Source organism: Stenotrophomonas sp. SMYL41 (assembly GCF_036319965.1).
GTDB lineage: Bacteria > Pseudomonadota > Gammaproteobacteria > Xanthomonadales > Xanthomonadaceae > Stenotrophomonas > Stenotrophomonas maltophilia_R.
In genome coordinates this window covers 56358-147638 of sequence record NZ_JAWIRX010000009.1, presented here as the reverse complement: position 1 = coordinate 147638, position 91281 = coordinate 56358, and the positions used below count along the sequence as shown (strand labels likewise).

Here is a 91281-nt window from a genome sequence, read left to right as displayed (position 1 = left end):
CCCCCGGTGGGTGGGGCGGGCCGGCGCGCCTCCGTTTTTGTGGGGGGGGGGCCGGCCGGGGGGCCCCCACGCCTCTTTGTAGCGTCGAGCCACGCTCGACTCATGAAAAGCAGTCGAGCATGGCTCGACTCTACAGAGACAGCGAGCGCTCCTACACGGCGCTGTGCAATCCACGATCAGCTGCATGGCGCTCCAGCGCCAGTTCGATCAGGCGCGTGATCAGCGTGGTGTAATTCACGCCGCTGGCACCCCACAACTTCGGGTACATGCTGATGCGGGTGAAGCCGGGCAGCGTGTTGACCTCGTTGATGATGATGTCGCCGCCCGCGGTGAGGAACACGTCCACGCGCGCCATGCCCGCGCACTCCAGCGCCTGGTAGGCCTGCAGCGCGACCTGCTGGATGCGCGCCTGGGTTGCAGCATCGATATCCGCGGGTACCACCACTTCGGCGCCCGCTTCGTTGATGTACTTGGTGTCGTAGGCGTAGAACTCGTCGTGTACCACCACCTCGCCGCACAGGCTGGCCTGTGGGTGTTCGTTGCCCAGCACCGCGCACTCGATCTCGCGGCCGACCACCGCCGATTCCACCAGCACCTTGTGGTCATAGCGCAATGCCAGTTCGAGTGCCTCGGCGAAAGCCGCCGCGTCCTTGACCTTGCTCACGCCCACCGATGACCCCTGGTTGGCAGGCTTCACGAACAGCGGCAGGCCGAGCTGCGCGATCACCGCATCGACATCGACCGCCGCCGCCTGGGGGCGACGGATGCACAGCCACGGCGCCACCCGCAACCCGGCGTCGCGCAGCAGGCGCTTGGTCACGTCCTTGTCCATCGCCACCGCAGAGCCCAGTACCGACGAACCCACGAAGGGCAGGTTGGCCATGCGCAGCAGGCCCTGCAGCGCACCGTCCTCGCCCAGTGGCCCGTGTACGATGGGCAGCACGACGTCGATCTGCCCTAGTGCACTGGCCGCGTCGGAGGGCTGCAGCTGCGCCTGTTCCGCACCCGGGCGCACCGCCAGCGATGTACCGGACCGATGCAGGGCGATGCGCGACGGATCATCGGCGTTGATCAGGAAGGTGTCCGGCTGGCTCAGATGCCACTGGCCCTGCTTGTCGATGCCGATCAGCACCGGCTCGAAGCGCTCGCGATCAAGCGCATCAAGGATGTTCTTCGCCGACTGCAGCGAAACTTCGTGCTCGGAGGACTTGCCCCCGAAGATGATGCCGACCCGGGTCCGTGCCATGGTGCTGAGGTGTCCTGTGCGTTGCGTGGTCTCATAGCATGAACCTTCATCGGCCCCCCGCGTGAGGCACAGATGAACCAGAAATCCATCCACGCATGGCGTGGATCTAGCGTGTCGACCAAGGTCGACACCCACCGGACCCACCCCGCCAACCCACGGAATGCCCGCTGTTGCTGTTGCTTCGGCTGTTGCCGTTGCCGTTGCCTCTGCGGGTGCCGGGCGGCCGCCCGGCCCAAGCCCCCCACCCACGCAGGTAGAATGCGCACATGGCTCTTTCCCTGCTCAAGTCCCTCAAGCCGGTCGCTGGCCGCGCCCTGCAGATCGCCCTGAACCGCGCGCTGGCGCTGGATCCGGATACCCGCCATGCACTGGCCAGCCTCGATGGCCGGCACATCGACCTGACCCTGGAAGCGCCGTCGCTGGCGATGCGCATCAGCGTCGACGGCGACCAGCTGCGGGTCGGCCCGGTGGATGCGCAGGAAGCCGACCTGGCCGTGCGCAGCAGCCTGGCCGGGGTGCTGGCGCAGCTGCCGCTGCTGGCCAATGCTCGGCGCGGTGACAACAACGGCAAGGGCCGCGTACGCGTGGCCGGCGACGCCGAACTCGCGCGCCGCCTGCAGCAGCTGGCCAAGGGCTTCGATCCAGACTGGCAGCAGCCGTTCGTCAGCGTATTCGGTGACGTGCTGGGCGTGCAGGTGGCCAACACCCTGCGCAGCGCCCTGCAGCATGCGCGCCAGGGTGCGGTCGATCTGGCCCACAGCGCCGCCGAATTCATCACCGAGGAATCACGCGACGTGGTGCCACGCGCCGAACTGGATGCCTTCCACGATGATGTGGACGTGCTGCGTGACGATGTCGAGCGTCTCGGCGCGCGCGTGCAGCGCCTGCGGGGTGCCGCATGAAGGCCGTGCTGCGGGCCAGCCGCATCGGCCGGGTGATCCTGCGCTACCGCCTCGACGACCTGCTGCAGGGCACGCCGGCCGAGCGCTGGCTGCGGCTGGCCAAGCCGTTCGTACCGCGTGCCTCGGCCAGCATCGCGTCGCAGTCGCGCGGCGCCCGCCTGCGCCTGGCGCTGCAGGATCTCGGCCCGATCTTCGTCAAGTTCGGCCAGATCCTGTCCACCCGCCGCGACCTGGTGCCGCCGGACGTGGCCAACGAACTGACCCTGCTGCAGGACCGGGTCAAGCCGTTCGACGGCGATACCGCGCGCCGCATCGTCGAGGAAGCACTGGGCCTGCCGGTCAGCGAGGCGTTCGCCAGCTTCGATACCGAACCGCTGGCCTCGGCCTCGATCGCGCAGGTGCATGCGGCCACGCTGGCCGATGGCCGCCAGGTGGTGGTCAAGGTGCTGCGCCCGGGCATCGAGAAGCAGATCGACGCCGACATCGCGTTGCTCAACTCGCTGGCCGCCCTGGTCGAGCGCACCCACCCGCGTGCCGACAAGATCCGCCCGCGCGAAGTGGTGGCCGAAGTCGAGAACACCCTGGCCGCCGAGCTGGACCTGCAGCGCGAAGGCGCCAATGCCAGCGTGCTGCGCCGCTTCTGGGAAAACAGCGACGACCTGTACGTGCCGGAAGTGATCTGGAGCCATACCGCCGAGCGCGCGCTGACCCTGGAGCGCGTGTGGGGCATTCCTTCCGATGACATCACCGCACTGGACAAGGCCGGCATCGACCGCAAGGCGCTGGCCGCCAAGGGCGTGCGGGTGTTCTACACCCAGGTGTTCCGCGACAACTTCTTCCATGCCGATGCGCACGCCGGCAACATCTGGGTCGACACCGATCCGTCGCGCCGTGCCAATCCGCGCTTCATCGCGCTGGACTTCGGCATCATGGGCCAGCTGTCGCAGGAAGATCAGTACTACCTGGCCGAGAACTTCATGGCCATCTTCAACCGCGACTACCGCCGCATCGCCGAACTGCACGTGCAGGCGCGCTGGATGCCGGACAACGTACGCATCGATGACCTGGAGGCGGCAGTGCGTTCGGTGTGCGAGCCGTACTTCACCCGTCCGCTGTCGCAGATCTCGCTGGCCGAAGTATTGATGAAGCTGTTCCGCGTGGCGCAGCGCTACCAGCTGACCCTGCAGCCGCAGCTGATCCTGCTGCAGAAGACCCTGCTGAACATCGAGGGTGTCGGCCGCCAGCTGGATCCGCAGATCGACATCTGGGCGGTGGCCAAGCCGGTGCTGGCCAGGATCCTGCGCGAACGCTACAGCCCGCGGCGGGTGGTGCGCGAGATCGGCAAGCGCCTGCCGGAGATCATGACCCATGCGCCGGACATGCCGCGCCTGGTGCACGCCTGGCTGACCCAGCAGGTGGAGGGCCGCCATGAGCTGGCGATGCGCTCGCGCGATCTGGTCGCGCTCGATGCCAGCGTGCAGCGCCTGCAGAAGCACGCGGTGGGTGCGATCACCGGCGTCGGCCTGCTGGCCATCGCCGCGTTGATGTACGTGCTGCAGCCGCCGGGTTGGTACTGGGGCGACCTGCCGATGTGGAGCTGGGTGTCCGGTGCCGTCGGCGTGCTGGCGCTGGCGCGCGCGTGGTGGCGCTGATCCCGGTTGGTCGAGGGTCGGCGGCGACGCACGCTGCCGACCGATCGCGGATCTACCAGTGGTAGCCCAGGCCCAGGTGCGACTGCACGCTCTGGAAGCGGTCCAGGCGTGTCTTGTGCCAGGTCTTGCCGATGCCCATGTCCAGCACCAGATGCTCACCCAGCGGCTGGCTGCGGCGCAGGAAAGCGCGACGTGCATCGTGCTCGCGCAGCAGCAGCGGGTCGGAGTCGGCGGTATAGCCGGAGGTGCCGCTGCCCAGCCACAGCTGGGTCGAACCACGGCCTTGCCCATCCTTCAGGCGCAGTGACAGCGTGGTGCCATGGCCATCGGGGCCATTGGACTGGCGATGCCGCTCGTGGCGCATAGAGGCGGTCACGCGCGGGAAGTAATGCGCTGCGCCCACCGACCAGCCGCTCACGTACGCGCCGGCATGGTACTGGGCGTACTTGCCGCCCACGCTCAGCACGGTCTGCGGTGCCACCTTCCACTGGACGTCCTGGTTGATCTGGCGGTTGACGAACACCGGGTCATCGTTGGACGCCGTGAAGGCAGTGCGGGTGGACAGGCGCGGGTTCCAGCGCTGGTGCAGCGAGCCCTGCACGCGGTTGCCGCCGAAGCGCTTGCTGCCGTAGTCGCGTTCGCCATGGGCCAGGCCCAGGTGCCAGCGGCTGTCGCCGCTGCGGCCGGCCAGGTCCACGGTCCGTACATCGCGCTTGCCGAAGCCAGCGGTGTAGTCGGCATGGTCCAGTTGCACCGAGATCCGGTCGATGCCGGCATGGGCGCTGGACACAGCCAGCAGCAGGGCGCACGGCAGCGCGCCACGGAGGATCAATCGCATGGGGTTACTCCAGGGGTTGGGAATGCAGCGACTGCAGCAGCCGGTAGCGACCGGGTGGCAGGTTTCGTTCCACGGTGATGCGCGGGCCGAACTGGCTGCCCGGCGCGACGATACGACCCGGCAGGACGATCACGCCGACACCCAGCGCGGCGCCTTCACCGATCCAGGCGCCGAGCTTGTCGCGCTGGCTGTCGATGACGGTGTCGCCGATGTGGACGGCGACCGTCGCGCCATCCAGGCGATGGTTGCTGGTGCGCACCAGCGCACCCAGGTAGGCGCGGGCGTCGATGCGGCTGTCGGCGATGAAGCACTGCGGACCAATGCAGACGCCGTCACCGATCAGTGCGTTCTTCAGTTCACTGGCAAAGCCGATGCGCACACCATCACCGATGTGCATTGGGCCGCGCAGCAGCACGTTGTTGCCGATCAGGCAGTCGCGACCGATCGATACCGGCCCCTGCAGCTGGGCGCCGTCGCAGATGCGGCTGCCGGCACCGATCCGCACGTGGCCCTGCACTGTCGCGCGTGGCGAAACCTGTGCGCTGGAATCGGCGTGGGGTGCCAGCGCCGAAAGCCCATCGGCCATGGTGGCGAGGTCATTCCACCACATGCGGATACCTGGTCGGTTTGTCGCGCGCCGGTTCGCGGCCGGTGAACAGCCCGGCCAAGCCGTGCATCAGCCAGATCGCGTAGGCGAGCAGCACATACAGCATCGAGAACGCGGCGGCCGGCACCAGCCATGCGCGACGATGGTGGATCGCACTGATCACCGCCAGCAACATGACGATGCCGATCCAGAACACCGGCATCAGCGACAGGGCAAGGCCGCCAGGCCCATGCAGCAGGACCGCGCCGAACCAGACCTGCAACGACATCACGATGCCGGCGAGGGCGAGCAGCATCATCGGCAGGATGCTGAAGAAACCGAAGCGAGTCAGCAGCAGGCCGCGATGCAGGCGCATGCACACCGCATAGCCGACGATCCAGCGTCGCCAGCGCCGCCATTCTTCCACCAGCGTGTTGCATTCCTGCGGGTAGACCACGCAGCGCACGCTCTGGCGGACACGGTAGCCCTGCGCGACCAGCGACCAGGACATGTCCAGGTCTTCCACACGCGTGCGGTCGGAGAAGCCGACCTTGCGCAGCACCGAGGTACGGAACAGGCCACACGAGCCTGAGACGATGAACGGTGCACCGCCCAGCCACTGCTGGAAGCTGCGCTTGATGACGATCATCGGCAGCTTCAGGCTGGCGCGCACATGCGGCAGGAAGCCCGCACCCTGCAGGCTGGACGAAGGCACGCCACCGACGGCATCGGCGCCGCGTTCGATCTCCTCCAGCAGGTGGCCCAGGCCATGGCCGTGCGGATCGATGTGGGTGTCGGCGTCGGTCAGGAACACCTGCTCGGCGCTGGCGTGCCGCAGGCCATGCATCAGCGCGCCCCCCTTGCCGGTGTTGGCCTGGTGGACCGCCACCAGGCGCTCGGGCCAGCGCGCCTGCAGTGCATCGAGCACCTGGGCCGTGTTGTCGGTGGAGCCATCGTTGACGCAGATCACCCGCGCCACGTAGGGATTCTGCAGCAGGCTGGTCAGCGAGCGCTCCAGGCAGGGGGCCTCGTTGTAGGCCGGCACGATCGCATCGATGCTGTACAGGCGCGTGCTGGGTCGACGCGAGGCCTGCATGCACACCCGCACCAGGATGAAGGCACACATGGCCAGGAACAGCAGCGTCTTCATCACAGCACCAACCGGTAGGGCTGGAAGCCCTCGCTGGGGCCGATGCCGATCTGCTGGCCGCGGAACTGCGCATGGCAGCGCAGGTGGCTTTCCTGCATGTAGTGGCGATCGCCCTGGCTGGCATGCTCACGCAGTGCACGGATCTTCAGCTCCAGCTGTGCGCTGATGTCCTCGAACACCTGCGGCGCGAACTGCGGCAGGGTGCTGGGGCTCTCGTAGCAGAGGATCTGCGGGATACTGCGGCAGGCGATGATCGACGCTTCGTGGACGGTGCGATGGTCCTGGTGATGATCCTCACCACACATCGTGTAGACGCGATGTGGCGTGATCAGGGCGCAGGCCTGCTCGATCGCTGCGACGATGTCGTTGCCGCAGGCGGGAAAACCGGTGTCCGGAAAATCCTGCTGGATCACCTGGGTGACGCCGAGGCGGCGCAGCGCGCGGTGCGATTCGTCACTGCGATCGACGCCGGCATGGCAGCCCCGGCCGCCGCGGCTGAGCACCAACGCGTGGACGCGCGCGCCGGCGCGGGCGAGCTTGGCCAGGCTGCCACCGCAACCGAGCTCGATGTCGTCGGGGTGGGCGCCGATTGCCAGAATGTCGAGAACCATGGCCGTGTCCTTGCGCAAACCAAGAGGGCCGCGGGCAGGTGGACCGACCCGCGCGAAGAAGGCGGGAACTATCGCAATGTGAACGCGGCGCAGGGCTAGGAGGAATACGAAATGTGGGCAGGCAGGTCACAATGCTCACCCATGCTGCGGCAGATGAAAGAAGCGATGACGATGCGGCTTTCGGAATTGAAGGACGAACTGGCGCGTTTCGGCGCCGAAAACGACGGGCGTGAAACCGAGCGGGGCCGCCGCATGCTCAACATCACGCCGGATACCGGTGAATTCCTGTCGGTGCTGGTGCGTTTCGGGCAGGCGCGGCGCGTGCTGGAGATCGGCACCTCCAATGGCTACTCCACGCTGTGGCTGGCCGAAGCGGCCGCCGCCATCGATGGCCACGTGACCACGCTGGAATCTGCTGACGACAAGGTGGCGATGGCGCGGGCAACGTTCGCGCGCAGCGGACTGGCCGCGCACATCACGCTGGTGCAGCGCGATGCCGGGCTCTGGTTGGCGCAGGCCGCTGATGCCAGCATCGATCTGCTGTTCCTCGATTCGGACCGCGAACAGTACGCCGGCTGGTGGCCGCAGCTGCGCCGCGTGCTGCGTCCGGGGGGCCTGCTGGTGGTGGACAACGCCCTCTCGCATGCCGAGCAGATGGCGCCGCTGCGCACGCTGCTGGATGCCGATCAGGACTTCGGCACCAGCCTGGTGCCGGTGGGCAACGGCGAGCTGCTGGCCGTGCGCAACGCCTGACTGCCGCGTGCCACAAACCCGGGGTCAGATCCCTTTTCCTGCGGAAAAGGGATCTGACCCCATACAGGCCGCCCGTATAATCCCGCGGTGAGTACCGAACCTGACACCCTCGCCGCGGTCGAGACCGAAACCGCGCCCCTGCAGCTGCTGCATCTGGATGCGCGCCTGGCCGTGGTCAACAAGCCGGCCGGGCTGATGGTCCACGACAGCAAGCTGGCCCGTGGCGAGGATGATTTCCTGGCCGACCGCCTGCGCGAGCAGCTGGGGCGGCCGATCTTCCTGGTGCACCGCCTGGACCGGGCCACCAGTGGCTGCCTGCTGCTGGCCTTCGACCGCGAGACCGCCAGTGCGCTGGGCAAGGCGTTGATGGGCGGTGAAGTGTTGAAGGACTACCTGACCGTCTGCCGGGGCTGGCCGGCCGAACTCGCCTGGCAGGTGGACCATGATCTGGACGGTGGGCCGGGCAAGCCGGTGAAGAAGCCGGCGATCACCGATTTCCAGCGCCTGGCCACCGGCGAACTGTCGGTGCCGGTGGGCGAATTCGCCAGCTCACGTTACGCGTTGCTGCGCTGCCAGCCGCAGACCGGGCGTTTCCGGCAGATCCGCCGGCACCTCAAGCATCTCTCGCACCATATGATTGGCGACACCAGCCACGGTGATGGGCGCCACAACCGCATCTTCCGCATGCAGGGCGTGCATCGCATGCTGCTGCACGCCGAGCGGCTGCGCTTTCCGCATCCGGAGGGCGGCAACGTGGACGTCAGTGCGCCGCTGGACCGCGAATTCCAGAAGGCGCTGGACCTGTTCGGCTGGCAGGTGGAACAGGCCTGACGGCCGTGCTGGCCGTTGGCCGGCAGCTGCACGATCCCAGGCGTACCGGGGAGCCGGCCAGCGGCTGGCACGACCTCACTTCTTTTCAGGCTCGTTGACGATTGCTTCCAGGTCTTTCTGCAGGTCTGCAAACAGCGGCTGCATGCGTGCCTGGATCGCCACCACCACGTTCTGCATCAGCGCCGGGGTCTTGTCCAGCAGGCTCTGGCCCGCCGGGCTCTCGTAGAACTCGGCCATCGCCAGCACGTCTTCCTTGCTGAACGTCTTCTTGTACAGGTCCACGTACATCGGCCGCAGCTGCTGCCACGACATTGCCTGGCGCAGGGTCTGGCTGGTCCGGGCCTGGATCCGCTTCAGCTGTTCCTGCTGCTGGGCATTGAGCTGGCGCTGCGCGGCCACCTGCTGGAACTGCTGCTGCTGCATGGCTTCGATCTGCGGCACCATGGTGTCGATCATGCTCTGCGCCCGCGAGGCCGACAGCAGGCGGTTGATGTCGCCGTCGGTCGGCGGGGCGGCCAGGGCCGGAACGCTGGCCACGGCCAGCACCAGCAGCAGGGCGGCGCGGCGCAGCAGGGACGGCAGGGCGGGTGCGAGGCGGGTCATGCGGGGCTTCCTGCGGTACATGGGACGGCCAGCATACCTGCAGCCAAGGCGAAGGCGGCGTGTTCGGTACCTGATCGGCGGCATACGGGGCGCGATGCCGCACTCCACCGCGTGCCTGCCGCTACAATGCGCGGATGGGCAGTGGACCGGTCACCATCAGCGCGCAGCTTGAAATCCCCGACGGCGAGATCGTCGAGCGGTTCGTGCGTGCCAGCGGCGCCGGTGGCCAGAACGTCAACAAGGTCTCCACTGCGGTGGAACTGCGTTTCGATGTGGCCAACTCGCCCTCGTTGCCCGAACCGTTGCGCGCGCGCCTGCTGGCGCGGCGTGACCGGCGCATGACCGGCGAAGGCGTGCTGGTCATCGACGCGCAACGTTTCCGCACCCAGGATCGCAATCGCGAGGATGCGCGCGAGCGGCTGGCGGCCTTCATCCAGGCCGGGCTGAGCGTGCCAAAGCCGCGCAAGGCCACCAAGCCGACCCTCGGGTCGAAACTGCGTCGTCTGGACGCCAAACGCGGGCGCGCGCAGATCAAGCGCGGGCGCTCATCACGTGACTGGGAGTGATTGCTTGAACAACCCGACTTCGTTGCTGCCGGCCGTGCCGCCGCAGATGCCGCAGGTCAAACCCAACGCCTTCCTGCGCTGGCTGGCGCGCTGCACCCTGCGCATGGGTGGCTGGAAGGTGACCGGTACCCTGCCTGACATCCCCCGGCTGGTCTTCATCATCGCGCCGCACTCGTCCAACTGGGATGGCCTGTGGGGCATGGCGGCCAAGATCGCGCTGGGCATGAAGGTGAAGGTGCTGGGCAAGGCCTCGCTGTTCTGGTGGCCGCTGGGCCCGCTGCTGCACAAGCTGGGCGTGATCCCATTGGATCGCAGCTCGCCGCAGGGCACCGTCGGCCAGGCCGTGGACCTGCTGCGCAACAACGAGAAGATGTGGTTCGCCATCACGCCCGAGGGCACCCGCAAGGCGGTGAAGGACTGGAAGGCCGGCTTCCTGAAGATCGCCCGGATGGCCGACGTGCCGATCCTGGCTGCGTATTTCCACTATCCGGAAAAGACCATCGGCATCGGCCCGCTGTTCACGCCGAGCGGCGACGACGCGGCCGACATGGCCGCCATCCGCGAGTTCTACCGACCGTGGATCGGCAAGACCCGCGGCACGGTCTGAGCGGGCCGCAGGCCGCCGCATAGACGCCACGTCCGGCACATGCCGGGCGAACGCGACAGGAGTAGGGTGGAGGGCTGGTATCCCGTACCGTCTGCCCAAGGAGTGTTTTACATGTCGCGTACCGTAGTCCTGGCCGCCGCCATCAGCCTGGCGCTGGCGGCCTGTTCCGGCAAGGAGTCCACCCCCGTGTCCGATGCCCAGAAAGCCCCGGCCCAGCAGCCGGCTGAAGCCTCCACCAATCCGCTGCTGAGTGCGAGCACGCTGCCGTTCCAGGCACCGCAGTTCGACAAGATCAAGGACAGCGACTACCTGCCGGCGTTCGAAGAAGGCATGCGCCAGCACCTGGCCGACGTGCGCAAGATCGCCGATAGCAGCGAGCCGGCCACCTTCGACAACACCATCGTGGCGATGGAGCGCAGCGGCGAGACGCTGAACCGCGTGTCGCGCATCTTCTTCGGCCTGGTCCAGGCCGATACCAACGATGCGCGCCAGAAGATCCAGGAAGAGGTGGCGCCGAAACTGGCCGCGCACCAGGACGAGATCAACCTCGACCCGAAGCTGTTCGCGCGCGTGAAGTCGCTGTACGACCAGCGTGACACGCTTGAGCTGGATCCGGTGCAGAAGCGCCTGGTCGAGCACTACTACGACGGCCTGGTGCGCGCCGGCGCGCAGCTGTCCGACGCCGACAAGGCGACCCTGCGCAAGCTCAACGTGGAAGAGACCACGCTCTCCACCCAGTTCCACACCCGCCTGGTGGCCGCCACCGCTGCTGCTGCCGTCGTCGTCGACGACAAGGCCAAGCTGGCTGGCCTGGATGAGGATGCGATCAACAACGCGGCGGCCGCCGCCAAGGACCGCAAGCTGGATGGCAAGTTCCTGCTGCCGCTGCAGAACACCACCCAGCAGCCGGTGCTCAGCTCACTGAGCGACCGCGACCAGCGTGCCGCCGTGCTGAAGGCCTCGGAAACCCGCGCCGAGCGTGGTGATGCCAATGACACCCGGCAGACCGTGCAGCGCCTGGCCCAGCTGCGTGCGCAGAAGGCCAAGCTGCTCGGCTTCGACACCTTCGCCGACTACCAGCTGGGCGACCAGATGGCCAAGACCCCGGCCGCCGCGCTCAAGCTGCTGACCGATACCGTGCCGGCCGCCACCGCCAAGGCCCGCGCCGAAGCCGGCGAGATCCAGAAGGTCATCGACGCGCAGAAGGGTGGGTTCCAGGTTGCTGCCTCCGACTGGGACTTCTACGCCGAGCAGGTGCGCAAGGCCAAGTACGATCTGGACGAGTCGCAGATCAAGCCGTACTTCGAACTGGACAACGTGCTGCAGAACGGCGTCTTCTACGCCGCCACCCAGCTGTACGGCATCACCTTCAAGCCGCGCACCGACATTCCGACCTACAACCCGGACATGAAGGTGTACGAAGTATTCGACAAGGACGGCACTTCGCTGGCCCTGTTCTACACCGACTACTTCAAGCGTGACAGCAAGTCCGGTGGCGCCTGGATGGACGTGTTCGTCGAACAGGATGGCCTGACCGGTGCCAAGCCGGTGGTCTACAACGTCTGCAACTTCACCAAGCCGGCCGCCGGCCAGCCTGCGCTGATCAGCTTCGACGACGTCACCACCCTGTTCCATGAGTTCGGCCATGCGCTGCACGGCATGTTCTCGAACGTGAAGTACCCGTCGATCGCCGGCACCGCCACCTCGCGCGACTTCGTCGAGTTCCCGTCGCAGTTCAACGAGCACTGGGCGCTGGATCCGAAGGTGTTCGCCAACTATGCCAAGCACTACAAGACCGGCGAGGCGATGCCGCAGGAGCTGGTCGACAAGATCCTCAAGGCACGCAGCTTCAACCAGGGCTATGCGACCACCGAGTACCTGTCGGCCGCACTGCTGGACCTGGCCTGGCACACGCAGAAGGCTGATGCGCCGCTGCAGGATGTCGGCGCCTTTGAAGCCAGCGCGCTGAAGAAGTTCAAGGTCGACCTGCCGCAGGTGCCGCCGCGTTACCGCACCACCTACTTCGACCACATCTGGGGGGGCGGTTACTCGGCGGGTTACTACGCCTACTTCTGGGCCGAAGTGCTCGACCATGACGCCTACCAGTGGTTCACCGAACATGGTGGCCTGACTGCGGCCAACGGCCAGGAGTTCCGCGACAAGATCCTCTCGCGCGGCAACAGCGTGGAGCTGTCGACCCTGTACCGCGATTTCCGCGGCAAGGACCCGTCGGTGGAACCGCTGCTGAAGTTCCGCGGGCTGAAGTAAGAAAGCGAAAACGGCGGGGGCAACCCCGCCGTTTTTCGTTGTGTAGCGTCGAACATGGCTCGACGCTGCAAAAGCGTTACGTGCCCACGTGCACGCGGTTCGCCTGCTCGGCCAGGCCCAGGTGATCCAGCGCGATATCCAGCGCCAGCACATAGCTCTGCGCGCCATACCCGGCGGCGATGCCCAGCCGCTGGCCGACACCGGCCGGCAGGCACGGCTCGGCCACCGCGCCGTCGTCATGCACTTCCACGTAAGCGTTGTGCAGGTACGGCAGCAGGCGCTGCAGGCGCAGGCTGTTGGCACACGCACCCGGGTCAAGCAGGGTCACCTCGCCACGGCTGTGGTCGGCCACGCGCAGGGCATCCAGCAGTTCCTGTTCCGAACCGCAGGCACGGATCGCCACGCTGGTGCCGGCGTCGATCGCCCGATGCACCAGTGACTTCAGTACCGGTGCCGGCAGCGGCATTGCCGTGCGGATCAGCGCACCGGCCGCTTCCGGGCCACGGATGATGAAGATCGACATGGCTCAGCCCTCCTGCGCCAGTCGGCGGCCGACGATGGCCAGCGACAGCGGGTACCCGGCCTGCTGGCTGCGCTGGTCGACCACCACCGCGGCGGGGCCATGCTGCAGGCGCAGGCGTGCTTCCAGGCCGGGCTCGGCGGGGGCCTGCAGCTCGATGTACTGCGCCGGCAGCCGTTCCAGCGCCGCCTGCAGCGCGCCACCTTCGGCCTGCCATTGCGCCTCGTCGGCGGCGCCGACATCCAGCAGTATCCAGTCGGCCGAGCGCGCCTGCGGCTGGCACAGGCACTGGTGTACCTCGGACAGGCTGGCGCAGTCGCTGCACAGCACGCGATGGCCGCTCAGCTGCGCCGGCAGCTGCGGGCGCGGCGCCGACGCCGACGCGTGGCGGATCACCAGGAGGGTCATACAACACCTTGCGGAATGCGCCGTGTGGCGCGGTGGGCACACGATGCGCGCGGGGGCCGTAAAGGTGCGATGCCCGGCCCCCACGGCGGGCGTAAAAGCTGCGTAATGCTTCGATATGCCTGCTCCTGTAGCGCGACCGAAAGCAGCCGAGCATGGGCTGCAGGTGCGTTGCGGGAACCTCCGCTGCCTGTGTATGGTCTGATGGCGCTACCACCTGTCCGGAGCCTTGTCATGGAAGCTGTTGCTCGTCCTCCGTTTTCCGAACGCGCGCTGGTCTGGCTGAAGAAGGAAGCATTGCCGCTGCTGGTGATGCTCGGCCTGCTTGCCGCCGCCCGCGATACCCTCGCCAACCACTACGTGGTGCCGAGTGGCTCCATGCAGCCGACCCTGCAGCCCGGCGACCGGGTGGTGGTGGACATGCGTGCCTACGGCCTGCGCCTGCCGTTCACCGGCAAGGAACTGATGTCCACCGGCACGCCGCAGCGTGGCGAAGTGGCGGTATTCGATTCGCCGGCCGACGGCACCCGCCTGATCAAGCGGGTGGCTGCGGTGGCGGGTGACCAAGTGCAGATGCGCGAGGGCCATCTGAGCATCAACGGCCAGCCGCTGCAGATCGCCGGCCTGCAGGACGTGGAAGCCTTCGGTGAGCGCCGTGCCCGCCTTGACCTGGACGTGGGCGGCGGTCCGGACATCGCCGATCTGGTGGTGCCGGCCGGCAAGGTGCTGGTGCTGGGTGACCACCGCGGCAACAGCTTCGATGGCCGCTTCTTCGGTTTCGTGGATGCCGACAAGATCTACGGCCGCGCGGTGGCGGTCTATTACCGCCGTGGCGACGGTTTCGAGTGGCAGCGCCTGTAAGCTGAATTGATACTTCTTGTGTATCAATCCTGACCTATCAGGTTATGGATCGACTGGATCGACGGGCCTAGTCTGAGGCCCGTTCCCTCCCACGCCCGGCCGCCCCACCGGCCCCTCGATCCCATGACTGGCGAAACTGCGGCGGCCGTCGAACGCCGCCCCCACACTGTCGATTCCAGCACCGAGACCCGCATCCAGCAGGGCACGCCGGCCTTCCGCCGCACCGCGCTGGCGTTGTTCCTGGCCGGCTTTTCCACCTTTGGCCTGCTGTACACCGTGCAGCCGCTGCTGCCCGAGTTCAGCCGTCACTTCGGCGTTTCTGCTGCCGGCAGCGCGATGTCGTTGTCGCTGACCACCGGCACACTGGCGGTGGCAATGCTGCTGGCCGGCCTGCTGTCCGATGCGGTCGGCCGCCGTCCGTTGATGATCGCTGCGCTGCTGGCCTCGGCCATGCTGTCGCTGAGCACGGCGCTGGTGGATGACTGGACCACACTGCTGGTGCTGCGCACCCTGCTCGGCCTGGCGTTGAGCGGCGTGCCGGCAGTGGCGATGACCTACCTGGTCGAGGAAATGGACAGCCGCGCGCTGGGCCTGGCGATGGGCCTGTACATTGGCGGCAACGCCATCGGGGGCATGAGCGGGCGCCTGCTGGCCGGCATCATCGCCGACCATTGGGGCTGGCGTTGGGGCATCGGCGTGGTCTCGATCATTGCCATCGCCAGTACCGTGCTGTTGTGGCTGCAACTGCCGCCGTCGCGTCATTTCCAGGCGCGTCGCGGGGGCCTGCGCCAGTTGCCATCGCGCTGGCGCACGCTGTTTGCCGACCCGGGCCTGCCGTGGCTGTTCGCCACCTCGTTCGTGCTGATGGGCGTGTTCGTCACCCTCTACAACTACCTGGGCTACCACCTGCTGGCCCCGCCCTACCACCTCAGCCAGACCGTGGTCGGCCTGATCTTCAGCGTGTACCTGGTCGGCACCTTCAGCTCGGCGTGGATGGGGCAGCAGGCGACGCGATACGGCCGCGGCCGCATCCTGTCGATCTCGTTTGCGTTGATCGGCGCCGGCATCGCGCTGTTGGCGCTGCCGTGGCTGAGCACGATGGCGCTGGGTATCGCGCTGGTCACGTTCGGCTTCTTCGGCGGCCATTCGGTGGCCAGCAGCTGGGTTGGCAGCCGCGCCGGCACGATGCGTGCCGAAGCCTCGGCGCTATACCTGTTCGCCTACTACCTGGGTTCAAGTGTGCTCGGTGGTGTCGGTGGCCTGGCCTATGCCGCGTGGGACTGGCTGGGCGTGTGCCTGTTCGCCGCCCTGTTGACGCTGATCGGCGGTGGCATCGTCTGGGCGCTGCAGCAGCGCGCCCCGCAGCCGGTAACGGCGTGATCCAACGCGTACGGTAGTGCCGGCCAGCGGACGGCACTACCGGGTGGATTGCAGGCTTACCCTTCGGCGAACGCTTCGCGCAGCAGCCCGGCGAAGTTGCGGATCAGCGGCGTGACGCCCTCGCGGTGCCACGCCAGCTGTACTTCCGAATGCGCGCCGGCATCGGCGAGGGCCACGAAGCGTGCGCCTTCCACGCGGATGTGGTCGCACGAGGACGGCAGGATCGCTGCACCGAGCCCGGCGGCGGCCAGGCTGATCAGGGTCGAGGCTTCACCGGCCTCCTGCACGATGCGGGGAGTGAAGCCCGCCGCCGCGCACAACGCGATCATGTGGTCATGGATGCCCGCACCGGCGCTGCGCCGGAATGCCACGAACGGTTCCTGCGCGAAGTCGCGCAGCGACAGTGTGTCCTGCGCCGTTAGTCTGCGCAGGGCAGGGTGGTCGGCATGCACGATCAGTGCCAGCGGGTCGACGAACAGGCTGTGCGCCACCAGCTCCGGCGGCAATGCGCGCTTGCGGATGATGCCCACGTCCAGACTGCCATCGAGCAGCGCATCGATCTGCTGCAGTGTGTTCATCTCGCTCAGCTGCAGGCGCACCTGCGGGTACTGCTGGCGGTAGCGCAGGATCGAACGCGGAATCTGCGGTGACAGCGGCGTGGCGCGTGTCAGGCCGATACGCAGCTCACCCTGCTCACCGCGCTGCGCGCGCTGCACCTCGTCCACCGCCGTTTCCACCTGCTGCACGATGGCCCGTGCACGTTCCTGCAGCAGCTCGCCGGCAGGCGTCAGCTGCACGCGACGATGGCTGCGCACGAACAGGCGCGCCCCGATCAGGTCTTCCAGCTGGCGGATCTGCTGGCTGAGTGGGGGCTGCGACATGCCCAGCCGCTCCGCCGCCTGGCCGAAGTGCAGCGTATCGGCAACGGCGAGGAAATAGCGCAGGTGGCGGAGTTCGATGGACATGGCGCCAGTTTATTCATCGTCAGCCGGAAATGGGGTCAGAGCCCGTTGCGTAGCAACGGGATCCGACCCCGTGCCGACCAACGGTCGGCACCCACCCATCAACAGCAGCTGGCACCGACAGCAGCGGGAAACTGTCGAAGGCGGGGTGGGGGGGGGGGGGGGGGGGGGGGGGGGGGGGGGGGGGGGGGGGGGGGGGGGCGGGGGGGGCGGGGGGGGGGGCCGCCCCCCCCCCCCCCCCCCCCCGCCCCCACCTCGCCAACCCACGGAAGCCCGGCTTTTGACGTTGCAGTTGCCGTTGACGTTGCTTCGGCAGGTGCAGGGCGCAGCCCTGCCGGCACAGCTCATCGCTCGGAATGCCCGCTCTGGTCGTAATCGCGCGGACTGAACAACTCCGGCTGGATCAGCTCGATGAACGCCCGCGCCTGCGCCGACAACGCCTTGCCACGCCGCACGATCACCCCGTAACTGCGTTCGGGGAACCAGCGCTTCATCGACCGCGCCGCCAACCGCTCGCGATCGGCCTCGTTCAGGCACAGCGCCGGCACGATGGAAATGCCCATGCCCATCGCCACGTACTGCTTGATCACCTCCCAGCCACCCACTTCCAGGGCCACGGTGTAGGCGATGCGGTGGCGCTGGAACACCTGGTCGACCAGGCGGTAGGTGATCTGCCGCTTCGGTGGCAGCACCAGCGGATAGCGCGCGATGTCGGCCAGCTCCAGCTCGCCGCCGCTGGCCAGCGGATGGTCGTGCGGCGCGATCAGCACCTGCTCGAAGCGGTAGGCCGGGGCGTAGCTGAGGTCGGCCGGCACATCGGTCATCGAACCGATTGCCAGGTCGGCGGCGTCCTCGCGCAGCAGGTCGGTGCCATCGGCGCTGATCGCGTTGTGCAGGGTCAGGCGCACGTCCGGGTGGTGCTGGCGGAAGCGTTCGACGATCTTCGGCAGCAGGTACAGGATGGTCGAACTGTTGGCGGCGATGTTCAGCTCGCCCGCGTCCAGGCCGCGCACCTTGTCGCGGAATCGTGCCTCCAGCCCGTCCAGGTTCTCCACCAGCGGCTGTGCCATTTCGTACAGCAGCTGGCCCTCGCGGCTGGGCACCAGGCGGCGCCCGCTGCGCTCGAACAACGGCACCCCCAGCTCCCGCTCCAGCGCCTGCAACTGCAGGCTGATCGCCGGCTGGCTGACGAAAAGTGCCTCAGCCGCCCGTGAGACCGAACCAAGGCGCACCGTCTGGCAGAACGCGCGCAGTGGCTTCAGCCGGTCGGATTTGTAGGAAAAACGGGGGCTTGGAGGGGGGCGTGTGGTCATCGCGTCACAAGTATTAGCACAATTTATGTAGAACATTGCAAAAACTGTTTTGCCAAATACTCGGCCCCGGCGGCACCGTGGAGACGTTCCCCCACCGCTGGAGTTGCCCCATGTCCGCCGTCGCTTCCGCTGTTCCCACCCCTGCCAGCAAGGCCACCCCCGGCATCGCCCTGGCGACCCGCGTGGCCGGCCAGGACACCCTGCTGCCGGCACCGCTGCTGGCCCTGCTGGTGTCGCTGCACCGTGCGGTGGAACCGGGCCGGCAGGCACGGCTGCAGGCGCGCCGCGAGCGCCAGGCGTTCTTCGACCAGGGCGGCCTGCCGGACTTCCGCACGGACACCGCCGCGATCCGTAGCGGCGACTGGCGTGTTGCCCCGCTGCCCGCCGCGCTGCAGGACCGCCGCGTCGAGATCACCGGCCCGACCGATCCGAAGATGGTCATCAACGCGCTGAACTCCGGTGCCAAGGTGTTCATGGCCGACTTCGAGGATTCGACCTCGCCGACCTGGCGCAACCTGCTGGCCGGGCAGCAGTCGCTGGCCGCCGCGGTGCGTGGCGATCTTCAATACACCGCACCCAATGGAAAGCACTACGCCCTGCGCCCGTACGACGAGCAGGCGGTGCTGATCGTGCGCCCGCGTGGCTGGCACCTGGACGAGAAGCACGTGCGCATCGATGGCCAGTTCATCGCCGGCGGCCTGTTCGACGCGGCGGTGTTCGCCTTCCACAACGCCCGCACCCTGCAGGCGAAGGATCGCGGCCCGTATTTCTACCTGCCCAAGCTGCAGAGCATGGAAGAGGCGGCGCTGTGGGAAACCGCGCTGTCGCACATCGAAGGCATGCTCGGCCTGCCGCATGGCCAGATCAAGGTGACCGTGCTGATCGAAACGCTGCCGGCGGTGTTCGAGATGGACGAGATCCTGCACGCGCTGCGTGACCGCATCGTCGGCCTGAACTGCGGGCGCTGGGACTACATCTTCTCGTACCTGAAGACCTTCCGCCGCCACGCAGATCGCGTGTTGCCCGAGCGCGGCCAGGTGACCATGACCCAGCCGTTCCTGAAGGCGTATTCGGAGTTGCTGATCCAGACCTGCCATCGCCGTGGTGCGCATGCGATGGGCGGCATGGCCGCGCAGATTCCCATCAACAACGATGCCGCTGCCAACGAACAGGCGATGGCCCGCGTGCGCGCCGACAAGCTGCGCGAAGTGAGCGCCGGCCACGACGGCACCTGGGTCGCGCACCCGGCGCTGATTCCGGTGGCGATGGCGATCTTCGACGAACACATGCCCGGTGCGAACCAGCACAGCGTGCTGCGCCAGGATGTGCGCGTCGGCCGCGACGAACTGATCGCGCGGCCGCCGGGCACCATCACCCGCGCTGGTTTCGAAGGCAACGTGGAAGTCTGCGTGCGTTACCTGGCGGCGTGGCTGGATGGCAACGGCTGCGTGCCGATCCACCACCTGATGGAGGACGCAGCCACCGCCGAGATCAGCCGCAGCCAGCTGTGGCAGTGGCTGCATACGCCGGGCCAGCAGCTGGACGATGGCACCGCCATCGACCTGGCGCTGCTGGATGCCACGCTGGCGCAGCTGCCGGCACGGCTGGGCGATACCGCCGCGTTGCCCGGTGGCGCGCGCATCGGCGAAGCCATCGCCCTGCTGGGCGACCTGAGCCGCAACGACGAACTGACCGATTTCCTGACCCTGCCGGCCTACGCGCGCATCGACTGATCGCCGCCCGCGTTTCCTGCCGTTTCCCTCCCCGCTGCACGCACGAACCGAACTGGAGAAAGACATGAGCAAGCTGCCCACTGCCGAACAGATCCAGCACGACTGGGATACCAACCCGCGTTGGGAAGGCATCCAGCGCAACTACAGCGCCGCCGACGTGGTGCGCCTGCGCGGCACCGTCCACATCGAGCATTCGCTGGCCCGCCTGGGTGCGGAGAAGCTGTGGGCGTCGCTGCATGAGCGCGAGTTCGTCAACGCGCTCGGTGCACTGACCGGCAACCAGGCCATGCAGCAGGTGAAGGCCGGCCTGAAGGCGATCTACCTGTCCGGTTGGCAGGTGGCCGCCGACGCCAACCTGGCCGGCCAGATGTACCCGGACCAGTCGCTGTACCCGGCCGATTCGGTGCCGGCGGTGGTCAAGCGCATCAACAACACATTGCTGCGCGCCGACCAGCTGCATCACGCCGAAGGCAAGGACGACATCGATTTCCTGCAGCCGATCGTGGCCGATGCCGAAGCCGGTTTCGGCGGCGTGCTCAACGCGTTCGAACTGATGAAGGCGATGATCGAGGCCGGTGCCGCTGGCGTGCACTTCGAAGACCAGCTGGCCTCGGTGAAGAAGTGCGGTCATATGGGCGGCAAGGTGCTGGTGCCGACCCGCGAGGCGATCGAGAAGCTCAATGCCGCGCGCCTGGCTGCCGACGTGCTGGGCGTGCCGACCCTGCTGGTGGCGCGTACCGATGCCGAAGCCGCGGATCTGCTGACCAGCGACATCGACGGCAACGACCGGCCGTTCACCACCGGCGAGCGCACTGTCGAGGGCTTCTACAAGACCCGCAACGGCCTGGACCAGGCGATCAGCCGTGGCCTGGCCTACGCGCCCTATGCCGACCTGGTGTGGTGCGAGACCGGCAAGCCGGACCTGGAATTCGCTCGGAAATTCGCCGAGGCGATCCATGCGAAGTTCCCGGGCAAGCTGCTGGCCTACAACTGCTCGCCCAGCTTCAACTGGAAGAAGAACCTGGATGACGCCATCATTGCCAAGTTCCAGCGCGAACTGGGCAGCTACGGCTACAAGTTCCAGTTCATCACTCTGGCCGGTTTCCACGCCTTGAACTACGGCATGTTCAATCTGGCCCATGGCTACGCACGCCGGCAGATGAGCGCGTTCGTGGAACTGCAGGAAGCCGAGTTCGAAGCGGCCGAGCGCGGCTTCACCGCGGTCAAGCACCAGCGCGAGGTCGGCACCGGCTACTTCGATGCGGTGACCCAGGCGATCCAGCAGGGCCAATCGTCGACTACCGCGCTGACCGGCTCGACCGAGGAAGAACAGTTCCACGGCGGCCGCAGCGAACGCGCTGCGTGATCCGGTAATGCCGGGGGCGGGGGGGGCGCCCCCCCCCCGGGGGCGGGGGGGGGGGGGGGGGCGGCGCGGCGCGGCGGGGGCCGCGGGCCCGCCCGGGCCCCGCCGCCCCCCCGCCCCCCGGCGCTCGGCGCCCCCCCGCCGCGGCCCCCCCCCCCCCCCCCCGGCTCTACCGAAGCTTCGGAATCCGATCAGGGTGGCCAGGGAAGGGCCAGACAACGCCGGCCGGTCGGGGGACCTGCCGGCGTTGTTGTATCGATGCAAGGGGGGCAACCGGTGGGCAGCGTCAATCAGGCGCACCCCGGTCCCGGCAACCTGGCCGAAACCCCGTGAAACCCGGCATCGGATTGATCCAGCAGGAGTTTTGGCTGGACACCGATAGCCAGAATGGGCCACCACCGATCTTCACATCAATCAAGATCGGCAGAAGGCTCAAAATGAGATAGGGCGCACACTTTAAAGCGGTGCTATGCTCCGCGGCTCACCAGGGGACGCTGGCGGCGGGTGCAGGGAATGACCGGCAGGGGTGCGGCCGAGAACAGTGATGTGACGACAGGTATCGCCCGGGTGGCGATGGCCGAGATCGTGCACGCTCTGTTGTCAGATGCCGAGGTGACATTGTTCGCCAGATTCGCCCGCGCATGCAAGCTCCGTGCCGGACAGTGGCTGTTCCAGCGGGGCCACCGCGGCGAGCGCATGTATGTGATCCTCGAAGGACAGATCGAACTGGACTTTGGCGAGGACCTGGTGATCAAGACGCTCGGGCAGCATGAGTTCTTCGGAGAACTGGGCCTGCTGGTCGGCGATCACCTGCGCAGCGCCAGTGCGCGCGCGCTGGTCGACTGCGACGTGCTGGAGCTGGGCCCGGCCGATTTCCATCGGCTGGTCGAATCCGATCCCGGCCTGGTGGCCTACTTCCTGCGCCGCACGATCATGCGCGTGCTGACCAACGAACAGGCACTGATCAGACAGCTGCGCCGGCGCAACCACGATCTGGAAACCGCGCTGGACAACCTGTACATCACCACCCACCAGTTGACCCACACCCGTGAGCTGGTGCGTACCGATGAACTGACCGGGCTGCACAACCGCCGTGGCCTCACCCTGTACCTGCAGGAGTGCCGCGAGCATGCCGAGGGACCACCGCAGGCGTTGCTGCTGATCGATTGCGACCGTTTCAAGCAGATCAACGACCGCCACGGCCACCAGGCCGGCGACCGCGTGCTGCAGAGCATGGGCAACATCCTGCGCTCGATGGCCGGCGAGCAGGACCTGGCCTGCCGGCTCGGCGGCGATGAGTTCTGCCTGATCCTGCGCCGTGGCAACCACGAGATCGTGCAGCACGCGGCCGAGTTCATCCTCAGCGCGGTGCATGGCCTGCTCGAGCGCAGTCATGGCACGCCGCATGTCAGCCTGGTGAGCATCGGTGCCAGCCTGCTGGCGCCGGAGGCAGGCTGGAGCGAGTGGTATGCCAGCGCCGATCGGGCGCTGTACCGGGCCAAGCGCGACGGCGGCAACTGCCTGCGCTGGGTGGATGATCCGGAAGGCCAATAGGGAGAGGCAGGCGATGAATGGCGACAACGGAACGTCAGCCCCGCATAGCCCACAGCTACGCGCCCTGCTGTTCACCGATCTGTGTGATTCGCTGCAGCTGGTCGAGCGTATCGGCGATGTGGCGGCGGCGAGCCTGTTCCAGGAGCACGACCGCCTGGTGCTGGGGCTGCAGCACCGCTGGAATGGCCAGCTGATCGACCGCTCCGACGGGCTGTTCATGCTGTTCGAGCGCACCATCGACGCACTGGGTTTCGCCTTGGACTACCAGCGTGAACTGCACGCGCTGGGCCAGCAGCGCGCCATTGAACTGCGCGCGCGTGCCGGCCTGCACGTGGGTGACGTGCTGACCTGGGAAAACAGTGCCGAGGCGGTCCGTGCCGGTGCCAAGTCGATGGAAGTGGAAGGCCTGGCCAAGCCGATGGCGGCGCGCCTGATGATGCTGGCCCGCCCTGGCCAGATCCTGCTGTCGGCGGTGGCCGAATCGCTGACCCGCCGTGCCACCGATGCGCTGGGCGAGCGCGGCACGCGCCTGCTGTGGAAATCGCACGGGCGCTGGCGCTTCAAGGGCGTGCCGGTAGTTCAGGAAGTGATCGAAGTGGGCGAGATCGGTTCGGCGCCGCTGCGCATGCCGCGCGCCAATGCCAAGGCGCGCCGCGACCTGCCGCTGTGGCGGCAGCCGCTGGTCCTGGCTGCCGAAGGCCTGGTGCTGGCGGTGGCCGTGCTGGGCGGCTGGCTGCTGCTGCGGCCGGAACCGGCGATTGCATTCGCTGAGCGCGACTGGGTGGTGCTCGGCGATGTCGACAACCTCACCGGCGATCCGATCTTCGATGACTCGATGCGGCACGCGATCCGGATCGCGCTGGAGCAGTCGCGCTACGTGAACGTGCTGTCGGAGGGCAAGATCCGCGAAAGCCTGGAAATGGCGCGGCTCTCGGGCGATACCCGGTTGAACCGCGATACCGCCGTCGACGTGGCGGTAAGGGAAGGCGCCCGCGCCGTGCTGTTGCCGACCGTGCGGCAGAAGATCGGCGGCTACGAGCTGGCCATCGATGTCGCTGCGCCGGGCAGCGGCCAGGTGATCCAGACGTTCACCGCCACCGCGGATCGATCCGACCAGATGGTGTTCGCGGTGGATGACGTGGTCGGGCGCCTGCGGCGTGGACTGGGTGAGTCGGTGGCAAGCCTGGAACAGTCGTTGCCGTTGCCGCGGGCATCGACCCAGGACCTGCGTGCACTGCGTGCATTCGCGTTGGCCGAGAGTGCACTGGGCCAGCGTCGCTTCGAGGAAGCACGCAACCTCTACCAGGCTGCGATCGATATCGATCCTGGTTTTGCCCTGGCCTACATGGGCGTGGCCAAACTGCATGCGCGGGTCGAGGAAGGGCGGCGTGCACGCGAAGCCATGCAGCATGCGCTGGACCTGCAGGATCGCCTGCCACCACGCGAGCGCCTGTACCTGAAGGCCTGGATGGCCGAGCTGGAACCAGGCGGCTGGGCGCTGGAGCAATGGCGCACGCTGGCCAAGGTCTATCCGGATTCGTTCGCGGGGCTGTCCAACACGTCCTGGTACCTGCTGCAGGCCAACCAGTTCAGCGAGGCCGAGCCCTATGCGCGAGCGGCCGCAGTGCCGCAGGACCCCTTGCGGCTGTATCCGCTGGTCCATCTGGTGCGGATACAGATCGCTGCCAACCAGCCGCAGCTTGCCGCGGAAACACTGGCGCAGGCACAGGTCCTGCGCGGCCGGGATGACGCCGATGAGACCGGCGTGGATGTGCTGGTGGCGCAGGGACAGTACGCCAAGGCAGCGGAGCTGTTGCCGCAGATCCATGCCAGCGATGCCCTGCAGCAGCGGATGAAGCTGCGTGCGCAGCTGCTGCTGGCGGCCGCGCAGCGCGACTGCCCGGCGATGCAGCAGGCGATACGCGAAGATGCACCGGCGCCGGCGCTGGTCGACCTCCAGGTGCAGCAACGCCTGCAGCACGCCAGCGTGGCGGCATTGTGCTCGAGCGCTGGCCGCGCCGAACTGCAGGCCATCGCAGCGCTGCTGCAGCCGATGCTGCAGCAGCGCGATGATCCCATGCTGAATGCCAGAGGCCTGCAGTGGCTGGCGCTGGTCCACCTGGCACAGCGCCAGGGCCAGTTCGAGCTGGCCAAGCGCTGGCTGGACGATCAGCGCCCCCTGCTGCGCAGCCTGCGCAGCCCGGTCGCAGACCGCTGGCTGCGCATCGTCAGCGCCATGGATGAGCTGCAGATGCAGCGACCCGACGCTGCACGCTCGCTGATCGAGCCGATGCTGGATGGGAGCGAGCCCGTGCAGGCACACGTGGTGCTGCTGCTCGCGCTGCGCGCACAGGGCGATGAAGCCGCCGCGCGCCGCCAGCAGGCGTGGCTGGCCCAGCATCGCGGCCAGGCCATTGCCGAGGTCACGGCCCTGCAGGTGTGGCAACCGCTGAACGTGTATGACGTCTCCACGTGGGCAACGCCAGCTACGGCCGGCGCACCCTGATGGCGGATCAGCCGTCGATCCGCTCGCCGACCTTGCCGGCTTCGAAGCAGAACACCACGGTCATGGCCGCCACCGACCCGGACAGGTGGTCCTGCAGCGCGTCACGCACCCGGCCAAGCTCCTCGACCGAGGCCAGGGTGTCGATCTTCATGCAGTCGTTCTCGCCGACGGCAGCGTCCAGGCCGATCGAGGCCAGCGCCTGGGCCGGCGACGCGGTGAAGTGGCTGCGGAACTCGTCGTTGCCGATCAGGTGGTCCAGCAGGGTGCTGGCGTCTGCGGCGGAAAGGCGGGGATGGGTGCTCATGGGGATCGTCCGTAGGTGGAGTTTCTCGTATCGGCCGCGACAGCCTGCCATTGAGGGCCGCGCGCTGCACGTCGCTAAAGTTGGCCGCGCTGCGGTCGTTGCTGCTATGCCGGTTGTGCGGCAGAAGGAAGGAAACCCATGCGCCTGCGCCGCTGCGCCAGCCTGATGTTCGAGCCCCGCGAGGCGGTCACCCTGGACCTGCGCGCGATGCTGGCCGGCCATGCCGAGATGGACAGCCAGATCAGCTGGGTGGCGCTGGCCGCCCATCTGGACCAGCCGCTGCCTGTGGACGCCGAGGAGCGCCAGCTGCTGGGCGAGCTCAGCGCGCACCGCTGGAGCGAACCACCCGCCGATGCCTCCCCGGCCATGCTGGCCCGCCTGGTCGAGCAGGGCCTGCTGCTGACCGACCCGCCGAGCGAGGTGGGGCACCAGATGCGCGACGAGGCGCTACGGCGCAGCCAGTGGTGGCCGCTGGCCGCGCTGGCCCATCGCCACGCGCGATGGCAGGCCGTGGACAGCGTGGAGGACATGCGTCGGCAGGGATTGGACACCGCTGCCGGGCTGCGCCAGCGCCTGGGGCCGCCACCACCGGTGGTGCAGCCCATGCAGGGTGACTACCAGCCGCTGCCGCGCAGCGAAGAGGCCGCGTTCGATGCACTGCTGGCGCGTCGCACCACCTGCCGCAATTTCGATCCGCAGCGCGCGCTGTCGCTGCCGTTGCTGGCCCAGGTGCTGCAGCGCACGCTGATGGCCCACGCCGTGCAGAAGGTCGAGCGCGATACCGAGTTCCTGAAGAAGAACGTGCCTTCCGGTGGCGGCCTGCATCCCACCGAGGGCTTCCTGCTGGTGCAGAACGTGGACGGGCTGGTACCGGGCCTGTACCACTACCACCCGGTGCAGCATGCCGTTCTGCCGTTGCCTTCGCCACCGCCGCAGGCACTGGCTGCGCTGGCGCGGCGGATGCTGTCCGGGCAGGAGTGGTTCGCCGATGCGCCGGCGTTGCTGGTGCTGGCGCCGCGCTATGACCGCTGTTTCTGGAAGTACCGCAACCATGCCAAGGCGCACCGTGCGGTGACACTGGATGTCGGCCACATCTCGCAGCTGCTGTACCTGTGCGCCACCGAGCGCGGCCTGGCGGCGTTCGTCACCGCAGCCATCAACGATGCCGATGTCGATCGTGCCTTCGGGTTCGATGGCATCGGCCAGAGCGCGATGGCCATCTGCGGCCTGGGCTGGCGCAGTGCCACGCTGGACACCGCCGAATTCGATCCCGCTGGTCGGGTGACGGCGGGCGACGACCGTTGAGCGGCCGTCGCCCCGGCGTTCACGCCGCTTCGAAGTCCACCAGCACCGCACCATCACCCACCTGGTCGCCGGCCTTGGCGCGGTAGCCCTTCACCGTGCCATCGGCTGGTGCCTGCAGGGTGTGCTCCATCTTCATCGCTTCCAGCACCACCAGTGGCGTTCCGCGCTTGACCTCGGTGCCGGCCGCGACCAGCGTCGCGACGATCCTGCCCGGCATCGGCGCCAGCAGGCTGCCGGCGTCGGCCACGGCCTGGTCCGATTCACTCACCGGATCGTGCAGGGTGAAGCGGTGCTGGCCATTGGCGCCGAACAGGTACAGCTGGTCACCGTCGCGCAGCAGCTGCAGCGACCAGCGGCGCTCGCCCCGCTGCACCGTCAGGCCGTGCACATCGGCCGTGCCGATCACCTGCAGCGGTGCTGCGTCATCGCACTGCACGCGCCAGCCATCGGCCTGCGCCCACACCTTCACCATGTGCTTGCGTTCGCCCTGCTGCAGCGGCAACACGCGCGGCGCGGACGCGCCGAGGCGCCAGCCATCCTGTGCTCGCCACGGCGAATGCGGGTCGCGCGCGTCGGTGCTGGCGCCCGCAGTGCTTGCAACTGCGGCCACGGCGGCCAGCTGCCACAGGGCATCATCCGTGTCGCCCACCGCACTCAACGCGGCGTGCTCGCGTTCGATCAGCGCGGTATCCAGCCTGGCGTGCGTGAACGAATCGGTGTTCACCAGCCGGCGCAGGAAGCTGGCATTGGTGGTCACGCCCACCACCTGGCAGTCGGCCAGGGCCTGGCTCATGCGGCGCAGCGCGGCATCGCGGTCCACGTCCCAGACGATCAGCTTGGCGATCATCGGATCGTAGTACGGGGTGATGCTGTCGCCTTCCTCCACGCCGGTATCCACGCGCACATGGGCTGACGGCGTCGGCAGGCGCAGCCGGCGCAGCGTGCCGGTGGAGGGCAGGAAGCCACGGTCGGCATCTTCGGCGTACAGGCGCGCCTCGATGGCGTGGCCGTGGATCGCCAGCTGCTCCTGGCGCAGCGGCAGCGGCTGGCCCGAGGCCACGCGCAGCTGCCACTCCACCAGATCGGTGCCGGTGATGTACTCGGTGACCGGGTGCTCGACCTGCAGGCGTGTGTTCATTTCCATGAAGTAGAAATCGCCGTCCGGGCCGGCGATGAACTCCACCGTGCCTGCACCGACGTAGCCCACCGCGCGCGCGGCATCCACCGCGGCCTTGCCCATCGCGGCGCGGCGCTCGGCGCTCATGCCCGGCGCCGGCGCTTCTTCCAGCACCTTCTGGTGGCGGCGCTGCACCGAGCAGTCGCGCTCGAACAGGTACACCGCCTCACCGTGGCTGTCGCCGAACACCTGGATCTCGATGTGGCGCGGGCGCTCGACATACTTCTCGACCAGCACGTGGTCGTTGCCGAACGCCGAGGCCGCTTCGCGCTGGCAGCTGGCCAGCGCATCGACGAAGTCCTCGCTGCGCTCGACCTTGCGCATGCCCTTGCCACCACCGCCGGCGCTGGCCTTGATCAGCACCGGATAGCCGATGGTATCGGCCTGGGCACGCAGGAACGCGGGTTCCTGCTGGTCGCCGTGGTAGCCCGGCGTCAGCGGTACACCGGCCGTGGCCATCAGCGCCTTGGCCGCGCTCTTGTCGCCCATCGCGCGGATGGCGCTGGCCGGTGGACCGATGAAGATGATGCCGGCGGCGGTGCAGGCATCGGCGAAGTCGGCGTTCTCGGACAGGAAGCCATACCCGGGGTGGATCGCCTGCGCGCCGGTCAGGCGTGCGGCGTCGAGCAGGGCATCGCCGCGCAGGTAGCTCTCACGTGCGGCGGCCGGACCAATGTGGATGGCTTCGTCGGCCAGGCGCACATGGCGTGCGTTGCGGTCCGCATCGGAATACACCGCCACGGTGGCGATGCCGAGGCGACGGCAGGTGGCGATGACGCGGCAGGCGATCTCGCCACGGTTGGCGATCAGGACTTTGGTGAACATGGCAACAGGCTCGGTCATGGCACGGGTTACATGCGGAACACGCCGAAGCGCGTCTGCTGCGGGGCGGCGTTGAGGCTGGCCGACAGCGCCAGGGCCAGCACCCGGCGGGTGTCGGCCGGATCGATCACGCCGTCGTCCCACAGGCGCGCGCTGGCGTAGTACGGGTGGCCCTGCTGTTCGAACTGGTCGCGGATCGGCGCCTTGAACGCGTCCTCTTCCGCTGCCGGCCACTGGCCACCCTTGGCTTCGATGCCATCGCGCTTGACCGTGGCCAGCACGCTGGCGGCCTGTTCGCCGCCCATCACGCCGATGCGTGCGTTCGGCCACATCCACAGGAAGTTCGGCGAGTAGGCGCGGCCGCACATGCCGTAGTTGCCGGCGCCGAACGAACCACCGATCACCACGGTGAACTTGGGTACCTTGGCGCAGGCCACCGCCATCACCAGCTTGGCCCCATCCTTGGCGATGCCACCCTGTTCGTACTTGCGGCCGACCATGAAGCCGGTGATGTTCTGCAGGAACACCAGCGGGATGTTGCGCTGGGTGCACAGCTCGATGAAGTGCGCACCCTTCAGTGCCGACTCGGAGAACAGGATGCCGTTGTTGGCGATGATGCCGATCGGGTAGCCGTTCAGATGGGCGAAGCCGGTGACCAGGGTTGCACCGTAGCGCGGCTTGAACTCGTCGAAGCGCGAGCCATCGACCAGGCGCGCGATGACCTCGCGCACGTCGTAGGGCTTGCGCGTGTCGGCCGGGATCACGCCATACAGGTCGTGTGCCGGCAGCAGTGGCTCCTCGCTGGCCTGCACCGCCATCGCCGGTTCCGGCTTGCGCCAGTTCAGCTGCGCGATGATCGCGCGCACCCGTGCCAGCGCCTGCAGATCGTTGTCGGCCATGTGGTCGGCCACGCCGGAGATGCGCGTGTGCACATCGGCGCCGCCCAGTTCCTCGGCCGTCACCACTTCACCGGTGGCCGCCTTCACCAGCGGCGGCCCGCCGAGGAAGATCGTGCCCTGCTCGCGCACGATCACGGTCTCGTCGCTCATCGCCGGCACGTAGGCGCCACCGGCGGTGCAGCTGCCCATCACGCAGGCGATCTGCGGAATGCCCTGTGCCGACAGGTTGGCCTGGTTGTAGAAGATGCGGCCGAAATGGTCGCGGTCGGGGAAGACTTCGTCCTGCAGTGGCAGGAACGCGCCACCGGAATCGACCAGGTAGATGCACGGCAGGTGGTTCTGTTCGGCGATCTCCTGTGCGCGCAGGTGCTTCTTCACCGTCATCGGGTAGTAGGTGCCACCCTTGACCGTGGCGTCGTTGGCCACGATCACGCATTCCACACCGCTCACCCGGCCGATGCCGGCCACCACGCCGGCGGCGGGCACGGCATCGTCATACATGCCATGCGCGGCCAGCGGCGCGATTTCCAGGAAGGCGCTGCCGGGGTCGAGCAGGGCGTCGATGCGGTCGCGCACCAGCAGCTTGCCGCGTGCGGTGTGCTTGGCACGCGCGGCGTCGCTGCCGCCCAGCGCAGTGCGGGCGAGGGTGGCATGCAGGTCATCGACCACGGCCTGCATCACCGCGCGGTTGCTTTCAAACGTTTCGCTGCCCGGTTGCAGCTGGCTGTTCAGGACGGTCATCGCGGTGGCCTTACAGGGTGCGCTGGAACAGTTCGCGGCCGATCAGCATGCGGCGGATCTCCGAGGTGCCGGCGCCGATTTCATACAGCTTGGCGTCGCGCCACAAACGGCCGGTCGGGTATTCGTTGATGTAGCCGTTGCCACCGAGGATCTGGATCGCCTGGCCGGTCAGCCAGGTGGCCTTCTCGGCGGCGTACAGGATCGCACCGGCGGCGTCCTGGCGGGTGGTGCGGCCCTGGTCGCAGGCGCGCGCCACGGCGTAGACATAGGCGCGGCAGGCACCCAGGCCCACGTACATGTCGGCGATCTTGGCCTGGATCAGCTGGAAGCTGCCGATCGGTTCGCCGAACTGGTGGCGCTCGTGCACGTACGGCATCACCACGTCCATCGCCGCCGCCATCAGGCCCAGCGGGCCACCGGACAGCACCACGCGCTCGTAGTCCAGGCCGGACATCAGCACGCGCACGCCACCGCCGACCTGGCCCAGCACGTTCTCTTCGGGAATCTCGCAGTCCTGGAACACCAGCTCGCAGGTGGGCGAAGAGCGCATGCCCAGCTTGTCCAGCTTCTGCGCGGTGGAGAAGCCCTTCATGCCCTTCTCGACCAGGAACGCGGTGATGCCCTTGGCACCTGCGTCCATGTCGGTCTTGGCGTAGACCACCAGCACGTCGGCGTCCGGCCCGTTGGTGATCCACATCTTGTTGCCGTTGAGCACGTAGCGGTCGCCACGCTTGTCGGCACGCAGCTTCATCGACACCACGTCCGAACCGGCGCCCGGTTCGCTCATCGCCAGCGCGCCGACCAGGCTGCCGTTGCACAGGCCGGGCAGGAAGCGCTGCTTCTGTTCTTCGTTGCCGTTCTTGCGCAGCTGGTTCACGCACAGGTTGGAGTGCGCGCCGTAGGACAGGCCGATGCCGCCGGAGGCACGCGAGATTTCTTCCATTGCCACCACGTGGGCCAGGTAGCCCATGCCGGTGCCGCCGTATTCTTCTTCCACGGTGAGGCCGAGCAGGCCCTGCTCGCCCAGCTTCGGCCACAGGGACAGTGGGAACTGGTTGCTGGCATCGGCCTCGGCGGCCAGCGGCGCGACCTCGGCGGCGGCAAAATGGGCCACGCTCTGGCGCAGCAGGTCGATGTCTTCGCCAAGATCGAAGTTCAGGGATGGCACGTGCATTGTGGTGGCTCCACGGCGGGATGGCAGGAAATGGACGCACCCGGCGGGGGAGCGGGCGGCGGTCTGCAGGACCGCCACCCACACGGGCGATGGCCCCAGCGTAGCGGGGTTCGGATAAGAAGTGAATACGAATTCAAAAATTGAAACTAGAATCAGAACATGGCCTATAAACGCTCTGCATTGATGGAAGAACGCCTGGCGGGCGCCCGTGAACGGATCCTGCTGGCCACCCGCGAGCTGGTCGCCACCGGCGGCTGGCGCAACGCCCCGGTGACTGCGGTGGCGACCCAGGCGGGGGTGTCCACCGGCCTGATCTATCGCCACTTCCCGTCCAAGGCCGAACTGTTCGTGGAGGTGCTCAACGCCGCCGTGGCCCACGAGGTCGCGATCATGGAGCGCATCGCCAGTGGGCCGGAGGTGGCCAGCGAGCGCCTGCGGCTGGCGATCACCGCCTTCGTCCGCCGCGCCCTGGCCGGGCCGGGGCTGGCGCACGCCTTCATCGTCGAACCGGTCGACCCGGACGTGGAAGCCGAGCGCATGCGCGGTCGCCGCGCATTCGGCGATGTGTTCCTGCGGCTGGTGGAAGAGGGCGTGGCGGCCGGTGAGCTGCCGGTGCAGGACGCACATGTGGCCGCTGCCTGCCTGGTCGGTGCCTTCACCGAGGCGATGGTCGGCCCGACCGCGCCGAGCCGCGAAGCGCACCGCGACGAAGACGCGCTGGTGGATGCGATCTGCAGCTTCTGCCTGCGCGCGATCGGCGCCCCGGTAGTCCGGTAGAGCCGGCCGCTGGCCGGCTTCTGTTGCTGGGTCAGATCCCTTTTGCATCGCAAAAGGGATCTGACCCCATTCCCCGCAATGTTGCGCCGCACCAGCAGTGACGCCTGTTGTCGCACGCAAAGCGCGTTCTATACTCGGTCCATCACGCAGTCGCTCAGCCGTGGTCCAACGACTATCAGCCAGGGGTAACGAAGAGTGCGGAATTACGATCTGGAGTTCCTGAAACGCTTCTCCATGGTGATCGCGCTGCTGGCGACCATCACCCTCGGCCTCATCCTCCTTGCCGCCTACATCCACACCCGGATTCCGCCCGAGGTGTCGCCGACCGCGGCCAAGCGCACCGAACAGCGCATCTCGCCCACCGGCGCGGTCTATGCCGGCAGCACCGGCGCCGCCGCGCAGGCCGCCGCCAAGGCCGCTGCGCTGGCCAAGGCCGCCTCGCAGGTGGCCTACGGCGGCACCAAGGATGGCAAGGTGATCTTCGACAACCTGTGCACCGCCTGTCACACCACCGGCGTGGGCATGGCACCGACGCTGGACCATTCGCACTGGGACAAGCGCATCGCACAGGGCAAGGACACCCTCTACAAGCACGCCATCGAGGGCTATACCGGCCCCGACGGCGGCATCATGCCGCCCAAGGGTGGCAACCCGGCGCTGACCGAGGAGCAGATCCACGCCACCGTGGACTGGATGCTGGGCAACCTGAAATAGCCGGTGGTGCCGGCCAGCGGGCGGCACTACCCCGGCTTTGCCCACCAAGGCCTGATCGCCCACATGACCCCGCTGCGCAGGCGGGGTTTCGCATTTCAGGGTTAGTCTGTGCGCCCTCTTCCAAGGAATCGCCCGTCGATGCGCCGCCGCTCCCTCGCCCTTGCCCTGTCCCTGCTGCTGCCGGCCGGCGCCTTCGCCCAGGCCCAGCCGCAGGCCGCACCGGTCGCGTCGCCCTCCGCCGCACGCAGCAGCGCCACCGTGGTGCTGACCGCCGCGCCGGCTGACTGGCGCGCGCTGGATGGCCAGCGCGTGCGCATCGCCGCGCCGCTCACCCTGGCCGGTACCGATGGCCTGGAGCGCTTCGGCCAGCTCACCGTGGCCTTCGATGGCCGCCTCTGGCAGCCGACCGAAGTGGCCGCGCCGGGCACCGCCGGCTACGAGCAGGTGATGGCCGACAACCAGCGCCGCCGCCTGGTGCTGGACGATGGCAGCGATGCCCGCGACCCGGCCAGCGTGGCCTACCTGCCGGGCAACCCGGTGCTGCGCACCGGCATGCAGCTGCGCAACGTGGAGGGCATCGTGCGCGTGGATCCGCAGGGCCGTCCGCGCCTGCAGGTCGAAGGCGCGCTGAAGCTGCCGGAGCTGAAGCGTCCGGCGGTGCCGACGGTGCCGGGCAGCCTGCACGTGGCGGCCTTCAACCTGGAGAACTTCTTCAACGGTGATGGCCAGGGCGGTGGCTTCCCGACCCTGCGCGGCGCGCGCACGCCGGACGAGCACAAGGCGCAGGTGGCCAAGCTGGTGACCACGGTCAGCGCGCTGGGCGCCGATGTCGCCGCGCTGATGGAGCTGGAGAACGACGGCTACGGCCCGCAGTCGGCCATCGCCGAACTGGTCGATGCGCTCAACCGCGATCGCGGCGCGCAGGGTGACTGGCGCTTCGTCGACGCGGGCACCGGCCCCGGCGACAATCCGATCCGGGTCGGCATCATCTACCGCAGCACGCGCCTGCAGCCGGTCGGCAAGCCGGCCACGCTGACCGGCGGCCCGTTCGTCGAGCACAGCCGCGTACCGTTGGCGCAGGCCTTCCAAGGCAAGCACGGCGCGCCGTTCGTGGTGGTCGCCAACCACTTCAAGTCGAAAGGCTGCCGCGACGCGAGCGGTGCCGATGCCGACCGCAACGACAACCAGGGCTGCTGGAACGCTACCCGGGTGACTTCGGCGCAGCAGCTGCACGCCTGGCTGCAGACCGATCCGACCGGTACCGGTGCCCAGGACGCGGTGCTGCTGGGTGATTTCAACGCCTACGCGATGGAAGACCCGATCCGCACGCTGCATGACCTGGGCTGGCAGGACGCGTTCAAGGTCGCCAAGGTCGAGCATCCCTACAGCTACGTCTACAACGGCTACACCGGCCGCCTCGACCACGCGCTGCTGAACCCGGGCATGGCCCAGCGCCTGCGCGGTGCTGCCGAATGGCACAGCAACGCCGACGAGCAGGACGCCAGCGGCTACCAGGGCCGCAACGTGCAGGGCCCGTGGCGCAGCTCCGACCACGACCCGCTGCTGCTGGGCTTCGATAAATAACCCAGCGGTTGGGCATCCGCTTGGGTGTGGGCGCGTGCATGGGGCGGCACTGATCCTGCTGTTGCTTCTGACCTTTCAGTCCGCCTTCAAGCGAGCCGAGCATCGCAGGTGAATCAGGGGCGAAGAGGCGCCGATGTCTGAGCGTAGCGAGTTCGGCGCCGTCCCCGGGTTCACCGAGAAGCGCAGGGTACCGGTGCACAGCACCGGCTCGCGGCTGGCGGAGCGTTTCTTTGGTTACTTTCTTTGCGCGCAAAGAAAGTGACACCTCTCCGGAGTTGCGGAAACGATTTGCCGGAAATGGTCCGTCGCAACCCAATGCTCACCCCCAGGCGATCAACCCGATCGCCAGCACTGCCAGCGCCAGCCCGGCGCGGTTCCACCGGGTGGTGGCCTCGCCGAAGGCAAACACGCCCACCAGTGCGCCCAGCACTACCACGCCGATGTTCATCCCGGCGAACACGGTGGCCGGGCTCTCCGGCATCGCCTGGTGCGCATGCACATAGAAGAGGATGTTGCCGCCGTTGAGCAGGCCCAGCAGCGCGCCGGCCCCGAGGTTGCGCCAGGCCAACCGGCTGCGGCCACTGGTGTGCCGCCACAGCTGCAGCGCCAGCATCAGCATGAAGGCGACGCTGAAACTGGCCAGCACCGCCGCCATCGAGGGCGTGCCGGACAGCGCCACCTGCTTGAGCAGCACGTCCACCACTGCGAACCCGGCCCATACGCCCAGCAGCCAACCCCAGCCACCGGGTGAGGACGCCACCGCCGGTCCGCGCGGGCGCAGGCTGATCGCCACCATTGCCAGCAGGCCCAGGCCGAGACCGGCCAGCTTCCACGGCGTCGCGGTCTGGCCGAAGAACAGGAACGCAGCAGCCAATGACAGCAGCAGCGACAGCCGCTGCGCCACGTCGCTGCGGACGATGCCGGCCACCGCCACCGCGCGGCCCAGCACCAGGAAGATCGACGGCAGCACCACCGCCAGCGCCAGCAGTGACAGCCATGGCGCGTGTGGTGCGCGCAGCGCATCCAGCGGCGGCTGCAGCACCACGGCGGTGAGCATTGCCGCCACCAGATAGTTCCAGGTGACCATCTGCGCAACATCCAGCGGGCGGCGCGCGGCCACCTTCAACAACACCGAGACCAGCACGCTGCAGATCACGGCCAGGGACAGGTAAAGCATGGGGCGGGCACAGGGCAGGGGCGGGGACGGTATCATGGTGCCATGCACAAGCCCTCGTTCCCCGTCGCCCCCGGCGAAACTGCCTGCCTTGAACTGGACGGCCCGGCCGGTCCGCTGGAAGTGGTTGTCGACCTGCCCAAGGCCGATGTGCCGGCGCAACCGATCGTGGCCATCGTCTGCCATCCGCTGTCCACCGAGGGCGGCACCCTGCACAACAAGGTGGTCACCATGACCGCTACCACCCTGCGCGAGCTGGGCATCACCACGGTGCGCTTCAACTTCCGCAGCGTCGGCGGTTCGGCCGGTGAGTTCGACCACGGCTTGGGCGAGCAGGATGACCTGAAGGCCGTCGCCGCCTGGGTGCGCAGCCAGCGCCCCGATGACCGCCTGTGGCTGGCCGGCTTCAGCTTCGGCTCGTTCGTTTCGCTGAAGGCCGCTGCCGCGCTGCAGCCGGAAGCGCTGATCTCGATCGCGCCGCCGGCCGGCCGCTGGGATTTCGATGGCATCGCGCCGCCGCCCCGCTGGCTGGTGATCCAGGGCGAGCAGGACGAGATCGTCGACCCGCAGGCCGTCTATCAGTGGCTGGACACGCTGGACGTCCCGCATGAGCTGGTGCGCATGCCCGAGACCAGCCACTTCTTCCACCGCAAGCTGATCGACCTGCGCGGCGCGCTGACCCACGGCGTCAAGCACTGGCTGGGCGCGGCGGCATGAGTGCAACCGAGTTGACCCCGTCGCAGCGGTACGCGGAAGGGGTTGCCCGTGGTGACTGGCAGAACGACCCGGCCCAGCACGCCGCGCTGGCCGAGCTGGACCGCATCCACCTGGGCCTGGTCGACAGCGCCGAAGACGGCTGGCTGGACCGCCTGTCCTCGTTCTGGAAGAAGCCCGAGCCGGTCAAGGGCCTGTACTTCTGGGGCGGCGTCGGCCGTGGCAAGACCTTCCTGGTCGACCTGTTCTACGACGGCCTGCCGATCAAGCAGAAGTACCGCACCCATTTCCACCGTTTCATGCGCAGCGTCCACGAGCGCCTGCGCGAGCACCAGGGGCAGAGCGACCCGCTGGCGAAGATCGCCCAGGAATGGCGCAGCAACCTGCGCGTGCTGGTGCTGGACGAATTCTTCGTCACCGACATCGGCGATGCGATGCTGCTGGCACGGCTGCTGGAGCGCCTGTTTGCCGAAGGCGTGACTCTGGTCACCACCTCCAACACGGCGGTGGAGAACCTGTACCTCAACGGCCTGCAGCGCGAGAGCTTCCTGCCGGCCATCGGCCTGCTGCAGCGCTTCTGCGTCGAGCTGTACGCCGAGGGCACCGAGGATTACCGCATGCGCGCGCTGACCCGCTCGCCGGTGTACCGCGCGCCGCTGGCCGCTGACAGCGATGACTGGCTGGCCACGCGCTGGAACGAACTGAGTGGCGGCCAGCCGGCCAAGCCCGGCAACATCGAGATCGAGGGCCGCAAGATCCCGGTGCGCGGCCGTGGCAAGAGCATCGCCTGGTTCGATTTCGCTGCGCTGTGCGAAGGCCCGCGCGGCCCTTCGGACTACATCGAGATCGCGCACGAGTTCAACACGGTGCTGTTGGGCGGCATCCCCGCCTTCGATCGCCTGAACGAAGATGCCGCGCGCCGCTTCGTCAACCTGATCGATGAACTGTACGACCGCCACGTCAACCTGGTCTGCACCGCCAGTACCTCGCCGATCGAGCTGTATACCGGCACCCGCCTGCAGGGTGCGTTCGAGCGCACCGCCTCGCGCCTGATCGAAATGCAGAGCGCCGAATACCTGGGTACCCCGCACCGGGCGTGAGGGACTCTGTGGGGGTGCATTGCCGGCCAGCGGCCGGCATCGGTCGCGCAGTGATCGGGGGGGGCGCGACGGCGTTTCCCTGTGGCCGCTCCTCCGGCCCGGCCGACACATGCAGCCTCGAGTCGCTGCCCGGCTGCTGATCCCTGCATCCACCGGATTCCCACCGGCTGCCCACTACCTATCCACAGGGTTGTCCCTAGCCAGTTTCATCACTGTCATGTGAAGCTGTCATTGTTCCGTTTCTGTGGCGTGTTGTGCCACCGCAATGACGCTTTCGGGCTTGACTGCGCAGCCCGTTCCGGCAGGTCTGAAGCGTCTGATCCAGGCGCTGATGGCACGATCCTTGCGGCGCAAGGGATTGCCGAATTTCACTACATTTGGCGTTGACGGACCCCATTACCCCCACTATCTTGTGGCTGTCGGTCGCAGCAACCCCAATTGCAGGGGGTTGCCCGGGGTACCCATCCGCGATCGTCAACGGCAGTGGCAGGCGCAGGCGCAGGGTCTCACCCCCTGCGACGCCGTCCTGCCATCCTGGGCTGTCATGTCCCGGGCTGCGTCACCCGATGCATCGAGCACCCCCAATCACGCCAAGAGGACACACGCCGTGAGCACCGAATCCAGCGCCACCATCGAGAAGGAAAGCGAATTCCTGTTGACGTCGCCGCCGACGGCCAACGCGATGAGTGTGACCAAGCGCAATGGGACCACCGAGCTGGTGGACCTGAACAAGATCGTGCGTGCGGTGCAGCGTTCCTCCGAAGGCCTGCACGCCGTCGATCCGATGCGCGTGGCCACCCGTACCATTTCCGGCCTGTATAACGGTGCCACCACCCGCGAGCTGGACGAACTGTCCATCCGCACCGCCGCCCTGCTGATCGGTGAAGAGCCCGAATATGGCCGCCTTGCTGCGCGCCTGCTGGCCAACTACATCGCCAAGGAAGTCTCGGGCCAGGAAATCTACGCCTTCTCGCAGTCGGTCAGCCGCGGCCATGAAGTCGGCCTGATCAACGACCGCCTGCTGAACTTCGTGCAGACCAATGCACGCAAGCTCAACGATGCGATCGACATGTCGCTGGACCTGAACTTCGATTACTTCGGCCTGCGTACCCTGTACGACCGTTACCTGCTGCGCCATCCGCACACCCGCAAGGTGATCGAGACCCCGCAGCAGTTCTTCCTGCGCATCGCCAGCGCGCTGAGCGAGGACGTGCCGGAAGCCCTGGCGCTGTACAAGCGCATGGGCAATCTGGACTACCTGCCGTCCAGCCCGACCCTGTTCAATTCCGGCACCACCCACGAGCAGCTGTCCTCGTGCTTCCTGCTGGACTCGCCGCAGGACTCGCTGGAGTCGATCTATTCCAAGTACGGCGACATCGCCCAGCTGTCGAAGTTCTCCGGCGGCATCGGCGTCAGCTACACCCGCGTGCGTTCGCGTGGTTCGCTGATCAAGTCGACCAACGGCCACTCCAACGGCATCGTGCCGTGGCTGAAGACCATGGATTCGTCGGTCGCCGCGGTGAACCAGGGCGGCAAGCGCAAGGGCGCGGCCTGCGTCTACCTGGAAACCTGGCACGCCGACGTCGAGGACTTCCTCGAGCTGCGTGACAACACCGGTGACGAAGCCCGCCGTGCGCACAACCTGAACCTGGCCAACTGGGTGCCGGACCTGTTCATGAAGCGCGTCGAGGCCGACCAGGAATGGTCGCTGTTCGATCCGCGCGTCGTGCCGGAGTTCACCGACCTGTTCGGTGAAGCCTTCGAAGCCGCCTACCTGCAGGCTGAAGCCCAGGGGAAGGCTAACCGCACCATCTCCGCGCGCAAGCTGTACGCCCGCATGATGCGTACGCTGGCCGAGACCGGCAACGGCTGGATGACCTTCAAGGACAAGTGCAACCGCGCCAGCAACCAGACCCTGCGTCCGGGCAACGTGATCCACCTGTCCAACCTGTGCACGGAAATCCTGGAAGTCACCTCCAACGATGAAACCGCGGTGTGCAACCTGGGTTCGATCAACCTGGGCAATCACTTCGACGAGCACAACGAGTTCGACTTCGAGAAGCTGGCCGAGACCGTCCGCCTGGCCGTGCGCCAGCTCGACCGCGTCATCGACCTGAACTTCTACCCGATCGAAACCGCCCGCCGCGCCAACCTGCGCTGGCGTCCGGTCGGCCTGGGCTGCATGGGCCTGCAGGACGTGTTCTTCCGCAAGCGCCTGCCGTTCGACAGCGCCGAAGCCCGTGCCCTGTCGAAGAAGATTGCCGAGGCGATCTACTTCCACGCGCTGGAAACCTCCTGCGAGCTGGCCCAGGAACGTGGCAAGCACCCGTCGTTCAACGACACCCGTGCCGCCGGTGGCGAACTGCAGTTCGACGCCTGGAACGTGGTGCCGGAAGACACCGCACGCTGGGATGCCCTGCGCGCCCGCATCAAGGAACACGGCCTGCGCAACTCGCTGATGATCGCGATCGCGCCGACCGCGACCATCGCCTCGATCGCCGGCTGCTACGAGTGCGTCGAGCCGCAGGTGTCCAACCTGTTCAAGCGCGAGACCCTGTCCGGTGATTTCCTGCAGGTCAACCGCTACCTGGTGAACGAGCTGAAGAAGCTGGGCCTGTGGACGCCGGAAATGCGCGATGCCATCAAGCTGGCCGAAGGCTCCATCGCGGGCGTGGCACAGATTCCGGAAACGCTGCGCGAGGTCTACCGCACCGCGTGGGAACTGCCGATGCGTTCGCTGATCGACATGGCCGCCGAGCGTGGTGCCTTCATCGACCAGTCGGCCTCGCTCAACCTGTTCATGGAAAGCCCGAACATCGGCGCGATGTCCTCCATGTACATGTACGCCTGGAAGCAGGGCATCAAGACCACCTACTACCTGCGTTCGCGCCCGGCCACCAAGATCGCCAAGACCACGGTGAGCGCTGCGGCCCCGGCCAAGGTGTTCAGCCCGGACGAAGCCATCGCCTGCTCGCTGGAAAACCCGGAAGCCTGCGAGGCCTGCCAGTAACACACCGCGCGGTGGGTGCCGACCGTTGGTCGGCACTCGAACACCTCGCACCTGTAGAGCCGAGCCATGCTCGGCTGCGGAAAAACACCCACGGTAGCGCCGGGCCATGCCCGGCGGCTCACCCAGGAATTCAAGGAAACACCCATGGCCGACAAGCCCAAGCAGATGCTGCTCGATCCCGGTTTTGAACTGACCCTGCGCCCGATGCGCTACCCGCAGTTCTACGACATGTACCGGAATGCGATCAAGAACACCTGGACGGTGGAAGAGATCAACTTCCAGATCGACATCACCGACCTGCACAGCAAGATGTCGCCGGGTGAGCGCCACCTGATCCACCGCCTGGTCGCGTTCTTCGCCACCGGCGACTCGATCGTGTCCAACAACCTGGTGCTGAACCTGTACCAGCACTTGAACGCGCCCGAAGCGCGCATGTACCTGTCGCGCCAGCTGTATGAAGAAGCGCTGCACGTGCAGTTCTACCTGACCCTGCTCGACAACTACCTGCCGGATCCGGAAGAGCGCGTCAAAGCCTTCGCCGCGGTTGAAAACATCGACTCGATCAAGAAGAAGGCCGACTTCTGCTTCAAGTGGATCGACTCGATCCAGGACCTGACCCGCATCGAGACCCGCGAACAGCGCCGCCAGTTCCTGCTCAACCAGATCTGCTTCGCCGCCTGCATCGAAGGCCTGTTCTTCTTTGCCGCCTTCGCCTACGTGTACTACTTCCGTTCGCGCGGCCTGCTGCCGGGCCTGGCCTCGGGCACCAACTGGGTGTTCCGCGACGAGAGCGCGCACATGGAGTTCGCGTTCGAGTCGGTGCGCGTGGTGCGTGAGGAAGAGCCGGACCTGTTCGATGACGAGATGAAGCAGCAGGTCTACGACATGCTGGCCGAAGCCATCGAATGCGAAGTGCAGTTCGCCGAGGATGTGCTGTCCGGTGGCGTTGCCGGCATCTCGACCCGCGACATGCGCCAGTACCTGCAGCACTGCGCCGACCAGCACTTCGCCAAGCTGGGCATGGAAAAGAAGTACAACGTGCGCAACCCGCTGCCGTTCATGGAACTGCAGGACGTGCAGGAACTGACCAACTTCTTCGAACGCCGCGTCTCGGCCTACCAGGTCGGCGTGCAGGGCGAAGTCGCCTTCGACATGAACTTCTGATCAAACCGGTCAGCTCTGTCGCAACGAAAAACCCCGGCCAATGCCGGGGTTTTTTGTTTCTGTAGCGTCGAGCCATGCTCGACTGCTCGACCCTACGGTCAGCGCCGGCCTTCCACCGCCATGCGCACCGCCAGCCCCGCCAGCACCGTGCCCATCAGCCAGCGTTGCACCATCTGCCAGATCGGGCGCGCGGCCAGGAAGCCGGCGATGCTGCCGGCCATCACTGCGATCACCGCGTTGACGCTCACGCTGACGGCAATCTGGGTGAAGCCGAGTACCAGCGACGGCATCAGCACGCTGCCATGGCCTTCCGGGTGCAGGAATTGTGGCAACAGGGACAGGTACATCACCGCGATCTTCGGGTTCAGCAGGTTGGTCAGAAAGCCCATCGCGAACAGTTTGCGTGGGCCATCCGGGGGCAGGTCGCGTACCGCGAACGGCGAGCGGCCACCGGGCTTGAGCGCCTGCCAGGCCAGGTACAGCAGGTACAGCGCGCCGCCGATGCGCAGCGCGTCGTAGGCGAACGGCACGGTCATCAGCAGGGCAGTGATGCCCAGTGCCGCGCACAGCATGTAGAACACGAAGCCCAGCGCCACCCCGCCCAGCGAGATCAGGCCGGCACGGCGGCCCTGGCAGATCGAGCGCGAGACCAGGTAGATCATGTTCGGCCCGGGCGTGAGCACCATGCCCAGCGAGATGAGGGCAAAGGCCAGCAGGTCGGAGGTCGCGGGCATGGGCGGTCCTGGCAATGGGCGTGGCGCAGTGTAGCGCCGCCTGCACGGGGCCTGGCTTAAAATCGCGGCACCCCACACCGAAGCACCCCATGACCCCGATCCCCGAGACCGTGCCGCCCATCGAAGTGCGCATGGCCGAAATCGTCTTCCCCAACCACACCAACCACCTCGGTACCCTGTTCGGTGGCCAGGCGCTGGCATGGATGGACAAGGCCGCATTCCTGGCCGCCGCCCGTTACTCGCGCCGCACCGTGGTGACCGCGCGCAGCGACCAGGTCGACTTCAAGCTGCCGATCCGCATCGGCCAGATGGTGGAAACCATCGGCCGCATCGTCGAAGTCGGCCGCAGCTCGATGAAGGTGGAGGTGGAACTGGTCGCCGAAGACCTGCACAGCGGCGAGCGCAAGCTGTGCACCCGCGGCCACTTCGTGATGATCGCGCTGGACGAGGAAGGCCACCCGATCGCGGTGCCGCCGCTGCCGACAACCTGATCCGCCGGCTGAACCTGCGCTTGCGGGGGCGCGGCCGCGCCCCCATCTGGCAGCCATGACCCCGCCACTGACCGACTTCATCGACCGCGCCCAGCGCCTGTTCGTACTGACCGGCGCTGGTTGCAGCACCGCTTCGGGCATTCCCGATTACCGGGATACCGACGGCCAGTGGAAACGCACGCCGCCGGTGACCTACCCGGCCTTCATGGGCGAGGCGGCCACCCGCCAGCGCTACTGGGCGCGCAGCCTGCTGGGCTGGCCGCGCTTCGGCCTGGCCCAGCCCAACGGCACCCACCAGGCCCTGGCTGCGCTGGAAAGCCGCGGCAAGCTGCAGGTGCTGCTGACCCAGAACGTGGACGGCCTGCACCAGCGCGCCGGCAGCCACAACGTGATCGACCTGCATGGCCGCCTGGATCTGGTGCGCTGCATGGGCTGCGAGCGCCGCAGTGGCCGCGAGGACTTCCAGCAGCGCCTGCTGGACGCCAACCCCGGCTGGGACGCGCTGGAGGCAGGCATCGCGCCCGATGGTGATGCCGATCTGGAGACCGTTTCTCCACGTTCGTGGTGCCCGAGTGCCCGCACTGCGGCGGCGTGTTGAAGCCGGACGTGGTGTTTTTCGGCGAGAACGTGCCGCGCGAGCGCGTGGCCGCCGTGCACGAGCACCTGCAGCAGGCCGACGCCGTGCTGGTGGTGGGCTCGTCGCTGATGGTCTATTCCGGCTTCCGCTTCGTGCAGGCCGCGGCCAGGGCAGGGTTGCCGGTGGCGGCACTGAACCGTGGCCGCACCCGTGCCGATGACCTGCTGTTGTTCAAGGACGAGCGGGACTGCGCCGAAGCGCTGACCACGTGGGCTTCGCCCTGAGCCGAGCCCACGCCCGGCTGCAGCAGGCCGCGCGAAACAGCGATCCATCCAGACGGTTGATCCGGGAGCCGCGCAGCGGTGCAATACGCACCCCCTACGTCGTTCATCACCGTCTTGAGCCAGCTGTTTTCGCCGATCTCGTTCGGCCCCCTGACCCTGTCCAACCGCATCGTCATCGCGCCGATGTGCCAGTACTCCGCCGAAGACGGCCGCGCCAGCGACTGGCACGCCATGCACCTGGGCAACCTGGCGCAGTCCGGTGCCGGCCTGTTGATCCTGGAGGCCACCGCGGTCGAGCCGCGCGGCCGCATCAGCTGGGCCGACCTGGGCCTGTGGGATGACGGCACCGAGGCGGCGCTGGCGCAGGTGCTGGCCAGCGTCCGCCGCTGGTCGCCGATGCCGCTGGGCATCCAGCTCGGCCACGCCGGCCGCAAGGCCTCGGTGAAGCGTCCGTGGGACGGTGGTGGTCAGCTGCCGGCCGATGATGTGCGTGGCTGGTCCACGGTGGCGCCGTCGCCGCTGCCGTTCCATGCCGGCGATCCGGCACCGCAGGAACTGGACGAGGCCGGCATCGCCGAGCTCATCGCCGCCTTCGCCGCCAGTGCGGTGCGCGCCGAGCGCCTGGGCTTCGAGCTGATCGAGCTGCATGCTGCGCACGGTTACCTGCTGCACCAGTTCCTGTCGCCGCTGAGCAACCGCCGCACGGATGGCTACGGTGGCTCGCTGCCGAACCGTCTGCGCCTGCTGGTGGAAGTGTTCGATGCGGTGCGTGCGGCGGTGTCCGACAAGGTCGCCGTGGGCGTGCGCATCTCCGCCAGCGACTGGGTCGATGGCGGCTGGGACCTGGTGCAGAGCGAGGCGCTGGCGCAGGTGATGGACGCGCGCGGCTGCAACTTCCTGCACGTTTCCAGTGGTGGCCTGGACGAGCGCCAGAAGATCACCGTCGGCCCGGGTTACCAGGTGCCGTTTGCAGCAGCGATCAAGGCCAAAGTGCGCATGCCGGTCATCGCGGTGGGCATGATCACCGAGCCCGAGCAGGCCGAGTCGATCCTGCGCCACCGCCACGCCGATGCCGTGGCGCTGGCGCGCGGCATCCTCTACGACCCGCGCTGGCCGTGGCACGCCGCCGCCGCGCTGCGCGACAGCGTGCAACCGGCGCCGCAGTACCTGCGCTGCGAACCGCGTGATGCGCGCGGGGTGTTCAAGGCGCGCTGACGCAGCATGCGAGCGCAATACCAAGCTCCAGACCGTCGGTGATCTGCACGACGGCGAATTGAGGCATAGCCTGGCGCAACGAACTAGGAATGATTGCGGATACTACTTTATGTGAATGACACCTCATTGCGCTGGGTGCGGACGTTGCAACGTTGAGCTGCACACACGTGTGTGCAGCCAATGGAGAAGTGCAATGAAACCCATGATGCGGATGGTTCTGCTCTCGGCTGTCTCTCTGTCCATATCATTGCCTGCCGTCGCAGGTGACAATGTGGCGAGTGTCTCCGGGGCGGAGAATGTCTCGCTCATGCACGCCCCTGTGAACTCGCGGGGGCGGCTTGATCTTCACCTGATCGAGCTCTCTCCCGAATCCCCGCTGATGTTGCTTTCACCCCTTGCGCGCAAGCAGTTTGTCGATTCGCTGGTGTTTGGCGACCGGGGACTGGCCAGCTTCAGCTACGAGCCCATCGTCTCTGAACTGAGTGCAGGTGAAGCCTATCGACTCCTGTCACTCTTCGGGGCACAGCGCGCAATTGTGTACATCCCAGGGTTGCGGAAGGCGTCGGAAGCGGATCATTGGGTTGCACCGGCGGCCAATCCTAACCCGGTATTTGACGATTACCCGGGCTACGCCTGTTCGGGGCGTGCGACCTGCTCAGAGTCCATGCACAGCATCTGCATGTCGAGCTGCTGACCGGATGATGGCGTGCAGGCTGCTTCTCTGGTGCCTGTTGCTGCCCACGAGTGCGTGGGCAGCACCTGCAATAGACACCCAGCTGCGGGATCTCGATCAAGCGCTGCTGGCTTCAAGTGCATCGGACCGGGTCGCGAGGCTGGCGAGCGCATACGCTTCATGGGAGTCTTCGGCGTCGCCAGGTGACGGCTGCACTACGCTGAGCGATCTGGACCTTGAGGCTGCGTTTCGGGCCAGCGTCCACGTCTCAAGGTACGTCGGGGACGAGGAGTGGCTTGGCAGAGTCCGATGCATTCATGCAGAACTGGTGCGGAGAGGTACTGCCACAGAGACAACGCACAGGAAAATGCACGCGGTCCTCGTGCAGGTTCGACATTTTGCCGAGGCCAATGAGCTGCGTGAGATGGCGGTACTGAGTGTAGATGAGCTTCCCGAGATAGAGCGGAACACGCCTGACCAGCAGGGAGTCCTCCACCCTCTTGCGAGTGGGAAGCTGGAATGGCGGCGATGGGAGTACAGGGAGGGACTGGAAGTGATCGCCTATGTCAGTCCGGCATGCGCTCCCTCCCGACGCGCGATGCGCGTGATCATGAACGAACCAGAATGGACATGGATTCGATCCAGCGTGCGCTTTGTCGTGCGTCGATCTCCTGCATGGCCGCAGCCGGGTGTCAGTGAGTGGAACAAAAGCAATCCCTCTCATCCCCTGCTGCTCCAAGCGGGGCCCGCGGGCTGGGAAGCGTTGGATGTCCATGAAACTCCGGTATTCCATGTTTTCAGGAATGGGCTGCTCCTGCGCACCCTGGCGGGATGGGCAGACGCCAGTGCTCACCTGATGAGCCTGAAGGAGAGTTTCTGACCGCGAAGGCTCTCCGCTCTTCCCTTCACACCCGCCAGGCCGGCGCCATGCCGGCCTGCAAGTGCTCGAACAGCGCGCGGATCTTGGCGGTGAAATCGCGGCGGTCGCTGACGCAGAAATAGACCTCCATTGGCTCCGGGCGCCATGCCGTGTCGGCGCCGAACACCGCTCGCAGGCGACCATCGCGCAGGTAGGGCTCGGCCACGAACGCAGCCAGCCGGGTGATGCCGGCACCGGTCGCGGCCAGCGTTGCCAGTGCATCGATGTCATCGCAGACCATGCTCGGCGGCAGCGCAGCGTCCACGCGCTGGCCGTCCTTCAGCAGGCCCCAGCGCAGCGGCCGGCCATCGGTGGGGAAGCGGTGCAGCAGCCCGCGATGGCTGCCCAGTTCAGAGGGTTCCTGCGGCGTGCCATGGGCCTTCAGGTAGGCCGGCGAGGCGCAGAACACGAACGGCACCCGCGCCAGCTGCCGTGCGACCACACCGTCCTCCAGCTGCGCGCCGATGCGGACGCTGGCATCCACCGCCTCGGGACCATGCTGCACGGCGCGATCGGTCAGGCGCAGCTCCAGCTGCAGTTGCGGGTAGCGCTGCTGCAGCGACGGCAGCAACGGAGCAAGCACATGGCGGCCGAACGCGCTGCTGCTGGCGATGCGCAGCGGCCCGGCCGGTTCAATGTCGCCGGAGGTGACCAACGCCTGCGCGCGTGCGAGGTCGGCTTCGATATGGCGCACCTGCGCCAGGTACAGCGCGCCGGCTTCGCTGAGCGCCAGCTGGCGCGTGCTGCGGTTCAGCAGCCGTACCCCCAGATGCGCCTCCAGCCGGTTGATGTTCTGGCCGACGGCGGTGGCGCTGATGCCAAGGATGCGGGCCGCGGCGGCAATGCTGCCGGTCTCTGCGGTGCGGGTGAAGCTGCGGATCAATTGCAACAGGTTCATGACCGACCAGCTTGCCATGGGTATAGCCAAGTATCGCTTGGGACTGAACCAAGCAGGTCGGTTGCATCGGTGACCATCGATCCATCAGGCAGGGCGCTGCCCTACACTCGGGCGATGCGCCCCGATTCCATTCTTACCCTGTCCTGCCCCGACCGCACCGGCATCGTCTACCGCGTGTCCGGCCTGCTGTTCGACCACGGCTGCAACATCCTCGATGCCCAGCAGTTCGGCGACGAGGAGAGTGGCCGCTTCTTCCTGCGCGTGCATTTCGACCGTGACGCCGGCCTGCCGCTGGAGACCGTGCATGCCGCGATGGCCATGCTGGCCGAAGGCTTCGGCATGGACTGGCAGCTGCATGATGGCCGCCGCCGCGCGCGGCTGCTGGTGCTGGTCAGCAAGCAGGGGCACTGCCTCAATGACCTGCTGTTCCGTGCCCACAGCGGGCAGTTGAAGGTCGACATCGCGGCGGTGGCGTCCAACCACGCCGACTTCGCGCCATTGGCCGCGTCCTACCAGGTGCCGTTCCACCACCTGCCGGTGACCGCCGATACGCGTGCGGTGCAGGAACAACAGATCATCGACCTGGTCGAGCGCGAGCGCATCGACCTGGTGGTGCTGGCGCGCTACATGCAGATCCTGTCACCCACGCTGTGCCGCGCGCTGGCCGGCCGTGCCATCAACATCCACCACAGCTTCCTGCCCAGCTTCAAGGGTGCGCAGCCGTACCACCAGGCGCACGCGCGCGGCGTCAAGATCATCGGGGCCACCGCGCACTACGTCACCGAGGATCTGGACGAAGGCCCGATCATCGAACAGGACGTGGCCCGGGTGGACCATGCGATGGCGCCGCGCGAGCTGGTGCGGCTGGGCAGCGATACCGAATCGCTGGTGCTGGCACGCGCGGTGCGCCGCCATGTGGAGCACCGCATCCTGCTCAACGGGCACCGCACAGTCGTGTTCCGTTAGGGTCGGGTTGCATCTACCGTCGCGTGCTCGATCACGGCCTTCCCTTCCTTCCTGCTTGCAGGCCTAGGGCAGGTGGAGCGAACACCGTCGATGTGCTCCAGAAGGCCCTGGGGGACCGGCGACCACATCGGGTCCAGGACGAAGTCCACGCCTTCGCGTCGTGCGAGTTTGGCAGCGGGAATGAAATCGGCATCACCGGCTACCAGAACAATCTGACGGACTTGTCGTTTGAGGGAAAGTGAGGAGATATCCAGGCCGATACGCATATCGACGCCCTTCTGTCTGACCTCGGGGTGCAGATCCTCGGGCAGGAGCGTGGAGAATGCGCGCTTGCCTTTCAGAAGTGCATCGAGCGTTCGGGAATCGGTTGTCCACGAACTGGAATCCGCGAGATGACCAAGGCGCAGTGCCACTTTTCGCTTCTGCTTCAGGGCCTCGTGCAGGCTGACCCTGAAGCATGCCTCCGGTGAGCGTGCATAGTCGATGCAGGCGCCCGAGATCGGGTTGTGCATCCGCTTTCGCAGCGGTGGGCAGTCGTAGAAGAACATCCGGTAGAGATCCCGCCGCTCGCAACCTGACGAGGCCAGGTGGGCGAGCGCCCACCGATGCGCCACTTCTGCGGCACGCTCAGCGTTGCTGGCGTTGTGAGGTTCAATCCGGCGGAACCGCTTAACGAAGTAACCGCCATCGATCAGGATCGCTGTTGGCATGCCTTTGCCCTTCCGATTCCACCCAGTAAAAAGCCCCCGGTTCGGCCGTCCCGCGATCTGTAGGGGGGCGTACTTGGAGGGCTGGATCGAGTTCATTGTGTTGCCGCAGGCTGCGGCCGGCAAGCGGCAGAGGCGACATTCTCAGCATTGGTATCCCGCACCCGGCGACGTAGCGTCCACTGAGCGGCGGTGGTGGCTCAGATGATCGCGATCCCCGCCTTGCTCAGCGCCTCGCGCACCATTGCGTCGTTGGCGTCGGTCACCGGCCTGGTCAGCTTCCACAGGAACTTCACCCGGAAGCCGGACTTCACCGCGTCCTGTGCGCTCCACAGCACGCAGTAGTCGCGGGCCAGGCCGCACACGTGCACTTCGCGGATGCGGCGCTCGTGCAGCCAGCCTGCCAGACCGGTAGCTGGGCGCTCGCCATCGGGGCCATGGTTCTCGCGGAAGGCGCTGTACGAATCCACCTGTTGGCGCGTGCCCTTGCGCAGGATCAGATCGGCCACGGTCCAGTCCAGGCCCGGGTGCAGGGCGGCACCGGCGCTGCCCTGTACGCAGTGGTCGGGCCACAGGGTCTGCGGCTGCGCGTGCAGCAGGATGGTCTCGAACGGGCGCCGGCCGGGGTACTGGCTGGCAAACGAGGCATGGTCGGCCGGGTGCCAGTCCTGGGTCGCCACCACGGTGCGGTAGCGGTGCTGCGCCAGCAGATCGGCAATCGGTGCCACCAGCGCATCGCCCTGGTCGCAGGCCAGCGCGCCACCGGGCATGAAGTCCGGCTGCAGGTCGATCACCAGCAGGGCGACGTCGGCGGGCAGGGCGGTCATGGCAGTTCCGGCACAACAGAAGGGGCGACCAGCGTGGCCGCCCCATGCCTGGACGTCAATCGCCCTGCGGCGTTTCAGCGTCCTGCCCGTAGTACAGCAGGCCGATCCTGATCCGTTCGCGGCCGTTCTCGCGGCGGTGGCGGTTGGCATCGCGCAGCGAGTACACGCAGCCGCAGTACTCCTGCTGGTAGAACTGCTCGCGCTTGCTGATCTCGATCATGCGGCTGGCACCACCGCCCTTGCGCCAGTTGTAGTCCCAGTACTGCAGGCCTTCATAGCGCGACGCGGCGCGGATGCCGCAGTCGTTGATCTGCGCCATGTTCTTCCAGCGCGAGATGCCCAGTGACGAGCTGATGGTGTCGTAGCCATGCTCATGCGCGTACAGCGCGGTGCGCTCGAAGCGCATGTCGAAGCACATCGTGCAGCGGATGCCGCGCTCGGGCTCGTTCTCCATGCCGCGCGCGCGGCTGAACCAGTTGTCGGTGTCGTAGTCGCAGTCGATGAACGGGATGCCGTGCTGCTCGGCGAAGCGGATGTTCTCCTGCTTGCGCAGCTCGTACTCCTTCACCGGGTGGATGTTGGGGTTGTAGAAGAAGATCGCGTAGTCGATCCCGGAAGCGGTGATCGCCTCCATCACTTCGCCGGAACAGGGCGCGCAGCACGAATGCAGCAGCAGGCGCTTGCCGTCGGCGGGCAGGGTCAGGGTGGGGCGTTGGGGCTGGGTCATCGTCAGGTACCGCATGGGCCGCCGGCAACGGCGGTGGCCCACGCATCAGTGCATGGGTGAACGGGTCTGGCCGGATACCGTGAACAGGACGCGCGCGGCCACACCGCCTGCACGCGCAGGACGACGACGGCCCCGGCAACCTCCCCGCGGAGATTCCAGGTCGAGTCAGGGGACGGTCGTGTCCCCCGGCCGGGGCCGGTATTCGGGCTGATGGACACGGGCCGCAGCCCACCTACTACCCGCCGCTTCCCAGGCATGCGCCCAGTGCTGTTGGCAGGATTCGTTTCCATTCACCGCTGCGGGGCAGCTCCGGAATGGGCGCGCCAGGCGCCTTCACCAGATTCCCGTTTAAATCCTTCCCCGCGCCGGAGCGATGGGAGGGATACCTTCGGCGTGTGCAAAGTGGACCTGTTGGCCGCGCGGGTCAAGGGGCACCGGGGTCGGATCCCGCTGCCACGCAGCGGGCTCTGACCCCGGTCGGGATGCACCTTCAACGCGCCGCCGCCGCCCGGGCGCGGATGTCGTCCATCCGCTGGTCGTGCAGCAGGTGGCCGTTCTCCCACACGGTCACCATCGCGTCCTCGAAGCCGGTCGGCAGCGTTTCGTCACCGCTGGGGGGCAATGCCACCGTGTGCAGGCTGCCGTCATCCAGGCGCCGCAGCAGGCGCATGCGGCCGCGCTTGCTGGTCTTGCCGGCGTCGGTGATCGGGTCCTTGTAGACATCGATCCACTCGCCGTCCACCCGTGCGGCCGAACACTTCAGCGCGAACTTCTGGGTATCGCGGTCCAGCCGCTGCAGCAGCGCACCGCCCATGCCGAAGGCCACGTTGTCGGCGGCGTAGCTGTTGTCGGTGATGCGCTGCAGGATCGCCCGGATGGTGTCCGGATTGATGCCATCGCCCTGGATCACCCGCACGTGGTTGAGCACGCGATAGCCCTTGCCGTTGAGGCTGTGGCCGAAGGCTTCATCCAGCCGGCGCAGGCTTTCGGCCACCACCTCCACCGGGTCGCCCGAGTCGGGGCGGATGACCAGGGTGGCGCCCGAGGCCACCACCTCATCACGCAGCGTCGTGCCCCAGTGCTCGCTGATCGCGCGGTAGATGTCATAGCTGTCCGACACCACCGCCACGATCGCACCGGGCTTGCCGAACTGGCGCAGCATGTTGCGGTAGGCGTCCACCTCGCGCTCGCGGCCCCAGCTGGTGATGGTGCTGTGCTCGGCGGCGGGGATCGAATAACCGGCCATTGGCGCGTGATAGTGCGCGCGCGCCAGGCACAGGGCCGATACGGTATCGGTGCCGAGGAAGTTGACCAGATGTGCGGCACCGCCCAGCGCCGCCGATTCCAGGCTCGATACACCGCGGGCGCCGAAGTCGTGCAGCTTGAACGGCAGCTGCCCCTGCGGGTCGTCGCTGGTCTGCTGCAGGAAGCCGGCGATGGTCTGTCGCGCATGCCAGCTGATGGTGGCCACGGTGACCGGGTACCACACGCGCAGCAGCAGGGTTTCCAGGTACGAGGGCACCCAGAACGCGGCCGGATCGGTCGACTCGATGGTCATCAGCGCTTGGTGCGTGGGCACCACGCTGCCCTCGGGCACGGCGCGGATGCGCACCGGCAGGTGGCCGCCCAGGCGGTCGACGATGTCGCGCCAGCCGGCCTCGTTGAACGGTTCGCCATGGGCGGCGAATACCGCAGCGGCGTCGTCGATGTCGGCGTGGGTGACCGGCCGCGCCAGGGCGTCCTTGAGGATCGCCTGCAGGCCGAAGAACACCGTGCGATCGTGCAGGCCGCCACGTGATTCCACGTAGAAGAACGTGGCATCGGTACCCGGCGGGTACTGCAGCCAATGGCTGGCCTTGTAGCTGTCGGTGTTGAGGAGAAGATTATCGAGGTAGTGCATGACGGAAGCTCCTTCGCGTCGAATGGCACCGGCGGTCTATCCGCCAGTGGGGAGGCCGGGCAGGTCAGCCGCGGCCGAGGAAATACTCCAGGATGTGCAGGTGGTCTTCGAACAGCTGCGGGCCCATGTCCAACGCTTCACTCACCGGTATCCAGCGCGCCTTGTCGGCGTCGTCGCCGCCGCGAACCGGCGGCAGTTCGCCGGCCGGGAATTCGAAGTGGAAACCGTGGGTAATGGTGCGGCCGCGCTGGCTGCGGTCGGGGTGGTCGAACACCTGCTGGCCCTTCAGCGAACCCTTCAACACCGGCAGCGGAATCTTCAGCCGGGTTTCCTCGCGCAGTTCGCGCAGGCAGCTGTCGAGCAGGCTCTGCTCCTGGCCGACGAAGCCGCCGGGCAGCGCCCACAGCCCCTTGCCGGGTTCCGAGCGGCGCCGCACCAGCAGCACGTGGCCCGAATGCACCACCACCGCATCGGTGGTGACGAAGGTGGGCGCATACGGCGCATCCTTCCAGGCGGCCTTGTACTGTTCGATGAAGCGGTACTCGGCCACCAGCTGGCCATAGGCGGGCGCGCTCTTGCGGAACGCTTCGAGCATGTCGTACACCGGCGCCGGCACGTTGCCACGCAGCATTAGCAGCGCGCCGTGGAAGTCGACGTCGCCGGCTTCGAACAGGTAGCGCCGCAGCTCGGTGGCCGACAGGGTGGCGGTGTGCTGCACGTCCACCAGCGGCCACTGCGGGAATTCGCGCAGGTAGTAGCTGGAGGCGTCCTTGTCCATGCCGATCAGGCCAACCTTCGCATCGGCGGCGGCACCGTCGTTACGCAGCGCTTCGGCCACCTGTCGCTGCACGCTCGCGATCCACTGCGCTTCGTTGTACAGGTGGTCGCGCAGCGGGCGGATCAGCAGGCGGTCGGTGTGGCCATCGAGGGCGGCCTGGATCATCACGGCGCGTTCGGCCACGGTCCAGGGATTGCGCAGGCTGCGGGGGGTATCGGCAGAACCGACCAGGAAGATCAGCTTGCGGGCCCGGCTCAGGGCCAGGCGGGCAACGGCGGCGTGGCCGTTGTGGAAGGGCTCGAATCGCCCGATGAAGACGAGATAGTCGAATTCCATGAGAATCCCTCATGTCGTTGTGGCAGCCGCGGGTCTGTCCCTTGGCTTGCTGCAGATGCTACGCCGATGGTGGGGCGGGTCAAGCCTGCAGGCATTCCTTCGGCTGAACACCGAAGATTCCTGCCCGGACTGCGCTGCTGTTCTCAGGCCCTGAGAAGCCTCTGCGCCATACTGGCACCCACGCGGCGGACGGCATGCTCGGGGGCAAGACAGTGGCGGACAAGTACTGCGATCTGGTCATGAAAGGCGGTATCACCAGCGGCATCGTGTACCCCAATGCGGTACTGGCGCTGGCGCGCGAGTATCGCTTCAAGAGCATCGGCGGCACCTCGGCGGGCGCCATTGCTGCGGCGGTGGCGGCCGCGGCTGCATGCGGTGATCGCCGCCAGCAGGCCGGCGAGCACCTGCCCGGCGATGCCGGCTACGGCGGGCTGTCGGCGGTGTCGGCGCAGCTGTCGCGGCGCGGCTTCATCTACAGCCTGTTCCAACCGGCGCGGGGCGCACGCGCCGCTTATCGGCTGCTGGTGGTGTTGACCGGCAACGCCGGCCTGCCGCGCAAACTGCTGTGCCTGGCCGTTGCCGTGTTCCAGATCGCACCGCTGGAAGTGCTGGTGTCGTTGACGCTGCTGCTTGGCCTGGGCTGGTGGGGTGGTGGCTGGAGCGGTGTGGCGGCTACCTTGCTGCCGTCGCTGCTGTGCGCCTACGGTGCCGGCGTGGCCGGGGCTGCGCTGCGGGTAGCGCGGGTGGCGCGGCGCAACCTGCTGGGCCTGTGCAGCGGCCTCGGCCGCGATGCACGCACGCCAGCATTGACCGAGTGGCTGCACGAGTGCCTGCAGCAGCTGTCCGGCAAGCCGCTGGATGCGCCGCTGACCTTCGCCGACCTGCAAGATGCGCCGCGCTATGCAGGAGAGCCGGACGGCCCGCACGCGATCAGCCTGCAGATGATCACCACCTGCGTGTCGCACAACGAGCCGCGCACGCTGCCGCTCGGTGGTGCGCAGTTCTGGTTCCTGCGCGAGGAGTTCGAGCAGCTGTTCCCCGCCAGCGTGGTGCAGTGGCTGGTGACGCAGGCCGGCCCGCCGCTGGAGGTCGAAGGGCGGCGGTACTACCACCTGCCACAGGGGCCGAAGCTGCCGGTGCTGGTGGCCACGCGCATGAGCCTGAGCTTCCCGCTGCTGATCAGCGCGGTGCCGCTGCATGAGCCCTCACGCCGCGAGCGCCGTTGTGAACCGACCGCGCCTGCGGCCGACCAGGAGCACAACGTGGCCGACAGCATGGAAGGGCTGACCAGTGCCGGCCAGGCCTGCGGCCCGGTGATCACCGCGTTCCGCATCTGCTGGTTCTCTGATGGTGGCATCAGCAGCAACTTCCCGATCCACCTGTTCGACGCCGCCCTGCCGCGCTGGCCAACCTTCGCCATCAATCTGGTCTACCCGCAGCATGCCGAAGACGTGAGCCACGGCAGCAGTGGCCGCCAGGCGCTGGAACATGCCGTGTTCCTGCCCACCGAGAACCGCCACGGCTGGCAGCGCACCTACCAATCGATCGCCACGCCGCTGGCCGCTGCTGAACTGGGTCGTTTCCTGTTCGCGGTGGTGGCGACCATGCAGAACTGGCGCGACCTGCTGCAGGCGCGCGCGCCGGGCTACCGCGACCGTATCGTGCATGTCAGCCTGCAGGGCGACGAAGGCGGGATGAACCTGGACATGCCGCAGGAGGTGCTGACCCGCATCGCCGACAAGGGCAGCCTGGCCGGTGCGCGCTTCTGTTCGTTCTCGTTCGAGAACCACTACTGGATCCGCTGGCGCAACCTGGCCTCGGCCTACCAGCGCTACACGCTGGAAGTGGCACGCACCGACGACCCGGCACAGCAGGTGCTGGCCTACCGCGCGGCGTACGCGATGGTCGCCCGCGGTGAACCGGCACCACCGTCGTACAAGCTGGGCTCGGAAGACAAGCGGCTGGCCTCGCAGCAGCTGTGGGGGTTGATGGTTGAACAGGGACGTACCTGGGATGACCTCGGCCCCGACCTGACCGACGGTGCACCGCGTCCGCTGCCGCAGATGAAGGTGACGCCGATCTACTGAGCCGGTCCTCAGTAGATCCACGCCATGCGTGGATCTACCGTATCGACCAAGGTCGACACCCACCAGGTCAATACGTCGTTCCGACAGATGGCATGAACGTTTCGAAGGCGGGGGGGTGTCAGGTTGCGGGGTGTCCGCGGCATGGATGCCGCGGCCAAGCCCCCAGGGATGGGTTCACGGCGTCCCCGCAATCTGACACTGCCCCGCCATCCGACAGCACACCAGCTTTTGACGTTGCTTCGGCTTTTGCTGTTGCCTCTGCAGGTGCAGGGCGCAGCCCTGCCGAACCCCCTACCGCCCCGGCAACTGCGCGAACGCGCGCTGCATGCAGTCCTCGCGCGGGCATACCCGGCACCCCGGGCCGATTGATACCGAGTTGCCCGGGCTCTGCACATCCAGCCCCAATGAATACACCAGCCGCTCGGCATGCTGCAGATCGCAGCCCAGCGCCACCGCGAAGGTCTTGCGCGGCTGGCCATGGCCGACCGGACCGCTGCTGACCTGCCGCGCCAGCCAGAAATGGCGACGCCCATCGGGCATGCGCGCCGTCTGCGTCAGGATGCGGCCTGGCTGGTTGAACGCCTCGTAGACGATCCACAGCGGGCACGAACCGCCTACCTGCGAGAAATGGAAATCGGTGGCCGAATGGCGCTTGGACACATTGCCGGCGCGGTCCACGCGGATGAAGAAGAACGGCAGGCCTGGCGCACTGCGCCGTGCCAGCGTGCTCAGCCGATGGCAGACCGCTTCGAAGCCGACGCCGAACTGGTGCGCCAGCAGTTCGATGTCGTAGCTGCTGGTTTCGGCGGCGCGCAGGAAGCGCATGTACGGCATCACCAGCGCGCCGGCGAAATAGTTGGAAAGACCGATCCGCGCCTGCGCGATGCGCGCGTCATCGGTGAAGCCGGCGCGCGCCACCACCGCATCGATCTGCGGCAGGTAACCGTGCAGCGCCAGTTCGGCCGCCATCTGGAACGCCTGCTGGCCGGGCTCCAGGTAATCGGGCAGCCACAGCCGCCGCGCACCGGCATCGTATTGCCGCTTCTCGCGCCCGGCCTGAAGGGCGGCCACTTCCACCAGCACGCCATGGCGGTCGGCCAGCAGCTGGCGCAGCCGCGGCGCCACGTGCCCGGGCGACAACCCCCATTCGGTGAACAGCTGCTCGGCCAGCTCGTCCAGCTCGGGAATGTGGTTGTGCATGCGGTTGAAGAAGTCGCGGACCTGGTCGCCGGCCGGCAGGGTACTGCCAGCACCAGGCTCGCCCAGCTGGAATTCCAGTGCGGCGGCATGCTCGCGCAGCGCCAGGTGGCGGCGATGCAGGTCCAGCAGGGCGCGGCTGACCTGCGGCAGGTTGCCGGCCAGCGCGCGCAGTTCGGTGGCACTGACGTCGGCCAGGCCCAGGTCGCGCAGGGTCTCACCCAGCGCTTCCTGCAGTGCGGCGGGCTCATCCTCGTCGAACAGCGCCGAAACATCGCCCAATACCTCGCCCAGCTTCTTCTGCACCGCCGGCGTCAGTGGGCGCTTGTTGCGCTCGATCTGGTTCAGGTAGCTGGGCGACAGCCCCAACGCCCGTGCCAGATCAGCCTGGCTGTAGCCGCGCTGTTCGCGCAGCCGCAGCAGGCGCAGGCCAAGTTGTCGCTGGGGGGCTGAATAATTCACAGAATTAACATGAATCGTCTGGTGTGTTGGCCAGATTAAGCGGATTCAGCCCGGAAATCGAGATGAGTGCTGTGAATAATGCCAAGCATCTTTCGCACCCAGTGGGATTGTCGTCATGACTGTTGCAGCGCCCCGTATCCGCATGCTGATCGATGGCCAGTTCGTTGAATCGGCCACCTCCCACTGGCAGGACGTGATCAATCCGGCCACCCAGGACGTGCTGGCCAAGGTGCCGTTCGCCACCACCGGCGAAGTGGACGCTGCCGTCGCCGCTGCCAAGGAAGCCTTCAAGACCTGGCGCAAGACCCCGATCGGCACCCGCGCGCGCATCTTCCTGAAGTACCAGCAGCTGATCCGCGAGCACATGAGCGAGCTGGCCCACATCCTCACCGCCGAACAGGGCAAGACCCTGCCGGACGCCGAAGGCGATGTGTTCCGCGGCCTGGAAGTGGTCGAGCACGCCGCCGCCATCGGCAACCTGCAGCTGGGCGAGCTGGCCAACAACGTGGCCAATGGCGTGGACACCTACACGATCATGCAGCCGCTGGGCGTGTGCGCAGGCATCACCCCGTTCAACTTCCCGGCGATGATCCCGCTGTGGATGTTCCCGATGGCGATCGCCACCGGCAACACCTTCATCCTCAAGCCGTCCGAGCAGGACCCGATGGTCACCATGCGCCTGGTCGAGCTGGCGCTGGAAGCCGGCATTCCGAAGGGCGTGCTGAACGTCGTCCACGGCGGCGAGGAAGTGGTCAACGCGATCTGCGACCACCCGGACATCAAGGCCGTCTCGTTCGTCGGTTCCACCCGCGTCGGTACCCACGTCTACAACCGTGCGTCGCTGGCCGGCAAGCGCGTGCAGTGCATGATGGGCGCCAAGAACCACGCCGTGGTGCTGCCGGACGCCAACAAGGAGCAGACCCTCAACGCGATGGTCGGTGCCGCCTTCGGTGCCGCGGGCCAGCGTTGCATGGCTGCCTCCACCCTGGTGCTGGTGGGTGAAGCACGCAACTGGGTGGAGGACCTGGTGGCCAAGGCCAAGACCCTGAAGGTCAGCGGCGGCACCGTGGCCGGCACCGATGTGGGCCCGGTCATTTCCTGCAGCGCCCGCGAGCGCGTGGAAGGCCTGATCGCCTCGGGCGTGGAGCAGGGCGCCAAGCTGGTGCTGGACGGCCGCAAGCCGCAGGTCGATGGTTTCGAGAAGGGCAACTTTGTCGGCCCGACCATCTTTGCCGGTGTCACCACCGACATGCGCATCTACCAGGAAGAGATCTTCGGGCCGGTGCTGGTCATCCTCGAAGCGGAGACGCTGGAAGAGGCCATCGCGATGGTCAACAGCAACCCGAACGGCAACGGCACCGCACTGTTCACCCAGTCCGGCGCCGCCGCGCGCAGGTTCCAGGAAGACATCGACGTCGGCCAGGTCGGCATCAACGTGCCGATCCCGGTGCCGGTGCCGCTGTTCTCGTTCACCGGTTCGCGCGCGTCCAAGCTGGGCGACCTGGGCCCGTACGGCAAGCAGGTGGTGCTGTTCTATACCCAGACCAAGACGGTCACCGCGCGCTGGTTCGATGACGAGACGTTGAGCCACGGCGTCAACACCACGATCAGCCTGAAGTAACGGCAGGAGCAGCCATGAGCCACTCGATGACGACGGAACTGGAAGAAGCGCAGCAGGCGTACCGCGAGGCGGCGCGCGACTTCGCACAGGCCGAACTGGCGCCGCACGCCGCGCGATGGGATGCGGAGGGCATCTTTCCGCGCGAGGCGATCGCCAAGGCCGGTGAACTGGGCTTCTGCGGTCTGTACATGGACCCGGAAGTGGGCGGCAGCGGCCTGAGCCGACTGGACGCCGCCGTCGTTATCGAGGAGCTCGCCAGCGTCGATCCGTCGACGGCGGCGTACATCAGCATCCACAACATGGCCTCGTGGATGGTGTCCACGTGGGGCCAGCCGGCACTGCGCGATGCGTGGGGTACCGACCTGTCTTCGGGCAACAAGCTGGCTTCGTACTGCCTGACCGAACCGGGCGCCGGTTCCGATGCGGCGTCGCTGAAGACCACCGCCCTGCGCGATGGCGACTTCTATGTGCTGAACGGCTCCAAGGCCTTCATTTCCGGCGCCGGTGCCACCGAGCTGCTGGTCGTGATGGCACGTACCGGTGGTGCCGGTGCCGGCGGTGTCAGCGCCATTGCGGTGCCGGCGGACCTGCCGGGCATCAGCTTCGGCCGCAAGGAAGAGAAGATGGGCTGGAACAGCCAGCCCACCCGTGGCATCACCTTCGAAAACGTCCGCGTGCCGGTCAGCCACCTTCTGGGAGAGGAAGGTGGCGGCTTCAAGCTGGCGATGAAGGGGCTCGATGGCGGCCGCATCAACATCGCCGCCTGCTCGCTGGGTGCGGCGCAGGGCGCGCTGGATGCCGCACGCCGCTACATGGGCGAACGCCGCCAGTTCGGCAAGGCGCTGGCCGAGTTCCAGGCACTGCAGTTCAAGCTGGCCGACATGGTCACCCAGCTGGTGGCTGCACGGCAGATGGTGCACACCGCCGCGCGCAAGCTCGATGCCGGTGCCAGCGATGCCAACGTCTGGTGCGCGATGGCCAAGCGCTTCGCCACCGATGCCGGTTTCAACGTCTGCAACGAAGCACTGCAGATCCACGGTGGCTACGGCTACATCCGCGAATACCCGATCGAACGCCTGCTGCGTGACTGCCGCGTGCACCAGATCCTGGAAGGCACCAACGAGATCATGCGGGTGATCGTTGCCCGTCACCTGCTCAACACCGAAGAGGAACTGCGATGAAGGATTGGCGTACCCAGGAGCACGTGGGCCTGAAGGTCGAGGTGGATGGCCACACCGCCGTGGTCACCCTGAACAACCCGCCGGCGCATACCTGGACCGTGCACAGCCTGTCGGCGCTGCGCGACCTGGTGGGCGCGCTCAACGCAGACCGCGACATCTATGCGCTGGTGATCACCGGTGACGGCGAGAAGTTCTTCTCCGCCGGTGCCGATCTCAACCAGTTCGCCTCCGGCGACAAGGCCGCCGCGCGCGAAGCCGCGCGCCGCTTCGGTGAAGCCTTCGAGGCGCTGTCCGGGTTCCGTGGCGTGTCGATCGCTGCGATCAACGGCTACGCCATGGGCGGCGGCCTGGAATGCGCGCTGGCCTGCGACCTGCGCATCATCGAAGACCACGCCCAGGTCGCGCTGCCGGAGGCCACCGTCGGCCTGCTGCCGTGCGCCGGTGGCACCCAGAACCTGCCGCGCCTGGTCGGCGAGGGCTGGGCCAAGCGCATGATCCTGCTGGGCGAGCGCATCAACGCCGAGACCGCACTGCGCATTGGCCTGGCCGAAGAAAAGGTCGGCAAGGGCGAAGCCAAGGCGTTGGCGCTGGAATGGGCGAAGAAGGCCGGCAAGCAGAGCCCGACCAGCATCGCCGCCTGCAAGACCCTGGTGCAGGCCACCCGCACCGGCACCCACGCCTCGGCGCTGGTGGCCGAGCGCGAAGCCTTCGTCGACCTGTTCGACACCGCCGACCAGGTCGAGGGCGTGACCGCCTTCCTGGAAAAGCGCGCCGCGCAGTGGAAGAACGCATGAGCACCGATGCCGCTGCCGACGACGCACCGGTGCTGTTCGAAGAGCGCGTGGCCGGCAACGGCACGCGCATCGGCATCGCCACGCTCAATGCGCCGCGTACGCTCAACGGCTTCTCGCTGCCGATGGCGCACCTGCTGCTGAAGCAGTTGAACGCCTGGGCCGACGACGATGGCATCGCCATGGTGGTGCTGCAGGGTGCCGGCGAAAAGGCGTTCTGCGCCGGCGGTGACCTGCACAGCCTGTACAAGAGCATGGTCGCCTTCCGCGAGGCCGGCCGCAGCGACATCCGCGAGAACGACTACGCGGCCGAGTTCTTCGACGTCGAGTACCGCGTCGATTACCTCATCCACACCTACGCCAAGCCGATCCTGTGCTGGGGCCATGGCATCGTGATGGGCGGCGGCATCGGCCTGATGTCCGGCGCCAGCCACCGCGTGGTCAGCGAGCGCTCCAAGCTGGCCTTCCCGGAAATCACCGTCGGCCTGTTCCCCGATGTAGGTGGCAGCTGGCTGCTGCCGCGCGTGCCGGGCAAGGGTGGCCTGTTCCTGGCCCTGACCGGCGCGCTGCTCAACCCGGGAGATGCCATCTACGCCGGCCTGGCCGATGTGCATGTAGCCGAAGAACGCCGCAGTGCGGTGTTCGATGCGCTGCTGCAGGTGGCCTGGTCGGGCGATGTCGCGCACAACCACGAGCGCCTCAGCCATCTGCTGCAATCGCATGCCAGCGATGCCGCGACCGGTCCGCTGCTGGCCAACGCGGCGCAGGTCGATGCGCTGTGCGAAGGCGATGACCTTGAAGCGATCGTCGCGCGCATTGCCGGCCTGCAGACCGACGATGCCTGGCTGCAGGCGGCACAGAAGACCCTCGCCGCCGGCGCACCGGGCTCGGCACGGCTGTCGTACGAGCTGCAGCGCCGCAGTGCTGGCCAGGACCTCGCCGCGGTCTACCGCCTGGAGTACATCGTCGCCCTGCATTGCACCGCCCATGGTGATTTCGCCGAAGGCATCCGCGCGCTGCTGATCGACAAGGACCGCAATCCGCAGTGGAACCCGGCCAGCATGGCCGAGGCCACCGCCGCATGGGCCGACACCTTCTTCGCTTCCCCCTGGGCCGATGCCGCGCACCCGCTGGCTGACCTGGGTACTCCCCTTGCTGAAAGGAGCCTTGCATGAGCCACATTGCATTCATCGGGTTGGGCAACATGGGTGGCCCGATGGCCGCCAATCTGGTCAAGAACGGCCACGCCGTGCGCGTGTTCGATCTGGTCCCGGCCGCAGTGCAGGCCGCCGTCGATGCCGGTGCCAGCGCCGCGTCATCGGCACGCGACACCCTGGCCAATGCCGAGATCGTGATCTCGATGCTGCCGGCCAGCCGCCATGTCGAAGGCGTGTACCTGGGCGACGACGGCATCCTCGCCGCGATCCCGGACGGTGCACTGGTCATCGACTGCAGCACGATCGCACCGGCCAGCGCCCGCAAGGTCTCTGAAGCGGCCGCCGCACGTGGCCTGCAGATGATCGACGCGCCGGTATCCGGCGGTACCGCCGGTGCCCAGGCCGGCACGCTGACCTTCATCGTCGGTGGCGAAGAGGACGCGCTGGAACGCGCCCGACCGGTGCTGCAGGCAATGGGCAAGAACATCTTCCACGTCGGCGCCAGTGGTGCCGGCCAAGTCGCCAAGCTGTGCAACAACATGGCGCTGGGCGTGATCATGGCCGTCACCGGAGAAGCCATCGCACTCGGCGTGGCCCATGGGCTGGACCCGAAGGTGCTGTCGCAGATGATGGCGGTCAGCACCGGCCGCAGCTGGGCCACCGAAGTGTGCAACCCGTGGCCGGGCGTGCTGGAGAATGCGCCGGCCTCGCGCGGCTACAGCGGCGGTTTCGGCAGCGATCTGATGCTGAAGGACATGGGCCTGGCGGTGGAAGCGGCGATGAGTGTCGGCGCCTCGATCCCGCTGGGCGAAGTGGCCCGCAACCTGTATTCGATGAACCACCAGGCCGGCCGCGGCAAGCTGGATTTTTCCAGCGTCGTGCAGCTCATTACGAGCGAGAAGTGACCTGGTAGTGCCGGCCGCTGGCCGGCAACCTCATGCCCCCGCGTGGGACAACGAAGGTGGGATGGGCGGATGTTCGGTTTCGACCGGCATCCGCCCATTTTTTTGGGGTCGGATCCCTTTCGCAACGCGAAAGGGCTCTGACCCCGGCCGCATCAGGCAACGATCAGCGTCACGTCGATGTTGCCGCGGGTGGCATTGGAGTACGGGCACACGATGTGCGCCTTCTGCACCAGCTCTTCCACCTGCTCGCGCGGCACGCCGGGCACGTTGATGGTCAGCTCGGCTTCGATGCCGAAGCCGGTCGGGATCTGGCCGATGCCGACCTTGCCGGTGACAGTGGTGTCGGCCGGCAGCGCGACCTTGGCCTGGCCGGCCACGAACTTCAGCGCACCGAGGAAGCAGGCCGAGTAGCCAGCGGCGAACAGCTGTTCCGGGTTGGTGCCCGGGCCGCCGGCCCCACCCAGCTCGCGCGGGGTCGACAGCTGGATGTCCAGCACGTTGTCGGACGAGACGGAACGGCCTTCACGGCCGCCGGTGGAGGTGGCCTGGGCGGTATACAGAACCTTTTCGATGGACATCGGGGTGCTCCTGGTCAGTGGGTGGGTGTTGCGTTGGAGCCTACTTTGCCCGGTTTCTGCGTACGATGGGTTGCAATGCGTACGAAAAACTTGATTGGGCGTCCTGCTGGCCTAGATCGTCCATTCGCGGTCGGTGGTGAACATGATGGTCAGCCAGCGGTCCGGCGACGCTTCGCCCAGTGCATCGCCGATTTCGTCGCGCAGCTGGTCCCATTCCACCAGCGGCCGCGGCGGGTCGTTTTCCGGCACCACGAAGAACAGCTCGATCTGCTCGCCACGCCCCACCTGCGCCACATAGCTGCGGTGCTCGACGAAGCCGTGCTTGGCCACGATCCCGCGTGCCACTGCATCCACATGGGCCTGCAGTTCCGGCGGGGTGACCAGCAGGATGCCGGCCAGCGCCCGGCGCACCGTGCCGAGCGGGGCGATCATCACCAGCACGCAGACGAAGGCGAGGATGGCCGGGTCGATGTACGGCCCGACCCACGCCAGCGACGTGCCCTGCACGAGTACGCCGCCGAGGAAAGCCAGCAGGTAGCAGGCCGACATGCTGGCCGCGATCACCCAGTTCTTCGCGTCCAGCGCGATGAACTCCGAGCCGATGCGGCGGTTGGCGCGCAGCACGAACCAGGCCAGCGCACCTTCACCCACGATCGACAGTCCAGCGAAGGCAATGGCCGGGCCCAGCGCGATGTGGCGGCCACCGGACATCAACGCGTCCACCGCATTGACCAGCGCATACAGCGCCGCACCGATCATCAGCGTGCCGCTCACCCCCAGCACGATCGGCTCCAGGTGCCAGAAGCCCATGGTGAAGCGCTGGTTGAGCCGGGATTGCAGCGCATCTGTCTGCGTGGACAGCGCGATCAGCCGCGCCACCAGCAGTGACAGCCAGGTCATCACCACGTCGATCAGGCCGTAGATGCCATCGAAGATGATCAGCGAGGAATTGGCCAACAGGCCGAGCACCACCGCGCCCGCAGCCAGCAGCAATGAGCCTGCGATGGACAGGCGCAGCACGCCTTGTTCGGTAGCGGGATCGAAGAACTGCGGGTTGGTGGCCATGCCCCGATTGTAGAGCGGCGCCATGCCTCGCTGCCGTTGCGGCCTGCCGACGCTGTCCCTGGGCAGCCCCGTGCCGTAGACTGCGCCCTCCCACGCTCCCCGACGACGCACTGCAGTGATCACGCCACCCTGACCCTTGCCGCACATCGGCAGCCGGCCCACCCGGCTCAGGAACCCGTGTCTTTCCACTGCAGCGCCATGCGGCCACCCCCGCGTGCGCGCGGAGTTTTCCCATGCAAACGTCCTATCCGCTGCGCCAGCAATGGCTCGGTAACCTCCGTGGTGATCTGCTGTCCGGCATGGTCGTCGCCCTGGCCCTGATTCCCGAGGCCATCGCCTTCTCGCTCATCGCCGGCGTCGACCCCAAGGTCGGCCTGTATGCCGCGTTCTCCATTGCGGTGGTCACCGCCATCGCCGGCGGGCGCCCCGGCATGATCTCCGCCGCCACCGGCGCGATGGCACTGGTGATGGTCGACCTGGTCAAGGACCACGGCCTGCAGTACCTGTTCGCCGCCAGCATCCTGGCCGGCCTGCTGCAGGTGCTGGCCGGCGTGTTCAAGCTCGGCTCGCTGATGCGTTTCGTTTCGCGCTCGGTCATCACCGGCTTCGTCAACGCGCTGGCGATCCTGATCTTCCTGGCGCAGATGCCGGAACTGATCGGCCGCGGCCCGACCGTCTACGTGCTGTGTGCCGCCGCCCTGGCAATCATCTACCTGCTGCCACGCCTCACCCGTGCGGTGCCGTCACCGCTGGTGGCGATCGTGGTGCTTACTGCTGTGGTGATCGGTTTCGATGTGGACGTGCGCAGTGTTGGCGACATGGGCCAGCTGCCGGACAGCCTGCCGCAGTTCCTCATCCCCGACGTGCCGCTCAGCTGGGAGACCCTGCGCATCCTGCTGCCGGTGTCGGCCACGCTGGCGGTGGTCGGCCTGCTCGAATCGATGATGACCCTGCAGATCGTCGAGGACATCACCGAGACGCCCAGCGAGCGCAACCGCGAATGCGTCGGCCAGGGCGTGGCCAACGCGGTCACCGGTTTCCTCGGCGGCATGGCCGGCTGCGCGATGATCGGCCAGTCGGTCATCAACGTGACGTCTGGTGGCCGCGGCCGCCTGTCCTGCCTGGTGGCCGGCGTGCTGCTGCTGGTGCTGGTGGTGTACGGCAGCGACCTGGTGCGGCAGATCCCGATGGCTGCGCTGGTGGCGGTGATGATCATGGTCAGCATCGGCACTTTCAGCTGGCGCTCGCTGCGCGACATGCGCACGCATCCGCGCAGTTCCTCGGCCGTGATGTTGCTGACCGTGGTGGTCACCGTGGCCACCCACGACCTGGCCAAGGGCGTGCTCAGTGGCGTGCTGCTGTCGGCGCTGTTCTTCGCCCGCAAGGTCGGCCGCATGCTGGAGGTGCAGCGCGAGGATGCCGGAGACACGCAGGTCTACCGCGTACGTGGCCAGGTGTTCTTCGCTTCCGCCGGCCAGCTGGGCGCGGCGTTTGACTACCAGCACGTAGCACCGAAGGTGCAGATTGACCTGCGCGATGCCCACCTGTGGGATCTGACCGCCGTGGCCGCGCTGGAGCGCGCGCAGGAAAAACTGGCCGCGCATGGCGCCGATGTAACGGTGGTGGGGCTCAATGCCGCCAGCCGGACGTTGATCGAGCAGGTGGGTGGGCGCGGCGGCGGGCACTGAGTTCGCACTCTTCACTCGCCGCCACCTGTGCTGGGACATGGGTGCATAAGCGCTTCGGCAGGGGGCACCCGGGTGACCGCAGCGGCGGTCACCCGCGTTGTTGCATCAGTGCCTGCGGCCCATGCACCTGACTTCCACCCGCATGTCGGCGTCCATCACTTCGCTGGTGCAGATCATCTGGTTGTCGCCCGGCCCGATGTTGGGGCGCACGCCCAGATCGAAGAGGTAGCGACTGAAGTCCATGTAGGCGTCACTGGTGATGCCACCGGGGAACTCGTACACCACCGGCTTGCCGTCCTTGGCAACGTCTGCTTTCGTCTCTGGAACCGGGTTGCCGTGAACGTCGAGGCCGGTGCCGGGAATAGGCGCCCAGCTTTTCATCTCGATGTCGTAGGAGGCCTTGATGCTGGAGCCATCGGCGAAGTTCAGGGTGGTCACCGGGCGGCCCGCAGTCAGCGAGATGTTCTTTCCCCTGACCGAATTGACGAAGGTCATGTGCGCCGCATACCCGCGGGCGAGCCAGGAGGCATTCAACTGTTCGATCGCGTTGTTCATCCTGGCCGGGCTCTGCAATGCATCGTATACGGTTGCCGGCACCGGCCGGTCTGCGGCGGGAGCCGCCAGTGCCGTCGCACGCGTGCAGTCGCCATCGCTTGCTGGGGGAGTCTCCACGTGTTCGATGCAACGTCGTAGTTCATTTCAAGGCTGCGCCCATTCGCGTGCCAGAAGCGGACCAGGGCTACGAAGTAGTCTTCCAGGTCCTGTTCGATCGGCAGCTCCTGGATCCTGCGATCCCACAGGATGACGAACTTCCGTATCTCTCACGTGGAAATACTGGTTACCAGCGCACCGCCGACGTCGACGTCCGACAGCGCGACCGCCTGCATCTGAGCGTATGAACACCCTTCGCACGGGATATCTTGTATCTGCTTCACCTGCGCGTGCGCTCCCTGCGCACAGAGCAACAACGCCACCGCAGTGGCGTATCGGAACAGCCTCATCGAATTCGATTCCTAGATGGATGGATTGGGTAGGAAATGAATGACGATCCTGGCTACTGACGCAATGACCAGCGCAATCGACACGGCGCGGGTGAAGCGATGAATCTCGCGCCGTTGGAAGGGTATCCATACCGTGAGCAGGATGGTCGTGAGACCAAAAACCAGCACCGGGGTGCCGGAGGTCGTCATCGCCATGCACAGGCTGATGAAGGCGAACAGCTCCAGGACCAGTTCGATATAGGTGCGTTGCTGCATTACATGTTCCGTTTGCTTGGGACATCCATGCCGCACATCGTCATGCGGCGCTCAAATGATATCACTTCTCATTCGTATTTGACGGGATGGCGGGCGTGTGCCACACCGGCAATGGGGCGCCGACGCTTCGCACACCGCCTGACGCCCCGCCGCCATTCAGCCGCCCGGTGTAAACTATTGATCTCACTGGTAATGCCAGTCTCCCCGATCAGCACCCCGATGACGTCCGCCACCGCCCGTTACGCCGATTCCCTGCGCCTGTCCGTGGCCCCCATGATGGACTGGACCGATCGCCATTGCCGCGTGTTCCATCGCGTGCTGGCACCGGGTGTGCGCCTGTACACGGAAATGGTGCACGCCAATGCGGTCATCCACGGCGATCGCGAGCGCCTGCTCGGCTTCGACCGCAGCGAGCAGCCGCTGGCGCTGCAGCTGGGTGGCAGCGACCCGGCGCTGCTGGCGCAGGCTGCGCGCATCGCGGCGGAGTGGGGTTACGACGAGGTCAACCTCAACTGCGGCTGCCCCTCCGACCGCGTGCAGGCCGGGCGTTTCGGCGCCTGCCTGATGCGCGAGCCGGTGCTGGTGGCCGACTGCGTGGCGGCGATGGTCGACGCGGTCGAGATCCCGGTGACGGTGAAGTGCCGCCTGGGCGTGGACGAGGACAACGATTACGACGTGTTCGCCGCCTTCGTCGACCGCCAGGTCGCCGCCGGTGCCGCGATGGTGGTGGTGCACGCGCGCAACGCGTGGCTGAAGGGCCTGTCGCCGAAGGAGAACCGCGAGGTTCCGCCGCTGAAGTACGACTGGGCCTACCGCCTGAAGCAGGAGCGCCCGGCGCTGCCGGTGGTGCTCAATGGTGGCCTGGCCAGCCTCGAGGCGGTGCAGGCGCAGGCCGCGCACGTCGATGGCGTGATGCTTGGCCGTGCGGCCTACCACGACCCCTACCTGCTGCATCAGCTGGAGGCGCTGCACACCGGCGCCCCGCTGCAGGCGCGCGGCGACCTGCTGCGCGCGATGCGTCCGTACATCGAGGCGCGGCTGGGCGAAGGCCTGGCGCTGAAGCACATCACCCGCCACCTGCTCGGCCTGTTCCACGGCCAGCCTGGTGGTCGCGCATTCCGCCAGGTGTTGAGCGAGGGCGCGCACCGCCCTGGTGCCGATTGGAGCTTGGTCGAGCAGGCGCTTGCCGTGACCGAACGCGACAGCGATCGCGCCGCAGCGTGACCTTCGTCACATTCCTGGCTTGACAAGGCGCGGCGATTCGTCCCGAATGTTCACCTAGCTGAACATCGCGGGGTCGCCGCCGGAAAAGTTCAGACCGGATTCACTGCCCCAAACCAAGAATTTGCAAAGGATTTGTAAAACGCCGGACCCCAAACCCGGCATCCGGATTTACGACTTTTGAACGAATCGCCGTGCTCGGCTAGGATCGCATCGATGTCTTCCGTTCCCCTCCATTGCCGCATTGCCCTGGCCACCTGCGTGGTGCTGGCGGTTGCGCCGCTGTCGTCGGCGCTGGCACAGCAGCCGCCGCGTGGCGACCAGGGGCGGGCGGAGATGATGGAGCGGGGCGAGCGCGGCAACCGTGGCGACGAGCGGTCGCTGTCCGATGCCGTGCGCCGCGTGCAGCGCACCACCGGCGGCCACATCCTCGGCGCCGAGCGCGTGCCGTTCGATGGTCGTGATATCAACCGGGTGAAGTACATGGACGACCGGGGCCGGGTTCGCTATATGGACGACCCCGCCCCGTCGCGTTCACAGCCGCGCACGCCGCGGTCGGATATGTCATCACTACGCGGCGATAACCCCTGAACAGGGATAGTTGTCGCTATCAACCCGTACCCCACAGGCCTCCGGGCCACACCCAGGACACTAGGGAGAGTTCATGCGTATCCTTCTGGTCGAAGACGAAGCCCCGCTGCGTGAGACCCTGGCAGCCCGGCTCAAGCGCGAAGGCTTTGCCGTCGATGCTGCGCAGGACGGCGAGGAAGGCCTCTACATGGGGCGCGAAGTCCCGTTCGATGTCGGCATCATCGACCTCGGCCTGCCCAAGATGTCGGGCATGGAGCTGATCAAGGCCCTGCGTGACGAAGGCAAGAAGTTCCCGGTGCTGATCCTGACCGCGCGTTCGAGCTGGCAGGACAAGGTCGAGGGCCTGAAGCAGGGTGCCGACGATTACCTGGTCAAGCCGTTCCACGTCGAAGAGCTGCTGGCCCGCGTCAACGCGCTGCTGCGCCGCGCCGCCGGCTGGAGCAAGCCGACCCTGGAATGCGGCCCGGTCGCCCTGGACCTTGCTGCCCAGACGGTCAGCGTGGCCGGCAGCAATGTCGACCTGACCAGCTACGAGTACAAGGTGCTGGAGTACCTGATGATGCATGCCGGTGAACTGGTCTCCAAGGCCGACCTCACCGAGCACATCTACCAGCAGGATTTCGACCGCGACTCGAACGTGCTGGAAGTGTTCATCGGCCGCCTGCGCAAGAAGCTGGACCCGGATGGCGAGCTGAAGCCGATCGAGACCGTACGCGGTCGCGGCTACCGTTTCGCGATCCCGCGCAACGAGGGCTGAGCCGGCTCACCCTGGCGATAACACGATGTCCGGCCGTCTGTGGTTCTTCCGACGCTGGCGGCCGCGCTCACTGCAGGCGCGCCAGATGCTCGCCGCGTCCGTGGGCCTGGTCGCGTTCCTGGCCCTGGCCGGTTACGCGCTCGACGCCGCCTTCGCCGATACGGCGAAGGCGAACCTGCGTGAGCGCCTGAAGAACTACGCAACGTCCTACGCGGCCGGCATCGACTTCACCCGCGACCGCTCGCTGTACATCCGCGAGCAGCCGCCGGATTCGCGCTTCGATGTGCCCGGCAGCGGCCTGTACCTGCAGGTGGTGATGCCGCACGGCAAGGGCAATTCGATGTCCGCCGAAGGCCCGATGCTGCCCACCGTGGGCGGCGGCCTGCTGGCGCCGCGCCAGGAAGTGTTCGAAGGCCCGCTGCCGATGATCCAGATCGATGGCAGCCAGGGCTCGGTCTACCGCTATGGCCTGGGCCTGGTGTGGGGCGCCGACGCCGATCCCGCCACCGAATTCCCGTACACCATCTACGTGATGGAAGACTCGCGCGCGCTGGGTGCTCAGCTGCGCGTGTTCCGTGGCCGCGTCTGGTTCTACCTGGGCGGCATCGGCCTGATCCTGCTGCTGCTGCAGACCGTCATCCTGCAGTGGAGCCTGCGCCCGCTGCGCCGCGTGATCACCGAGCTGACCAAGGTGCAGCGCGGCGAGACCGAGCGCATGAGCGAGCGCCACCCGCGCGAGCTGGAACCGCTGACCGACAGCATCAACGCCTTCATCGAAAGCGAGCGCGAGAACCTCGAGCGCCAGCGCAACACCCTGGCCGACCTGGCGCACAGCCTGAAGACGCCGATCGCGGTGCTGCGCACGCAGATGGACAGCGGCGCCGGCGACAACGCACTGCGCGAGGAACTGGACGTGCAGCTGCAGCGCATGAACAACCTGGTCTCGTACCAGCTGGCGCGCGCGGCCTCGTCCGGCCACAAACTGTTCTCCGCGCCGCTGCCGATCGAGTCCAACGCCGAGGAAATCGTGCGTGGCCTGGAAAAGGTCTACGCCTCCAAGGGCGTGCTGTGCGAATTCGACATCGACCCGGCCGCGCGCTTCCACGGGGAACCGGGCGACCTGCAGGAACTGCTCGGCAACCTGCTGGAGAACGCCTTCAAGTGGGCCAACCGCCGCGTGCTGCTGACCGCGCAGCCGCTGCCGGCCCCGAACGCACGCCGTGCCGGCCTGCTGCTGGCGGTGGACGACGATGGCCCCGGCATCGCCCCGGACGACATCGGCAAGGTGCTGCAGCGTGGCGTGCGTGGCGACGAGCGCGTGCAGGGGCATGGTATCGGCCTGTCGATCGTGCAGGACCTGATCAAGGATTACCGCGGTGAACTGACCGTGGGCCGTTCGGGCGAACTGGGCGGCGCCCGCTTCGAAGTGCGCCTGCCGCCGGGGCCGTAAGCCGCGCATTCGCGTCGGCCGGGCATCGCCTGGCGCAACAGCGCGCGGGTATTCCGGCACTACCGCAATTCGATCTTCGGCGGCTCGCCGTAGAACCGTCGCAGCTGCGCGGCCACCTCCGGCAACGCCTGCTGCAGCAGATCCGGTGCCGAGAAGTGGTACTCGCTGGTTACCGCGAAGAACTCCTCCGGCGCTTCGGCAGCGTACGGATCGATCAGCGTTTCCTCGCCCGCGTCCACCTGGGTACAGAAGGCGTCGTAGGCGCGCTGGAAGGTGGCTGCCCATTCGCGCTGCCATTCGCGCGGCAGCGGCGGGGTGCCGTCCATCGCGCCATCCAGCGCATCCAGCTTGTGCACCATCTCGTGCACTGCCACGCAGTAACCCTCGTGCGGCGCCGCCAGGTCGGCCTGCACGTCGGCCCAGGACAGGATCAACGGGCCACTGTCCCACGACTCGCCGATCAGCTCGTCATCCCACTCGTGCAGCACGCCCGCCGCATCCATGTGGCTGCGGTGCACGCGGAACGCATCGGGGTAGACGATCAGCTGCGACCAGCCTTCCAGCCCCACCTCGCCGAACTCCAGCAGCGGCAGGCAGCACAGCGTGGCCAGCAGCACCCCGTCACCGGCCTGCAGCTGCAGCTCGCCGATCGGGGTGATGGTCTTCTCGTGCAGGAAGCGCGTGGCCAGTACGCGCAGGCGCGCGCGGCGTTCGTCGTCCAGGCCGTGCAGCCAGGCCGCGCGGCGGCAGGCGTCTTCCCAAAGTGCATCGTCGATCGGCCGCGGCGCAGGCCGCAGCCACTGCAGCAACGACTTGATCAGCGGAACATTCCCGGCAGGTAGCTGTGCCACTTCGGCGCACGGATGCGTTGCAGCACGTCATCGTCGCTGCCACCGCCGCCGGTGCTGGTGGCACTGCTGGCGGCCGGACGTACCGCCGCCGGCTTGGTGGTGGCGGCCGAGGCGGTCGCGGTCGGTGCGCGCTGCGAGGCGGCATCCCCGTTGGACGACACGCAGGCGCCGCGGCTGTCGTCCAGCGCTGCCGTCGCAGACGCCGCGAAGGGCATCATCAGCAGGATCAGGCAATGGGCATAACGGCGCATTGACGACATCCACGTTAAGGGAGGGTGAGTTCCCGATTCTAGCCCGAACCCGGCGCCCCGTTGGAAGCCCCTGCGGAACCCAGCGTGGCGGGCGTCGCTGGCGGCTTTCCCGCATAATTCCTTCCTGACTTCGTGGAAGCTGCCGTGGACGATCGCCAATTGCTGGCCAAACTCGCTGCCGGTCGCCTGTCCGGCGACGCCCTGGCCCGTGAGCTGGGCCAGACCCGCGCGGCAATTTGGAAGCGTATTCAAGGGCTTAGGGCCGCCGGTGTGGACGTTGAGGGCCGCGCCGGCGAAGGCTATGGCCTGACCCGCCCGGTCGATCTGCTGGATTCGGACGCGATCCGCGCCGGTCTGCCGGCCGGGGTTCTGCCGCTGCTGCACGACCTGCAGGTGGCCTGGACGGTGGATTCGACCAACGCCGAATTGCTGCGTTGCAGCGCGCCCCAGCGCGGGGTCGGCGTCCTGCTGGCCGAACGCCAGACCGGTGGCCGTGGCCGTCGTGGCCGCAGCTGGGCCTCGCCACTGGCCGCGCATATCTACCTGTCGGTGCTGCGCCTGTATTCCGGTGGCCTCGGCCGCCTGGCCGGGCTGAGCCTGGTGGCGGGCATCGCCGTGGCCGAGGCGCTGCACGACCTGGGCTATACCCAAGCGCAGCTGAAGTGGCCGAACGACCTGATCGTCGATGGCAACCGCAAGCTGGTCGGCCTGCTCGCAGAAGGCGGTGGCGAATACGCCGGCCCGGCGCGCGCGGTGATCGGCATCGGCATCAACACGCACATGCCGCCGTCGTTCGCCGAGCAGATCACCCAGCCGTGGGTGGACCTGGACACGCTGGCTGGCAAGCCGGTGGACCGCAACGTGGTCGTTGCGGCCGTGCTGACGCGGCTGCTGCCGGCGCTGGAAGAATTCGATCGCGAAGGCCTCGCTCCGTTCCTGCCGCGCTACGCCGCCTTCGACATGCTGGCCGGCCGCGAAGTACGCGTGGAACTGGACGGGCAGTGGCAGCACGGTACCGCGCTTGGCCTGGCCGATGACGGCGCATTGCGCGTGCGCATCGATGGCCAGGAACGCCTGCTGCACGCCGGCGAAGTCAGCGTGAGGGCGGCATGAGCGACTGGTTGTTCGACCTGGGCAACTCGCGCTTCAAGTTCGCGCCGTTGCAGGGCGACCGCGCCGGTGACGTGCAGGCCTGGGCGCATGGCGCCGAAGGCATGGCCGGGCAGCCGCCGCACAGCCTGCCCAGCGGCACCACCGCGTTCGTGGCCAGCGTGGCCGCGCCGTCGCTGACCAGCGCCATGCTGGACCAGCTGCAGCGCCGCTTCGAGCATGTGCATGTGGTGCGCACCAGCGCCGAGTGTGCCGGCGTGCGCATTGCCTATGCCAAGCCGGAAAAGTTCGGTGTCGATCGTTTCCTGGCCCTGCTGGCTGCCGCAAAGGCACAGCGCCCGGTGCTGGTGGTCGGCGTAGGCACCGCACTGACCATTGACCTGCTCGACGCCGATGGCCAGCACCACGGGGGCCGCATTTCCGCATCGCCCACCACCATGCGCGAAGCACTGCACGCGCGTGCGGTGCAGCTGCCGGCGACCGGCGGCGACTACAGCGAGTTCGCCAACGACACCGCCGACGCGCTGGCCTCTGGCTGCGACGGCGCGGCCGTGGCGCTGATCGAACGCAGCGCGCAGCATGCGCACACGCTGCTGGGCGTGGCACCGTCGCTGCTGGTGCACGGTGGCGGCGCACCGGCACTGATGCCGTTGCTGCCCGGCGCCGATTACCACCCCTCGCTGGTGCTGGATGGCCTCGCCCGCTGGGCGGTGCACCAGCCCGCAGGCTAGTATCCGCGCATGCTGACCCGTGCCCTGATCGTCGTACTGGCCATCCTCAATCTTGGCGTCGCCTGCTGGTGGCTGCTGCGCGATGCGCCGCAACCGCCCGCGCCGCCGCCGCAACCGGCCGGTGTGGCCGAGCTGCGCTGGGTGCCCGGTGGTGCGGATGCCGCTGCGGCCGCCGAAGCGACTGCTGTAGCCCCGACCGCGCCGCTGGTGGAACGCGAACCGGCGGCGAAGACCGCGGTGGCTGTGGCGCCCGCGCCGGCCGTGCCAACCAAGCCGGAAATTCCCAAGCCGCAGACGGCAGACGCTGCGCCGGTTGCTGCCGCTGCGAAGCCGGTAGCGCCACCCGTACCCGTTCCGGCACCGGAAAAGCCCGCAACCCCGCCCGCGGCTGCTGAGCCAGCGCGCTGCGTCGCGCTGGGCCCGTTCGCCGACCGCGCCGCCGCGAGCAGTGCGCAAGGCAAGGCCAGCACGCTGCTGAGCCAGGTGCGCCTGCGCGAACAGCCCGCTGCCAGCGGCAGTGCCCGTTACCGGGTGATGCTGCCGGCCGCCGCCAGCCGCGACGAAGCGCAGGCCACGGTGAAGCGCATCGTCGCCGCCGGCCTGAGCGACTACTACATCATCAGCCAGGGCGAGGAAGCCAACGCCGTGGCGCTGGGCCAGTACCGCAACCGCGAAGGCGCCGAACGGCGCATGGCGGCAGTGCAGGCCGCCGGCTTCCAGCCGCGCCTGGTCGCCAGCGGCGACGCCGGCCAATGGTGGCTGGAAGGGCAGCTGGCGGCGGGCACGCAGCCGGCCCAGGCCCAGCAGCGCAGCGGCGCGGCACAGAGCCGGTCGCTGGAATGCGCGCGGTTGCGCTAGAATCCCCGGACCGCGGCATTGCCGCCGGTGATCCACCCATGCCGCTTTAGCTCAGTTGGTAGAGCAACTGTCTTGTAAACAGTAGGTCATCCGTTCGATTCGGATAAGCGGCACCACTTGGCATCTCCGTTACGCCCCGGAGCCAGGGGTTCAGCGAGAAAGGCCAGCGCAGTGCGCTGGCCTTTTCGCGTTCAGGCCTACTGCAGACGAATCAACTCGTTTCCAATCTGCTGGCACCGTTGCAGCATCGACTCGCCGGATGGCGTTCCAAGCCGGATGGTGCCGTCCACCAGCAACGGATAGGTCTCAAGCCGCACACGATAGGCCTGCTGGGACGAGATGCGTACTGCCCGATCACCCGAAGCAAGCGGGGCTCCGGGCAAGCTCTCTTCCTTGATGAGCCCGTTGATCTTGAGCTGGGCACACAGCCCTGCGTAGTAGGCGCTTCTTTCGTCGCGCGCTCGCGGATGCCTGGTAGCGTGCCCTAATGCGTGAAGGCTCTCGTGCGCAACCAGGTCAACGAGATCCGCGAAGGCTTGTCGTTGATCGCCGTAGACGTGCGATGCAAGTGCAAGCGTCCTGCCTGTCGCAAAGCGGCCAAGCGATCTTGTCCGTATTGCCCCCGCAGTGCCTTCCGGCACTAGCAGGATCCGATAGCTGTTGGATGCCGCCGGTATCCATGACTCGGCCAGGTCCGCCGCCGCATCGATCCGTGAACAGACATCTTCAGCAACGATCACAAGCCCATCCGCGATCTGCAGGCTGATGCTCCGCTCAGTGTTTGCACAGCGGTGGACGTGCGTAGTGCCTACGGCGTTTCGCCCGGGAAGCAGGGAAGCAGTGTGGAAGTAGCGGAGAGGGCCCAGAGGAACAGAAACAACTTCGGTGTATCCAGCTGAGGCAACCCCTTTGGGAACCGCAGTGGTAGTGCAGCCTGAAAGCAAAACGGTGCAGACACCGAAAAGGAACATCGCGACTCTGTACATCCCGCCCCCGTGTAGAAGCGGGATGGATGCCCCCGCTCCGGTGAGTTAACCAGTAGCAAATTGGCATGCACAAGTGTGGCGCTGAGTGATTGACGCAATCGCGCACCTCACACTCGAGGTAATAGCTCGCCTTTCATCGCTTCTCCCAAAAGTGCGGGTGCCCAAGGCGCACCCGCATCCCCGGCTGTTTACTACCCAGCAGTGGGTCTGCCTGATTCGATGGCTGGGGGCGTGGCGTTATAAGGCTGCACGCTGGGGATCTCAACGTTCCGCATTACTGAGCCCCGCCCACCTGCAACGCCACATACTCCGCCAGCCCCCGGCAGGCCAGCATCAGCCCTTCGCGCGTGCCATCGCCGATGTCGTCTTTCTCTTCCCCGTCCACGCGCACACGCTCGACGGCGTGGTACAGCTCCAGCAGCGACACCAGGCCCACCGCGGCGCGATCCCGGCGAGCGGCGGCCACGGCCTGGCCGGGTGTGCTGGCCGGCCCTTGCCACGGCTGTCCGTCGGCGGCATCACCGGCGCGGATGCGCTGCAGGCAGCTGGGAAGGTTGATCGGCGCGGGTGCCTCGTTCGCAGCGGCAAAAGCGGCTTCCAACGGTTGCGCCAGTTCGGGCGGCAGTCGCAGGGCGGCCTCGCCCAGTGTGGCGGTCAGGTATGGGTGGTGGGGCTTGGACATGCGGGCATCCTCGTGCGGAACAGAGGTGCCACCGGAGAAGGGTGGCGGGCGATACGTGGTTTCCAATCCCGGGACTGAATGAGCCGGTGGGCACGAGGCCCCCACGCACCGCCCGCCGTCGATCGGCGAACGGATTGCCAGCCGGCGCCGCTCTTGAGAAGACGGCGCCGGCTGGCAAGCGTATACAGCTTTCAGTCTTCGGGTTGGAAATCCCGGCCACCCCGCTGAAGGTGGCAATTCATCATGCGCACGCGAAATCACCGCCTGCCAGTCGTTTGTTTCGATGACATCGGGTGATCTGAGAGGAAGAATGAATTATCGCGTTTGGCCTGTTTCGAGCAGCGCGATGCCAGAAGCGACAGATCGCGCAGTGCCGTGATCCACGATAAATCAAGCCGTGCCATCGCTCTCGCACTGGCCATGGCGGGCCACGGTGTAAAGCTGGCTTAACCAGCCCGGCGGCGCTTCAGGACCACCCTACCAGACCTGAATCCCCATGCGCGGCACCCGGTTCTTGATATTCCTCACGGACAGCCGCAGCGCCCCACCGCATACTGCCGCCACACGCCCACCCCGGGCCCCTTCGGGATTCGCACATGCGTCACCATGCCCTGTCGCTCACTGTCGCTCTGTCGTGCACCGTCTTCGTGGCCCCGGCCATGGCCGCGGTGCCGTTCTTCAACGCCAGCTGCCCGGGCGGCATCGACGTGCACGCCGACGAGGGCGGCCCGGTCTACGTGCAGGGCCGCGAGGCCACGCTGACACGCTTCAATGACCGCTATTTCGAAGCACGCGATGCCAACGGTGGCATCACGCTGTCGATCAGCCGCAGCGATGACGGCACGCCGCAGATCAGCTACACCGGCCGTGGCGGCGCCAATGGCATCTGCCAGGTCAGTGCCAGCGGAATGCCCGCGCCCGCCGCAGATGGCGCACACCCCCGCGAGGGTGCTACCGGCGATGCCGCGCTACCGCGCGAAGTCACCTGCGAATCCACGGGCCAGCAGCAGGTGTCGTGCGATCTGAACACCCGTGGCAACGTCGAAATCGTGCGCCAGCTCAGCCGCACCCGCTGTGAGGAAGGCAAGAACTGGGGGCTGGCGCGGCATTCGGTTTGGGTCAACGGCGGCTGCCGCGCGGTGTTCCGTAACGTGTCCTCGGTGACTACCCCCGCACCGGCAGGCGATACCGCACTGGGCTCCTGCAATATGCGCAAGGGCGCGCAGGGCACGCTGGTGACCCAGATGCCGGTGGGCAACGATTACCAGGAACTGATCATCGATTATCCCGAAGGCCGCTTCCTGTGCATGATGCGCAACAACGGCCAGGTGCAGAGCCTGACGCCGGTTCGCCGCCGCGGCGGTTGAGGTGCCGCGGCGGCGAACCCGCCGTCGGCCACGTGTCTGAAGGGGGCAGCGCGGTGCGCGTTGCCCCTGTTTCGTTACTGCTGGTTTACCGGGTCATTGCCCTTCTTGTAGGTGTAACCGGTGACATCCCAGCCGCCGCCATGGCCGGATGAGGGTTCTACCCAGGTGAATTCCCACGTCTGCAGGGAGCCATCGGGAAGCAGGTTTTCCACCCGGTAGATCTCACCGGGAATGCCCTGCTCCGGCAGCTTGCCAGGAATCGATCCGTCCGAGCGTGCAGATGCGCCCCCGACGGAGAGCGCCTGTCGTTCCACCTGTACGTTGCCGTAGCCCTGCGGGGCGAACGACGGCTTCACCCGCTGCGCCACCCAGTCGAGTACTTGGCGTGCGCCTGCCGTCTGCATGGGATACGCATCGGTGGTCACCGTATGCGTGACGCGTTGCGAGGGTGCACTGGCAGCTGCGGGAAACAGTCCGCCCAGGGCAATTGCCAGTACCGCCAATCCATTGAGTGCATGTTTCATGCGCGTGGTGCTCCATGAGTGAGGAAGTGAAACGGCACCTTCAGGGTGCCGGCGCAGCGTGGAGACAACATCAGCTTCGCGTAAGAGGCGAAACCGACCGTGGTGTGAAGTGGATCGCGGAAGATTGAATTCCTGACGACCCAGCGCTGGAATGCCTGACCGGATACGGCTGCCAGGCCGCGGCGATCTGGCCAATGCCCTGCTGCACCGCCGCGAGTGGTGTCACACAGCTCTGGCTAGACTGTGCTTCTTTTTCCCCACCGCAGGAGGCACCCATGGCCCATCCCATTTCCGTATCCCTGATTGGCGTTCCCACCGATGTCGGTGCGGGCCATCGCGGTGCACGGCTGGGGCCGGAAGCACTGCGTGTAGCGGGCCTGCCGGAGGCGCTGGAGGCGCGCGGCGTGGACGTGCGCGACCTGGGCAACCTGGATGGCCCGCGCAACCCGTGGACGGCGCCGGTGGAAGGCTATCGCCATCTGGATGAAGTGGTGGCGTGGAACCATGCGCTGATGGAAGCCAGCTATGCCGAACTGCAGGCTGGCCGCATGCCGATCATGCTTGGCGGCGACCACTGCCTGGGCATCGGTTCGATCACCGCCGTGGCGCGCTGGTGCCGCGAGCAGGGCAAGACCCTGCGCGTGCTGTGGCTGGATGCGCACTCGGATTTCAACACCAGCGATGTGACCCCGTCGGGCAACATCCACGGCATGCCGGTGGCGTGCCTGTGTGGCCTCGGCCCGGACGCGCTGACCCGCCTGGGTGGTACGTCGCCGGCGATCACCCCGGCGCAGATGCACCAGATCGGCATCCGTTCGGTGGACCCGGAAGAGAAGCGCCTGATCAAGACCCACAAGGTGGATGTCTACGACATGCGCTACATCGACGAGAACGGCATGAAGCGCGCGGTGGAAGCAGCGCTGGCCGGCATCGACGAGAACACCCACCTGCATGTCAGCTTCGATGTGGACTTCCTCGACCCAAGCATCGCGCCGGGCGTGGGCACCACCGTGCCGGGCGGGGTGAACTACCGCGAGGCGCAGCTGGTGATGGAGATGATCGCCGACACCGGGCGCATGGGATCGCTGGACATCGTCGAGCTCAACCCTTTGCTGGACAAGCAGAATGCCACCGCCGAGCTGGCTGTGGACCTGGTTGAAAGCCTGTTCGGCAAGTCCACCCTGATGCGCGACTGAGCTCCCGGCCTGAACGGATCGCCGAACCGTTCACACCCGCTCCACGCCCCTGCCGCCAGATTGCACTTCACGCGGCGGCAGTGGGCATTGGTGCCCTCCCGCCGAGCGAAAGAATCCCATCCGCGAATGAAGCGGTATAGCGGCGAACCCAAGGAGAAGCCCATGAAGCGCGTAGTTGCCCTGATGCTGTTGTCGATGTTCTCGGTGGCCCTGCTGGCCGGTTGCAACACCGTTGCCGGTGCTGGCAAGGACGTGCAGAAGGCCGGTGAAAAGGTTGAGGACGCCGCCAAGGGCAAGTGAGCCCGGCGCGGACTGGAAAGCGAAAAGGCCGGGAATCATCCCGGCCTTTTTCGTTTGTGCTTTCCGCAGCACGACTGTCGAAGCGGAGTGAACCATTCAAGCAGGTGAGCATGTATTTCATTGCGGGTTGACCGGCATTCAACGGCCGCCACGCGAAGCTGGAGCCACGGTAAGAACGCCGTTGCAACCAAGGACTCCCAGCAATGAACAAAGACATCATTTCCGGCAAGTGGTCGCAGCTGAAGGGCAAGGCCCAGGCCAAGTGGGGCGATCTGACCAACGATGACTTCGATGTGGCCGAAGGCAATGCCGAGTATCTGGCCGGTCGCCTGCAGGAACGTTATGGCTGGGCCAAGGACCGCGCCGAGAAGGAGGTCCGGGATTTTGAAGACAGCGTGCGCAAGGACTATCCGGACTACAAGTAAGCACCACGGTTTGCCCTACAACACGACGCCCGCACCGTGAGGTTGCGGGCGTTGTGTTGTCTGTACGGGGTGATCAGCGTGCCGGCGGGTCCGGCACGTAGCGGTTGGGGAATGCCTGCGGCTCGCGCGGCAGGCGCGAGGGGGAATCCACCAGGATGCCGCGCGCGCGCAGGTTGCGCGCGCTGTCGTAGCGCAACTGCAGGACCTGGGCCGGACTGCGGCTGGCACGTTCGAAGTCGGTATCGCGCACCGAGGACTGTTCGCGCGCGCCATGGCCGGTACCCAGCGCCGGGGCCCGCGACTTGCTGGCGTAGCCCTCGATGCGGCTGGCACTGGCATCGGCCGCAGCTTCGGCCGCCGGGGCCGGTGCTGGCAGGCTGCGGCGCAGGATGGGCTCCGGGCGCCAGCGGCGCGCTTCCTCGAACACGGCCACGCCCACCACGCCGATGTTGTCCGGGCGACCGGTGCGGCTGGCATAGCTGCCGCTGGGGCTGCTGAACACGAACTGCGCCACTTCATCCTGGCTCTTGCGCCAGCCGGTGATGTCGGCGCGCTGGCCGGGATTGAGCACGTAGCCGGTCTGCGAGGGATCGGCATCCTCGCCGGAGATGGCGTTGACGCCGTCCACCGAGAGCACCACCAGCACCCGGCGCGGGCTGTCGTTGTACAGGCGCACGGCGTAGCGGTGGCCGCGCTCGCCGGCCACCCAGCGCTGGCCTTCGGCGGGGTAGCTGCGCAGTTCGGTACCGCGGTCGCGGTCGACCAGGGCCATGCGCACGGGGCCGCCCTCGTACACCGGCGGCGGCATCGGGGCCGGGCGGAAGCCGGCCAGGGGCAGGATCAGCAGCAGGGGCAGCAGGCGTTTCATCGGGGGTCTCCAGCGGGGTTGCGTGAATGAACGCGCCGCAGGCCCTGACGGGGTTGGTGGCGTGCAAGGTAAACTGGCCCCGTTCATCGAAGGTTACCCCACGCAGTCATGACGACCCGAGTCCTTACCGGCATCACCCCCTCCGGCACGCCCCACCTGGGCAACTACGTTGGCGCCATCCGTCCGGCCATCGCGGCCAGCCGCGCCCCGGGGATCGAAAGCTTCTTCTTCCTGGCCGACCTGCACAGCCTGATCAAGTCGCAGGACCCGCAGCGCACCCAGCGCGCGACCCTGGAGATCGCGGCCAGCTGGCTGGCCTGCGGCCTGGACCCGGAACACGTGTGGTTCTACCGCCAGAGCGACATCCGCGAGACCACCGAGCTGATGTGGTTCCTGACCGCCATCGCCAGCAAGGGCATCCTCAACCGTGCGCACGCCTACAAGGCCGCGGTGGACAAGAACCGCGAGGAAGGCGTGGACGAGGACGCAGGCGTCAGCGCCGGCCTGTTCATGTACCCGGTGCTGATGGCCGCCGACATCCTGATCTTCAAGGCCAACCAGGTACCGGTGGGCCGTGACCAGATCCAGCACATCGAGATGGCGCGCGATTTCGCGCAGCGCTTCAACCACGTGTACGGCAAGGAGTACTTCCCGCTGCCGGACGTGGTGATCGACGAGCAGGTGGCAACGCTGGCGGGCCTGGATGGCCGCAAGATGAGCAAGAGCTACCACAACACCATTCCGCTGTTCGTGCCGCGCGAGGAGCTGAAGAAGCTGGTGTTCTCGATCCTGACCGACTCGCGCGCACCGGGCGAGCTGAAGGACACCGAAGGCTCGGCGCTGTTCCAGATGTACCAGGCGTTCGCCACGCCGGAACAGACTGCGGAGTTCGCCAAGGCGTTCGCTGCGGGCATCAGCTGGGGCGATGCCAAGCAGCAGCTGTTCGAGCGCATCGACAGCGAGCTTTCGCCGCTTCGCGAGCGCTACAACGCGCTGATGGCCGAGCCGGAGAAGATCGAAGCACTGCTCAAGCGCCGTGGCCAGCAGTTGCGCGAGCAGCTGGCGGCACCGCTGCTGGACGAGCTGCGCCATGCCGTGGGCCTGCGCGACCTGTCCACCGCCGGTGACATCGCCAGCGAAGATGCCGGCGTGGCCCGCGCGGCGCCGCCGCTGTTCAAGCAGTATCGCGAGAAGGATGGGCGCTTCTACTTCAAGCTGACCGCCGGTGACGGCACGCTGCTGATCCAGAGCGAAGGCTTCGATTCGCCGCGCGATGCGGGCCAGCTGATCGCGGTGATCAAGCAGGCAGAGCAGGGGGACCAGCTGCAGAGCGAGCTGTTCAAGCTGGAAGCGGACGTGGATGTAGTGCTGGCCGCGCTGGCCGTTCTGCGCGAAGCGTAAGGGGTCGTGCCCGTGGCATGATGTCCGCGCGCCGCCGGCGCGATGACATGGAGTCTGCGATGGCCTGGTTGTCGCTGCTGCTGTTCCTGCCCTGGTTCCTGCTGCTGGGCAGCCTGTACTGGCTGTTCCCGCGCCAGCCGCGCACCGCGCGGCGGCGCCTGTTCGACGGCGCCACCCTGGTGCTCGCGTTCGCCCTGAGCATCGCGTCGATGCTGTGGGGCTACCGCATCGGCGTGGTGCAGCCTGCTGCCGGCCCGATCTGGCCGCAGGTGCTGGCGGTGCTGTACGCCTATGGTGCGTTCCTGGCAGTGTTGGTGCTGGCGTTGCTGCTGCGGCCGCGGTTCGCATTGCGCTCCGGCTGATCGGTAGTGCCGGCCGCTGGCCGGCACTACCCGACCAAAGCCGCATCGAACCCGGCCCGCCAGCGCGCCTAACATGGGGGTCCATTCCCGATCCTGCCAGGTGCGTGCCGATGACCGCCGACCCCAGCATCCACACCATCGATACCGGCTTCCAGCGCCCGGATTTCGACGCGGCCTACCTGATCGTCGAAAACGGCCGCGCCGCGTTCGTCGACTGCGGCACCGGCCTGTCGGTGCCGGCGATGCTGCAGGCACTGGCCGACGCTGGCCTTGGCGTGGAGGCGGTGGACTGGCTGCTGCTCACCCACGTGCATCTGGATCATGCGGGCGGTGCGGGCCTGCTGATGCAGCAGTTGCCGAATGCGAAGGCGGTACTGCACCCGCGCGGTGCGCCGCACATGATCGACCCGGCCCGGCTGATCGCCGGTGCCACGGCGGTGTACGGCGCCGAAGAGATCGCGCGCAGCTATGGCCGCATCGAACCGATTCCCGAACAGCGCGTGGTGGTGGCCGAAGACGGCCACCGCATCGACCTGGCCGGCCGCGAGCTGGTGCTGCTGCACACGCCGGGCCATGCGTTGCACCACTATTGCGTGTGGGATGCGCGCAGCCGCAGCTGGTTCACCGGCGATACGTTCGGCATCTCCTACCGCGAGCTGGACAGCACGCAGGGTGCTTTCATCTTCCCGACCTCTTCGCCGGTGCAGTTCGATCCGGAGGCGATGAAGGCCTCGATCCGGCGCATGCTCGATTACGCGCCGCAGGCGATGTACCTGACCCACTATGGGCGCGTGCAGCAGGTGGAGAAGCTGGCCAACGACCTGTTCGAGCAGATCGATGCGATGGCGACCATCGGCCGCCAGTGCGACGGCCGGCCGGACCGCCACCGTTGTTTGCTGGCGGCGCTGCAGGCGCTGTACCTGGAACGTGCACAGCTGCATGGCTGTGCGCTGGACCAGGCGGCGGTGACCGCCGTGCTGGCGATGGACATCGAGCTCAACGCACAGGGCCTGGCCTGCTGGCTGGACCGCGTCCGCCAGTAGATCCGCGCCATGCGCGGATGAGGCGCCTCCACGCCGCGCGGTGATGTCACGACCACGTTACACTCTGGTGACTTCCAAGCTAGCCGTGGTACTGCCGTGAATCCGATGCGCGTGTTGCTGCTGTCGTCCTGCCTGTTCGTCGGTGGCCTGGCCCATGCGGCCAACGACCTGCCGGGCGGCGGCATCGATCCGCAGGCACTGTCGCGCCATGTGCGCGTGCTGGCATCGGATGAATTCGAGGGCCGCGCGCCGGCCACCGAGGGCGAAGAGCGCACGGTGCAGTACCTGATCGAGCAGTTCCGCAGCTATGGCCTGCAGCCGGGCGGCGTGGACGGCAGCTGGGTGCAGCCGGTGCCGCTGGTGCGCGCGCAGCTGGAGGGCGCGGCCAAGGCCAGCCTGTCGCTGAAGCAGGGCAAGCGTGCGCTGGCCAATGGCGTGGACGTGACCCTGCAGAGCCTGCAGCCGCGCAAGCGCGTGCAGATCAAGGACGCGCCGCTGGTGTTCGTCGGCTACGGCATCGACGCGCCGGAACGCCACTGGAACGACTACAAGGACGTGGACCTGCACGGCAAGATCGCCGTGGTACTGATCAACGACGCCGATTTCGAAGCCGATGCACCGGGCGCATTCGACGGCAAGGCGGTGACCTACTACGGCCGCTGGACCTACAAGTTCGAGGAAGCCGCGCGCCGTGGTGCCGAGGGCGTGCTGATCGTGCACGAGACCGCGCCGGCGGCCTACGGCTGGGCCACGGTGAAGAGCTCGGGTACCTCGCCGCTGTTCGACATCGAGCGCGGCCAGGCCGAGGCGATGGCGCAGCACACGCCGCTGCGTGGCTGGATGCAGCGCGAACTGGCCGAGGCGATCTTCGCCGACGCCGGCCTCGACTTCGATGCCGAGAAGCGCAAGGCGATGCGTGCCGACTTCCGCCCGGTGGCGCTGGACAACGCGAAGCTGAGCGTGGATTTCGCGCTCAAGCGCGAGCAGGTGGTGACCCGCAACGTGGTGGCCAAGCTGCCCGGTGGCGAGCATGGCGACGAAGCGGTGATCTTCTCCGCGCACTGGGATGCCTTCGGCATCGGCCAGACCGACGCCAAGGGTGACCGCATCCGTCGCGGCGCGATCGACAACGCCACCGGCGTGGCCACGGTGCTGGAACTGGGCCGCGTGTTCGCCGCCGGCCCGCAGCCGCAGCGCACGCTGTACTTCGTGGCGCTGACCGCCGAAGAGAAGGGTCTGCTGGGTGCCAGCTACTACGCTGCACACCCGCTGGCGCCGCTGGACAAGACCGCTGCAGTGCTGAACATCGAGATGTTCAGCCCGGATGGCGCGACCCGTGACATCGCCTCATGGGGCAAGGGCTGGGTCTCGCTGGAAGGCGACCTGGAACGCGTGGCCAAGGCCCGTGGCCGCAGCTACAGCCCGGACCCGAACCTGGAAGCCGGCTTCTTCTACCGCGCCGATCACTTCGCCTTCGCCCGTCTGGGCGTGCCGGCGATCACCATCGGTCCGGGCCTGGACAAACTGGACGGCGGGGTTGAAGCCGGCCGCGCGCTGCGCGAGAAGTACTTCGCCGACTGCTACCACCAGGCCTGCGATGCCTGGACCCCGAGCTGGGATCCGAGCGGCCACGCTGCCGACACCCTGCTGGTCTACGACCTGGGCGCCGAGCTGGCCAACAGCCGCCGCTGGCCGACGTGGGAAAAGGAGTCGGAGTTCCGTGGCGCGCGCGACAAGAGCGAAGCGGCCCGCCGTTGAGGTGGTGCCGGCCAGCGGCCGGCGCTACCGTCGCTGGCGCAGCAGCTTCCACGCGCCCCAGCCGCCGGCGGCGAGCGCTGCCAGATAGCACGCCACCATCGTGCGCAGTCCCACCGGCGACCCGGAATTGATGCCGCGGTGCAGGCGCAGTTGCAGCGAGCTGTGGCCGCTGCCCAGGTCCACTGCCAGCTGCAGCGCCAGCGCGACGCAGAACACCAGCAGGGCGATCCCGAATCCGATGCGTGGCCATGCAGCCTGCGCGTTGGGGCGGCGCAGCAGCCAGGCCAATGCCGTGGCTGCGGCCAGCGTCGCTGCGATCCACATCAGCGGCGAGGCGGGAGACGCAGCGGCCACCGGCAGTGCACCGGTGGCCGCGATCAGGGCAACGCGCTTACTTGCGGGTGCCGTCGAGCCAGTTCGGGCCCTTGTTGGTGAGGAAGAACACATAGACCACCAACGATACCGCGATCGTCGCGGTCACGTAGATGGCGAACCAGTCGACGTGGCCGGTCTTCAGCGCGCCCTGGTACAGCAGCGGGGCGGTGCCGCCGAACAGCGAGTTGGCCAGCGCATAGCCCAGGCCCACGCCCAGTGCACGCACGTGGGTGGGGAACAGTTCGGCCTTCACTACCGCGTTGATGGAGGTGTAACCGGTGAGGATGACGAACGCCATGGCCAGGGTCAGGAAGGCCAGGGTGGCGTCATGCTGGTGCGGCAGCTGGGTGATCAGGTACCAGCTGTACAGCACGCCGCCGACGCCGAAGAACACCAGCAGGGTCTTGCGGCCGATGATGTCCGACAGCCAGCCACCGACCGGCTGCAGCACCATCAGGAAGGCCAGCACGCCCAGGTTGATCAGGGTGCCGGTCATCGGGTCGTTGCCGGCGAAGGCGCTCTGGATCATCTTCGGGCCGTTCACCGAGTAGGTGTAGAAGGCCACGGTGCCACCGGCGGTGATCAGGAAACACAGCAGCAGCGGCCGCCACTGGTGCACGAACAGTTCGTACATCGAACCGGACTTCCGTGCCTTGCCCTCGCGCGCGGCCTCGATCGACGACTCTGACAGCGACTCGTCCATGCCCCGGCGCAGCCAGAACACCACCACCGCGGCGATGCCGCCGATGCCGAAGGCGATGCGCCAGCCCCACTCGGAGATTTCCGGCTTGCCCCAGAAGGTGAGCATCAGCAGCAGGGTCAGCTGGGCCAGCACGTGGCCGCCTACCAGGGTGACGTAGTGGAAGGACGACAGGAAGCCGCGGCGGCCGGGAATGGCGGCTTCGGACATGTAGGTGGCGCTGGCGCCGTATTCGCCGCCCGTGGCGAAACCCTGCAGCAGGCGTGCGCACAGCAGGATGACTGCGGCCCAGATGCCGATGCTGGCGGCGGTGGGGGTGATGGCGATCAGGAACGAACACAGCGCCATCAACGTGACCGATACGGTCAGCGCCAGGCGGCGGCCATGGCGGTCGGCGAAGCGGCCGAAGAACCAGGCGCCGATCGGGCGCATCAGGAAGGTCGCCGCGAAGATTGCCCACACGTACATCGTGGAGTTCTTGTCGTCCGGCGAGAAGAACTGCGATTCGAAGTACACGGCAAACACCGAGTAGACGTAGACGTCATACCACTCCACCAGGTTGCCGGCGGAGCCTTTGAGGGTATTGGAGATCGACCGCCGCAGGGCGGCACGGTCGTTCGCGGGGACAGCAGGTTGGGGCGTGGTGCTCATCTGGGTGGAAATCCTCGATGCGGCGCGTCCGTGCGCAGGGAAAACGGCGCCCGGCCTTGGGGCGGCGCGGCCGGGCAGCCCCTCTTGGTACTGCATCGGCCGTCAATGCGGGGTAGCAGACCAGGGCAGGGTGCATGGATGGATGACAGCGTGCCACCGTATGGGGTCCCGGACCATACTCAAAACGTCCTAGAATCCGCCTTCCCCCGGCTCCCTGGTGTGTCATGTCGGCTCCCCCCTCTTCGTCTGCGGCTGCCCCCCGGGGTGGCCTTGTCGCGCTGGCACTGCTGCTGGTCTACGTGGTCTGGGGTTCGACCTACCTGGGCATCGCCAAGGCCCTGCACGGCGGCGCACTGCCGCTGACGATGGTCTCCGGAAGCCGCTTCATCATTGCCGGCGGCCTGATGTTCCTGGCGCTGCGCCTGTTCTGGAAGCTGCCGAACCCGACCCTGCGGCAATGGCGCAACCTGGTCATCATGGGTGTGACCATGCTGGTGCTGGGCAACGGCATGGTGGTGCTGGCCGAGCGCGAGGTGTCCTCGGGCCTGGCTGCCACGGCGGTGGCCTCGGTGCCGTTGTGGATGGCGCTGTTTTCGGCGCTGCGCGGCCAGCATGCCAGCCGCGGTGAGTGGCTGGGCATCGCCATCGGCTTCCTCGGCGTGGTCTGGCTCAATGCCGGCAGCAGCCTGACCGCCTCGCCGACCGGGCTGGTGCTGCTGCTGATCGCACCGATCGGCTGGGCCTTCGGTTCGGTGTGGGCACGCGGCCTGGACCTGCCGGGCCCGTTCATGACCGCGGCCGGGCAGATGGTCTGCGGCGGCGTGCTGCTGGTGCTGATCGGCCTGGCGGTGGGCGAGCGCCCGACCACATTGCCCGACACCGGTGGCCTGCTGGCGATGGCCTACCTGTGCGTGTTCGGCTCCATCGTCGCCTTCACCGCCTACGTGTGGCTGCTGCAGAACGTGCGCCCGGCGCTCGCGGGCAGTTACGCGTACGTCAATCCGGTGATCGCGGTGCTGCTGGGCGCGCTGCTCAATGGTGAACGTTTCGGCTGGCGCGACCTGCTGGCGATGGCGGTGATTCTTCTGGGCGTGGTGGTACTGACGATGGCAAGGACGCGAAAGCGATGAGCATGGACGAGAACGAACAACGCCGGGGCCTGCTGGTCACCGCATCCACCTTCGTGATCTGGGGCCTGGTGCCGGTGTACTGGCACCTGCTCAACGAGGTGCCGTCGTTCCAGATCATCGCCCACCGCATCATCTGGAGCACGGTGATGGTGCTGGGTTGGCTGCTGATCAGCGCGCGCCTGGGCTGGTGGCGGAAGATCGCTGCACAGCCGCGCGCGCTGCCGATCCTGCTGGTGTCGAGCCTGACCATCGCCTTCAACTGGGGCCTGTACATCTGGGCGGTCAACGCAGGCCATGTCATCGAGACCAGCCTGGGCTACTTCATCAACCCGCTGGTGAACGTGCTGCTGGGCGTGCTGGTGCTGAAGGAACGCCTGCGCCGGCTGCAATGGGTGGCGGTGGCGATGGCGGCGGTGGGCGTGGCCTGGCTGACCATCGACGCCGGCACACCGCCGTGGATCGCGCTGGGCCTGGCCTGTTCGTTCGGCCTGTATGGCCTGCTGCGCAAGCTGGTTTCGGTCGACCCGGTGGCCGGCCTGGGCGTGGAAAGCCTGTACCTGTTCCTGCCGGCGCTGGCCTTCGCGATCTGGGCGGAGAACGGCCATGGCGGCGCGTTCTTCCATGGCTGGGGCTGGCGCAACGACCTGCTGCTGATCTTCGGCGGCGCAGTCACCGCCGTGCCGCTGATCGGCTTCGCCTACGGCGTGAAGCGCATTCCGCTGTCGCTGGTCGGCATCCTGCAGTACATCGCGCCGAGCCTGCAGCTGCTGCTGGGTGTGTTCTTCTTCCACGAAGCGTTCGACACCGCCAAGGCGGTCGGCTTTGCCGCGATCTGGGCCGGCCTGGTGCTGTTCGTCGGCGACAACATCCGCACGATGCGCGCCGCGAGGCGCTGACCGGATCCGACCCCGCTTCCCGGAAAAAAGAACGGCGCCCCGAGGGGCGCCGTTCTGCTTCCATCCACGGCCAGGAGAGAGGGATGGCCGTGGCGGGAACGCGGTTGCAGGCTTAGAAGCGCTGCTGGTACTTCATGTACATGAAGCGTCCGATGTCGAAGCCACCGTAGTAGGTGAAGCTGCTGTTCGGTTGGCTGTACATGATCGGGCCCTGGTGGTTGAACACGTTGTTCACGCCCAGCGACACGGTGCCATCCCACGGCAGGCTGTAACGCACCTGCAGGTCGTGGAAGGTGTTGGAGCCCACCTTGTTGGTCGGCGATGCGCTGGTGTATGACGAGTTGAAGCCCGGCATGTTGCACTCGTCCATGTACGAGCACTTCTCCTTCATGCTGGAGTAGTAGCGCGCGGTCCAGCCGATGCCGAGGTCGCCGTACTGCCAATCCAGGTTGAAGGTGGAGCGCACGCGGAAGTCGCCCGCCCAACCGGTACGCTGTTCCACCGGGGTGGTGGCGGCACTGTCGTTGCGCTGCTCCAGGTAGTCGGTGTAGGTGGTGTTCCAGTTGACGGCGAACTTGCCGAACGCGGTTTCCGGCAGGCGGTAACGCACGTTGATGTCATAGCCGGCGGTTTCGCGGTAGCCCGCGTTGACCAGCGAGCGGTCCAGCGCGTTGACCTGGTCGTTGCTGCCACGGGTGAAGCGGCCGCAGGCGGCATCCGAACCCTGCACGTAGCACTGTTCCAGGATGTTGGTGGCCGACTCACCAACGATGGCGTTGTCGATGCGGATCTTCCACCAGTCCAGGCTGAGGTCCAGGCCCTGCACGAAGTCCGGGCTGTAGACCAGGCCCACGGTCCAGGTCTTGGCGGTTTCCGGCTTCAGGTCCGGGTTGGAACCCGAGCTGAAA

86 protein-coding genes, 1 tRNA gene, 1 pseudogene and 1 riboswitch (1 of these 89 cut by a window edge) are annotated in these 91281 nt (G+C 67.2%); of the genes and pseudogenes, 52 read left to right on the top strand and 36 right to left on the bottom strand.

Annotated features, from left to right (window positions below; genetic code table 11):
• Positions 1–151: 151 nt before the first annotated feature.
• The gene (ddlA, locus tag V3B30_RS12630; RefSeq protein WP_262084032.1) at positions 152–1246 is read right to left on the bottom strand and encodes a D-alanine--D-alanine ligase; all 1095 of its coding nucleotides are present in this window, start codon (positions 1244–1246) and stop codon (positions 152–154) included.
• 266 nt (positions 1247–1512) lie between these two features.
• Here ddlA and V3B30_RS12625 point away from each other — a divergent pair, with 266 nt between their 5' ends.
• Positions 1513–2148, top strand: coding sequence for an SCP2 sterol-binding domain-containing protein (locus tag V3B30_RS12625; protein ID WP_262084031.1), 636 nt, complete (start codon positions 1513–1515; stop codon positions 2146–2148).
• Complete coding sequence (gene ubiB / locus V3B30_RS12620; RefSeq protein ID WP_262084030.1) at positions 2145–3800, top strand: ubiquinone biosynthesis regulatory protein kinase UbiB; 1656 nt, start codon at positions 2145–2147, stop codon at positions 3798–3800. Before V3B30_RS12625 ends, ubiB begins: the two co-directional genes overlap by 4 nt.
• A 52-nt stretch (positions 3801–3852) precedes the next feature.
• Here the strand turns inward: ubiB and V3B30_RS12615 are convergent, their stop codons facing one another.
• From V3B30_RS12615 to V3B30_RS12600, 4 genes are read right to left on the bottom strand one after another with little or no spacing between them, the layout of a single operon-like run.
• A complete protein-coding gene (locus V3B30_RS12615; RefSeq protein ID WP_100474982.1) occupies positions 3853–4638 on the bottom strand; it encodes a YaiO family outer membrane beta-barrel protein in 786 nt (261 codons plus the stop codon).
• Positions 4639–4642: 4 nt separating this feature from the next.
• Positions 4643–5248 (bottom strand): acetyltransferase, encoded by a 606-nt coding sequence (locus V3B30_RS12610; protein ID WP_262084029.1) that lies wholly within the window; start codon positions 5246–5248, stop codon positions 4643–4645.
• On the bottom strand, positions 5235–6374 hold the full coding sequence (locus V3B30_RS12605; protein ID WP_262084028.1) for a glycosyltransferase family 2 protein: 1140 nt from the start codon (positions 6372–6374) through the stop codon (positions 5235–5237). Before V3B30_RS12605 ends, V3B30_RS12610 begins: the two co-directional genes overlap by 14 nt.
• The gene (locus tag V3B30_RS12600; protein ID WP_100474979.1) at positions 6374–6985 is read right to left on the bottom strand and encodes a PIG-L deacetylase family protein; all 612 of its coding nucleotides are present in this window, start codon (positions 6983–6985) and stop codon (positions 6374–6376) included. The genes V3B30_RS12605 and V3B30_RS12600 overlap by 1 nt, the downstream gene beginning before the upstream one ends.
• A 165-nt stretch (positions 6986–7150) precedes the next feature.
• On the opposite strand from V3B30_RS12600, the gene V3B30_RS12595 reads away from it, so the two are divergent.
• Both V3B30_RS12595 and V3B30_RS12590 read left to right on the top strand, forming a co-directional pair.
• Positions 7151–7738 (top strand): O-methyltransferase, encoded by a 588-nt coding sequence (locus V3B30_RS12595; RefSeq protein ID WP_100475286.1) that lies wholly within the window; start codon positions 7151–7153, stop codon positions 7736–7738.
• Positions 7739–7825: 87 nt separating this feature from the next.
• Positions 7826–8569, top strand: coding sequence for a pseudouridine synthase (locus V3B30_RS12590; protein ID WP_262084027.1), 744 nt, complete (start codon positions 7826–7828; stop codon positions 8567–8569).
• Positions 8570–8644: 75 nt separating this feature from the next.
• Here the strand turns inward: V3B30_RS12590 and V3B30_RS12585 are convergent, their stop codons facing one another.
• Positions 8645–9193, bottom strand: a complete 549-nt coding sequence (locus V3B30_RS12585) for a DUF2059 domain-containing protein (RefSeq protein WP_262084026.1) — start codon at positions 9191–9193, stop codon at positions 8645–8647.
• A 113-nt stretch (positions 9194–9306) separates the two neighbouring features.
• On the opposite strand from V3B30_RS12585, the gene arfB reads away from it, so the two are divergent.
• The 3 genes from arfB (at position 9307) to dcp (ending at position 12613) form a co-directional block, all read left to right on the top strand.
• Complete coding sequence (gene arfB / locus V3B30_RS12580; RefSeq protein ID WP_005420755.1) at positions 9307–9738, top strand: alternative ribosome rescue aminoacyl-tRNA hydrolase ArfB; 432 nt, start codon at positions 9307–9309, stop codon at positions 9736–9738.
• 4 nt (positions 9739–9742) lie between these two features.
• A complete protein-coding gene (locus V3B30_RS12575) occupies positions 9743–10345 on the top strand; it encodes a lysophospholipid acyltransferase family protein (RefSeq protein WP_049447249.1) in 603 nt (200 codons plus the stop codon).
• A gap of 111 nt (positions 10346–10456) precedes the next feature.
• Positions 10457–12613 (top strand): peptidyl-dipeptidase Dcp, encoded by a 2157-nt coding sequence (gene dcp, locus V3B30_RS12570; RefSeq protein ID WP_262084025.1) that lies wholly within the window; start codon positions 10457–10459, stop codon positions 12611–12613.
• A 76-nt stretch (positions 12614–12689) separates the two neighbouring features.
• On the opposite strand, the gene V3B30_RS12565 is transcribed toward dcp, so the two are convergent.
• Both V3B30_RS12565 and V3B30_RS12560 read right to left on the bottom strand, forming a co-directional pair.
• Positions 12690–13136, bottom strand: a complete 447-nt coding sequence (locus V3B30_RS12565) for a 3-dehydroquinate dehydratase (protein WP_004153636.1) — start codon at positions 13134–13136, stop codon at positions 12690–12692.
• A gap of 3 nt (positions 13137–13139) precedes the next feature.
• Positions 13140–13541: a hypothetical protein gene (locus V3B30_RS12560; protein ID WP_100474974.1), complete on the bottom strand. Its 402-nt coding sequence runs from the start codon at positions 13539–13541 to the stop codon at positions 13140–13142.
• A 231-nt stretch (positions 13542–13772) separates the two neighbouring features.
• Between V3B30_RS12560 and lepB the strand changes: the two genes are divergently transcribed.
• The gene (gene lepB, locus V3B30_RS12555) at positions 13773–14399 is read left to right on the top strand and encodes a signal peptidase I (RefSeq protein ID WP_262084024.1); all 627 of its coding nucleotides are present in this window, start codon (positions 13773–13775) and stop codon (positions 14397–14399) included.
• 123 nt (positions 14400–14522) lie between these two features.
• On the top strand, positions 14523–15779 hold the full coding sequence (locus V3B30_RS12550) for an MFS transporter (protein ID WP_262084023.1): 1257 nt from the start codon (positions 14523–14525) through the stop codon (positions 15777–15779).
• A gap of 56 nt (positions 15780–15835) precedes the next feature.
• Here the strand turns inward: V3B30_RS12550 and V3B30_RS12545 are convergent, their stop codons facing one another.
• Together V3B30_RS12545 and V3B30_RS12540 are read right to left on the bottom strand one after the other, a co-directional pair.
• Positions 15836–16744, bottom strand: coding sequence for a LysR family transcriptional regulator (locus tag V3B30_RS12545; RefSeq protein ID WP_100474971.1), 909 nt, complete (start codon positions 16742–16744; stop codon positions 15836–15838).
• Between the two features lie 341 nt (positions 16745–17085).
• Positions 17086–18054 carry a LysR family transcriptional regulator gene (locus V3B30_RS12540; protein ID WP_154261933.1) on the bottom strand — a complete coding sequence of 323 codons (969 nt, stop codon included), beginning with the start codon at positions 18052–18054 and terminating at the stop codon, positions 17086–17088.
• 110 nt (positions 18055–18164) lie between these two features.
• Here V3B30_RS12540 and aceB point away from each other — a divergent pair, with 110 nt between their 5' ends.
• From aceB to V3B30_RS12520, 4 genes are all read left to right on the top strand, one after another.
• Complete coding sequence (aceB, locus tag V3B30_RS12535; RefSeq protein ID WP_100474969.1) at positions 18165–19787, top strand: malate synthase A; 1623 nt, start codon at positions 18165–18167, stop codon at positions 19785–19787.
• 64 nt (positions 19788–19851) lie between these two features.
• Positions 19852–21153 (top strand): isocitrate lyase, encoded by a 1302-nt coding sequence (aceA, locus tag V3B30_RS12530; RefSeq protein WP_262084022.1) that lies wholly within the window; start codon positions 19852–19854, stop codon positions 21151–21153.
• A gap of 510 nt (positions 21154–21663) precedes the next feature.
• Positions 21664–22704, top strand: coding sequence for a GGDEF domain-containing protein (locus V3B30_RS12525; RefSeq protein WP_262084021.1), 1041 nt, complete (start codon positions 21664–21666; stop codon positions 22702–22704).
• 13 nt (positions 22705–22717) lie between these two features.
• Positions 22718–25210 carry a putative peptide modification system cyclase gene (locus V3B30_RS12520; protein WP_100474965.1) on the top strand — a complete coding sequence of 831 codons (2493 nt, stop codon included), beginning with the start codon at positions 22718–22720 and terminating at the stop codon, positions 25208–25210.
• Between the two features lie 7 nt (positions 25211–25217).
• On the opposite strand, the gene V3B30_RS12515 is transcribed toward V3B30_RS12520, so the two are convergent.
• The gene (locus tag V3B30_RS12515; protein WP_262084020.1) at positions 25218–25514 is read right to left on the bottom strand and encodes an NHLP-related RiPP peptide; all 297 of its coding nucleotides are present in this window, start codon (positions 25512–25514) and stop codon (positions 25218–25220) included.
• 138 nt (positions 25515–25652) lie between these two features.
• Here V3B30_RS12515 and V3B30_RS12510 point away from each other — a divergent pair, with 138 nt between their 5' ends.
• Complete coding sequence (locus V3B30_RS12510; RefSeq protein WP_262084019.1) at positions 25653–26819, top strand: putative peptide maturation dehydrogenase; 1167 nt, start codon at positions 25653–25655, stop codon at positions 26817–26819.
• A 19-nt stretch (positions 26820–26838) separates the two neighbouring features.
• Here V3B30_RS12510 and V3B30_RS12505 read toward each other — a convergent pair whose 3' ends face one another.
• Genes V3B30_RS12505 through V3B30_RS12495 form a run of 3 tightly spaced genes read right to left on the bottom strand, consistent with a single transcriptional unit; the run spans position 26839 to position 31632 of the window.
• Entirely contained in the window at positions 26839–28821 is a 1983-nt protein-coding gene (locus V3B30_RS12505) for an acetyl/propionyl/methylcrotonyl-CoA carboxylase subunit alpha (protein ID WP_262084018.1), read from the bottom strand.
• Positions 28822–28847: 26 nt separating this feature from the next.
• The gene (locus V3B30_RS12500; protein ID WP_262084017.1) at positions 28848–30458 is read right to left on the bottom strand and encodes a carboxyl transferase domain-containing protein; all 1611 of its coding nucleotides are present in this window, start codon (positions 30456–30458) and stop codon (positions 28848–28850) included.
• Positions 30459–30468: 10 nt separating this feature from the next.
• Positions 30469–31632 carry an isovaleryl-CoA dehydrogenase gene (locus V3B30_RS12495; protein WP_100474960.1) on the bottom strand — a complete coding sequence of 388 codons (1164 nt, stop codon included), beginning with the start codon at positions 31630–31632 and terminating at the stop codon, positions 30469–30471.
• 159 nt (positions 31633–31791) lie between these two features.
• Between V3B30_RS12495 and V3B30_RS12490 the strand changes: the two genes are divergently transcribed.
• From V3B30_RS12490 to V3B30_RS12480, 3 genes are all read left to right on the top strand, one after another.
• The gene (locus tag V3B30_RS12490; protein ID WP_262084016.1) at positions 31792–32409 is read left to right on the top strand and encodes a TetR/AcrR family transcriptional regulator; all 618 of its coding nucleotides are present in this window, start codon (positions 31792–31794) and stop codon (positions 32407–32409) included.
• A gap of 195 nt (positions 32410–32604) precedes the next feature.
• Positions 32605–33123 carry a c-type cytochrome gene (locus V3B30_RS12485; RefSeq protein ID WP_005407662.1) on the top strand — a complete coding sequence of 173 codons (519 nt, stop codon included), beginning with the start codon at positions 32605–32607 and terminating at the stop codon, positions 33121–33123.
• 138 nt (positions 33124–33261) lie between these two features.
• Entirely contained in the window at positions 33262–34707 is a 1446-nt protein-coding gene (locus V3B30_RS12480; RefSeq protein WP_262084015.1) for an ExeM/NucH family extracellular endonuclease, read from the top strand.
• 319 nt (positions 34708–35026) lie between these two features.
• On the opposite strand, the gene V3B30_RS12475 is transcribed toward V3B30_RS12480, so the two are convergent.
• On the bottom strand, positions 35027–35884 hold the full coding sequence (locus V3B30_RS12475; RefSeq protein WP_262084014.1) for an EamA/RhaT family transporter: 858 nt from the start codon (positions 35882–35884) through the stop codon (positions 35027–35029).
• Positions 35885–35926: 42 nt separating this feature from the next.
• On the opposite strand from V3B30_RS12475, the gene V3B30_RS12470 reads away from it, so the two are divergent.
• The 4 genes from V3B30_RS12470 to V3B30_RS12455 all read left to right on the top strand — a co-directional run bounded on the left by V3B30_RS12470 (position 35927) and on the right by V3B30_RS12455 (position 41869).
• Positions 35927–36598, top strand: a complete 672-nt coding sequence (locus V3B30_RS12470) for a CocE/NonD family hydrolase (protein ID WP_262084013.1) — start codon at positions 35927–35929, stop codon at positions 36596–36598.
• Positions 36595–37695 carry a cell division protein ZapE gene (gene zapE, locus V3B30_RS12465; protein WP_008267934.1) on the top strand — a complete coding sequence of 367 codons (1101 nt, stop codon included), beginning with the start codon at positions 36595–36597 and terminating at the stop codon, positions 37693–37695. The genes V3B30_RS12470 and zapE overlap by 4 nt, the downstream gene beginning before the upstream one ends.
• A 607-nt stretch (positions 37696–38302) precedes the next feature.
• Entirely contained in the window at positions 38303–40705 is a 2403-nt protein-coding gene (locus V3B30_RS12460; RefSeq protein WP_262084012.1) for a ribonucleoside-diphosphate reductase subunit alpha, read from the top strand.
• Between the two features lie 144 nt (positions 40706–40849).
• Positions 40850–41869 carry a ribonucleotide-diphosphate reductase subunit beta gene (locus tag V3B30_RS12455; protein ID WP_100474954.1) on the top strand — a complete coding sequence of 340 codons (1020 nt, stop codon included), beginning with the start codon at positions 40850–40852 and terminating at the stop codon, positions 41867–41869.
• 98 nt (positions 41870–41967) lie between these two features.
• On the opposite strand, the gene V3B30_RS12450 is transcribed toward V3B30_RS12455, so the two are convergent.
• Positions 41968–42603: a LysE family translocator gene (locus V3B30_RS12450; RefSeq protein ID WP_262084011.1), complete on the bottom strand. Its 636-nt coding sequence runs from the start codon at positions 42601–42603 to the stop codon at positions 41968–41970.
• Positions 42604–42692: 89 nt separating this feature from the next.
• Here V3B30_RS12450 and V3B30_RS12445 point away from each other — a divergent pair, with 89 nt between their 5' ends.
• The 5 genes and pseudogenes from V3B30_RS12445 (at position 42693) to V3B30_RS12425 (ending at position 46723) form a co-directional block, all read left to right on the top strand.
• A complete protein-coding gene (locus V3B30_RS12445; protein ID WP_262084010.1) occupies positions 42693–43094 on the top strand; it encodes an acyl-CoA thioesterase in 402 nt (133 codons plus the stop codon).
• A 55-nt stretch (positions 43095–43149) separates the two neighbouring features.
• Positions 43150–43955, top strand: a pseudogene (locus tag V3B30_RS12440) (NAD-dependent protein deacetylase).
• A gap of 114 nt (positions 43956–44069) precedes the next feature.
• Complete coding sequence (locus tag V3B30_RS12435; protein WP_262084009.1) at positions 44070–45170, top strand: NADH:flavin oxidoreductase/NADH oxidase; 1101 nt, start codon at positions 44070–44072, stop codon at positions 45168–45170.
• Between the two features lie 193 nt (positions 45171–45363).
• Positions 45364–45864: a hypothetical protein gene (locus V3B30_RS12430; RefSeq protein ID WP_262084008.1), complete on the top strand. Its 501-nt coding sequence runs from the start codon at positions 45364–45366 to the stop codon at positions 45862–45864.
• A 346-nt stretch (positions 45865–46210) separates the two neighbouring features.
• On the top strand, positions 46211–46723 hold the full coding sequence (locus V3B30_RS12425) for a hypothetical protein (protein ID WP_262084007.1): 513 nt from the start codon (positions 46211–46213) through the stop codon (positions 46721–46723).
• A gap of 25 nt (positions 46724–46748) precedes the next feature.
• On the opposite strand, the gene V3B30_RS12420 is transcribed toward V3B30_RS12425, so the two are convergent.
• Positions 46749–47660: a LysR family transcriptional regulator gene (locus tag V3B30_RS12420; RefSeq protein WP_262084006.1), complete on the bottom strand. Its 912-nt coding sequence runs from the start codon at positions 47658–47660 to the stop codon at positions 46749–46751.
• Positions 47661–47774: 114 nt separating this feature from the next.
• On the opposite strand from V3B30_RS12420, the gene purU reads away from it, so the two are divergent.
• Positions 47775–48626, top strand: coding sequence for a formyltetrahydrofolate deformylase (gene purU, locus V3B30_RS12415; protein ID WP_164090298.1), 852 nt, complete (start codon positions 47775–47777; stop codon positions 48624–48626).
• Here purU and V3B30_RS12410 read toward each other — a convergent pair.
• The 5 genes from V3B30_RS12410 to V3B30_RS12390 all read right to left on the bottom strand — a co-directional run bounded on the left by V3B30_RS12410 (position 48623) and on the right by V3B30_RS12390 (position 53907).
• A complete protein-coding gene (locus V3B30_RS12410; protein WP_329809652.1) occupies positions 48623–49432 on the bottom strand; it encodes an NYN domain-containing protein in 810 nt (269 codons plus the stop codon). The two genes, purU and V3B30_RS12410, sit on opposite strands and share 4 nt — an antisense overlap.
• Positions 49433–49533: 101 nt before the next feature.
• The gene (gene pncA, locus V3B30_RS12405) at positions 49534–50160 is read right to left on the bottom strand and encodes a bifunctional nicotinamidase/pyrazinamidase (protein WP_262084004.1); all 627 of its coding nucleotides are present in this window, start codon (positions 50158–50160) and stop codon (positions 49534–49536) included.
• A gap of 55 nt (positions 50161–50215) precedes the next feature.
• On the bottom strand, positions 50216–50887 hold the full coding sequence (locus V3B30_RS12400) for an epoxyqueuosine reductase QueH (RefSeq protein WP_100475285.1): 672 nt from the start codon (positions 50885–50887) through the stop codon (positions 50216–50218).
• Positions 50888–51062: 175 nt separating this feature from the next.
• Positions 51063–51292, bottom strand: a riboswitch (cobalamin riboswitch).
• An 85-nt stretch (positions 51293–51377) separates the two neighbouring features.
• Positions 51378–52787, bottom strand: a complete 1410-nt coding sequence (locus tag V3B30_RS12395) for a nicotinate phosphoribosyltransferase (protein WP_262084003.1) — start codon at positions 52785–52787, stop codon at positions 51378–51380.
• Positions 52788–52851: 64 nt separating this feature from the next.
• Entirely contained in the window at positions 52852–53907 is a 1056-nt protein-coding gene (locus V3B30_RS12390; protein WP_100474944.1) for a bifunctional nicotinamide-nucleotide adenylyltransferase/Nudix hydroxylase, read from the bottom strand.
• Positions 53908–54095: 188 nt separating this feature from the next.
• Here V3B30_RS12390 and V3B30_RS12385 point away from each other — a divergent pair, with 188 nt between their 5' ends.
• The gene (locus V3B30_RS12385) at positions 54096–55988 is read left to right on the top strand and encodes a patatin-like phospholipase family protein (RefSeq protein ID WP_262084002.1); all 1893 of its coding nucleotides are present in this window, start codon (positions 54096–54098) and stop codon (positions 55986–55988) included.
• 291 nt (positions 55989–56279) lie between these two features.
• Here the strand turns inward: V3B30_RS12385 and V3B30_RS12380 are convergent, their stop codons facing one another.
• Positions 56280–57647: a short-chain fatty acyl-CoA regulator family protein gene (locus tag V3B30_RS12380; RefSeq protein ID WP_262084001.1), complete on the bottom strand. Its 1368-nt coding sequence runs from the start codon at positions 57645–57647 to the stop codon at positions 56280–56282.
• A 115-nt stretch (positions 57648–57762) separates the two neighbouring features.
• Here V3B30_RS12380 and V3B30_RS12375 point away from each other — a divergent pair, with 115 nt between their 5' ends.
• From V3B30_RS12375 to mmsB, 5 genes are read left to right on the top strand one after another with little or no spacing between them, the layout of a single operon-like run.
• Complete coding sequence (locus V3B30_RS12375; RefSeq protein WP_100474941.1) at positions 57763–59268, top strand: CoA-acylating methylmalonate-semialdehyde dehydrogenase; 1506 nt, start codon at positions 57763–57765, stop codon at positions 59266–59268.
• 14 nt (positions 59269–59282) lie between these two features.
• On the top strand, positions 59283–60449 hold the full coding sequence (locus tag V3B30_RS12370) for an acyl-CoA dehydrogenase family protein (RefSeq protein WP_262084000.1): 1167 nt from the start codon (positions 59283–59285) through the stop codon (positions 60447–60449).
• A complete protein-coding gene (locus V3B30_RS12365) occupies positions 60446–61243 on the top strand; it encodes an enoyl-CoA hydratase (RefSeq protein ID WP_087921197.1) in 798 nt (265 codons plus the stop codon). Before V3B30_RS12370 ends, V3B30_RS12365 begins: the two co-directional genes overlap by 4 nt.
• Positions 61240–62415, top strand: coding sequence for an enoyl-CoA hydratase/isomerase family protein (locus V3B30_RS12360; RefSeq protein ID WP_262083999.1), 1176 nt, complete (start codon positions 61240–61242; stop codon positions 62413–62415). Before V3B30_RS12365 ends, V3B30_RS12360 begins: the two co-directional genes overlap by 4 nt.
• Positions 62412–63302 (top strand): 3-hydroxyisobutyrate dehydrogenase, encoded by an 891-nt coding sequence (gene mmsB, locus V3B30_RS12355; RefSeq protein ID WP_262083998.1) that lies wholly within the window; start codon positions 62412–62414, stop codon positions 63300–63302. Before V3B30_RS12360 ends, mmsB begins: the two co-directional genes overlap by 4 nt.
• Positions 63303–63454: 152 nt before the next feature.
• Here mmsB and V3B30_RS12350 read toward each other — a convergent pair whose 3' ends face one another.
• Together V3B30_RS12350 and V3B30_RS12345 are read right to left on the bottom strand one after the other, a co-directional pair.
• Positions 63455–63880 (bottom strand): organic hydroperoxide resistance protein, encoded by a 426-nt coding sequence (locus V3B30_RS12350; protein ID WP_004153735.1) that lies wholly within the window; start codon positions 63878–63880, stop codon positions 63455–63457.
• A 111-nt stretch (positions 63881–63991) separates the two neighbouring features.
• The gene (locus tag V3B30_RS12345) at positions 63992–64969 is read right to left on the bottom strand and encodes a cation transporter (protein WP_262083997.1); all 978 of its coding nucleotides are present in this window, start codon (positions 64967–64969) and stop codon (positions 63992–63994) included.
• Between the two features lie 209 nt (positions 64970–65178).
• Here V3B30_RS12345 and V3B30_RS12340 point away from each other — a divergent pair, with 209 nt between their 5' ends.
• Positions 65179–66633, top strand: coding sequence for a SulP family inorganic anion transporter (locus tag V3B30_RS12340; protein ID WP_100474936.1), 1455 nt, complete (start codon positions 65179–65181; stop codon positions 66631–66633).
• 105 nt (positions 66634–66738) lie between these two features.
• Here V3B30_RS12340 and V3B30_RS12335 read toward each other — a convergent pair whose 3' ends face one another.
• Positions 66739–67188, bottom strand: coding sequence for a hypothetical protein (locus V3B30_RS12335; RefSeq protein ID WP_262083996.1), 450 nt, complete (start codon positions 67186–67188; stop codon positions 66739–66741).
• Positions 67189–67646: 458 nt separating this feature from the next.
• Positions 67647–67889 (bottom strand): hypothetical protein, encoded by a 243-nt coding sequence (locus V3B30_RS12330; protein WP_100474934.1) that lies wholly within the window; start codon positions 67887–67889, stop codon positions 67647–67649.
• A 192-nt stretch (positions 67890–68081) separates the two neighbouring features.
• On the opposite strand from V3B30_RS12330, the gene dusA reads away from it, so the two are divergent.
• From dusA to V3B30_RS12310, 4 genes are all read left to right on the top strand, one after another.
• Positions 68082–69113, top strand: a complete 1032-nt coding sequence (dusA, locus tag V3B30_RS12325) for a tRNA dihydrouridine(20/20a) synthase DusA (protein WP_262083995.1) — start codon at positions 68082–68084, stop codon at positions 69111–69113.
• 213 nt (positions 69114–69326) lie between these two features.
• On the top strand, positions 69327–69701 hold the full coding sequence (locus tag V3B30_RS12320; protein ID WP_100474933.1) for a hypothetical protein: 375 nt from the start codon (positions 69327–69329) through the stop codon (positions 69699–69701).
• 73 nt (positions 69702–69774) lie between these two features.
• Positions 69775–70458 carry a response regulator transcription factor gene (locus V3B30_RS12315; RefSeq protein WP_004136763.1) on the top strand — a complete coding sequence of 228 codons (684 nt, stop codon included), beginning with the start codon at positions 69775–69777 and terminating at the stop codon, positions 70456–70458.
• A gap of 25 nt (positions 70459–70483) precedes the next feature.
• Positions 70484–71908, top strand: a complete 1425-nt coding sequence (locus tag V3B30_RS12310; RefSeq protein WP_100474932.1) for a sensor histidine kinase — start codon at positions 70484–70486, stop codon at positions 71906–71908.
• 59 nt (positions 71909–71967) lie between these two features.
• Here the strand turns inward: V3B30_RS12310 and V3B30_RS12305 are convergent, their stop codons facing one another.
• Complete coding sequence (locus V3B30_RS12305) at positions 71968–72759, bottom strand: M90 family metallopeptidase (protein WP_262083994.1); 792 nt, start codon at positions 72757–72759, stop codon at positions 71968–71970.
• On the bottom strand, positions 72726–73010 hold the full coding sequence (locus tag V3B30_RS12300; protein WP_014035646.1) for a hypothetical protein: 285 nt from the start codon (positions 73008–73010) through the stop codon (positions 72726–72728). The genes V3B30_RS12305 and V3B30_RS12300 overlap by 34 nt, the downstream gene beginning before the upstream one ends.
• A gap of 144 nt (positions 73011–73154) precedes the next feature.
• Between V3B30_RS12300 and birA the strand changes: the two genes are divergently transcribed.
• From birA to V3B30_RS12280, 4 genes are all read left to right on the top strand, one after another.
• The gene (gene birA / locus V3B30_RS12295) at positions 73155–74123 is read left to right on the top strand and encodes a bifunctional biotin--[acetyl-CoA-carboxylase] ligase/biotin operon repressor BirA (RefSeq protein WP_262083993.1); all 969 of its coding nucleotides are present in this window, start codon (positions 73155–73157) and stop codon (positions 74121–74123) included.
• Positions 74120–74851 (top strand): type III pantothenate kinase, encoded by a 732-nt coding sequence (locus tag V3B30_RS12290; protein WP_262083992.1) that lies wholly within the window; start codon positions 74120–74122, stop codon positions 74849–74851. The genes birA and V3B30_RS12290 overlap by 4 nt, the downstream gene beginning before the upstream one ends.
• 9 nt (positions 74852–74860) lie before the next feature.
• Positions 74861–75709 (top strand): SPOR domain-containing protein, encoded by an 849-nt coding sequence (locus V3B30_RS12285; RefSeq protein ID WP_262083991.1) that lies wholly within the window; start codon positions 74861–74863, stop codon positions 75707–75709.
• A gap of 40 nt (positions 75710–75749) precedes the next feature.
• Positions 75750–75825, top strand: a tRNA-Thr gene (locus V3B30_RS12280).
• 81 nt (positions 75826–75906) lie between these two features.
• Here the strand turns inward: V3B30_RS12280 and V3B30_RS12275 are convergent.
• Together V3B30_RS12275 and V3B30_RS12270 are read right to left on the bottom strand one after the other, a co-directional pair.
• Positions 75907–76449: a hypothetical protein gene (locus V3B30_RS12275; protein WP_100474927.1), complete on the bottom strand. Its 543-nt coding sequence runs from the start codon at positions 76447–76449 to the stop codon at positions 75907–75909.
• Positions 76450–76969: 520 nt separating this feature from the next.
• Positions 76970–77377: a hypothetical protein gene (locus tag V3B30_RS12270; protein WP_262083990.1), complete on the bottom strand. Its 408-nt coding sequence runs from the start codon at positions 77375–77377 to the stop codon at positions 76970–76972.
• Between the two features lie 596 nt (positions 77378–77973).
• Between V3B30_RS12270 and V3B30_RS12265 the strand changes: the two genes are divergently transcribed.
• Positions 77974–78744, top strand: coding sequence for a DUF3011 domain-containing protein (locus V3B30_RS12265; RefSeq protein WP_262083989.1), 771 nt, complete (start codon positions 77974–77976; stop codon positions 78742–78744).
• Positions 78745–78818: 74 nt separating this feature from the next.
• Here V3B30_RS12265 and V3B30_RS12260 read toward each other — a convergent pair whose 3' ends face one another.
• Positions 78819–79268, bottom strand: a complete 450-nt coding sequence (locus V3B30_RS12260; protein ID WP_262083988.1) for a hypothetical protein — start codon at positions 79266–79268, stop codon at positions 78819–78821.
• A gap of 275 nt (positions 79269–79543) precedes the next feature.
• On the opposite strand from V3B30_RS12260, the gene rocF reads away from it, so the two are divergent.
• The 3 genes from rocF to V3B30_RS12245 all read left to right on the top strand — a co-directional run bounded on the left by rocF (position 79544) and on the right by V3B30_RS12245 (position 81189).
• Positions 79544–80464 carry an arginase gene (rocF, locus tag V3B30_RS12255; protein ID WP_004153767.1) on the top strand — a complete coding sequence of 307 codons (921 nt, stop codon included), beginning with the start codon at positions 79544–79546 and terminating at the stop codon, positions 80462–80464.
• Positions 80465–80626: 162 nt separating this feature from the next.
• Positions 80627–80764: an entericidin A/B family lipoprotein gene (locus V3B30_RS12250; RefSeq protein ID WP_014035659.1), complete on the top strand. Its 138-nt coding sequence runs from the start codon at positions 80627–80629 to the stop codon at positions 80762–80764.
• A gap of 203 nt (positions 80765–80967) precedes the next feature.
• Positions 80968–81189, top strand: a complete 222-nt coding sequence (locus tag V3B30_RS12245) for a CsbD family protein (protein ID WP_019661831.1) — start codon at positions 80968–80970, stop codon at positions 81187–81189.
• Between the two features lie 73 nt (positions 81190–81262).
• Here V3B30_RS12245 and V3B30_RS12240 read toward each other — a convergent pair whose 3' ends face one another.
• Positions 81263–82057, bottom strand: a complete 795-nt coding sequence (locus V3B30_RS12240; RefSeq protein WP_262083987.1) for a hypothetical protein — start codon at positions 82055–82057, stop codon at positions 81263–81265.
• A 108-nt stretch (positions 82058–82165) separates the two neighbouring features.
• On the opposite strand from V3B30_RS12240, the gene V3B30_RS12235 reads away from it, so the two are divergent.
• From V3B30_RS12235 to V3B30_RS12220, 4 genes are all read left to right on the top strand, one after another.
• The gene (locus V3B30_RS12235; protein WP_262083986.1) at positions 82166–83458 is read left to right on the top strand and encodes a tryptophan--tRNA ligase; all 1293 of its coding nucleotides are present in this window, start codon (positions 82166–82168) and stop codon (positions 83456–83458) included.
• A 59-nt stretch (positions 83459–83517) separates the two neighbouring features.
• Positions 83518–83820: a hypothetical protein gene (locus tag V3B30_RS12230; protein WP_100474921.1), complete on the top strand. Its 303-nt coding sequence runs from the start codon at positions 83518–83520 to the stop codon at positions 83818–83820.
• A 110-nt stretch (positions 83821–83930) separates the two neighbouring features.
• Positions 83931–84863 carry an MBL fold metallo-hydrolase gene (locus V3B30_RS12225; protein WP_262083985.1) on the top strand — a complete coding sequence of 311 codons (933 nt, stop codon included), beginning with the start codon at positions 83931–83933 and terminating at the stop codon, positions 84861–84863.
• Between the two features lie 105 nt (positions 84864–84968).
• The gene (locus tag V3B30_RS12220; RefSeq protein WP_262084146.1) at positions 84969–86621 is read left to right on the top strand and encodes a M28 family metallopeptidase; all 1653 of its coding nucleotides are present in this window, start codon (positions 84969–84971) and stop codon (positions 86619–86621) included.
• A 24-nt stretch (positions 86622–86645) separates the two neighbouring features.
• Here the strand turns inward: V3B30_RS12220 and V3B30_RS12215 are convergent, their stop codons facing one another.
• Both V3B30_RS12215 and V3B30_RS12210 read right to left on the bottom strand, forming a co-directional pair.
• Positions 86646–86945 (bottom strand): hypothetical protein, encoded by a 300-nt coding sequence (locus V3B30_RS12215; protein WP_100474918.1) that lies wholly within the window; start codon positions 86943–86945, stop codon positions 86646–86648.
• A 67-nt stretch (positions 86946–87012) separates the two neighbouring features.
• Complete coding sequence (locus V3B30_RS12210) at positions 87013–88347, bottom strand: MFS transporter (RefSeq protein ID WP_100474917.1); 1335 nt, start codon at positions 88345–88347, stop codon at positions 87013–87015.
• A gap of 224 nt (positions 88348–88571) precedes the next feature.
• Between V3B30_RS12210 and yedA the strand changes: the two genes are divergently transcribed.
• Entirely contained in the window at positions 88572–89477 is a 906-nt protein-coding gene (gene yedA / locus V3B30_RS12205; protein WP_262083984.1) for a drug/metabolite exporter YedA, read from the top strand.
• Entirely contained in the window at positions 89474–90373 is a 900-nt protein-coding gene (rarD, locus tag V3B30_RS12200) for an EamA family transporter RarD (protein ID WP_100474915.1), read from the top strand. Before yedA ends, rarD begins: the two co-directional genes overlap by 4 nt.
• A gap of 112 nt (positions 90374–90485) precedes the next feature.
• Here rarD and V3B30_RS12195 read toward each other — a convergent pair whose 3' ends face one another.
• On the bottom strand, positions 90486–91281 hold the final stretch of the coding sequence (locus tag V3B30_RS12195) for a TonB-dependent receptor (protein WP_262083983.1). 2030 nt of this gene lie beyond the right edge of the window; the window shows 796 of its 2826 coding nt (coding positions 2031–2826); its start codon lies off the right edge, out of view; it ends in the stop codon at positions 90486–90488.

Bases quoted from the DNA above. Each gene is read 5' to 3' on its own strand.
- ddlA (WP_262084032.1), bottom strand. From the start codon at position 1,246: ATGGCACGGACCCGGGTCGGCATCATCTTCGGGGGCAAGTCCTCCGAG.
- V3B30_RS12625 (WP_262084031.1), top strand. From the start codon at position 1,513: ATGGCTCTTTCCCTGCTCAAGTCCCTCAAGCCGGTCGCTGGCCGCGCC.
- ubiB (WP_262084030.1), top strand. From the start codon at position 2,145: ATGAAGGCCGTGCTGCGGGCCAGCCGCATCGGCCGGGTGATCCTGCGC.
- V3B30_RS12615 (WP_100474982.1), bottom strand. From the start codon at position 4,638: ATGCGATTGATCCTCCGTGGCGCGCTGCCGTGCGCCCTGCTGCTGGCT.
- V3B30_RS12610 (WP_262084029.1), bottom strand. From the start codon at position 5,248: ATGTGGTGGAATGACCTCGCCACCATGGCCGATGGGCTTTCGGCGCTG.
- V3B30_RS12605 (WP_262084028.1), bottom strand. From the start codon at position 6,374: ATGAAGACGCTGCTGTTCCTGGCCATGTGTGCCTTCATCCTGGTGCGG.
- V3B30_RS12600 (WP_100474979.1), bottom strand. From the start codon at position 6,985: ATGGTTCTCGACATTCTGGCAATCGGCGCCCACCCCGACGACATCGAG.
- V3B30_RS12595 (WP_100475286.1), top strand. From the start codon at position 7,151: ATGACGATGCGGCTTTCGGAATTGAAGGACGAACTGGCGCGTTTCGGC.
- V3B30_RS12585 (WP_262084026.1), bottom strand. From the start codon at position 9,193: ATGTACCGCAGGAAGCCCCGCATGACCCGCCTCGCACCCGCCCTGCCG.
- arfB (WP_005420755.1), top strand. From the start codon at position 9,307: ATGGGCAGTGGACCGGTCACCATCAGCGCGCAGCTTGAAATCCCCGAC.
- dcp (WP_262084025.1), top strand. From the start codon at position 10,457: ATGTCGCGTACCGTAGTCCTGGCCGCCGCCATCAGCCTGGCGCTGGCG.
- V3B30_RS12565 (WP_004153636.1), bottom strand. From the start codon at position 13,136: ATGTCGATCTTCATCATCCGTGGCCCGGAAGCGGCCGGTGCGCTGATC.
- V3B30_RS12560 (WP_100474974.1), bottom strand. From the start codon at position 13,541: ATGACCCTCCTGGTGATCCGCCACGCGTCGGCGTCGGCGCCGCGCCCG.
- lepB (WP_262084024.1), top strand. From the start codon at position 13,773: ATGGAAGCTGTTGCTCGTCCTCCGTTTTCCGAACGCGCGCTGGTCTGG.
- V3B30_RS12550 (WP_262084023.1), top strand. From the start codon at position 14,523: ATGACTGGCGAAACTGCGGCGGCCGTCGAACGCCGCCCCCACACTGTC.
- V3B30_RS12545 (WP_100474971.1), bottom strand. From the start codon at position 16,744: ATGTCCATCGAACTCCGCCACCTGCGCTATTTCCTCGCCGTTGCCGAT.
- V3B30_RS12540 (WP_154261933.1), bottom strand. From the start codon at position 18,054: ATGACCACACGCCCCCCTCCAAGCCCCCGTTTTTCCTACAAATCCGAC.
- aceB (WP_100474969.1), top strand. From the start codon at position 18,165: ATGTCCGCCGTCGCTTCCGCTGTTCCCACCCCTGCCAGCAAGGCCACC.
- aceA (WP_262084022.1), top strand. From the start codon at position 19,852: ATGAGCAAGCTGCCCACTGCCGAACAGATCCAGCACGACTGGGATACC.
- V3B30_RS12525 (WP_262084021.1), top strand. From the start codon at position 21,664: ATGACCGGCAGGGGTGCGGCCGAGAACAGTGATGTGACGACAGGTATC.
- V3B30_RS12520 (WP_100474965.1), top strand. From the start codon at position 22,718: ATGAATGGCGACAACGGAACGTCAGCCCCGCATAGCCCACAGCTACGC.
- V3B30_RS12515 (WP_262084020.1), bottom strand. From the start codon at position 25,514: ATGAGCACCCATCCCCGCCTTTCCGCCGCAGACGCCAGCACCCTGCTG.
- V3B30_RS12510 (WP_262084019.1), top strand. From the start codon at position 25,653: ATGCGCCTGCGCCGCTGCGCCAGCCTGATGTTCGAGCCCCGCGAGGCG.
- V3B30_RS12505 (WP_262084018.1), bottom strand. From the start codon at position 28,821: ATGTTCACCAAAGTCCTGATCGCCAACCGTGGCGAGATCGCCTGCCGC.
- V3B30_RS12500 (WP_262084017.1), bottom strand. From the start codon at position 30,458: ATGACCGTCCTGAACAGCCAGCTGCAACCGGGCAGCGAAACGTTTGAA.
- V3B30_RS12495 (WP_100474960.1), bottom strand. From the start codon at position 31,632: ATGCACGTGCCATCCCTGAACTTCGATCTTGGCGAAGACATCGACCTG.
- V3B30_RS12490 (WP_262084016.1), top strand. From the start codon at position 31,792: ATGGCCTATAAACGCTCTGCATTGATGGAAGAACGCCTGGCGGGCGCC.
- V3B30_RS12480 (WP_262084015.1), top strand. From the start codon at position 33,262: ATGCGCCGCCGCTCCCTCGCCCTTGCCCTGTCCCTGCTGCTGCCGGCC.
- V3B30_RS12475 (WP_262084014.1), bottom strand. From the start codon at position 35,884: ATGCTTTACCTGTCCCTGGCCGTGATCTGCAGCGTGCTGGTCTCGGTG.
- V3B30_RS12470 (WP_262084013.1), top strand. From the start codon at position 35,927: ATGCACAAGCCCTCGTTCCCCGTCGCCCCCGGCGAAACTGCCTGCCTT.
- zapE (WP_008267934.1), top strand. From the start codon at position 36,595: ATGAGTGCAACCGAGTTGACCCCGTCGCAGCGGTACGCGGAAGGGGTT.
- V3B30_RS12455 (WP_100474954.1), top strand. From the start codon at position 40,850: ATGGCCGACAAGCCCAAGCAGATGCTGCTCGATCCCGGTTTTGAACTG.
- V3B30_RS12450 (WP_262084011.1), bottom strand. From the start codon at position 42,603: ATGCCCGCGACCTCCGACCTGCTGGCCTTTGCCCTCATCTCGCTGGGC.
- V3B30_RS12445 (WP_262084010.1), top strand. From the start codon at position 42,693: ATGACCCCGATCCCCGAGACCGTGCCGCCCATCGAAGTGCGCATGGCC.
- V3B30_RS12430 (WP_262084008.1), top strand. From the start codon at position 45,364: ATGAAACCCATGATGCGGATGGTTCTGCTCTCGGCTGTCTCTCTGTCC.
- V3B30_RS12425 (WP_262084007.1), top strand. From the start codon at position 46,211: ATGCACGCGGTCCTCGTGCAGGTTCGACATTTTGCCGAGGCCAATGAG.
- V3B30_RS12420 (WP_262084006.1), bottom strand. From the start codon at position 47,660: ATGAACCTGTTGCAATTGATCCGCAGCTTCACCCGCACCGCAGAGACC.
- purU (WP_164090298.1), top strand. From the start codon at position 47,775: ATGCGCCCCGATTCCATTCTTACCCTGTCCTGCCCCGACCGCACCGGC.
- V3B30_RS12410 (WP_329809652.1), bottom strand. From the start codon at position 49,432: ATGAACTCGATCCAGCCCTCCAAGTACGCCCCCCTACAGATCGCGGGA.
- pncA (WP_262084004.1), bottom strand. From the start codon at position 50,160: ATGACCGCCCTGCCCGCCGACGTCGCCCTGCTGGTGATCGACCTGCAG.
- V3B30_RS12400 (WP_100475285.1), bottom strand. From the start codon at position 50,887: ATGACCCAGCCCCAACGCCCCACCCTGACCCTGCCCGCCGACGGCAAG.
- V3B30_RS12395 (WP_262084003.1), bottom strand. From the start codon at position 52,787: ATGCACTACCTCGATAATCTTCTCCTCAACACCGACAGCTACAAGGCC.
- V3B30_RS12385 (WP_262084002.1), top strand. From the start codon at position 54,096: ATGCTCGGGGGCAAGACAGTGGCGGACAAGTACTGCGATCTGGTCATG.
- V3B30_RS12375 (WP_100474941.1), top strand. From the start codon at position 57,763: ATGACTGTTGCAGCGCCCCGTATCCGCATGCTGATCGATGGCCAGTTC.
- V3B30_RS12370 (WP_262084000.1), top strand. From the start codon at position 59,283: ATGAGCCACTCGATGACGACGGAACTGGAAGAAGCGCAGCAGGCGTAC.
- V3B30_RS12365 (WP_087921197.1), top strand. From the start codon at position 60,446: ATGAAGGATTGGCGTACCCAGGAGCACGTGGGCCTGAAGGTCGAGGTG.
- V3B30_RS12360 (WP_262083999.1), top strand. From the start codon at position 61,240: ATGAGCACCGATGCCGCTGCCGACGACGCACCGGTGCTGTTCGAAGAG.
- mmsB (WP_262083998.1), top strand. From the start codon at position 62,412: ATGAGCCACATTGCATTCATCGGGTTGGGCAACATGGGTGGCCCGATG.
- V3B30_RS12350 (WP_004153735.1), bottom strand. From the start codon at position 63,880: ATGTCCATCGAAAAGGTTCTGTATACCGCCCAGGCCACCTCCACCGGC.
- V3B30_RS12345 (WP_262083997.1), bottom strand. From the start codon at position 64,969: ATGGCGCCGCTCTACAATCGGGGCATGGCCACCAACCCGCAGTTCTTC.
- V3B30_RS12340 (WP_100474936.1), top strand. From the start codon at position 65,179: ATGCAAACGTCCTATCCGCTGCGCCAGCAATGGCTCGGTAACCTCCGT.
- V3B30_RS12335 (WP_262083996.1), bottom strand. From the start codon at position 67,188: ATGAACAACGCGATCGAACAGTTGAATGCCTCCTGGCTCGCCCGCGGG.
- V3B30_RS12330 (WP_100474934.1), bottom strand. From the start codon at position 67,889: ATGCAGCAACGCACCTATATCGAACTGGTCCTGGAGCTGTTCGCCTTC.
- dusA (WP_262083995.1), top strand. From the start codon at position 68,082: ATGCCAGTCTCCCCGATCAGCACCCCGATGACGTCCGCCACCGCCCGT.
- V3B30_RS12320 (WP_100474933.1), top strand. From the start codon at position 69,327: ATGTCTTCCGTTCCCCTCCATTGCCGCATTGCCCTGGCCACCTGCGTG.
- V3B30_RS12315 (WP_004136763.1), top strand. From the start codon at position 69,775: ATGCGTATCCTTCTGGTCGAAGACGAAGCCCCGCTGCGTGAGACCCTG.
- V3B30_RS12310 (WP_100474932.1), top strand. From the start codon at position 70,484: ATGTCCGGCCGTCTGTGGTTCTTCCGACGCTGGCGGCCGCGCTCACTG.
- V3B30_RS12300 (WP_014035646.1), bottom strand. From the start codon at position 73,010: ATGCGCCGTTATGCCCATTGCCTGATCCTGCTGATGATGCCCTTCGCG.
- V3B30_RS12290 (WP_262083992.1), top strand. From the start codon at position 74,120: ATGAGCGACTGGTTGTTCGACCTGGGCAACTCGCGCTTCAAGTTCGCG.
- V3B30_RS12285 (WP_262083991.1), top strand. From the start codon at position 74,861: ATGCTGACCCGTGCCCTGATCGTCGTACTGGCCATCCTCAATCTTGGC.
- V3B30_RS12270 (WP_262083990.1), bottom strand. From the start codon at position 77,377: ATGTCCAAGCCCCACCACCCATACCTGACCGCCACACTGGGCGAGGCC.
- V3B30_RS12265 (WP_262083989.1), top strand. From the start codon at position 77,974: ATGCGTCACCATGCCCTGTCGCTCACTGTCGCTCTGTCGTGCACCGTC.
- V3B30_RS12260 (WP_262083988.1), bottom strand. From the start codon at position 79,268: ATGAAACATGCACTCAATGGATTGGCGGTACTGGCAATTGCCCTGGGC.
- rocF (WP_004153767.1), top strand. From the start codon at position 79,544: ATGGCCCATCCCATTTCCGTATCCCTGATTGGCGTTCCCACCGATGTC.
- V3B30_RS12250 (WP_014035659.1), top strand. From the start codon at position 80,627: ATGAAGCGCGTAGTTGCCCTGATGCTGTTGTCGATGTTCTCGGTGGCC.
- V3B30_RS12245 (WP_019661831.1), top strand. From the start codon at position 80,968: ATGAACAAAGACATCATTTCCGGCAAGTGGTCGCAGCTGAAGGGCAAG.
- V3B30_RS12240 (WP_262083987.1), bottom strand. From the start codon at position 82,057: ATGAAACGCCTGCTGCCCCTGCTGCTGATCCTGCCCCTGGCCGGCTTC.
- V3B30_RS12235 (WP_262083986.1), top strand. From the start codon at position 82,166: ATGACGACCCGAGTCCTTACCGGCATCACCCCCTCCGGCACGCCCCAC.
- V3B30_RS12230 (WP_100474921.1), top strand. From the start codon at position 83,518: ATGGCCTGGTTGTCGCTGCTGCTGTTCCTGCCCTGGTTCCTGCTGCTG.
- V3B30_RS12225 (WP_262083985.1), top strand. From the start codon at position 83,931: ATGACCGCCGACCCCAGCATCCACACCATCGATACCGGCTTCCAGCGC.
- V3B30_RS12220 (WP_262084146.1), top strand. From the start codon at position 84,969: ATGCGCGTGTTGCTGCTGTCGTCCTGCCTGTTCGTCGGTGGCCTGGCC.
- V3B30_RS12215 (WP_100474918.1), bottom strand. From the start codon at position 86,945: ATGTGGATCGCAGCGACGCTGGCCGCAGCCACGGCATTGGCCTGGCTG.
- V3B30_RS12210 (WP_100474917.1), bottom strand. From the start codon at position 88,347: ATGAGCACCACGCCCCAACCTGCTGTCCCCGCGAACGACCGTGCCGCC.
- yedA (WP_262083984.1), top strand. From the start codon at position 88,572: ATGTCGGCTCCCCCCTCTTCGTCTGCGGCTGCCCCCCGGGGTGGCCTT.
- rarD (WP_100474915.1), top strand. From the start codon at position 89,474: ATGAGCATGGACGAGAACGAACAACGCCGGGGCCTGCTGGTCACCGCA.